The 111259-nt window shown below is 68.6% G+C and carries 110 protein-coding genes, 1 tRNA gene and 5 pseudogenes (1 of these 116 running past the window's edge); 57 read left to right on the top strand and 59 right to left on the bottom strand.

Annotation, left to right across the window (positions count from 1 at the left end):
• Window positions 1-24: 24 nt before the first annotated feature.
• The 7 genes from Q8W67_RS04320 to Q8W67_RS04290 form a co-directional block, all read right to left on the bottom strand.
• Window positions 25-1359 (bottom strand): FAD-dependent oxidoreductase, encoded by a 1335-nt coding sequence (locus tag Q8W67_RS04320; RefSeq protein WP_305541202.1) that lies wholly within the window; start codon window positions 1357-1359, stop codon window positions 25-27.
• Window positions 1356-2552, bottom strand: a complete 1197-nt coding sequence (locus tag Q8W67_RS04315; protein WP_305541199.1) for an acyl-CoA dehydrogenase family protein — start codon at window positions 2550-2552, stop codon at window positions 1356-1358. Before Q8W67_RS04315 ends, Q8W67_RS04320 begins: the two co-directional genes overlap by 4 nt.
• A 58-nt stretch (window positions 2553-2610) precedes the next feature.
• Window positions 2611-3162: an OsmC family protein gene (locus Q8W67_RS04310; RefSeq protein WP_305541196.1), complete on the bottom strand. Its 552-nt coding sequence runs from the start codon at window positions 3160-3162 to the stop codon at window positions 2611-2613.
• 211 nt (window positions 3163-3373) lie between these two features.
• Window positions 3374-4981, bottom strand: coding sequence for a sigma 54-interacting transcriptional regulator (locus tag Q8W67_RS04305; protein WP_305541193.1), 1608 nt, complete (start codon window positions 4979-4981; stop codon window positions 3374-3376).
• Between the two features lie 270 nt (window positions 4982-5251).
• Window positions 5252-5818, bottom strand: coding sequence for a Crp/Fnr family transcriptional regulator (locus Q8W67_RS04300; RefSeq protein WP_305541190.1), 567 nt, complete (start codon window positions 5816-5818; stop codon window positions 5252-5254).
• 500 nt (window positions 5819-6318) lie between these two features.
• Window positions 6319-7203 carry an MBL fold metallo-hydrolase gene (locus Q8W67_RS04295; RefSeq protein WP_305541187.1) on the bottom strand — a complete coding sequence of 295 codons (885 nt, stop codon included), beginning with the start codon at window positions 7201-7203 and terminating at the stop codon, window positions 6319-6321.
• Between the two features lie 69 nt (window positions 7204-7272).
• The gene (locus Q8W67_RS04290) at window positions 7273-8058 is read right to left on the bottom strand and encodes a sulfite exporter TauE/SafE family protein (RefSeq protein WP_305541184.1); all 786 of its coding nucleotides are present in this window, start codon (window positions 8056-8058) and stop codon (window positions 7273-7275) included.
• Window positions 8059-8262: 204 nt separating this feature from the next.
• Between Q8W67_RS04290 and Q8W67_RS04285 the strand changes: the two genes are divergently transcribed.
• From Q8W67_RS04285 to Q8W67_RS04275, 3 genes are all read left to right on the top strand, one after another.
• Window positions 8263-9948: a bifunctional protein tyrosine phosphatase family protein/NAD(P)/FAD-dependent oxidoreductase gene (locus Q8W67_RS04285; RefSeq protein ID WP_305541181.1), complete on the top strand. Its 1686-nt coding sequence runs from the start codon at window positions 8263-8265 to the stop codon at window positions 9946-9948.
• A gap of 156 nt (window positions 9949-10104) precedes the next feature.
• Window positions 10105-10446, top strand: coding sequence for a carboxymuconolactone decarboxylase family protein (locus tag Q8W67_RS04280; RefSeq protein WP_305541178.1), 342 nt, complete (start codon window positions 10105-10107; stop codon window positions 10444-10446).
• Window positions 10447-10619: 173 nt separating this feature from the next.
• On the top strand, window positions 10620-11255 hold the full coding sequence (locus Q8W67_RS04275) for a peroxiredoxin (protein ID WP_305541175.1): 636 nt from the start codon (window positions 10620-10622) through the stop codon (window positions 11253-11255).
• 30 nt (window positions 11256-11285) lie between these two features.
• On the opposite strand, the gene Q8W67_RS04270 is transcribed toward Q8W67_RS04275, so the two are convergent.
• Both Q8W67_RS04270 and Q8W67_RS04265 read right to left on the bottom strand, forming a co-directional pair.
• Window positions 11286-11675 carry a helix-turn-helix transcriptional regulator gene (locus Q8W67_RS04270; RefSeq protein WP_305541172.1) on the bottom strand — a complete coding sequence of 130 codons (390 nt, stop codon included), beginning with the start codon at window positions 11673-11675 and terminating at the stop codon, window positions 11286-11288.
• The gene (locus tag Q8W67_RS04265) at window positions 11675-12328 is read right to left on the bottom strand and encodes a peroxiredoxin (RefSeq protein WP_305541169.1); all 654 of its coding nucleotides are present in this window, start codon (window positions 12326-12328) and stop codon (window positions 11675-11677) included. The genes Q8W67_RS04270 and Q8W67_RS04265 overlap by 1 nt, the downstream gene beginning before the upstream one ends.
• Before the next feature lie 202 nt (window positions 12329-12530).
• On the opposite strand from Q8W67_RS04265, the pseudogene Q8W67_RS04260 reads away from it, so the two are divergent.
• Both Q8W67_RS04260 and Q8W67_RS04255 read left to right on the top strand, forming a co-directional pair.
• Window positions 12531-13909: pseudogene (locus tag Q8W67_RS04260) on the top strand (cytochrome ubiquinol oxidase subunit I).
• 11 nt (window positions 13910-13920) lie between these two features.
• Window positions 13921-14304, top strand: a pseudogene (locus Q8W67_RS04255) (cytochrome d ubiquinol oxidase subunit II); the annotation flags it as partial.
• A 123-nt stretch (window positions 14305-14427) separates the two neighbouring features.
• Here Q8W67_RS04255 and Q8W67_RS04250 read toward each other — a convergent pair.
• The 3 genes from Q8W67_RS04250 to Q8W67_RS04240 are packed head-to-tail and all read right to left on the bottom strand — an operon-like array spanning window position 14428 to window position 16387.
• Window positions 14428-15147, bottom strand: coding sequence for a cytochrome c biogenesis CcdA family protein (locus Q8W67_RS04250; protein ID WP_305541166.1), 720 nt, complete (start codon window positions 15145-15147; stop codon window positions 14428-14430).
• Window positions 15148-15156: 9 nt separating this feature from the next.
• Window positions 15157-15543, bottom strand: coding sequence for a thioredoxin family protein (locus Q8W67_RS04245; protein WP_305541163.1), 387 nt, complete (start codon window positions 15541-15543; stop codon window positions 15157-15159).
• A 43-nt stretch (window positions 15544-15586) separates the two neighbouring features.
• On the bottom strand, window positions 15587-16387 hold the full coding sequence (locus tag Q8W67_RS04240) for a pentapeptide repeat-containing protein (protein WP_305541159.1): 801 nt from the start codon (window positions 16385-16387) through the stop codon (window positions 15587-15589).
• 184 nt (window positions 16388-16571) lie between these two features.
• Here Q8W67_RS04240 and Q8W67_RS04235 point away from each other — a divergent pair, with 184 nt between their 5' ends.
• Both Q8W67_RS04235 and Q8W67_RS04230 read left to right on the top strand, forming a co-directional pair.
• Window positions 16572-17246: a Crp/Fnr family transcriptional regulator gene (locus Q8W67_RS04235; protein WP_305541157.1), complete on the top strand. Its 675-nt coding sequence runs from the start codon at window positions 16572-16574 to the stop codon at window positions 17244-17246.
• A gap of 68 nt (window positions 17247-17314) precedes the next feature.
• Entirely contained in the window at window positions 17315-17545 is a 231-nt protein-coding gene (locus Q8W67_RS04230; protein WP_305541154.1) for a GDCCVxC domain-containing (seleno)protein, read from the top strand.
• A 17-nt stretch (window positions 17546-17562) separates the two neighbouring features.
• Here the strand turns inward: Q8W67_RS04230 and Q8W67_RS04225 are convergent, their stop codons facing one another.
• The 3 genes and pseudogenes from Q8W67_RS04225 to Q8W67_RS04215 all read right to left on the bottom strand — a co-directional run.
• On the bottom strand, window positions 17563-18024 hold the full coding sequence (locus Q8W67_RS04225) for a DsrE family protein (protein WP_370693811.1): 462 nt from the start codon (window positions 18022-18024) through the stop codon (window positions 17563-17565).
• Window positions 18025-18320: 296 nt separating this feature from the next.
• Window positions 18321-18497 (bottom strand): annotated as a pseudogene (locus Q8W67_RS04220) (IS3 family transposase); the annotation flags it as partial.
• 391 nt (window positions 18498-18888) lie between these two features.
• Window positions 18889-19284: pseudogene (locus Q8W67_RS04215) on the bottom strand (IS481 family transposase); the annotation flags it as partial.
• 893 nt (window positions 19285-20177) lie between these two features.
• On the opposite strand from Q8W67_RS04215, the gene Q8W67_RS04210 reads away from it, so the two are divergent.
• Window positions 20178-20783, top strand: coding sequence for a hypothetical protein (locus Q8W67_RS04210; protein ID WP_305541151.1), 606 nt, complete (start codon window positions 20178-20180; stop codon window positions 20781-20783).
• A 93-nt stretch (window positions 20784-20876) separates the two neighbouring features.
• On the opposite strand, the gene Q8W67_RS04205 is transcribed toward Q8W67_RS04210, so the two are convergent.
• The 6 genes from Q8W67_RS04205 to Q8W67_RS04180 all read right to left on the bottom strand — a co-directional run bounded on the left by Q8W67_RS04205 (window position 20877) and on the right by Q8W67_RS04180 (window position 26433).
• The gene (locus tag Q8W67_RS04205; RefSeq protein ID WP_305541148.1) at window positions 20877-21137 is read right to left on the bottom strand and encodes a response regulator transcription factor; all 261 of its coding nucleotides are present in this window, start codon (window positions 21135-21137) and stop codon (window positions 20877-20879) included.
• Window positions 21138-21178: 41 nt separating this feature from the next.
• Window positions 21179-22399 (bottom strand): ABC transporter permease, encoded by a 1221-nt coding sequence (locus Q8W67_RS04200; protein WP_305541146.1) that lies wholly within the window; start codon window positions 22397-22399, stop codon window positions 21179-21181.
• Window positions 22396-23100 carry an ABC transporter ATP-binding protein gene (locus tag Q8W67_RS04195; protein ID WP_305541144.1) on the bottom strand — a complete coding sequence of 235 codons (705 nt, stop codon included), beginning with the start codon at window positions 23098-23100 and terminating at the stop codon, window positions 22396-22398. The genes Q8W67_RS04200 and Q8W67_RS04195 overlap by 4 nt, the downstream gene beginning before the upstream one ends.
• Window position 23101: 1 nt before the next feature.
• Window positions 23102-24511, bottom strand: a complete 1410-nt coding sequence (locus Q8W67_RS04190; protein WP_305541141.1) for an efflux RND transporter periplasmic adaptor subunit — start codon at window positions 24509-24511, stop codon at window positions 23102-23104.
• 160 nt (window positions 24512-24671) lie between these two features.
• Window positions 24672-25283: a response regulator transcription factor gene (locus Q8W67_RS04185; RefSeq protein WP_305541138.1), complete on the bottom strand. Its 612-nt coding sequence runs from the start codon at window positions 25281-25283 to the stop codon at window positions 24672-24674.
• Between the two features lies 1 nt (window position 25284).
• Window positions 25285-26433 (bottom strand): sensor histidine kinase, encoded by a 1149-nt coding sequence (locus Q8W67_RS04180; RefSeq protein ID WP_370693810.1) that lies wholly within the window; start codon window positions 26431-26433, stop codon window positions 25285-25287.
• A 403-nt stretch (window positions 26434-26836) separates the two neighbouring features.
• On the opposite strand from Q8W67_RS04180, the gene Q8W67_RS04175 reads away from it, so the two are divergent.
• From Q8W67_RS04175 to Q8W67_RS04150, 6 genes are all read left to right on the top strand, one after another.
• Complete coding sequence (locus Q8W67_RS04175) at window positions 26837-27274, top strand: hypothetical protein (RefSeq protein WP_305541135.1); 438 nt, start codon at window positions 26837-26839, stop codon at window positions 27272-27274.
• A gap of 139 nt (window positions 27275-27413) precedes the next feature.
• On the top strand, window positions 27414-27914 hold the full coding sequence (locus Q8W67_RS04170) for a hypothetical protein (protein ID WP_305541132.1): 501 nt from the start codon (window positions 27414-27416) through the stop codon (window positions 27912-27914).
• 38 nt (window positions 27915-27952) lie between these two features.
• The gene (locus Q8W67_RS04165) at window positions 27953-28258 is read left to right on the top strand and encodes a hypothetical protein (RefSeq protein ID WP_305541129.1); all 306 of its coding nucleotides are present in this window, start codon (window positions 27953-27955) and stop codon (window positions 28256-28258) included.
• Between the two features lie 250 nt (window positions 28259-28508).
• Entirely contained in the window at window positions 28509-28658 is a 150-nt protein-coding gene (locus Q8W67_RS04160) for a hypothetical protein (protein WP_305541127.1), read from the top strand.
• 4 nt (window positions 28659-28662) lie between these two features.
• On the top strand, window positions 28663-29112 hold the full coding sequence (locus tag Q8W67_RS04155) for a host attachment family protein (RefSeq protein ID WP_305541124.1): 450 nt from the start codon (window positions 28663-28665) through the stop codon (window positions 29110-29112).
• Window positions 29113-29197: 85 nt separating this feature from the next.
• The gene (locus Q8W67_RS04150; RefSeq protein ID WP_305541121.1) at window positions 29198-29635 is read left to right on the top strand and encodes a hypothetical protein; all 438 of its coding nucleotides are present in this window, start codon (window positions 29198-29200) and stop codon (window positions 29633-29635) included.
• A gap of 173 nt (window positions 29636-29808) precedes the next feature.
• Here the strand turns inward: Q8W67_RS04150 and Q8W67_RS04145 are convergent, their stop codons facing one another.
• The 3 genes from Q8W67_RS04145 to Q8W67_RS04135 all read right to left on the bottom strand — a co-directional run bounded on the left by Q8W67_RS04145 (window position 29809) and on the right by Q8W67_RS04135 (window position 33318).
• Window positions 29809-30447 carry a dienelactone hydrolase family protein gene (locus Q8W67_RS04145; RefSeq protein WP_305541118.1) on the bottom strand — a complete coding sequence of 213 codons (639 nt, stop codon included), beginning with the start codon at window positions 30445-30447 and terminating at the stop codon, window positions 29809-29811.
• An 87-nt stretch (window positions 30448-30534) separates the two neighbouring features.
• On the bottom strand, window positions 30535-32559 hold the full coding sequence (locus Q8W67_RS04140; RefSeq protein ID WP_305541115.1) for an erythromycin esterase family protein: 2025 nt from the start codon (window positions 32557-32559) through the stop codon (window positions 30535-30537).
• A gap of 222 nt (window positions 32560-32781) precedes the next feature.
• Window positions 32782-33318 (bottom strand): Hsp20/alpha crystallin family protein, encoded by a 537-nt coding sequence (locus Q8W67_RS04135; RefSeq protein ID WP_305541112.1) that lies wholly within the window; start codon window positions 33316-33318, stop codon window positions 32782-32784.
• A 234-nt stretch (window positions 33319-33552) separates the two neighbouring features.
• Here Q8W67_RS04135 and Q8W67_RS04130 point away from each other — a divergent pair, with 234 nt between their 5' ends.
• Window positions 33553-33753 carry a hypothetical protein gene (locus Q8W67_RS04130; protein ID WP_305541109.1) on the top strand — a complete coding sequence of 67 codons (201 nt, stop codon included), beginning with the start codon at window positions 33553-33555 and terminating at the stop codon, window positions 33751-33753.
• Between the two features lie 306 nt (window positions 33754-34059).
• On the opposite strand, the gene Q8W67_RS04125 is transcribed toward Q8W67_RS04130, so the two are convergent.
• The 3 genes from Q8W67_RS04125 to Q8W67_RS04115 form a co-directional block, all read right to left on the bottom strand.
• Window positions 34060-34134 (bottom strand) — tRNA-Thr (locus Q8W67_RS04125).
• A gap of 179 nt (window positions 34135-34313) precedes the next feature.
• Entirely contained in the window at window positions 34314-35456 is a 1143-nt protein-coding gene (gene aroB / locus Q8W67_RS04120; protein ID WP_305541107.1) for a 3-dehydroquinate synthase, read from the bottom strand.
• A gap of 12 nt (window positions 35457-35468) precedes the next feature.
• Window positions 35469-36074, bottom strand: a complete 606-nt coding sequence (locus Q8W67_RS04115; protein ID WP_305541104.1) for a shikimate kinase — start codon at window positions 36072-36074, stop codon at window positions 35469-35471.
• Between the two features lie 257 nt (window positions 36075-36331).
• Here Q8W67_RS04115 and Q8W67_RS04110 point away from each other — a divergent pair, with 257 nt between their 5' ends.
• The 3 genes from Q8W67_RS04110 to Q8W67_RS04100 all read left to right on the top strand — a co-directional run bounded on the left by Q8W67_RS04110 (window position 36332) and on the right by Q8W67_RS04100 (window position 38069).
• Window positions 36332-36484, top strand: coding sequence for a histidine kinase (locus Q8W67_RS04110; protein WP_305541102.1), 153 nt, complete (start codon window positions 36332-36334; stop codon window positions 36482-36484).
• Window positions 36481-37425: a site-specific tyrosine recombinase XerD gene (locus tag Q8W67_RS04105; RefSeq protein ID WP_305541099.1), complete on the top strand. Its 945-nt coding sequence runs from the start codon at window positions 36481-36483 to the stop codon at window positions 37423-37425. The genes Q8W67_RS04110 and Q8W67_RS04105 overlap by 4 nt, the downstream gene beginning before the upstream one ends.
• Window positions 37426-37553: 128 nt before the next feature.
• Window positions 37554-38069 (top strand): MarR family winged helix-turn-helix transcriptional regulator, encoded by a 516-nt coding sequence (locus Q8W67_RS04100; protein ID WP_305541097.1) that lies wholly within the window; start codon window positions 37554-37556, stop codon window positions 38067-38069.
• A gap of 129 nt (window positions 38070-38198) precedes the next feature.
• Here Q8W67_RS04100 and Q8W67_RS04095 read toward each other — a convergent pair whose 3' ends face one another.
• Together Q8W67_RS04095 and Q8W67_RS04090 are read right to left on the bottom strand one after the other, a co-directional pair.
• Window positions 38199-38564, bottom strand: a complete 366-nt coding sequence (locus Q8W67_RS04095; RefSeq protein WP_305541095.1) for a cytochrome c family protein — start codon at window positions 38562-38564, stop codon at window positions 38199-38201.
• Between the two features lie 315 nt (window positions 38565-38879).
• Window positions 38880-39896, bottom strand: coding sequence for an NAD-dependent epimerase (locus Q8W67_RS04090; protein WP_305541285.1), 1017 nt, complete (start codon window positions 39894-39896; stop codon window positions 38880-38882).
• A 521-nt stretch (window positions 39897-40417) separates the two neighbouring features.
• Here Q8W67_RS04090 and Q8W67_RS04085 point away from each other — a divergent pair.
• The 6 genes from Q8W67_RS04085 to xseA all read left to right on the top strand — a co-directional run bounded on the left by Q8W67_RS04085 (window position 40418) and on the right by xseA (window position 46089).
• A complete protein-coding gene (locus Q8W67_RS04085) occupies window positions 40418-40681 on the top strand; it encodes a hypothetical protein (protein ID WP_305541093.1) in 264 nt (87 codons plus the stop codon).
• Window positions 40682-40797: 116 nt separating this feature from the next.
• A complete protein-coding gene (locus tag Q8W67_RS04080; RefSeq protein ID WP_305541091.1) occupies window positions 40798-41055 on the top strand; it encodes a hypothetical protein in 258 nt (85 codons plus the stop codon).
• A 65-nt stretch (window positions 41056-41120) separates the two neighbouring features.
• Entirely contained in the window at window positions 41121-41327 is a 207-nt protein-coding gene (locus tag Q8W67_RS04075) for an Rmf/CrpP family protein (protein WP_305541088.1), read from the top strand.
• Window positions 41327-42646 carry an MFS transporter gene (locus Q8W67_RS04070; protein ID WP_305541085.1) on the top strand — a complete coding sequence of 440 codons (1320 nt, stop codon included), beginning with the start codon at window positions 41327-41329 and terminating at the stop codon, window positions 42644-42646. Before Q8W67_RS04075 ends, Q8W67_RS04070 begins: the two co-directional genes overlap by 1 nt.
• A 183-nt stretch (window positions 42647-42829) precedes the next feature.
• Window positions 42830-44302, top strand: coding sequence for an MDR family MFS transporter (locus Q8W67_RS04065; protein ID WP_305541082.1), 1473 nt, complete (start codon window positions 42830-42832; stop codon window positions 44300-44302).
• A 92-nt stretch (window positions 44303-44394) separates the two neighbouring features.
• The gene (gene xseA, locus Q8W67_RS04060; RefSeq protein ID WP_305541079.1) at window positions 44395-46089 is read left to right on the top strand and encodes an exodeoxyribonuclease VII large subunit; all 1695 of its coding nucleotides are present in this window, start codon (window positions 44395-44397) and stop codon (window positions 46087-46089) included.
• A gap of 16 nt (window positions 46090-46105) precedes the next feature.
• On the opposite strand, the gene Q8W67_RS04055 is transcribed toward xseA, so the two are convergent.
• Window positions 46106-46861: a GNAT family N-acetyltransferase gene (locus Q8W67_RS04055; RefSeq protein WP_305541077.1), complete on the bottom strand. Its 756-nt coding sequence runs from the start codon at window positions 46859-46861 to the stop codon at window positions 46106-46108.
• A 124-nt stretch (window positions 46862-46985) separates the two neighbouring features.
• On the opposite strand from Q8W67_RS04055, the gene Q8W67_RS04050 reads away from it, so the two are divergent.
• Both Q8W67_RS04050 and Q8W67_RS04045 read left to right on the top strand, forming a co-directional pair.
• Window positions 46986-48410 carry an alpha/beta hydrolase gene (locus Q8W67_RS04050; RefSeq protein WP_305541074.1) on the top strand — a complete coding sequence of 475 codons (1425 nt, stop codon included), beginning with the start codon at window positions 46986-46988 and terminating at the stop codon, window positions 48408-48410.
• Window positions 48407-49963: a GMC family oxidoreductase gene (locus tag Q8W67_RS04045; protein ID WP_305541071.1), complete on the top strand. Its 1557-nt coding sequence runs from the start codon at window positions 48407-48409 to the stop codon at window positions 49961-49963. Before Q8W67_RS04050 ends, Q8W67_RS04045 begins: the two co-directional genes overlap by 4 nt.
• Before the next feature lie 395 nt (window positions 49964-50358).
• Here Q8W67_RS04045 and Q8W67_RS04040 read toward each other — a convergent pair whose 3' ends face one another.
• Together Q8W67_RS04040 and Q8W67_RS04035 are read right to left on the bottom strand one after the other, a co-directional pair.
• On the bottom strand, window positions 50359-51072 hold the full coding sequence (locus Q8W67_RS04040) for a GNAT family N-acetyltransferase (RefSeq protein WP_305541068.1): 714 nt from the start codon (window positions 51070-51072) through the stop codon (window positions 50359-50361).
• Window positions 51069-51695: an FMN-binding negative transcriptional regulator gene (locus Q8W67_RS04035; protein ID WP_305541065.1), complete on the bottom strand. Its 627-nt coding sequence runs from the start codon at window positions 51693-51695 to the stop codon at window positions 51069-51071. Before Q8W67_RS04035 ends, Q8W67_RS04040 begins: the two co-directional genes overlap by 4 nt.
• 97 nt (window positions 51696-51792) lie before the next feature.
• Between Q8W67_RS04035 and Q8W67_RS04030 the strand changes: the two genes are divergently transcribed.
• Window positions 51793-53274: a PLP-dependent aminotransferase family protein gene (locus Q8W67_RS04030; protein WP_305541062.1), complete on the top strand. Its 1482-nt coding sequence runs from the start codon at window positions 51793-51795 to the stop codon at window positions 53272-53274.
• Window positions 53275-53471: 197 nt separating this feature from the next.
• Here the strand turns inward: Q8W67_RS04030 and Q8W67_RS04025 are convergent, their stop codons facing one another.
• The 11 genes from Q8W67_RS04025 to Q8W67_RS03975 form a co-directional block, all read right to left on the bottom strand.
• Window positions 53472-53777, bottom strand: coding sequence for a hypothetical protein (locus Q8W67_RS04025; RefSeq protein WP_305541060.1), 306 nt, complete (start codon window positions 53775-53777; stop codon window positions 53472-53474).
• Between the two features lie 325 nt (window positions 53778-54102).
• Window positions 54103-55350, bottom strand: coding sequence for a hypothetical protein (locus tag Q8W67_RS04020; protein ID WP_305541057.1), 1248 nt, complete (start codon window positions 55348-55350; stop codon window positions 54103-54105).
• 103 nt (window positions 55351-55453) lie between these two features.
• Complete coding sequence (locus Q8W67_RS04015) at window positions 55454-56491, bottom strand: ABC transporter ATP-binding protein (RefSeq protein ID WP_305541055.1); 1038 nt, start codon at window positions 56489-56491, stop codon at window positions 55454-55456.
• Entirely contained in the window at window positions 56488-57543 is a 1056-nt protein-coding gene (locus Q8W67_RS04010) for an ABC transporter ATP-binding protein (RefSeq protein ID WP_305541052.1), read from the bottom strand. The genes Q8W67_RS04015 and Q8W67_RS04010 overlap by 4 nt, the downstream gene beginning before the upstream one ends.
• The gene (locus tag Q8W67_RS04005; protein ID WP_305541283.1) at window positions 57540-58475 is read right to left on the bottom strand and encodes an ABC transporter permease; all 936 of its coding nucleotides are present in this window, start codon (window positions 58473-58475) and stop codon (window positions 57540-57542) included. Before Q8W67_RS04005 ends, Q8W67_RS04010 begins: the two co-directional genes overlap by 4 nt.
• Window positions 58476-58489: 14 nt before the next feature.
• Entirely contained in the window at window positions 58490-59443 is a 954-nt protein-coding gene (locus Q8W67_RS04000; protein WP_305541280.1) for an ABC transporter permease, read from the bottom strand.
• Window positions 59444-59641: 198 nt separating this feature from the next.
• Window positions 59642-61264, bottom strand: a complete 1623-nt coding sequence (locus Q8W67_RS03995) for an ABC transporter substrate-binding protein (protein WP_305541050.1) — start codon at window positions 61262-61264, stop codon at window positions 59642-59644.
• 107 nt (window positions 61265-61371) lie between these two features.
• Window positions 61372-61755 (bottom strand): oxalurate catabolism protein HpxZ, encoded by a 384-nt coding sequence (hpxZ, locus tag Q8W67_RS03990; RefSeq protein WP_305541047.1) that lies wholly within the window; start codon window positions 61753-61755, stop codon window positions 61372-61374.
• Window positions 61755-63152 carry an AtzE family amidohydrolase gene (locus Q8W67_RS03985; protein WP_305541045.1) on the bottom strand — a complete coding sequence of 466 codons (1398 nt, stop codon included), beginning with the start codon at window positions 63150-63152 and terminating at the stop codon, window positions 61755-61757. Before Q8W67_RS03985 ends, hpxZ begins: the two co-directional genes overlap by 1 nt.
• Window positions 63149-63343, bottom strand: coding sequence for a DUF4089 domain-containing protein (locus tag Q8W67_RS03980; RefSeq protein WP_305541042.1), 195 nt, complete (start codon window positions 63341-63343; stop codon window positions 63149-63151). The genes Q8W67_RS03985 and Q8W67_RS03980 overlap by 4 nt, the downstream gene beginning before the upstream one ends.
• Window positions 63344-63512: 169 nt before the next feature.
• Window positions 63513-63992: an ureidoglycolate lyase gene (locus Q8W67_RS03975; RefSeq protein ID WP_305541039.1), complete on the bottom strand. Its 480-nt coding sequence runs from the start codon at window positions 63990-63992 to the stop codon at window positions 63513-63515.
• A gap of 632 nt (window positions 63993-64624) precedes the next feature.
• On the opposite strand from Q8W67_RS03975, the gene Q8W67_RS03970 reads away from it, so the two are divergent.
• The 3 genes from Q8W67_RS03970 to Q8W67_RS03960 all read left to right on the top strand — a co-directional run bounded on the left by Q8W67_RS03970 (window position 64625) and on the right by Q8W67_RS03960 (window position 66181).
• Window positions 64625-64999 (top strand): DUF6481 family protein, encoded by a 375-nt coding sequence (locus Q8W67_RS03970; RefSeq protein ID WP_305541037.1) that lies wholly within the window; start codon window positions 64625-64627, stop codon window positions 64997-64999.
• 212 nt (window positions 65000-65211) lie between these two features.
• A complete protein-coding gene (locus tag Q8W67_RS03965) occupies window positions 65212-65493 on the top strand; it encodes a hypothetical protein (RefSeq protein WP_305541035.1) in 282 nt (93 codons plus the stop codon).
• Between the two features lie 439 nt (window positions 65494-65932).
• Window positions 65933-66181, top strand: a complete 249-nt coding sequence (locus tag Q8W67_RS03960) for a hypothetical protein (RefSeq protein WP_370693809.1) — start codon at window positions 65933-65935, stop codon at window positions 66179-66181.
• Between the two features lie 21 nt (window positions 66182-66202).
• On the opposite strand, the gene Q8W67_RS03955 is transcribed toward Q8W67_RS03960, so the two are convergent.
• The 4 genes from Q8W67_RS03955 to Q8W67_RS03940 all read right to left on the bottom strand — a co-directional run bounded on the left by Q8W67_RS03955 (window position 66203) and on the right by Q8W67_RS03940 (window position 68382).
• Complete coding sequence (locus tag Q8W67_RS03955; RefSeq protein ID WP_305541029.1) at window positions 66203-66409, bottom strand: hypothetical protein; 207 nt, start codon at window positions 66407-66409, stop codon at window positions 66203-66205.
• Window positions 66410-66599: 190 nt separating this feature from the next.
• A complete protein-coding gene (locus tag Q8W67_RS03950) occupies window positions 66600-67265 on the bottom strand; it encodes an HAD family hydrolase (protein ID WP_305541277.1) in 666 nt (221 codons plus the stop codon).
• Window positions 67266-67422: 157 nt separating this feature from the next.
• Window positions 67423-67836: a DUF2934 domain-containing protein gene (locus Q8W67_RS03945; RefSeq protein ID WP_305541026.1), complete on the bottom strand. Its 414-nt coding sequence runs from the start codon at window positions 67834-67836 to the stop codon at window positions 67423-67425.
• An 84-nt stretch (window positions 67837-67920) separates the two neighbouring features.
• The gene (locus Q8W67_RS03940) at window positions 67921-68382 is read right to left on the bottom strand and encodes an atp-dependent helicase (protein ID WP_370693808.1); all 462 of its coding nucleotides are present in this window, start codon (window positions 68380-68382) and stop codon (window positions 67921-67923) included.
• 174 nt (window positions 68383-68556) lie between these two features.
• Between Q8W67_RS03940 and Q8W67_RS03935 the strand changes: the two genes are divergently transcribed.
• The 12 genes from Q8W67_RS03935 (at window position 68557) to Q8W67_RS03880 (ending at window position 82942) form a co-directional block, all read left to right on the top strand.
• Window positions 68557-69123 (top strand): NifU family protein, encoded by a 567-nt coding sequence (locus Q8W67_RS03935; protein ID WP_305541021.1) that lies wholly within the window; start codon window positions 68557-68559, stop codon window positions 69121-69123.
• Window positions 69124-69304: 181 nt separating this feature from the next.
• Window positions 69305-69979 carry a tRNA (adenosine(37)-N6)-threonylcarbamoyltransferase complex dimerization subunit type 1 TsaB gene (gene tsaB, locus Q8W67_RS03930; RefSeq protein ID WP_305541019.1) on the top strand — a complete coding sequence of 225 codons (675 nt, stop codon included), beginning with the start codon at window positions 69305-69307 and terminating at the stop codon, window positions 69977-69979.
• Window positions 69976-70491 (top strand): GNAT family N-acetyltransferase, encoded by a 516-nt coding sequence (locus Q8W67_RS03925; RefSeq protein ID WP_305541016.1) that lies wholly within the window; start codon window positions 69976-69978, stop codon window positions 70489-70491. Before tsaB ends, Q8W67_RS03925 begins: the two co-directional genes overlap by 4 nt.
• 4 nt (window positions 70492-70495) lie before the next feature.
• Entirely contained in the window at window positions 70496-71365 is an 870-nt protein-coding gene (locus Q8W67_RS03920; protein WP_305541013.1) for a 1-acyl-sn-glycerol-3-phosphate acyltransferase, read from the top strand.
• 277 nt (window positions 71366-71642) lie between these two features.
• Entirely contained in the window at window positions 71643-73385 is a 1743-nt protein-coding gene (locus Q8W67_RS03915; protein ID WP_305541010.1) for an L-lactate permease, read from the top strand.
• 211 nt (window positions 73386-73596) lie between these two features.
• The gene (gene miaB, locus Q8W67_RS03910; RefSeq protein ID WP_305541007.1) at window positions 73597-74934 is read left to right on the top strand and encodes a tRNA (N6-isopentenyl adenosine(37)-C2)-methylthiotransferase MiaB; all 1338 of its coding nucleotides are present in this window, start codon (window positions 73597-73599) and stop codon (window positions 74932-74934) included.
• 37 nt (window positions 74935-74971) lie between these two features.
• Window positions 74972-76078, top strand: a complete 1107-nt coding sequence (locus tag Q8W67_RS03905; protein ID WP_370693807.1) for a PhoH family protein — start codon at window positions 74972-74974, stop codon at window positions 76076-76078.
• A gap of 454 nt (window positions 76079-76532) precedes the next feature.
• Window positions 76533-77015 carry an rRNA maturation RNase YbeY gene (gene ybeY / locus Q8W67_RS03900; RefSeq protein ID WP_305541004.1) on the top strand — a complete coding sequence of 161 codons (483 nt, stop codon included), beginning with the start codon at window positions 76533-76535 and terminating at the stop codon, window positions 77013-77015.
• Between the two features lie 36 nt (window positions 77016-77051).
• Window positions 77052-78188 (top strand): hemolysin family protein, encoded by a 1137-nt coding sequence (locus Q8W67_RS03895; protein ID WP_305541001.1) that lies wholly within the window; start codon window positions 77052-77054, stop codon window positions 78186-78188.
• A gap of 33 nt (window positions 78189-78221) precedes the next feature.
• Window positions 78222-79886, top strand: coding sequence for an apolipoprotein N-acyltransferase (gene lnt, locus Q8W67_RS03890; RefSeq protein ID WP_370693813.1), 1665 nt, complete (start codon window positions 78222-78224; stop codon window positions 79884-79886).
• A gap of 47 nt (window positions 79887-79933) precedes the next feature.
• On the top strand, window positions 79934-81124 hold the full coding sequence (locus Q8W67_RS03885; protein WP_370693812.1) for an MFS transporter: 1191 nt from the start codon (window positions 79934-79936) through the stop codon (window positions 81122-81124).
• Window positions 81125-81685: 561 nt separating this feature from the next.
• The gene (locus Q8W67_RS03880; RefSeq protein WP_305540993.1) at window positions 81686-82942 is read left to right on the top strand and encodes a PAS domain-containing methyl-accepting chemotaxis protein; all 1257 of its coding nucleotides are present in this window, start codon (window positions 81686-81688) and stop codon (window positions 82940-82942) included.
• 201 nt (window positions 82943-83143) lie between these two features.
• Here Q8W67_RS03880 and Q8W67_RS03875 read toward each other — a convergent pair whose 3' ends face one another.
• A complete protein-coding gene (locus Q8W67_RS03875; RefSeq protein ID WP_305540990.1) occupies window positions 83144-84733 on the bottom strand; it encodes a catalase in 1590 nt (529 codons plus the stop codon).
• Between the two features lie 137 nt (window positions 84734-84870).
• Between Q8W67_RS03875 and Q8W67_RS03870 the strand changes: the two genes are divergently transcribed.
• From Q8W67_RS03870 to ilvA, 4 genes and pseudogenes are all read left to right on the top strand, one after another.
• Entirely contained in the window at window positions 84871-85806 is a 936-nt protein-coding gene (locus Q8W67_RS03870) for a LysR substrate-binding domain-containing protein (RefSeq protein WP_305540987.1), read from the top strand.
• Between the two features lie 171 nt (window positions 85807-85977).
• Complete coding sequence (locus Q8W67_RS03865) at window positions 85978-87036, top strand: AbrB family transcriptional regulator (protein ID WP_305540984.1); 1059 nt, start codon at window positions 85978-85980, stop codon at window positions 87034-87036.
• Window positions 87033-87380: a diacylglycerol kinase gene (locus tag Q8W67_RS03860; RefSeq protein ID WP_305540982.1), complete on the top strand. Its 348-nt coding sequence runs from the start codon at window positions 87033-87035 to the stop codon at window positions 87378-87380. The genes Q8W67_RS03865 and Q8W67_RS03860 overlap by 4 nt, the downstream gene beginning before the upstream one ends.
• Before the next feature lie 76 nt (window positions 87381-87456).
• Window positions 87457-88992: pseudogene (gene ilvA, locus Q8W67_RS03855) on the top strand (threonine ammonia-lyase, biosynthetic); the annotation flags it as partial.
• Window positions 88993-89069: 77 nt separating this feature from the next.
• Here the strand turns inward: ilvA and Q8W67_RS03850 are convergent.
• From Q8W67_RS03850 to Q8W67_RS03840, 3 genes are all read right to left on the bottom strand, one after another.
• The gene (locus Q8W67_RS03850) at window positions 89070-89729 is read right to left on the bottom strand and encodes an MgtC/SapB family protein (RefSeq protein ID WP_305540979.1); all 660 of its coding nucleotides are present in this window, start codon (window positions 89727-89729) and stop codon (window positions 89070-89072) included.
• Window positions 89730-89811: 82 nt separating this feature from the next.
• Entirely contained in the window at window positions 89812-90750 is a 939-nt protein-coding gene (locus Q8W67_RS03845) for an EcsC family protein (protein WP_305540976.1), read from the bottom strand.
• A 26-nt stretch (window positions 90751-90776) separates the two neighbouring features.
• Entirely contained in the window at window positions 90777-92156 is a 1380-nt protein-coding gene (locus Q8W67_RS03840) for an AmpG family muropeptide MFS transporter (RefSeq protein WP_305540973.1), read from the bottom strand.
• A gap of 204 nt (window positions 92157-92360) precedes the next feature.
• On the opposite strand from Q8W67_RS03840, the gene Q8W67_RS03835 reads away from it, so the two are divergent.
• Together Q8W67_RS03835 and Q8W67_RS03830 are read left to right on the top strand one after the other, a co-directional pair.
• Window positions 92361-93437, top strand: coding sequence for a PAS domain-containing protein (locus Q8W67_RS03835; RefSeq protein ID WP_305540971.1), 1077 nt, complete (start codon window positions 92361-92363; stop codon window positions 93435-93437).
• 66 nt (window positions 93438-93503) lie between these two features.
• A complete protein-coding gene (locus Q8W67_RS03830; RefSeq protein ID WP_305540968.1) occupies window positions 93504-93947 on the top strand; it encodes a response regulator in 444 nt (147 codons plus the stop codon).
• Between the two features lie 16 nt (window positions 93948-93963).
• Here Q8W67_RS03830 and mutS read toward each other — a convergent pair whose 3' ends face one another.
• The 5 genes from mutS to Q8W67_RS03805 all read right to left on the bottom strand — a co-directional run bounded on the left by mutS (window position 93964) and on the right by Q8W67_RS03805 (window position 100536).
• Window positions 93964-96681, bottom strand: a complete 2718-nt coding sequence (gene mutS, locus Q8W67_RS03825) for a DNA mismatch repair protein MutS (RefSeq protein WP_370693806.1) — start codon at window positions 96679-96681, stop codon at window positions 93964-93966.
• A 146-nt stretch (window positions 96682-96827) separates the two neighbouring features.
• Complete coding sequence (locus Q8W67_RS03820) at window positions 96828-97121, bottom strand: hypothetical protein (protein WP_305540962.1); 294 nt, start codon at window positions 97119-97121, stop codon at window positions 96828-96830.
• Between the two features lie 436 nt (window positions 97122-97557).
• A complete protein-coding gene (locus tag Q8W67_RS03815; RefSeq protein ID WP_305541272.1) occupies window positions 97558-98415 on the bottom strand; it encodes an alpha/beta fold hydrolase in 858 nt (285 codons plus the stop codon).
• Between the two features lie 69 nt (window positions 98416-98484).
• Entirely contained in the window at window positions 98485-98703 is a 219-nt protein-coding gene (locus tag Q8W67_RS03810) for a hypothetical protein (protein WP_305540959.1), read from the bottom strand.
• A 99-nt stretch (window positions 98704-98802) separates the two neighbouring features.
• Window positions 98803-100536: a patatin-like phospholipase family protein gene (locus tag Q8W67_RS03805; protein ID WP_305540957.1), complete on the bottom strand. Its 1734-nt coding sequence runs from the start codon at window positions 100534-100536 to the stop codon at window positions 98803-98805.
• A 200-nt stretch (window positions 100537-100736) separates the two neighbouring features.
• On the opposite strand from Q8W67_RS03805, the gene Q8W67_RS03800 reads away from it, so the two are divergent.
• Together Q8W67_RS03800 and Q8W67_RS03795 are read left to right on the top strand one after the other, a co-directional pair.
• On the top strand, window positions 100737-101489 hold the full coding sequence (locus Q8W67_RS03800; RefSeq protein WP_305540954.1) for an SDR family oxidoreductase: 753 nt from the start codon (window positions 100737-100739) through the stop codon (window positions 101487-101489).
• 181 nt (window positions 101490-101670) lie between these two features.
• Entirely contained in the window at window positions 101671-102057 is a 387-nt protein-coding gene (locus Q8W67_RS03795) for a hypothetical protein (protein ID WP_305540953.1), read from the top strand.
• A 49-nt stretch (window positions 102058-102106) separates the two neighbouring features.
• On the opposite strand, the gene Q8W67_RS03790 is transcribed toward Q8W67_RS03795, so the two are convergent.
• Window positions 102107-102457: an energy transducer TonB gene (locus tag Q8W67_RS03790; protein WP_305540950.1), complete on the bottom strand. Its 351-nt coding sequence runs from the start codon at window positions 102455-102457 to the stop codon at window positions 102107-102109.
• Between the two features lie 116 nt (window positions 102458-102573).
• A complete protein-coding gene (locus Q8W67_RS03785) occupies window positions 102574-103545 on the bottom strand; it encodes a polyprenyl synthetase family protein (protein ID WP_305540947.1) in 972 nt (323 codons plus the stop codon).
• 147 nt (window positions 103546-103692) lie between these two features.
• On the opposite strand from Q8W67_RS03785, the gene mtgA reads away from it, so the two are divergent.
• Both mtgA and Q8W67_RS03775 read left to right on the top strand, forming a co-directional pair.
• Window positions 103693-104343 carry a monofunctional biosynthetic peptidoglycan transglycosylase gene (mtgA, locus tag Q8W67_RS03780; RefSeq protein ID WP_305540944.1) on the top strand — a complete coding sequence of 217 codons (651 nt, stop codon included), beginning with the start codon at window positions 103693-103695 and terminating at the stop codon, window positions 104341-104343.
• A 63-nt stretch (window positions 104344-104406) separates the two neighbouring features.
• On the top strand, window positions 104407-105057 hold the full coding sequence (locus tag Q8W67_RS03775; RefSeq protein WP_305540941.1) for a hypothetical protein: 651 nt from the start codon (window positions 104407-104409) through the stop codon (window positions 105055-105057).
• A 21-nt stretch (window positions 105058-105078) separates the two neighbouring features.
• Here the strand turns inward: Q8W67_RS03775 and Q8W67_RS03770 are convergent, their stop codons facing one another.
• Window positions 105079-106317, bottom strand: coding sequence for an argininosuccinate synthase (locus Q8W67_RS03770; protein ID WP_305540938.1), 1239 nt, complete (start codon window positions 106315-106317; stop codon window positions 105079-105081).
• Between the two features lie 204 nt (window positions 106318-106521).
• Here Q8W67_RS03770 and Q8W67_RS03765 point away from each other — a divergent pair, with 204 nt between their 5' ends.
• The 5 genes from Q8W67_RS03765 to Q8W67_RS03745 all read left to right on the top strand — a co-directional run.
• Entirely contained in the window at window positions 106522-107148 is a 627-nt protein-coding gene (locus Q8W67_RS03765) for a 2-hydroxychromene-2-carboxylate isomerase (protein ID WP_305540935.1), read from the top strand.
• A 109-nt stretch (window positions 107149-107257) separates the two neighbouring features.
• Window positions 107258-107950, top strand: coding sequence for a DsbA family protein (locus Q8W67_RS03760; RefSeq protein WP_305540932.1), 693 nt, complete (start codon window positions 107258-107260; stop codon window positions 107948-107950).
• A gap of 217 nt (window positions 107951-108167) precedes the next feature.
• On the top strand, window positions 108168-108740 hold the full coding sequence (locus Q8W67_RS03755; protein ID WP_305540930.1) for a F0F1 ATP synthase subunit delta: 573 nt from the start codon (window positions 108168-108170) through the stop codon (window positions 108738-108740).
• A gap of 54 nt (window positions 108741-108794) precedes the next feature.
• Window positions 108795-110327, top strand: a complete 1533-nt coding sequence (gene atpA, locus Q8W67_RS03750; protein WP_305540927.1) for a F0F1 ATP synthase subunit alpha — start codon at window positions 108795-108797, stop codon at window positions 110325-110327.
• Window positions 110328-110476: 149 nt separating this feature from the next.
• Window positions 110477-111259, top strand: the 5' portion of a protein-coding gene (locus Q8W67_RS03745; RefSeq protein WP_305540925.1) for a F0F1 ATP synthase subunit gamma. The gene runs 108 nt beyond the window's last position; only the first 783 of its 891 coding nucleotides appear in the window; the start codon lies at window positions 110477-110479; its stop codon lies off the right edge, out of view.

The following is a 111259-nucleotide window of genomic DNA, read 5'->3' as shown; positions in this document are numbered from 1 at the left end:
GTCGGCGAAGATCTGATCAGCCCGTCAGGCCGCCAGCCAGGCGGTGACGTCGCCGCCACGCCGCTGCTCCATCGAGAGGCGGCTCTCGGTCTCTTCGACGACGTACCACGCGGCGTCTGCGACGGGTGCACCGTGTAGCTCGATCGGGACAGAGCGGGTCTTCAGCCGGATGACGGGGGCGGCGTGCGCGTAGCCGGGACCCTCCCGGCCAAGGATCGCCTGGGCGATGACCGAAGCCTGGCGAGCGACCGGCTCGATGAAGCGGCAGGGACGCCCTTCGATGCTGATGCAATCGCCGAGGGCGAAGATGGCGGGTCCGCTCGTGCGCAGCGTTCTCGGATCGACGACGATACCGCGGTCGAAGGCGAGACCCGCCCCTTGAACGAGGCGGGAGGGCGTCACGAGCCCGGTCGCGGCGATCACGGTCCCGGCTACGAAGCTCGTCCCGTCCGCAAGGGCGAGGGCGATGTCACCATCCGGCCGGCGGCCGAGGCCGCTCACCAGGGTGCCGCCCCTGAAGCGAACGCCCAGCCCGTCGAGGCCGGCCAGGAGCCTGCGTCCGGCCTGTTCCGGCAGGAGTTCGGGCAGGGGCAGCGCCTCGGCCCCGATCAGTGTGACGGCATGGCCGGCTCGCGCCATATCCTCGGCCAACTCGCACCCGACCATGCCAGCGCCGATCACCACGACGGTGCGGGGACCACGCGCGAGTTCGGCATGCAGGGCCGACCAAGCTGCGAGGTTGTTCACCCGCCAGCATAGGGCCGGGTCGAGGCCGGACGGCAAGGCAGGGCGCGCGCCGTGGGCCAAGACGAGGTGAGTGTAGCCGAGGGTGCCGCGCGTCGTGCGCAGGCTGCGGTGCTCCGGCGAGAGGCCGACCGCGACCGTATCGCCGAGCAGCCGCACTCCGAGGCGCGCCGCCGCCATCGCCCCGGTTTCCCGGCGCAGCTTGTCCGGCGAGAGGCCGCGGGCCAGCGCGACCGAGAGTTCCGGCTTGTGGTAGATGTCGCCGCTGCAGGCGGTCACCAGGGTGATCGGAACCTGCGCGTCGTCGGCCCGGATCGCCTCCGCCGTGCTCCATCCCGCGATGCCGCCGCCGACGATCACCACGCCCGGCCGGCGCCGTGGCGCCACCGCTGCCGGCATCGGCGCGACCGGCGCCCGCCGCTGGTAGGGCTCGAAATCCGACTTGGCGACGCCGCAGATCGGGCAGGCCCAATCATCGGGGATATCCGCGAAACGCGTGCCGGGGGCCAAGCCGCTATCGGGATCGCCCTCCCCCTCATCGTAGACCAGCCCGCAGGCCCGGCAGAGGAACTGTTTCCAGGGGCCGAGGCCGTCGGTGGGCTCGAGGATGGTCATGCCCGGCCTCCCGTGCCGGCGCCGGACGGCAGGACCTCGCGCGAAAGCCGCGCCATCTCCCAGCGCAGATGCTTGATCGCCGGTGTGACGATGGCGACGAAATGCGCCTCGCGGATGCGGCGCTGGGGGGGCGCCGACATCATGTAGCCCCTCGCTCCCTGGTGCAGCAGCGCCGACTGCGACGCGCGGAAGGCAAGTTCGGACGTCTGGGCGCGGACGTCGAGGACGTCGATCAGGTAGTCGGTCGCGCCGTCGTAGGGCGTCTCGGCGAGGCGCATCACGCGGGCACGCAGTTCGGCGAGTTCGGCCGCGATCCGGTCGGGACGGTCGTCGAGGAATTGGTTGACGTGGCCCAGCGTCTCCTCGACCGACAGCATGGCGTCGAGGCTTCCCTCGACGACGCCGAGACCCATGCCGCACTGGAGCAGGATGAAGGCCCCACGGATACGGCCGATGAAAGGGCGGGCCGGGTCGGCGATCAAGTCATCCCGGCCGACGAAGTATTCGTCCAGGCGGACGCCCCAGGTGCTGGTGCCCTCCATGCCGGAGAATTGCGGGCAGGGCCGCAGCTCGGCGCGGTCACAGCGCAGCAAGAACATGATCTCGTGGCTGATGGCCTCGCCGGCCCCGAGCACGCCCGCGATGGCACCGCAATACTGGCCCGGCCCGATATGGCTGACCCAGGGCAGCATGCCGCTGACGCGGTAGCCGCCGGGAACGCGCCGGGCGCGCAGCAGGATCGGCTCGATCCCGGCGAACGCCTTCATCGGATTGGACAATGCCGTACCGCCGAAGGTCCGGCCCGCGACGTGGTCGTCGAGCACGGCGCCGGCCAGGGCCGGGTTGGCCGACTGCTCGAAGTACAGACCGCAGACGTCGTGGCACCACATCAGAAAGCCGGTGGCGCCGCAGCTCCGGCTCGCGGCCTGCATCGCGGCCAGCGAGAGGCCGATGCGCGCACCGTGCCGGTCGAGGTGGACACCCAGCGCGCCCGCGCTTCCGAGCTGGCCCATGATATCGAGCGGATAGGCTCCGTGATCGATCGCGGCCGCCGCCGCGCTCAACGGCCCTTCGGCTATGGCTGTCGTCTCGGCGAGAACGGCTTCGTCCGTCCATTCGAGGCCAACCGGTCGTGATGACAGAGCCTCCGCCTCGGGGGCATCGACCAGCCGAAGAGCGAGTGCGCTCGACATCGTGCAGTCTCCTCAGGATGGTGGAAGGAGTCGGGGCACTCCTGCCCCGCCCTAGGGCTCAGTCGGCCAGGCCGATCTTGAAGGCGATCGGGTTCCGCATGGTGTTGGCCACCGGCGAGTAGAAGTTCGCGTGGCGCACGATCTCGTCGAGTTCCTCGCGGCTGGCGTCGCCCGCGATGGTCACGGCGACGCGGATTTCCTGGAAGCCCATCTCCTCGGGCTTCTTCTCGGCACCGCCGGCGCCCCAGGCGGCCGGGTTGCCGATATCGCCCTCGAGGTGCAGTTCCAGGCGAGAGAGGCGCACCTGCTTCCAAGTCGCGACGGCGGTGATGCCCACCGCGAGGCAGCCGCCGAGCGCCGAGAGCACGATCTCTCCCGGTGCCGGCGCCGTGTTCTCACCGAACAGGTGCAGGGGCTCGTCGACAACGACGGGCTTGTGGTCACCGACGTAGCTGAGGGTGCGGTACTGTCCGTCGACGACGGTGTGCACCTTGTTGGTGCCGCGCGAACCGGGATTGCAGCGGCCCTTCTCGGCGAACTGCATCAAACCGTCACGATCGATCGGACGCAGATACGTGGTGATGGTCTTCGGGGCGGCGCTCGCGCTCATTTCTGGCTCCTCTTCCGGCGCGGCCCCGCATGTGTCGGAGCCGGCTTGGAGCGACTTGCGCAAGGCAGATGCCAGACTAAGCGAGCATGCTGCTTTTTTGGAAAATCTTTTTGAATCAAGATCTTAATGATGCAGAAGGCCCTCCTGGCCTCGACGCTCCATCGATGAATGCCGACATTGTGTCGACATTGTCGGACTTCGTCCGATCCGCTCAGAACGCCGCCCGGAGCTTGCGCCAGCGGTAGGAGAATTGGCGTTCTGTCAGGCCGAGCCTTTGGGCGGCCCGGGTCTTGTTGCCACCGGCCTGCGAGAGAGCCATGCGCAACTGCTCGTGATCGTGCGAGTCGGCCGGCAGATATGGGCGAATGACGCCCATGGGGTGGAAGGACGCCCCCATGTCGGGCGCGTGGAACGGTGTCGGCCTCGGGAAAGTCGGCGCAGGCGCTGTCGTCCCGTCTCCTTCGAGCATGGGCCGCAGGTCGTCGATGTCGAGGACGCCGTCGCTCGCCAGCAGAACCAGCCGCTCGATGAAGTTGGCGAGTTGGCGGATATTGCCCGGCCAGGGTTGACGACCGAGGTACCCGACCGCCGCCTGCGTCAGGTTCACGTTGCGCTGGTTGTCCTGGTTTGTCTTCGTGAGGAAGTGGAGCACGAGGTCCGGGATGTCGCCCAGTCGCTGGGAGAGCGGAGGCAGGGTGATCGGGACGACATTGAGCCGGTAGAACAGGTCCTCCCGAAAGCGGCCGTGGGCGACCTCGGCGGCGAGATCTCGGTTCGTCGCGGCCACGAGGCGCATGTCGACCCTTATCTCGCGCTTGCCGCCGAGGCGCACGACCGTCCCCTCCTGCAAGGTACGCAACAGCTTGGTCTGAAGGATCGCCGGCATCTCGCCGATCTCGTCGAGGAAGATCGTGCCGCCGCTCGCCTGCTCGAACCAGCCGGCCCGCGCTTCGACCGCGCCTGTAAAGGCGCCCCGCTCGTGGCCGAATAGCTCAGACTCGAACAGGCTGTCGGGGATCGCGGCGCAGTTCACCTTGATGAAGGGCCGATCCCGCCGCGGGCTCGCGAGGTGGAGCGCACGGGCGAACAGTTCCTTGCCGCTCCCGGACTCCCCGAGAAGCAGCACGCTCGCCGTCGCGCCCGCGACTTTCTCGACCTGCCCGAGGGCGCGCAGCAGGGCGGGCGAGGTGCCGATGATACCGTAGCGGGCACGCTTGAGGCGCAGCTCCCGCGCCAGCATGTCGTTGTGTTCTTCCAGTGCCCGCGTCTTCTGCTCCACCCGCTCGTTCAGGGTGAGCAACTGGCTGACCATGGTGGCGATGATCCGCAGGATGGTCAGGTCGTCGGAGAGCGCCCGCTCCCGGTGCCGGATCCGGTGGCAGGCGATGGCGCCAACGGTCTTGTGGTCGACCCGGATCGGCAGCGCCAAAAACGAGACCGCACCACGGGGAAGTTGCGCGCGCTCGACGGCACGGCCGAGGAACGTCAGATCCTTGTCGATATCCTGAACGATAATGAGATGTCCGTCCTGGATGACGCGTCCGGTGATGCCTTCGCCGGGTGCGTAGCGACCTCGGGCGATCTCCTTGCGCGTAAGGCCGTAAGAGTATGCGATGCGGTAGCCGTCTCCGTCGGGGTCCTTCAGGACGATGCGCCCTCGGTTGAGGCCGACGATCTCGGACAGAAGATGCAGCATCTCCCGGGCGACCTGATCGAGGCGGATTCCCTTGCCGATCAGGTTCATGACTTCCTGGATGAGGAACATCTCCTGTGTGCGCCAATGCGTGTGGGACGCGCTCTTGGTGACACGATCATCCATCCTGCGGCGCCCCCCAGCTCCTGATTGGCATCTCGGCAGCCTGCAAGCTTCGTGCAATCGTCGGCGGACAGCCAAAGCGATTGCTAGGAGGAACGCGATGCGGCTGGCCGGATCTGGCCGATAAGCGCCCGTTCGCCTCTCAGCGATCAATGTCGCGACGATCGCTGGGAGGTAGCCCCTTGATGCCCGTGGAGATGGGCTGGACGAACGAGACCAAGCTGGCGAGCGACACCAGCGGCTCTCTGAGGGGTGGGGCCTGCGGCGGACCGTTCATCGGTTAGCAGCGGTCGCCAAGCTGTCGCGCTCGACGATGACCACCGCGCCGCGGCGCAGCTCGATCAGTCCCGCCTCCGCCCAGTGGCCGAGGATGCGGCTGACGACCTCCCTTACGCTCCCGATATCGTCGGCGAGCTTCTGGTGGTTAATCGCGACGACCCCAGAAGGATCGGCTTCGACGAGCAGCCGCTGGGCGAGGTGCTGCTTCAATGGGGAGAAGGCCACCGCATCGATCAGCGTGAACAGCCCCGCCATCAGCCGCGTGTAATCGTCGAGGACGAAACGCCGGAACTCCGCGCTATCGGCCATGAGCTGTTGGAACGTGGACACCGGCAGCGCCGCGAGCTCCGTCCGCTTCTCGGCCACGCTCTCAGCCGGGAAGGTACCGCCCGATAGAAGGCATCGGGTCGTCAGCACGCAGGTGCCGCCTGGGCCGACCTTGTAGATCAGCACCTCGCGCCCATTCTCCGACATGCGGACGATGCGCCAGCGTCCCTTCAGGCACATCAGGTAGTTCGCGCATTCGCCCTCCAGCTCGTAGGCGACGGCGCCGCCCTCCAACTCGGGGAACCGTCCCGAGGGCAAGCTGAAGATGCCCGGGACTGAAGCCGCAGATGAGGGAGAAGCGCTCGAACCAGCGCTCGACCCTGTGGCTGTCCGGAATGGCTGGCGTCGCACCTGCCGTGACGAGGGGCGAGCCGTCCGGCTTTTCTTGGTTTTTCTCCCGCCGCGCCTCCCTTGTGTGACCTCGGTCACCGACGGCTTGCGGCTTCACCTCTTAGCATTCTCTCACAATGAGGACGATTCGGAGGCCGCCGAGACCGCTCTCGTCAATGCCTCGAAGGACTGGCTCACCGCCCTCACGACGTGGCTCTGACGGGCCTTCGGCCCAGGATGGCCGCCCGATGCGCGAGTTCACGTGCATCGAAGGTCCGGAGGTGCAGCGCTATGTATCCTATTCCTATGCCAATTCCGGCCTCGTGAAGGCCGGGGACTCGACATGGCTGCATCGAGGCTCGGATCATCCGGTAGCGGCCGGGGCTCTCCGCCCCGGCGCGCTGCTACAGCACGGCCTCGGCCCCGCCCTTCAGCTTGACTGGGATGGTGAGGTAGCGGACGCCGTTCGCCTCGGCCGGCGGGAACTTGCCCGCGCGGATGTTCACCTGGATCGACGGCAGCAGCAGGCGCGGGGCGGCCAGCGTGGCATCGCGCGCCGTGCGCATGGCCGCGAAGTCCTCTTCGCTGACGCCCTCCTTCACGTGGACGTTGCGGGCGCGCTGTTCGGCTACTGTCGTCTCCCAGGCATACACGTCGCGACCCGGCGCCTTGTAGTCGTGGCACAGATGAAGCACCGTCTCCGGTGGCAGCGAGAGCAGCTTGCGGATCGAGCGGTAGAGCGTGCGCACGTCGCCGCCGGGAAAGTCAGCCCGGGCGGTGCCGAAATCGGGCATGAACAGCGTATCGCCGACGAAGACGTGATTGCCGATCCGGTAGCAGATGTCGGCCGGCGTATGGCCGGGCGTGTAGAGTACCTCGACGGCGAGGTTGCCGATCCGGAAGGTCTCGCCGTCCGCGAAGAGGCGGTCGAAATCGCTGCCGTCGGTCTTCAGGTCGGTGGCGTTGAAGACCGGGCGGAAGATCTTCTGCACCTCCTTGATGTGCTCGCCAATGCCGATTCTGGCACCGGTTTTCGCTTTCACGTAGGGCGAGCCGGATAGGTGGTCGGCATGGGCGTGGGTCTCCAGCGTCCACACCACGGTGAAGCCTTCCTCGTCGGCGGCCTTCAGCATCGCCTCGACCGAGCGGGTGTCGACGCTGCCGCCGTTGTGGTCGTAGTCGAGGACGGGGTCGATGAAGGCGGCCTGCTTGGTCTCGGGATCGGCCACGATGTAACTCACCGTGTTGGTGGGCTCGTCGAAGAAGGCGCGGATGAAGGGTTCAGCCATGAGATGTCTCCTGTCTGGATTGGGGCGGGCCGGAGCGGGCGCGGCACCGGGCGCCCCCTCCTGCGGGTTTCACGGAGCCGCGGCGAAGGCGCCGGCGTTGCGGTAGAGCATGTAGCCGGCGACCCCGAAGATAACGGTGGCGAACACCGTATTCAGGGCGCCCTTAAAGCCGGCGAGCCGATTGGCGAGCTGCATCCCGAGGAAGCCGCCGATGAAGCCGCCAGCGATGAATTCTCCGGCGACCGCCCAGTCAACCATGCCGGACAGGGCATAGTTCAGCGCCGTGGCGAGGCCGAAGGCGCCGACCGCGAGCAGCGAGGTGCCGACCGCCGTGATAAGCGGCATGCCGGTGGCGAAGACGAGGCCCGGCACGATCAAGAAGCCGCCGCCGATCCCGAAGAAGCCCGACAGGACGCCGACCGCGAAGGCCACGCCCACGACTTTCCCGCTCGGCACCGGACCGCAGCCGACCGACTCGGCCGTGCCGCCTTGGCCCCGCCGGCCGCGCAGCATGTGGATGCCGACGACGATCATCAGCAGCGCGAACAGGAACAGCAGGCGCTGTCCGTCGACGGCCTTACCGAGGGACGAGCCGACAAGGGCGCCGAGGATGCCCACGAGGGCAAAGACGGCGGCGCAGCTCCAGCGGACGTTGCCGACCCGGGCATGGCCGGCGAGCGTCAGGAACGCGTTGGCTGCCACCGCGAGCGCCCCCGTCCCGATGGCGAGGTGCGGCTGGGCCATGCCGACCCCGTAGAGCAGCAGCGGCGTCGCCAGGATCGAGCCGCCGCCACCGATCAGGCCGAGCGTGAAGCCGACCCCCGAGCCGGACAGAAGGGAAGGAAGCGCGCTCATCGGCGATGGTCCTCCGAACTCACCGGGAGAAGCCCGCGCGGCATTGCCGGGCCGCGGCATCGGCCTATCGATTAATAAAAATATGTAACGAAGAACCGTCCCCCTATCGTCTCATTAAACTGCTCTCGCTTGCCGTGCCTGTCAATATGTGTTTTACTTTATCATTCAGATCAAATAATTGTATTATGAAATGAGGAAAGCGCCGTGGATGCGAGACGCCTCACGCCCAACCTGTCCGTCATGGGACAGATCGTCCCTGCCGATCTCTCAGATGCCGCACGTGCCGGCTTCCGGGCCGTGATCTGCAACCGTCCGGACGGGGAAGGAGCGGATCAGCCGAACTTCCAGGAGATCGAAGCCGCCGCCCGTGTGGTGGGGCTCGAGGCTCGCTACCTGCCCGTCGTGTCGGGCAAGGTCTCGGACGAGGAGGCGGTGGCCTTCGGCGCGGCGCTCGCGGCGCTGCCCAAGCCGGTGCTCGCCTATTGCCGCACGGGGACCCGCTCGACCACATTGTGGTCGTTGAGCGAGGGGGGGCGCGGCCGGCCCCTGCCGGAGATCATCGCGGCGGCGAAGGCGGCGGGCTACGACATGTCCGGCGCAGTCCGGCGCATCGCCTCAGGCGGGCGCATCCAGCGCAAATCGGCCGAACTGTTCCACAGCGTGGTCATCGTAGGGGGCGGGGCCGGCGGCATTGCCGTGGCGGCAAGCCTCAAGGCGCGCAAGCCCGACCTCGACATCGCGCTGATCGACCCGGCCGACGTGCATTACTACCAGCCGGGCTGGACCATGGTCGGCAGAGGCATCTTCGCGCCCGCCGACACGGCCAGGACCATGGCCTCGCTGATCCCGGACGGCGTGCGCTGGATCAAGGCGGCGGTGGCTGCCTTCGAGCCGGAGCGCAAGGCGGTGATCCTGGAGGGCTGCCGGGTGGTACGCTACGACCGCCTCGTGGTCGCGCCCGGTCTGAAGCTCAACTGGGCCGCAATCGCAGGGCTGGCCGAGACCCTCGGGCAGAACGGCGTTACCTCGAACTACCGCTACGACCTCGCGCCCTATACCTGGGACCTCGTGCAGAACCTGCGCGCCGGCCAGGCGCTGTTCACGCAGCCGCCAATGCCGATCAAATGCGCTGGGGCGCCGCAGAAGGCAATGTACCTCTCCGCCGACCATTGGCTGCGCCAAGGTCGACTCAAGGACATCATGGTCGAGCTCTACAATGCCGGTCCGGTGCTGTTCGGCGTCAAGGAGTACGTCCCGGCGCTGATGGAGTACGTGAAGCGCTACGACGCGCATCTGAACTTCCACCACACGCTGACCCGGATCGACGGGCCGGCCAAGCGCGCGTGGTTCTCGCGCAGGACCGAAGACGGCTGCAGCGAGACGGTCGAGACCGGCTTCGACATGATCCACGTCGTGCCGCCGCAGCAGGCGCCGGACTTCGTTCGCGCCTCGCCGCTCGCCGACGCGGGCGGCTGGATCGAGGTCGATCCGGCGAGCCTGCGTCACCCGCGCTTCCCTGAGATCTACGCCCTCGGCGACGCGTGCAGCGCCCCCAATGCCAAGACCGCAGCCGCTGCTCGCAAGCAGGCGCCGGTGGTCGCCCACAATCTGCTCGTCGACATGGGCTACCTGCACGAGGCGGAGGTCGCCTACGACGGATACGGCTCCTGCCCGTTGACGGTCGAGCGCGGCAAGATCCTGCTCGCGGAGTTCGGTTACGGAGGGAAGTTGCTGCCGAGCTTTCCCTCCTGGCTCATCGACGGAACGAAGCCCAGCCGAGCGGCATGGCTCCTGAAGGAGCGCATGCTGCCGCCGATCTACTGGAAGGCGATGCTCAAGGGCCGCGAGTGGATGGCCAAGCCCCACGAGGCCGAGAAGGCGGCCGCCTGAACCCGAGCCCATGGGCGTCGGGACCGAGAGGAGAGTGGGCGATGAGACCATTCCTGCTGCCGGGTGACTTCGCAAGAGGGACTCGGGTCGAGGTCAGCGACCATCTCATTGCCCGGCGCTGACGCGCTGGAGCCAAATCGAGAAAGGGGACTAGCCATGACTGAAGACTGGGCCGCGATGATCGCCGGGATGAACACGGCGGTGGGCAATCTGCGTCAAGCCTCGCCCGAGGTGATGAAGGCGTTCGGAGCCATGTCCCGGGCCGCCCATGCGGACGGGGCACTCGACGCGCCGACCAAGGAACTGATCGCACTCGCCATCGGCGTGGCGGTGCGCTGTACGCCCTGCATCGCCTACCACGCCGAGGGCGCCATCAAGGCAGGCGCCTCACGCGAAGCGGTGGCCGAGACGCTCGCCATGGCCGTCTACATGGGGGCCGGTCCCTCGGTGATGTACGCCGCCAAGGCCCTCGACGCCGTCGATCAGATGGCTACCTGAAAACGCATCGTCGGACGGCTGGCGCCCTCCTAATCCGCGCCGGCTAGAGCGCCCTCCGCCGAAACGGATGCCGGTTCGACGGAGGCGAGCGCGTCGAAACAAAATCTCGGAGCTGTTGCCGGTCGCAACGCGATCGGGACCAGCTCTAGAAACCACGGCACTGGAGTGAGACCATGTCCCTTCGCCTCGGTGATACCGCCCCGGACTTCGCGGCCGATACCACGGCAGGCCGCATCCAGTTCCACGACTGGGCGCGCGGCTCCTGGGTTTTCTTCTTCTGGCACCCAGCCGACTACACGCCGGTCTGCACGACAGAGATGGGACGGACCGCGCAGCTCGCGGCCGAGTTCCGGCGCCGCAGCGTGAAGCCGCTCGGCCTCTCGACGGACTCGGTCGAGGAGCATCGCGGATGGGTGAAGGACGTCGACGAGACGCAGAGGACATCCGTCTCCTTCCCCATCGTAGCGGACACCGACCTGTCGGTGTCCCGGCTCTACGACATGCTCCACCCGAACGTGAATGACACCGAGACCGTGCGGACGATGTTTCTGATCGATCCGGATCTGAAGATCCGCCTGACGATGGCCTACCCGATGACCGTCGGGCGCAACTTTTCCGAGATCCTGCGGGTCATCGACGCATTGCAACTCACCGACCGAATGGAAGTGGCAACGCCGGCCGACTGGAACCCGGGCGACCGGGTGATCATCCGCCCCTCGCTCCCCGATGAGGCGGCGCGGGCGAAGTTCCCGCAGGGATGGGACGCCCTCAAGCCCTACCTGCGCCTAACCGAGGTCGAGCGGCGGTAGGATCTTCAAGCGATCCGGCGAGATTGGCGCTCACGAGCGGTCTTCGACCCGCCCAAACATCGCCGCTTGGCCGAGTGCCCGCGCCCGTGCGTCCGGACCGCGCGACGGCAGCCGTCGCTGAATCCGACCGGCGATCAGGATGTCGTCGAACGCATCCAGGAGCGCGCGCATCCGCGGGTCGGTCAGGCTGTAGAACACCACCTTGTGCTCGCGCCGCGTCGCGACGACCTGGGCGTTGCGCAACTCGCCGAGCTGCTGTGACAGCGTCGGCTGGCGGATGCCGAGGCGCTGCTCGATTTCCGAGACCGAGCATTCGCCCTGCGTCAGAAGGTAGAGGATCCGCAGGCGGTTGGGATTGGCGACCACCTTGAGCAGGTCGGCGACGCCGGTCGCCGTTACCTCGTCGGTGCCCGGGGCCATCAAGCGCCTTCCAGGCGGTAGTACCAATCGGCCCCACAGGCGCCGACCTCGTCACTCGTCAGCGGTGGATTCGCCAGCACCGGCTCGCCCGGCTGCCAGCCCTCGGGCGTCGAGATGTCGGCCGCATCGCTGGCTTGAAGTGCCTTCACCAGCCGCAAGATCTCGGCGACGCTGCGCCCGACGGTCAGAGGGTAGGCGATAAGGGCACGCACGATCCCCTCCGGATCGATGACGAATGTGGTACGCACCGTAGCACTCGACGTCGCCTCCGCCGGCAGCATGCCGTAGGCCCGCGCGATGCCCATGGCCGGGTCCTCGACGATGGGAAAGGGTACGCGCACGCCGAAGCGCTGCTCAATGCTGTGCTGCCACGCAAGATGCGAAGTCAGGCTGTCGACGGACAGGGCGAGCAAATCGCAATCCAGCGCCTGGAACGCCTCGTGGGCCCGCGCGAAGGCGACGAACTCGCTGGTGCAGACGGGGGTGAAGTCGGCCGGGTGCGAGAAGAAGACGAGCCAGCGGCCGCGATAGGCGGCGAGTGTGCGCGCGCCCATCGTGGTGCGGGCCCGGAAGTTCGGTGCCGCGTCCCCGATAATGGGTGGGCAGGCGGTTGAAGGCACAACGGCGGGAGTGCCGCTGGTTTCGATGCTCATAAATCGACGCTCACGGTATCGAGTCTCTCGACCGTGTAACTCCCCCGCCTAAGAGGTCAATATATTTCTGCATGATGTTAAGCTGTAAGTGCCATAAAATATGAATTGACATGCTTGCGCACGGGCGCGAGATAATCCTGACGGGTCGCGAAATCGACCGGATCGGCCGTCGCGCGCCCCATCCTTGACGGGGACCGATCCGATGCTGGCCGACCATCTCCCGAGCGCGCTCGACTTCGCCCGCAGCCAGTTCGCGTTTATCGTCGTCTGGCACTTCCTGTTCCCAGCCTTCACGATCGGGCTCGCGAGCTACCTCGCCGTGTTGGAGGCTTTCTGGTTTGCAACCGGGCGGGACGTCTATCTCGACGCCTACCGGTACTGGCTGAAGATCTTCGCCGTCGCCCTCGCCACGGGCGTCGTGTCCGTGCTGGTGAAGAGCTACCAGCTCGGCACCAACTGGTCGGTCTTCTCGGACAAGACCGCTCCGGTGCTCGCGCCCCTCCTCGGCTCCGAGGTGCTCACCGCCTTCTTCCTGCGGGCGGCCTTCCTCGGCGTCATGCTAATCGTGCTGGAGAGGGCGGAGCCGCGCCAGCACTTCCTGGCGACATGCCTCGTGGCGGGCGGGCCGATGCTCGCGGCCTTCCGGATCCTCTCGGCCAATTTCTGGATGCAGACGCCCGCCGGCTACGTCCTCGACTCTGACCGCCGCTTCGCGCCGGAGAGCTGGTGGGCGGTGTTCTTCAACCCGTCCTTCCCCTACCGTTTCGCCCACATCGTCACCGCCGCCTACCTGACGACGGCGATGATCGTCGGCGCGGTGGGCGCGTGGCATCTGCTGCGCGATGTGGACGGCGGCCGTCGTCGCCCCCGTGCAACTGGTGCTCGGCGACCTTCACGGCGGCAACACCCACCACCAGATCGCCAAGGTCGCGGCGATGGAGGGCCGCTTCGACAGCGTGACCCGCGCACCCTCGATCCTTTTCGGCTGGCCGGACGCGCAGGCGGCGAAGTCCAAGTGCGAGATCGGTATCCCCGGCCTCGCCAGCCTCTACCTCGCATGATCTCAATACGAAGGTCACGGGGCTGAAGGATCTGCCGCGCGACACTTGGCCGACCAACCTGCTGCTGGTCTTCTGGGCCTTCCGGGTGACGGTGGGCCTCGGGCTCCTGATGATCGCACTCGGGCTGTGGTCCCTGTACCTGCGATGGAAGGGACAACTGTTCGAGACGCCCTGGCTGCACCGCTTCGCCGTCGGCATGGGCCCCTCGGGGCTGGTCGCCGTGACTGCCGGCTGGGTGGTGACCGAACCCGGACGGCAGCCCTTCACGGTCTACGGGCTGCTGCGCAACGCCGACAGCCATTCGCCCATTGCGGCGCCCGCCGTGGCGACTTCGTTCGCGGCCTTCGCGGTCGTATACTTCGCGGTCTTCGGGACGGGCATCTGGTACCTGATGCACCTGTTCAACCAACCGCTGCCCCCGCACGAATTCGGCCCGCCCGTCGGCCAGCCGGTGCGAACCGCCGGCATCACCCCTGCGCCAGTGCTGGCGGATGATCTACAACTGCAACCGGCCGAGTGAAGGAGGCTTCGATGGAACTCGACATCACTCTGATCTGGGCCATCCTGATCGCCACCGCCGTCTCCCTCTACGTGGCAATGAACGGCTTCGACCTTGGCATCGGCATCCTGTTCCAGCCGTGCGCGGGAAGGCCGACCGGGACGTGATGGCGAACTCCGTCGCGCCTGTCTGGGACGGCAACGAGACTTGTGTCGTGATCGGCGGCGGCCTTTTCGCGGTCTTCCCGCTCGCCTTAGGCCACCATCCTTCCGGCCTTGTACATGCCGCTCATCCTGATGCTTTTCGCCCTGGTGTTCCGCAGCGTCGCCGTCGAGATGCGCTTTCGAATAGAAAAGCCGCGCGGCCAGCTCAGGTGGGACCGCGCCGTCTCCTGGGGCAGCTACGTCGCCGCCTTCTGATAGGAGCTGAACTCAATCAGCCTGACCACGTCAAGGACCGCTATGGGTGGCTTTCTGCCGGTCCGCTTTCGGTCGGTAGACGAAGGTTGCAGACCTTCGGTTGCGGCATGTCTGGTCGGCTCAGACCCTTGTTGTCAGGGCCGTCAGCCAAGTCGGCGAGACGTTCACCAGAATGGTCTCCATCACCTTGTCGTAGCCGAGCACGATGGTCACGCCAGTCACGATGAGGATCAGACCAAGAGCCGCCTTCAGCCCCTTACCTAGCCCTATCATCCGGTCGCGCCATCGCATCAGCACTTCACGCGACAGGCTACCGAGGACAAGCAGCGGTAGGGCTGCACCGAGGCCGAAGAGAAACATGGTGAGAGCAACAACTCCCAGATCGCGCCCCTGGGATGCCAGAAGCGACGCCGCACCAAGGGTTGGGCCCACGCACGGGCTCCACACGGCGCCTAGAAGCAACCCGACGCCGAATTGGCCCGGCAAGCCGGAGGTCGAGAATCCGCCGAACCGATTTTCCGTCCAGTTGCTCATGGGACCCGCGACCACGGCCAGCCGTGTCTGGGCGGCGGGCACCATCAGGACCAAGCCGATCAGGATCAGCATGATGGCCGCGCCGGTCCGGAAGATGCCGGCGTCGACGCCGATGGCGAAGCCGACGGTGGCCACGAACAGGCCGATGACGACAAAGGACAGGGCAAGGCCGGCGGCGAGCGCCGCCGGGCCGAGCCTGTGCTCCGAGGCGGCCGCGCCCAGCACCAGCGGCAGCAACGGCAGTACGCACGGGGACATCACCGAGAGGATGCCAGCGAGGAAGGCCAGGCCGAGGCTCGTCACCATCGTGGTGCCTCAGATCGCCTTGTCGAGGAGCGACGAGATTGCCTCGGGCTTGGTCTCGCCGGCCGAGCGCCCGGTCTCCTTGGCGCCTTTGTAGGTGATGAGGGTGCTCTGCATCGTGGCACTGAACTGCTTCACCACGTCCTTGCGGCTGTCGAAGTCGACATCGAACACCTGCAGGTCCTTAAATTTGGGCTCGGCCTCCAGCTTCGAAAGGATCGGCTTCTGTGCCGCACAGGTCGTGCACCAAGGGGCGGTGATGTGCACGAGGATCGGTTTACCGGCCTTCTGAGCAGCCTCGAACGCGGCCGGGTCGTAGGGCATCTCGGCGGCGATGGCCCCACCGCCGAAGAGCGGAAACGCGGCGAGGAGGCCGAAGAGGATGCGACGGGTGGCCATGGACGTGGTCTCCGTGATGTCTGTTGAAGGCGATGAGCGAGGTTTAGTTGGCGACCTGGGTGATGGCCCGATCGACGTTCACGCGTGCCGACCAGTCCTTGGCACTGTCCTGGCCCTTGAGGGCCACGAGGCGGGCGCCGCTGACGTCGACGTTCTTGAAGTCAGCTCCCGAGACGGTCGCGCCCGTGAGGTTGGCGCCCGACAGGTCGGATCCCATCAGCACCACGTCGGTGAGGTCTGCGTCGGTGAGGTCGGCGTATTCCAGACGCGAACGACCGAGGTTAGCGCCCTTCAGTTTGGCGCCCCGGAGGTTCACCGAGACGAACACGGCCCGCATCAGGCCCATGGACTGGTTCTTGAGGTCGGCACCGCCCCTGAGGTCGACCAGCGTGGCCCCGCTCATGTTGGCACCCTTGAAGTCGCCGATCGGCAAGGACCGGCTGAGATCGGCCCCGCTGAGGTTGGCGTCCCGGGCCGTGATGCCGAACATCTTTGCGCCGATGAGCTTGGCCCCGTTCAGGTCCGCCTTGATGAACCACGCCTGTTCGAGGTTTGCCCCGCTAAGGTCTGTGCCGCGCAGGTTCGTTTTGTTCAGGCGCGCCGTTCGCAAGTTCACGCCCTGGAGGTTCAGGCCGGAGAGATTGAGGCCAGACAGGGCCTTGTCGTGCAGGTCGATCGGCTTGCCGTCTGCGGCCTTGATCATCGCCTCGACGTCGGCGCGGCTCATTTCGGCTTGGGTCATTGCGGGCGAGGACATGTCGGCACCGAGCAGCAAATCCTGCTCGGCGGCGGCCGGACCGCCAGCGAAGGCAGCCAGCATGAAGCTCAGAGCGAGGCGGCGCATCGGTTCACTCCCATCGGGTGCCGCACATGGCCAGCACCCGTATCGTGTTTGTTGTGCCGCGATGCTATGCCGATCCTGCGCGCCCGGTCGGTGACCTGGGTCACACAAGCCCTGCACGACGGGAGAAAACCCGAGAAAGACCGGACGATAATCCTCTCGTCACGGTCGGAGACCAACGCCAGCCATGCAGGACAGCTACAAGATCGAGCGTTGGGTCGAGCGTTTCCCGTTCATCCGCTGCTTCAGTGCCAACCACCTTCAGATCGCGCGCGGCACGGTGCATTTCCCGGTGCTAGAGGCAGGCGCGATTGCCTACGAACTCCAAGATGCTTGCGCGAACTACCTGATGTGCATCGACGGCCGGACCAGGGTGTTCCGGATGTCCGAGGGAGGCCGCGAGATGCTGATCTATAAGGTCGGTGCTGGCGGCACCTGCGTGCTCACCACCCAATGCCTGTTGTCAGGCGGCGGCTTCCCGGCACAGAGCATAGCCGAGGCCAGGACCGAGTTGGCGGCGTTGCCCTCCGATACCTTCCGCCAGTTGATGCGGGAGAGCGACGCGTTCCGTGACTTCGTCCTCGACGATTACACCAAGCTCCTGTCCGGGATGTTCGACCTGGTCGAGGAGGTCGCCTTCGCTCCTTTGGAGCAGAGGCTCGCGAGGCGCTTGCTCGTCGAGGCCGACGCGGAAGGCATCGTCTGGAAGACCCACCAGCAACTGGCCTCGGACGTCGGGAGCGTGCGCGAGGTCATCAGCCGCCTGTTGGGAGAATGGGCCGACGGTGGGCTGGTCGAGGTCAGACGCGGGCAGGTGCAGGTCATTGACCGGGCGGCCCTGGCCGCCGGGAGACCGAACTGATCCGGAGGGGTCCATCGATTTCGGACGCCTACGACCTTCTCGGTACCAGCGACTGCCAGGACAGCACAGTGACGACGGCCCAGCTACAATCCACGCTCACTTGCCCGCATTGCGGTCATCGGATGACCGAGACGATGCCAACCGACGCCTGTCGCTTCTTCCACGACTGCGAAGGCTGTGGTGTCGTCCTACGGCCCAAGGCCGGGGATTGCTGCGTGTTCTGCTCCTACGGGGACGTACCCTGTCCGCCGATCCAGAAGGCATTCCGAACCAGCGAACGACCCAATTGTTGCGGGTGACCATTGGGCCTCAGGCTTCAGGGATGGACGTAGGAGAAGCCCATGCCCTGGAGCCGAACGATCTCCGCGACCCCGCTCGGAACGATGTCGGCCTCCGTCACGCCATGGAGTTCGTGCCAGTCGATCTTCCGCTGGGTCAGGGTGTTATTGCAGATCAGGAATTTGACGCCCTCCGCCTTGAGGGCGTCGATCTGGTGCGCGAGCTTCGGGTCCTTGGCAGCCATCTGGAACAGGTCGACGCCGTCGCCGAAGTCGACGACACGGATCTGGACATGATCCTTGCCTACCGCCTCGACGTGGTTCTTCAGGTTGCCAAGGATGTGCTTGAAATAGGTCGCGTTGTCCGGCACCCCGCCGTCGTTCTGGTAGACGGCCTTCTGGTCGGGATAGTAGCCTGCAGGTACGTCGCCCGCCGCCATGGCGGGAACCGCCATCAGCGCGAACAGGGACAACAGGGCAGTGAACGTCCGGCGTCTCATGGGGTCTTCTCCTGATGTTCTCGGTTCGGCCAGGGGTCAGGCGGCAGCCTTCGGCTTGGCCATCCATTCCCGGCCCTTGAGCATCCCATGCCTTTAGATGGGCGGGAGCATCCGCGCTTCTTTAGGAGCCAGGCTGCGGTATCCACCCCACGTCTGCCTACGAGCAGTGTTTGGTTGCGGAACGTCGTTGGGATGTGGCGCATCGGGCGAGCCAAGCATACGCGTGGCGTTTTGACGGTTTACGCCGCCGTGCCCCTGTCCGGAGGGCCCGCTGATGCTCGCCATCCACCCTCAAGGTAGCCGTAGCGGCCGTACTCGCACGCCAAGGCAATGATGGCGTGGGTCAGCGCATCCTCCTCGGTCGGCAGCGCGGGCACGTAGCGTTGCGTACCGCGGTGCGGGCCGACGATCCGGCTGGCTTGACGCTCCGAATGGCCAGGGCTCGGCCGATGCCCTCCGCGCCGGGAGCGTCGGATCGGCCTGGTGACCGGCCGGATCTAATGGCAGGCATCGTTCGATCGCCGGTCTCGCGCGGCGTTGAGTCCGGGGCCTTCAACCGGTGAAGCAGGTTGGGTTGCACGCCCGATGCGACGTGCGCTTCGCCATCACCGAGCCAGGACCAAAGACTTCGGACCACTCGCAAGACATGTTTGGCGTTGGATTGGACGCCGCAGTGTAGATGTCCGCCACCAAGCGCCCGATGTCCCGCCTCGTTATATCGGCGACCTGTCTCCCGCGGAAACGCGCGATCTCGCCTGTACGATCCCGGGATGTGGTGTAACGGATCAAGCCTGAAGCGTTTGGGCTCTTTCGTCCAGACCTGTAGGACATGCTCGTAGGGTGTGAGGCCGCGCAGGGTCTTGAGCCGATGGCGTAATCGGCAAAGCGCTTCTTCTTAGGCTTGTCGCCCTCCATCTCGGGCAGGCGGCTGATGCCATGCCGCTCCAGGCAGCGGTGCAGGCTGGAGCGGGTCAGGTGCGGGATCGTGGGCTGCAGGCCATAGAGGCAGTCATCGAGCGGCAGCAGCGTATGCCGCCTGACGGCGACGATGACCGCCTCTTCCTCCGGCGTGAGGACGGTCGAGCGCGGCTGCTTCGGACCCATGGCAGCATCTGTCATCGACTGCCGCGCGCCACTTCTGGATCGTCGCGGGCCTGACGCCGTAGCGCTTGGCGGCGGCCCTCACGCTGTCTTTACGTAGCTGTATTGCGCGACGGACCGCCTCTGTCTTGGGGCGCTGCCGTGAAGAACTTGGCCCATAGCGCATCCCTCACAGCATGGTGGTCAACCGTACCACCACACCGCGGGATCAAACAGCTGGGGTTTATGTCGCTCGGGCGGTCGTTGGGCTGCGACCCTTGATATCCGCCCCAGCCAGATCGCCGCGGATTCGCGTGCCGGGGCGACCACCGGGGCACGATGTCCCTTGGTACGGTGCAGGTGCGAGCCCAGCAAGGCTGTCAACGCAGGTCATGGGTCCTGTTCCCAGCGTGTGCGCGTATCGCACCAACCGGGCGCGGCCCCCCTCCGCGTCGTGAGGACGTCTTCCAGCGATTTTCCCTCGGGCTCCCGGACACATCTGAAACGATCTCCGGTTCAAGGACGCGCGCGGTCGCCGTCCGTAGTGTGTCTCTGGGTCGCTTCTCTGCGCCCGCGATGACGGTGCGGGACGATCGGCCGAGCTATTCAGCTGGAAATTGTATTGCACCCTCGAGGTCGAGTTCGTCACCAGCGACGATGCCTGTCGTGATCTATCCATCGACATTGAGGACGCCCAAATTCGGTGGCGCCGTCGCTCGGCGCTCGGCTGCATCACGCCCGAGCAAGTGGAGCGGAACGCGAGCTAAACTCCCTGTCCGCGAAGGCGCGGGCGGATCATGCGACTGTGAACCTGAATGTGGGGTCGACCTTCGGTTCTCGGCAAGGGAGCCGGCGGTCGGCGATCTCAGTCGCTGTGATCCGGCCTCAATCCAATCTGCATTGAATGTGTCATTTTTACTTCAGTAACCGATATTCGTTCCAATTTTATAAGGACTCAGCTTTAAGTCGTGGGTCCGAAGACCTGCGGGTATTGACCGACTCGGCAGCCCTCCCGGAAGATGCTGCGAGTCGCCTGTGGCCTGTACAGGTCGTTGCGGAGGTTGGGATTGGCCGTGAGACGTCCGCTCCTTCTTACGCTCGCGCTCTTCGCGGCGACGGCTGCCCAGGCTCAGGTCGGCTCGGGCAACGGCAACGGCAATTCCGGGGCCGGCAATGGCAACGGGAACGGCAACACCAGCACCAATACTCTGTCGGCCTCGGCGGGGGCGGGCGCATCGAGTGCCCTCACCATCCGCGGTGGTCGCAATACGCCGAGCATCCTGGCGCCCGGCCTCGCGGCGGCCGGGATCGAGAGCTGCCTCGGCAGCGCCAGTGTCGGCGGGGCGGGACCCGGGTTCGGCATCACCATCGGCAGCACCACCACCGACAAGGGCTGCAACCTGCGCCTCTACGCCCGGACCCTGTACAGCCTCGGTCACACGGTCGCCGCCACGCAGATCCTGTGCAACGATCCGGAGGTCGCCGCCGCGCTGGCGGTCGAGGGGGTGCGCTGCCTTTCGGGTGCCGGTGCCGAGGCGCAGCGCGCCCTGTCGCCTCCTGTTCCCGAGGCGTACGGGGCTATGGCCGATCTCGATTCTGAGGTTCGCTCCGAACCCGAGGATATCCTTCCCCGCCGGGCGCCGCGGCGCAGGCACGCCCGCGCGAAGGACGCACGCTGATCCATCCGGATGCTGGCGCGCAGGGAGCCCTCGGGCGGCCTGCCCGAGGATACGAAGACGGCGCCGCGGCGGGCTCGGATCGCGGCCGGAGGCTCAGGGCGCGTGGGGCCGGACGGGCTTCGGCGCCGTCACGTGCGGGGTGAGCGACATCGCGATCTGGGTGCGGTTATGGAGCCCGAACTTGCGCATGATGTTGCCGATATGCGTCTTCACCGTGTTGGTCGAGATGCCCATCTCGTAGGCGATGCCGTCGTTCTGCGATCCTTGCGCGATGTGGCGGATGATCTCCTGCTCCCGGGCTGTGAGCGTGAGGCGGGTCTCAGCATTCGGATATTGCGGGTTCGGCTGCATCATCGTTCCCTCTTCCTGCGCCGGGGCGCGCCCGGCCGAATCCGTCATTCCATCTTGAGGGCATCGACCGGGTCGAGCCGCGACGCCCGGTGAGCCGGATAGTATCCGAAGAACAGTCCGACGAGCGCCGAGAAGCCGACAGAGAGGACGATCGCCTGCGGGTCGACGCGTGTGACCCAGCCCGCGGAGCGGGCCACCGTGAGGGAGATGCCGGTCCCGACGGCGACACCCGCAAGGCCGCCCAGCAGGCAGAGGACCAGGGCTTCTGAGAGAAATTGCAGGCGGATGTCGACCCCTCGCGCGCCTACGGCGCGCCGGATCCCGATCTCCCGGGTTCGCTCGGCCACCGTGACGGTCATGATGTTCATGATGCTGATGCCGCCGACCAGCAGCGATACGCCCGCCACGGATGTGAGGAGCAGCGCGATGGTGCGGGTCGCCCCGCGCTGGGCGTCCATGGCGGCGGCGGGATCGGAGACCTTGAAGTCGTCCTCGTCGCCCGCGGCGATGCGATGGCGCTGGCGCACGAGCTCCTCGATCTCCCGCTTCGCGCGGACCATCGCCTCGTCGGACTCGGCCTTGGCGACGATGTAGGCGACGGCGTCGCGGTTGACCCCGCTGGCGCTGCCGAGGAAGCGCAGCTTGGCCGTCTCCAGGGGAACGAAGGCGACGTCGTCCTGGTCCGGTCCCTTGGGGTCGAGCACGCCCACCACCTCGAAGGGCACGCTCATGATGCGGATCTCGGCCCCCACCGGCTCGTCGCGCCCGAACATTTCCCGCGCCACGACGCTGCCGAGAATGGCGACCTTGGCCGCGGTTATCTGCTCGGTCCCGTTGAAGTAGCGCCCCGCTGCCAAGCCCCAGTCCCGCACCAGGAAGTGACCGTTCGTGGTGCCGTTGATGGTCGTGTTCCAGTTCCGGCTCTCGCGCACCACCTGCGCGCTGCCGGACAGGGAGCCCGCGGCGGCGCGCACCTGGGGCACCTGCGCGAGGATCGCATCGACATCGCCCTCCGTCAGGGTCAGGCGCGTCCCTGCCTTGAGCCGGACCCCATCCTTGCGGGCCGTCCCGGGGTTGATCATCAGGACGTTGGCGCCGACGGCGCGGATCTGGTCGGCGACCCGCCCCTGCGCGCCGCTGCCGATGGCGAGCACCGTCACCACCGAGGCGACGCCGATGACGATGCCCAGCATCGTGAGGAAGCTGCGCATCGGGTTGAGGCGCAGGGACCTGAGGGCGACGAGAAGAGTCTGAGAGAGGTTCATGCGGCATCCGCCCGCCAGGCTGCCTGGCGCATGTCGGCCACGATCCGGCCGTCGCGCAGTTGGACGACGCGCGCGCAATGTGCCGCCACGGCGGCGTCGTGGGTGATCATCACGATTGTCTGCCCGTCCCGGTTGAGCTTGCGGAACAGGGCGAGGATCTCGGAGCCGGTGCGACTGTCGAGCGCCCCCGTCGGTTCGTCGGCGAGCAGGATTGCCGGGTCGCCCACCAGGGCCCGGGCGATCGCCACACGCTGCTGCTCGCCGCCGGAGAGCTGCGACGGGAAGTGTGTTTCGCGCATCGACATGCCCACCGATTCCAGGGCCGCACGGGCGCGCAGGCGGCGCAGGCGCGGCTGGACGCCGGCATAGATGAGGGGGAGCTCCACGTTCTCGACCGCGGTGCTGCGGGGCAGCAGGTTGTACGACTGGAACACGAAGCCGATCCGGCCGCCGCGCAGGCGCGCCCTTGCGTCGTCGGACAGGCGCGCCGTATCCTCGCCGTCGATCTGGATCGTGCCCGAGGTCGGCCGGTCGAGCAGCCCGACCATGTTCATCAGCGTGCTCTTGCCCGATCCCGAGGCCCCCATGACCGCGACGCACTCGCCCGCGTCGATGACGAGGGAGACATCCCGGATCGCCGGGACCGAAACGGTCCCGACCCGGAACGTCCGGTGAACGGCGTCGAGCACGAGGAGCGTCATCTCAGAACCCCAGCCGCACGCCGAACAGGCGCCGGCCCGCCGGCGGGTTGGATTGTCCGACGATCACCTCGCTCCCCTCGGAGAGCCCGCTCGCCGTCTTCAGGGCGACCAGGTCGGCGCTCGTGGCGCCGGTCTCGACGCGGATCGCCTCCAGGCTCCCGTCTGCGGCCCGCACCCAGACCGAGGAACCCGCCGGGTCGCGGGAGGCGCCCCCCTCCGGCCGGAATCGCAGGGCCGCCAGCGGCACCTTCAGGACGTCCTCATCCCGGTGGATCGTCAGCTTCACCAGGGCGGTCATCCCGGGCAGCAGCAGGCCGCTACGATTGTCCGTCTTCAGGACGACCGTGTAGGTGACGACGTTCTGGGTGACGAGAGGCGCCTTGCGGACCTGCCGGACCACGGCCTCGAACCGCCGGCCCGGATAGGCATCCACCCCGAAGGTGGCGCGCTGGCCCGCCGTCACCCGGCCGATATCGGTCTCGTCGACCCGGGCATGGACCTCCATCTCGGCGAGGTTCTTGGCGATGGTGAAGGCGGTCCGCACCTCGAGCCCGGCCGCCAGGGTCTGGCCCTGGTTGACGAAGCGGCCGACCACGACGCCGTCGGTCGGCGAGCGGATCACCGTGCGGTCGAGGTCGATCTCGGTCCCCCGAAGGCTCGCTTGGCGCTGCGGCACCGCGGCCCGGGCCTGAGTCAGCTCCGCTTCGAGGCGGCGGACTTCCGCCACGGCGGCCTCGACAGCGAATCCGTTGAGGTCCAGCACCGAGTTCGCCTCGCGCAGCTGCGCCTTGCGGGAGGCGAGGTCGGTCTGCGCCTCCTCCAGGGCGGCCGATGAGGCCACCTCCCGCGCCCGCAGGGTGGTCTTGCGTTCAAGCGTGCGCTCGGCCGCGAGCATCTGCGCCTGCGCGTTCTCGATCTTGGCCTGGAGCACCGCCTTGTTGCCGCGGGCATTGTCGAGGTCGATCCGCGCCCGGTCGAGGCGCGCCTGCTGAACCCTCACGTTGGCGACCGCCATGTCGAAGGCGGCGCGGGCTTCCTCGACCTTTGCGATGAAACTGCGCTGGTCGAGTTCGGCCAGAGGGTCTCCGAGGCGGACCCGGTCGTTGAAATCGACGTGCAGCCGGGCGATCTGCCCCGGGAGTTGCGAGCCCACCTCCACCGTGTCGACCGGCTGCACCGTTCCGGTCGCGGTGATCAGTTGCTCCAGGGAGCCCCGCTGGATGGGCGCGGTGATGAATTGGCCGCCCTCGGGTGCCGGGGCGGCGCCCGCTTCCGCTGCGGCGACCGCTGGCGATCCGCCAGGCGCAACGCTGGGAATCCCGAACCCGGGATTCACGTAGGACAGCAGGGCGAAGGCGGCCACCGCCGCGAAGCCGAGCGTCAGCAGGTTGTCGGGCAACCGTCGCGCCACGCTGTTTCACTCCCGTGGGTCCGTCCGGCTGCCCGGTAAATCCCCGGATCTCGGGACGGCGGCCGCGGGTGCCACCCGGGCCTGTTCCATGTGGTCGCAGAGATTGCCGCGCTTGGGTATTCAGGGCGGTCCCGTACGTATTTGCGCGTATAATTCGGCATCAGAGCAGGCCGGCCTTCGCGGACTTGCGCACAAGAGACTGGACGCACGAGCACCCTGTTTTCGTCATGACCTTTGCCCGGTGGATCTCCACGGTGCGGTGACTGATATCGAGCAACAGCCCGATCTCCTTGTTGGTGCGTCCGAGAAGGACGTGCTCAAAGACGTCTCGCTCCCGGCCGGTCAGGCCCTCGACCTGCGCGGCGAAGGCCGCGTCGGCCTCGTGCCGCATCCCGGCCGCGTTGCCGCCTCCGAGGGCCGCGTCGACGGCGCCGAGCAGGAGCGGGGTCGTGAACGGCTTTTCTAGGAAGTCCGAGGCCCCGAGCTTCATCGCCCGCACCGCGGTGGGAATGTCCCCGTGGCCGGTCATCATCACGACCGGGACGGTCGAGCCGGCAGCCCGCATGCGGTCCAGCATCTCCAGGCCGTCGACATGCGGCATGCGCACGTCCGCCACGACACAGCCGGTCAGCCTCTCGACATCCGCGAGAAGCCTCGCCGCGCCGTGGTACTCCTCGATGCGGTGTCCGAGCGCCCCGAGCAGAAGCGCCAGGGAGTGCCGCATCGCGTCGTCGTCGTCCACGACGTGGATCGTGCCCGCGGCAGCCCTCATTTCAATCCTCGACGGTCGGCAGGGTGAAGTGGAAGACGGCTCCGCCACCTGGGACGCGGTCGACCCAGAAGTCGCCCCCGTGCGCACGCACGATCGACCGGCTCACCGACAGCCCGACGCCCATTCCGTTCGGCTTCGTGGTCACGAACGGCAGGAAAAGCGTCTTCGCGACGGACGCCGCGATCCCGGGGCCGGTATCGGCAACGCTGATGCGGACCATGCCGTCCTGCGTGGGAGCCGCAGTGATCGTGAGTTCCCGGCGCCCGCTGTCGTGCATCGCCTCGTGCGCATTCCGAATCAGATTGATCAGCACCTGCTGGATCTGCACCCGGTCCGCGAGCACGCAGATCGAGGGGGGACCCGGTTCGATCCGCAAGTCGACTCCCTGCTCGCGGACCCCGATGAAGGCGAGGGCGCAGGCGTCGCTGAGGAGCCCTGCCACGTTCTCGATGCGCCTGTCCGTCTCACCCCGCTTCACGAAATCCCGCAGGCGGCGGATGATCGCTCCGGCCCGCAGTGCCTGCCCGGCCGCAGCGCTCAGGGCCGCGCGCGCCGCAGCGATCTGCGTCTCCCCGGGCTCGGCGAGGAAGACATCGCAGGCGGCCGCGTAGTTGCTGATGGCCCCGAGAGGCTGGTTGAGTTCGTGGGCGAGGGCCGAGGCCATTTCCCCCATCGTCGACAGCCGCGAGACGTGGATCAAGTCGGCCTGCATCCGCTGGAGGCGCGCCTCGGCGCGCCGATGCTCGTCGATGCAATAGACGACCCCGCGGAAGCGGACCGGGCGCGCATCCCGGCCGAGTTCCGCACGTCCGTGCGACCGCACCCAGCGGATCCTGCCGCCGGCTTGACGGACGCGGTACTCGACCCCGTAGCGACCGCCGCGCTCCAGCGCCCCCCGGATCGCCGCCGCCCGGGTCGTGCGGTCCTCGGGATGCACGACGGCCTGGAAGGCGTCGTGGTCGAGCAGGCACCGGGCCGGAACCCCGAGCACGTGGCGACAATTCTCGGACATCGTGACCCGGCCCGTCGCGGGCTCGAGCGACCATGTGCAGATCCCGACTTCGTCCAGGGTCTCCCGCAGATCGTCCGCCGAGAATTCATGCTGCGTGTCCGGACCATTGCCGGGGCTATCGCGTTCCAGGGTCTGCACTTGGCGTCTCCCCTCCGTCGCGGTCTTCGCCACAACCCACGCCAATGTGGCGAATCATTCACCCCGCATGAAGCACCATAACTCTACTGCATATAGATTGAAAACTATATTCGTGAATCGATATTGGATATATATTCTATATCATGCAAAAATATGGGACACGAATTCTGAGATTTTCAATAACTTAGGTAAGTTTTTTTCTTATCCGATCAGGTGCCGGCTGGCATACCCAATTCGAATAGTGCCGTACTCGAATAGAGTAACCATCGTGAATTAGCTCAAATTTACGCCTATACCGATCAGGTCCATCAAACCAACTTGGCGCCGTTGCTCAACCGGAGCAATGGACCGCATCGCCCGGATCCCAGCAGGTCTTGGGCATGCATCGGATAGGAGGACTGCCATGAGGACAATTCTGCTCTCGGCTGTCGCCGTACTCGCCCTCGCCGGCATGCCCTCGATGGCGTCCGCTCAGGCGCTCGGCAACGGCAACGGCAACGGCAACGGCAACATCGGCTCGGGGAACGGCAACGGCAACGGCAACGCCAGTGCCGGCTCGCTCAACGGCAACGGCAACGGCAACTTCAACTTCGGAAACCTGAACGGCAACCTGAACGGGAACATGAACGCCGGCTCGGGCAACGGCAACCTGAACGGCAACCAAAACATCTTCGGTGTCGCCAACGGCAACGGGAACGGAAACTCCAACACCGGCTCCCTGAACGGCAACGGCAACGGCAACCGGAACTTCCTCGCCATCGGCAACGGCAATCTCAACGGCAACAACAACTTGGGCAACCTGAACGGCAACCTGAACGGCAACCGGAACAGCCCCTTCTGATCAGCTGAGCCGAGGGTCCAGGGCGTGCGCTGCCGAAGGCGCGCGCCCTGAAGGATGTGACGGGACGGCTGTGCCAATTCGGCCGGGTATCGATCGAGGCGCGCCGGGGACCGTCCGGTACGGAGCAGGGAGTCGCGCGATGAAGTCTCTACGCCTTTCGATGGCCCTTCTCGGGCTTGCCTGCACGGCCGCGCTCCCGGCGCAGGCTCAGATCTTCGCGATCGGGAATGGTGTCGGCAACGGCAACGGGAACCTCGGCTCCCTGAACGGCAACGGCAACGGCAACTGGAACCTCGGATCGGGAAACGGCACCGGCAACGGCAACGGGACCGGGACCCCCGTGGTCAACGGGAATGCCGGCGCCTTCAATACCGGCTCGAACAATGTCGGTGCCTTCAACAGCGGGACCGGCAACGTCGGCGCCTTCAACGGGGTCGGGAATACCGGTGCTGGCAACGGCAACGGCAACGTCGGCGCCTACAACGGGAACTACAATTCCGGATCCGGCAACGGCAACGGCAACGTCGGTGCGGGGAACGGCAACCTGAACGGCGGGAGTGGGAACGGAAACGGGAATATCGGGGCCGGAAATGGGAACCTCAACGGCAATTCATCTATGCCGAGTTTCTTCCGCCGCTAGCCGGAAGAAGCCGCTGAGGCCGATGGAGCAGGAAGCCGATGCCCCGTGTCCTCAAAACCCTCACCGTGATCGGGCTCGGCACTCTCGGCCTCGCGATTTCGTCAGCAATCCGAGCCGCACCGGAGGCCGCGAGCGTCTTCGCGTGGCCGCGCCCGGATCTGGAGGCGGCCCGTGCTGCGCCCCAGCAAGACCGGGGCGGCTTTCTGGTCGGGAAGAGCGGCAACGGGAACGGGAACGGGAACGGGAATTTCGGCAACGGCAACGGCAACGGCAACCGTACGAACGGCAACGGCAACTTCGGCACCGGGAACGGGCGCGGCAACGGCCGCCCGTCGCGGGTTTAGACGAGGAACCGACACCGCTCGCACGCAGGATTTCAACCCTGCCCGAGCGGGCGCATCCCGGGGCCGGCGCGGGCCCAGATCCAACGCGATCGGATGCCGCTTCCGACCCTTGATCACGGCGCGCCTCGCAACCGGCCTCCTGAGCGAACGCGCGATCCTTGCGCTGGATCAATGCCGGCTGGCGGGCGCTGGCCCACGGTGGGCGTCTTCGTCCCGGGGTTTGTCCGGGACCTCTACAGGGAGCGCGCGCATGATCGACCGTACGATCCGGACGGCGGTGACCGGCGCATTCTCCATCGACGACGGTAACGCGATGCGCCCACGGTTGTGGCCGTCTACGCCGAGCGTGCTCACCGGAATAGCGCGGTGCGCGCTCGAAGATCAGCTCAGACTCGAGTGATGTGATGTCCGACACGCCTGCCCTGCTGATCCCACACGACGGGTACGTCCTCGTCGGCGATGGCCGGAAGGTCATCGTGCTGTGCAACGTCGGCCACCCGATGAAGCCTGATCTCGAGGTGCGCCGGGTTTTCGAGGCGCCTCCGAACCCGGCCACGCATGACCAGGGGACCGACAGGCCAACCCGCGTCCGTATGGGCGATCGCCGAAGCGCGATCGAGCAGACGGATTGGCACGACTTGGCCGAGCACCAGTTCGCCAAGGCTGTCGCAGAGGCGCTGGGGCGTATGGCCGAAGCGATCAACGCTCTCGTGATCGTTGCTCCGCCACGAGTCCTGGCAGACTTGCGCCGAGAACTTCCGGATGCGCTGCGGCGGGTCGTAATCGGGGAAATCGCGAAGGATCTGACCAAGCATCCGGTTTCGAAGATCGAGAGTTGCCTCTTTGAAACCTGATGCGGCAGCTTTTAGGACCGCGTTCCGGGCTAAATGTCTACGAATAGATCCGTTTTTATTTGGCATGCAGGAAGGGAATTCGATCATGAAATCGCTGCTTTCCATGTCACTGCTTGCCGCCTCGCTGAGCGTTCCGTCGGTGGCACAGGCGCAACCTGATGCCCGCGCACCAGCGTTGCTCTTCCATGGTAATTACTGCGGCCCGGGCAACAACGCGCCGCTTCGCCCGATCGACGCGCTCGATGCAGCCTGCGCCCGACACGACGCCTGCGTCCCGGGCAATGGTCTGCCGTCGCGCGTCTGCAACCTGCGCCTTCAGCAGGAAGCCGATTACATCTCGCGCGATCCGAGACAGCCCAGCGATCTGCGTGCCATGGCGGGCTTTGTCGCGGCTGGGGCAGCTATGCTCCCGTTCGATCCGAATTCGTTGGCGGTCGCGGAAGCGGTGCCGATACCCGCAAGACACTGGGAGAAGGTGCGCCATCACAGGTCCCATCGGCGCGACATCGTCCAAGCCGAATGACGGGCGGGCCGGCCCGTCGAGCGCGCGCCGCGTGGGCTCCTCCGGGAAGCCCTCGCGCCGATCGCTCACCCCTGCCCTGTTGGCTGCTGGCCGCGGTCGCCTGATCGTTCCACACACCGGCCGGTGATCGCGGATGCTCACCGGACAATCGAGGTCGCGCGGACCGTGTCGCGTCAGCGCGTCTGAACATGCAGGTGCTGATCGAACCAGTCCGCGGCGGCACGCGCGACCGCATCGAGTGTTCCGGGCTCCTCGAAGAGATGCGAGGCCCCGGGCACGACGATCAGGCTCTTGACGCAGGACAGCTGCGCCAGCGCCTGCTCGTTGAGGGTCAGGACCTCAGGATCGCGGCTGCCGACGAGGAGCAGCGTGGGCGCCCGGACCAGAGGCAGGGCTGCGGACGCCAGGTCCGGGCGTCCGCCGCGTGAGACGACCGCTCTGATCGTATCCGGATGGGCCGCAGCGGCGACCAGCGCCGCCGCGGCGCCTGTGCTGGCGCCGAAATAGCCCCGCGGCAGCCGGGATAGCTCCGGCTGTCGCATGAGCCACTCCGCGGTGGCGTGGAGACGGCTCGCGAGGAACGCGATATCGAAGCGCAGGTGACCGCTCGGACGATCGATCCCTTCCTCGTCCGGGGTCAGCAGATCAGCCAGGACGGTCGCGAAGCCGGCCATATTGAGGTACTGCGCGACGCGCCGATTGCGTGGACTGAAGCGGCTGCTGCCGGAGCCGTGCGCGAACAGGACGATGCCGCGCGCGCCCCGGGGAACGCGGAGGATGGCATCCAGGATCACGGCGTCGGCCGGGATCACGATGGCCTGTTCCCGCGGATCGTCGGAAAGACTCATGTCCGTCTCCTTCGCGCGGTGAAGCAGCGCGCAAGCGCCGCGGCAATGCGCTCACAGTCCGACCGGGAAGGTCTCCGGAACCTCGCCCGCCTCCCAGCCCGCCGTGCGCTCGAGCGGCGTCACCGCGCGCGTCTCGTCGAAATGAAGGATCGCGTCGAACTGGTCCGGCAGACGCGCCCGGAAGTAGTGGCTCTGCCGCTCCGTATCGGGACGGTAGATGACGCCGATCGCCCGCTCGATGCGCGCCGGCCGAAGCAATCGCGCCGCCTCGCTGCCCGGCGTGAGCGGCAGGAGGAAGCGGCCCGCACCGACGGCGTGGAACAGCGCCTCGTAGCTGCCTGGGAGGGCGGACCGGATGCGCTTGCGCTCGGCCGGCGCATCCCAGTCCGAGGCGGCGGTCACGGTCCCGGTGTAGGTGGTGAAGCCGATGCTCACGACCGCGTGCCCGTGGCGCTCCCGCATCAGCTGCCCGATATTGAGCTCGCCGCGATCGCCCATCTCCGTCGCGCGCGCATCGCCCAGATGCGAGTTGTGCGCCCAGACCGCGATCTTCGGCGGACGGCCGCCCTGTCCCAGATGGGCGATCAGCGATTCCAGGCTCTCGACCATGTGGCGATCGCGCAGGTTCCACGAGGAGACCTCCGCGAGGAGCATCGTGCGGTAGTATTCCTCGGCAGCCTTGACGACACGCGCGTTCTGCTCGGCGCTGAAGCGCTCCTCCCTGTCGGTGCTGCCGCTCCAGGCCAGGGTCTCCGCCGTGCGCCGCTGCAGGGCCAGGAGCTGGGCCACCGCCTGTTCCTGGCACGTGCCGACGCCCTTCAGGCCGGTCAAGAAGCCGTAGACTTGGCCGCTCTCACCGAAGCGGTCGAAGCAGGCGTAGCGGGCGCGCGCCGCCTCGGCCGCAGCCGGATCGACGGTCTCGAGATAATGCAGCACCGCTTTCATCGATGCACGCAGACTGTACAGGTCGATGCCGTAGACCCCGACGCGTGGCGCGTCGGGCGGGAGTGCCTGATTGTACGAGCGCAGCCATTCGACGAAATCGACCATTTCGGCGTTGCGCCACATCCAGGTCGGGAAGCGCCGGAAGCCGGAGAGCGATTCCACCGCATCGAGGTCGTCGCTGTCGCCGCGGACGTAGCGGTTGACCCGCCAGGCATCCGGCCAATCGGCCTCGATCGCCACGGCCGTGAACCCCTTCTCCCGGATCAGGCGCGCGGTGATCTCCGCCCGCTCGCGATAGAATTCGCGGGTCCCATGGGAGGCTTCCCCGAGCAGGACGAAACGGGCCTCGCCGATCAGTAACAGCAACGGGTCGTAGTCGCCCGCATCGCCGGTCAAGCGGATGGCCGCGGCCTCCAGGCGCGCGATCAGGGTCGCGTCGGGTTCGCCCTCGACGCCGTCGCCTCCGGTGCTCGCGGGCTCCACGGCGGCCTGTGCGCGCCCGAGCAGGCGTCGCACCTCGTCATCGCTCGTCTGCGCGAAATCCTTGTAGGAGGCGCCCACAGCCCGGAACGGCTCCGGCAGGACGGCGCAGACCACCTCGTCGGCCTCCTGCTTCAGGCGCTCCACGGTGTCGCGAGACGCGGTCGGCACCGCAACGACGATGCGCCCCGGCTTGCGCATCCGGATGGCCCGGACCGCGGCCTGCATCGTGGCACCGGTGGCCAGGCCGTCATCGACGAGGATGACCGTGCGGCCCCGGACCTCCGCGGGCGGCCGGCCGCCCCGGTAGAGCCGCTCGCGGCGCAGAAGCTCCTGCCGCTCCTCGGCGGCCACCGACTCGATCAGGTAGGGCGGGATCTTGAGCGAGGCGACGATGTCGTCGTTGATCACGCGAACATCGCCGGTGGCGATCGCGCCCATCGCCAGTTCCTCGTAGCCCGGCACGCCGAGCTTGCGCACGACGAACACGTCGAGCGGTGCGCGAAGGACGCGCGCCACCTCTGCGGCCACCGGAACGCCGCCGCGCGGAAGCGCCAGAACGACGATGTCCGGACGTCCCGCGAACGCACCGAGGTTGTCGGCGAGTTCACACCCGGCTTCCGCCCGGTCGCGAAAGATGCGCTCGGCCATCGAAAACCTCCCGCGACAAGATTCCGAGAATGACTGGATTCCGAGAATGACCGGCGTTGCGCGGAGCGGGTGGTTTAAACGGCCGACCCGCTCCACGCCCCGCAGCGGCCTGTCAGACTGAGCGCCCGCCGCCGATGCCAATATCGGTTCGGCGCCAGCGAGCATGTCGAATCAAAGAAAGACCCGCAGCAGTTTCGGGTCGCAACATGATCGGGAGCCGCGCTAGGCGGCCTTGATCTCAACCGTCTTCTCGGCCTTCGCGTCGGTCGTCTTGGGCAGCGTCACCGTCAGGACGCCATTCTTGAGGACCGCCTCGATCTTGTCCGCATTCGCCCCGGGCGGAATACGAAAGGACCGTTCGAAGGAGCCGAAGCGGCGCTCGGAAAGGTAGTATCCTTCCTTCTTTTCTTCTTTTTCCTCCTTCTTCTCACCCCGGATCGTCAGCATCCCGTCCGAAACCTTCACCTGGATGTTCTTGTCGTCCATCCCCGGAAGCTCGGCCGTGATCTCGTAGCACGCGGCTTTACTGACGATGTCCGCGACTGGCGCGATATGCCACATCGCGGTGCTGCTCATGATTGGCTCGATGTCGCCGCCGGAGAAGCCGAGGGGTATCCGCCTCAAAGTGCGCCCGAGGTCATCGATGAAGAGATCGACGTCCCGGCGTAAAGTCTCGAACGGTCGCCATTCTGTCGGGGCAATCGAGCGGTTCGCGGCCTTCTCGCCCTTGGCCGCCAGTTCCGTGCCGGATTCAGCCATTTGGAACTCCCTAGTTTTGAGGATTTGATACCAGTATGCAGGCTGCGGGACCGCACATTGATTTACCTCAATGACCGAATGGGCGCGTTGCCAGGATTGTGGCTCGGTTGATGGTTCAGGCAATGAACGTCATTCGCGCAGCGTGATCTTGGCCTTCGCGCTGTGCGGGTCTTGGGAACAGTATTTGGCCGTACCGGCCATGATCAGCATCTGACCCGCTGCGGGAGAAGCCACATGCCGATCGATATCCTGACGCGCGAACTCGACGAAGCTCTACGGCAGCCAACCGAATCCGGTCGCCAAGAGGCGATCGTGCACGTACTCGCACGCGCGATCCGTCAGGTGGCTGCGCTCCAAAACCGCGTTGCCGAGCTCGAGCAGAGAGCGACGGTTTCGGAAGAAGGCGTCGTCCCAACGAGGATGCGAAGTGCATAAAAGTCTTACGTGAAGGACAGGATATAGAAATTGCTCGAATAGATCCGGCTGAAGCTTGATCTGATCGAGATCGAAGATGCCGCTCGGGCGTAATCCGGTCGCCTGCCTTATCGAGCGGTCGGAACCGGGGGGCTTCATGGATTGCGTCGGTAGCGCTGCCAGGCTCTGCAGTGTCTGGAGGCTCGATCAGCCCCTCGGACCTCCGTCAGGTCGGCGCGGATCCTGATCCCATCCGCCGGCCCGGAGAACCGTCCGGGTATGCAAGCGAACCCGCGTTCCCGGCGGGCCGCTTGATAACGGTATCGGTGGTGCCGGAGGAGGGATTTGAACCCCCGACCTTCGCTTTACGAAAGCGCTGCTCTACCACTGAGCTACACCGGCGACCGGCAAGGCCGGCGGACCGGCCTCGACCTCCTGTCCCGGGCGTCCATGCGGACGGTCCGAGCCAGTACTCCGAGACGGGAGCCGCCTCGGCACGTCCGGACCTCGACGGTCTGGGCGTGGCAGGCTCTTAGCCGCCCGACCCGCGCAAGGCAAGGCCGACGGCGCGTCGGATGCGATCAGGACCGCGCGGCGGCGAGTTCGTCCTGAAGGAAGGCCCGCACCTCCGCACGGTCCACGCCCGGCGCGATGAAGCTCCGGCCGATCCCGCGGGCGAGGATGAAGGTCAGCGCCCCGTCGCGGATCTTTTTGTCCTGGGCCATTGCGTCGAGGATGGCCTCGGCATCGCCGCAGCCGCCCGGCACCGCCTGCAGGCGTGTCGGCAGGCCCGCCAGCGCAAGGTGGTTGGCGACCCGTCCGGCCTCCTGCCCGGCGCAGAGCCCCAGGCGCGCAGAGAACCGGAAGGCGAGCGCGAGTCCGATCGCGACCCCCTCCCCGTGTACCAGCCGGGCGGACTCGTAGCCGGTCAGCCGTTCCAGGGCATGGCCGAAGGTGTGGCCGAGGTTCAGGAGCGCCCGCTCGCCGTCCTCCCGCTCGTCGCGTGTGACGACCGCGGCCTTGGCGCGGCAGCAGGACGCCACCGCCTCCTCGCGCTGCGGGCCGCCGCAGAAGATCCCGCGCCAGTTCGCCTCGCACCAGTCGAAGAAGCCGGGATCGGCGATCAGCCCGTACTTGGCGACTTCGGCGTAGCCGGCGCGCATCTCGCGCTCGGACAATGTGTCGAGGGCGGCGGTGTCGGCCAGCACGAGGCGGGGCTGGTGAAACGCTCCGATCAGGTTCTTGCCCAGCGGCGCATTGATCCCGGTCTTGCCGCCCACGGAGGAATCGACCTGCGCGAGCAGGCTGGTCGGCACCTGTACGAAGCGCACGCCCCGCCGCAGGGTCGCGGCGGCGAAACCAGCCAGATCCCCGACCACGCCACCGCCGAGCGCGACCACGAGGTCACCGCGCTCGACCTTCAGCGCCAGCAGGCCGTCGCAGACCTGCGCGTAGCCAACATAGGATTTCGAGCCCTCCCCCGGCGCCACCGTCACCACGCCCGAAGCCAAGCCGGCGCTCTCCAGGCTGTCTCGCAGGCGCTCGCCGTAGAGCGCCCCGACATTCCCGTCGGTGACGATCGCCGCCCGCCGGGCGCCGAGGGCAGCCACGTGTGCGCCGGCCGCCTCGATCAGGCCGCGCCCGATCAGGATGTCGTAGGCCCGGCCCGCGTCGAGCGGCACGCGGACTGTCAAGGGACCCGGATTGGTCGAGGGCTCGGTCACGGATAAGCTCGCTCAGGTCTCAATGCGCGGCGATGAGGCTCGGGCCCCGCCGCCGAGGTGGGCGTCCAACGCCTCCAGCACATCCTGGACGACGCGGTCGTGCGAGACCTCCCGGGAGATCACAACCACGTCGGCCGCCGCGTAGACCGGGTGACGCACCGCCATCAGGTCGCGCATCGTCGCTTCGGGATCCGCGGTCAAGAGCAGGGGCCGGTTGCCGCGCTTGCGCACCCGCCGCATCAGCACGTCGAGATCTGCCTTGAGCCAGACCGAGACGGCGGACTCCGCGATCCGCGCGCGGGTGGCCTCGCGCAGGTAGGCGCCGCCGCCGGTCGCCAGCACCAGGGGGCCAGCGCGCAGCAGGCGTGAGATCACGCGCTCCTCGCCGTCCCGGAAGCTCGGCTCGCCGTAGATGGCAAAGATGTCGGGGATCGTCAGGCCGGCCGCCGCCTCGATCTCGTTGTCGGCGTCCTTGAAGATCAGCCCAAGCCGGCTCGCCAGACGACGGCCGACCGTGCTCTTGCCCGCCCCCATGAGGCCGACGAGCACGATCGAGCGCGGACCCAGCGCCCGGCGCAGGCGTGCCTCGATCGGTTCACCAGCCTCCTCCTCGCTCATCGACGGCAGCATCGCATGGTTGTGGCGTCTCCGGCCCCTCGTCGCCGCCCCGCAAGCGCCTCGACGGGGGGCTCCTCATCCTGAGCCAGGCACTTAGCGCGTTTTGAGCGGGCAGCGAAACGCATCGCTGTGTCCTTCCCGGCCTTGTCAGCGCCTTGATCGCGTGATGGAAACCGGGGACATGCGGCGGCTCGGAGGAGGCCTCCGCGCGTTTCCCTCCCCGCCGATTGCGCCCGTCTGCCCGAGGTTCGACCGACGTGCCGACCCTGTTTCGTTTCTTTGCAACCCTCGCGGTCCTGGCGGGTCTCGCCTTCGCGGTGATGTTCGCGCTAGCGAACTTCGTCGTGCCGACCCCACGGGAGATGAGCGTGACCATCCCGGCCTCGAAGTTGCAACCGGGCAACCGTTGAGCGCGGCCGGGGATGATGGCGGCACGGCACCCCCTCCCTTCCCGGAGGTCGCAGCCTATCTCGACATGCTGGCCGCCGAGCGTGGTGCCGGCGCCAACACGCTGACGGCCTACCGGCGCGACCTCGAGGACTACCTCGCCTACCTGGCTCGCGAAGGCATTGCCCTGGAGGAGGCCGAGACGCGCAGCCTCAGGGCCTTCGTCGCCGATCTGGAGACGCGCGGGCTCAAGGCCTCGTCGGCGGCGCGGCGCCTGTCCTGTGTCCGCGGCTTCCACAAGTTTCTCTACGCCGAGGGTTACGCCGAGGCCGATCCAAGCCTCGCGGTCTCCGGACCCCGCCGCGGCCGAACGTTGCCGAAAGTCCTCTCGATCGCCGAAGTCGACGGCCTCCTCGCCGCCGCCCAGGCGGCGGCCGCGCCCGACCGGGAGCCGGGGCCGGCGCGCCGCGGCCGCCGAATGGTCTGCCTACTGGAACTCCTTTACGCCACGGGGTTGCGCGTCTCGGAACTCGTGGCCTTGCCGCGCACCGCCGGCGCTACCCGTGAGCGATATTTGATCGTCAAGGGGAAGGGCGGCCGCGAGCGCCTCGTCCCGCTGACCGAGGCGGCGCGCGCCGCGATGGCCAACCACCTCGCCTCGGTTCCGGAGGAATCCCCGTGGCTGTTTCCCGCCGACAGCGAAAGCGGGCATCTCACCCGGCAGGCTTTCGCCCGCGATCTCAAGGCCGTGGCCGTGGCGGCCGGATTGCGGCCCGATCGCGTGAGCCCGCACGTCCTGCGCCACGCCTTCGCCAGCCATCTGCTGCAGAACGGGGCGGATCTGCGCATCGTGCAGGAGCTGCTCGGCCATGCCGACATCTCGACAACGCAGATCTACACGCATGTCCTCGGTGAGCGTCTGAAGGCGATGGTACGCGATCTGCACCCGCTGATGGACGGCTGAACGCCAACCGCGCGGAAAGCCGGCTCACTTCAGGGCCGTGAGAATTGTACCGGTTTCGCGAACTGACTAAGAGTGACCTTTCGGCATACCGGTACGATAGCTCGCATTTACCAGAGAGAGTTCAACCTATGTCAGGCCCGACTGCTTCGCAGAGCGGCGCTGCGCCGAACCAGGCGGGTCTCGCGACCGTCGACACGTCATCGCAGCAGGATCGGCAACGCCTCGACAACCAGCTGTGCTTCGCGGTCTACGCCGCAGCGCACGCCTTCGGTCGCGCCTACCGCAACCTCCTCGGCCGCCACGAACTCACCTACCCGCAATATCTCGTCCTGCTCGTCCTGTGGGAGGAGGACGGCTTGTCGGTGAAGGAGATCGGCAACCGCCTGTTCCTCGATTCCGGAACGCTGACGCCGCTCCTCAAGCGCCTCGAGGCCTCGGGCCGCGTGCGGCGCGCCCGCGACCGGGTCGACGAGCGGCAGGTCAGCATCTTTCTCACGCCGGCCGGCCAAAAACTGCGCGACGTTCTCGCCTGCATTCCAGACGAGGCCGGGGAACTGACCGGCCTCGATGTGCAAGGGCGGCAGAACCTGCTGAACGACCTGATCACCCTGCGGCTCGGCCTCCAGGGCGGCCTTCTCCCCTAGGGCGCTCGCCGACGGACCGGCGTTCCGTTCGGCGCGATCCTGCCGCTGCGATCGCGCTCTCCAAAGGCAGAAGGCATCCGCGCGGCCGCGCGGATGCCCTCGGGTCTCGTTGCGCCGCTCGTCTGTGCGTCAGGACTGCGTCTTGAGGTAGGCGATTACGTCGTTGATCTTCTTGTCGTCGGGGTACCCCTGGAAGATCATCTTGGTGCCGGGAACCTTCGCCTTCGGGTTCTTCAGCCATTCATGGAGATTGGCCTCGTCCCAGGTGATGCCCGAATTCTTCATCGCGGCCGAGTAGCTGTAGCCCTCGTAGGTGCCGGCCTTGCGACCGACGACGCCCTTCAGGTCGGGGCCCACGCCGTTTTTCTGAAAGTTGTGGCACGCTTTGCAGGGCGCGAACGCCTTCTCGCCGGCGGCCGCATCACCGGCCTCCTGGGCCTGCGCCGAGAGCGGGATCAGGGCGGCGAGGACGGCGCCGAGAACGAGTGAACGCATGGATTTCCTCCTTATGGCCGCTGTCGCGGCAGCGGTTAGGGCAGAGCTTGCTCGCCTGGAACAGCTCTAAATGATTACACGCACGCGGTGCAACGGCCTAGCCGTATGAAGCTGTCGTCCCGGTGAATGGGCAGCACGGCCACACCCGACCGCCGGAGCCTCAACACCGTGCATCGGCCTTCATCGCCTGCGGCGGATCGAAGCTGGAGGATGGACGCCGCGCGGGGTGAGGATGGTCGCGATATCGTGCAGGTCCGCACCAATTCGCTGGTGCGACCAAGTTGCCCGCTCGCCGCTCGCCGGGGCCCACGCCACTCAGACGCCGTGGTAGCTCCGGTACCAATCCACGAAGCGCCCGATGCCGAGCTTCAGCGGTGTCGCCGGCCGGAAGCCGGTGTCGCGGACGAGGTCGTCGATGTCGGCGAAGGTGGCCGGCACGTCGCCCGGCTGCATCGGCAGCATGATCGTCTCCGCCTTCCGCCCCAGCGCCTCCTCGAGAAGCGCGATCATCTCCATCAGCTCCACCGGCTCGTTGTTGCCGATGTTGTAGACCCGATAGGGCGCCGCGCTGGTGCAGGGATCGGGCGCGCCACCGCTCCAGGCGGGGTTCGGCGCGGCCGGCCGTCCAGCCAAGGCGACGATCCCCTCGACGATGTCGTCGATGTAGGTGAAGTCCCGGCGCATCCGCCCCTCGTTGAAGACGCGGATCGGCTCGCCGGCCAGGATGGCGCGCGTGAACAGGTACATCGCCATGTCCGGGCGTCCCCAAGGCCCGTAGACGGTGAAGAAGCGCAGGCCCGTGGTCGGCAGGCCGTAGAGGTGGCTGTAGCTGTGCGCCATCAGCTCGTTGGCCTTCTTGGTGGCGGCGTAGAGGCTCAGCGGATGGTCGACGTTCTGGTGCACGGAGAACGGCATTGCGGTGACGCCGCCGTAGACCGAACTCGATGACGCGTAGAGCAGATGCTCGACGCCGCCGTCGCGGCAGGCTTCGAGGATGTTGAGGAAGCCGACGAGATTACTCGAAGCGTAGGCGTGCGGATCGGTCAGTGAATGACGAACGCCGGCCTGGGCGGCGAGATGCACCACCGTCCGGAAGCCGTGGCGGCGGAACAGCGCGTCGATCCCGGCACGGTCCGCGAGATCGAGACGCTCGAAGCTGTGGCCCTCGAAGGGGGCGAGTCGCTGGAGCCGCGCCTCCTTGAGCGTGACGTCGTAATAGGTGTTGACGTTGTCGAGACCGACGACCCGCCGGCCGGCCTGGAGGAAGCGCAACGCGAGCGCATTGCCGATGAAGCCGGCGACGCCCGTGATCAGGACAGGGGGCAGGGACATGATCGAACGCGGGCGGGCGGGCTGTGCCGCCGGGTCGACGATCTGTAGCACGGGCCTGCATCGTCACAAATCGGACGGTCAAAGATGCCGAAGCCTCCGATACCCCGCTGAAGAGGCTTGCCGCCCGGTATCGACAGATTTTAATCTGTATCTGCCGTGAAGACGCACGATCGACCGCTCCCGAAAAGCCTGACGCGCTACCTCTCCGCGCCGCCACCACGCCCGGCCCGAGATAGCCCGGTGCGGCGCATCCCGGAACCAGCCGCGCGGGGTTCCGCGCACCAGGCCCTGGAGGCCGCGATCGTGCGCGGATGCGTGTACGCTACGGCAGCCCTTGTCTGGCTCGTGCTGCTCGGACTGTTTTTCCATCACCTCGCGCGGTGAGCGCAGGCCTCTGTGGATATCGGTCAGCGCTAGGCCTGAAGGTGTCGTCGACCGGTACTTCGACGGCCAAGTCCGGTATTGGGGCGTCCGATAACGAGCATGAGCGCTCCGGACGGTCTGCGCGCGAGGATGGGACGATGGCTCTGACGGGGCGCTTCTGGTTCCGGAGATCTTGGACCGGCCGGCTAGTTCTTCTGGTCGAGGAGGAACGCCCGCGCTGGTTCGGCCGCGGTACCGGTAAGCCGCGTTGGCGCAACGCCAGGCTGCTGGATTTTGCCGAACCGGAGTTGCGGCCGCTGATGACGATGGAGAAGCATCAGCGAACGGCGGCCGCCCCCGCCACCGTGCGGAACCTCCGGCCCGTACCCTCGACCCCGCCGGCGAGATTCGCGAACGGCTGAGCCCTTTCGCCGATCGATCCGCCCCCGCGGAGCACCCGGGTGCTGATCGGAGCCGGCGCGATCCCCACCTGGGGGTAGCTTCCTTCGGGGGGCGTTCAGGACCGGGGACGGGGGCCATGGCGCGTTATTTCTTCCACACGCATATCGGCGGGGACGTGATCACCGATCCGACCGGCGTCGAACTCCTCGACCCGGATCAGGCCTGGGAGAAGGCCCGCGACACGATCCGCGCCGCCCTGCAGGATCCGCGGGACCAAGCCCGTCTCATGACCGCGTGCCTGGTGGTCACCGACGCGGAGGGCGAGGTCGTCCTAGAATTCCCGTTCAGCGAGGCCGTGACCCTGCTGCCGGACGAGGATCCAACGCTACACTGAGCGCGGCGGCACGCGCCCCGCGCCCTACATCGCGGCGGACGCGACACACGAGGAGCTGCGCCAGGATGGACTCGCCCCCGAACGATCTCGACGCATGCGCGCTCGGCCGAGCCGCGCCCTGGAAGGGCCTCGCCCGCGAGGCCTGCCCCTACGCCGAGGGGACTGAGGCGCGCACGCTCTGGCTCGCCGGCTACGACGATGCCGGATCCGACGGGGTCGAGCCCGTGACGGGGGGCATCGCCAAGCATCCGGCCGGGGAGCCGGTCCGCTGATGGATGCCAGGCCCGAGGCGCTCGCCGGCGCGCCGCAGCACCCGATCCTCGACCGCAAGGCGGTCGGCGCCGTGGTGTTGGGCAACGCCCTCGAGTTCTACGATTTCACCGTCTATGCCTTCTTCGCGAAGCCGATCGGCGAGGCGTTCTTCCCGGCCTCCGATCCGACCCACAGCCTGCTCGCCTCGCTGGCACTGTTCGGGATCGGCTACGTCATGCGGCCGATCGGCGGCGTCCTGATCGGCGCCTTTGCGGACCGGGCCGGGCGCAAGCCGGCGATGCTGATCACGATCGCGCTGATGGCGCTCGGCATGCTGATGCTGGCGGCCTGCCCGCCCTACGCGGCCATCGGCATCTGGGCGCAGGTGATCGTCATCGTCGGACGATTGGTGCAGGGCCTCGCCCTCGGCGGCGAGGTCGGCCCGTCGACCGCCTATCTCTTGGAGGCGGCGCCGCCGGCCAAGCGCGGATTCGTGACCAGCTGGCAGATCGCCAGCCAGGGCTGCGCGGCCCTGTTCGCCGGCATCTTCGCGACGATCCTGGCGCTGGTCATGGGCGACCGGGCGATGGCGGACTGGGGCTGGCGCATCATGTTCGCGCTGGGCCTGTGCGTCGTGCCGGTCGGACTCGTGATCCGCAGCCACCTGCCCGAGACGGCGGGCGCCGAGGAGGATCCCGACGCGGCGTCCTCGACCCTGGCGGTGGTCGGGCGGCTGCTGCGTGAGCACGGCCGCCTGCTCGGGCTGACCTTCCTGGTCATCGCCGCCTCGACCGTGTCGAACGCGGTCGGTACCAACATGCCGGTCTATGCCGGCGCCACGCTCGGCCTGAGCGAGACCGCCGCCACCGCGGTGCCGATCGCCCTCGGCCTCGCTTCGGTGATCTTCCCCCTGCTCGGCGGCTGGCTCGCCGACCGGGTCGGCCGGCGCCCTGTGATGATCTGGCCGCGGGCGCTGATCCTGTTGCTGGCGGTGCCGGCCTTCGCCTGGGTGGTGCGCTCGCCCAGCGCGGCGAGCGTCTACGCGGTGACGTTCCTGCTCTCGGCCCTGTCCTCCATCAACGCCGCCGCGGTGATCGTCGGGATCCCGGAGGCGCTGCCGCGGGCTGTACGCAGCGCCGGCCTGTCGATCGTCTACGCGGTGTCGGTCTCGGTGTTCGGCGGCAGCACAAACTACGTGGTCAACTGGCTGATCGCCGTCACCGGCGACCGGCTTGCGCCGGCCTACTACCTGGCCGCCTTCAGCCTCGTCGGGACCGTCGCCGCCCTGCTGCTGCCCGAGACGCGCGGCCGTGACCTCGACGCAGAGAGCGAGGCGTAGCCGCAAACCGGCTGCCCTCCTCGGGCCGCGCGTGCATCGGAAGCATCACTGGGTCCGGCGCATGTGCCCTCCGCAGGGCGGGAATGGACTCGATGTGCGCTCCCGCACGGCGCGGATGCCGGCCGGTTCGTCGCCGCATCATCGGCGCTAGGTCGGCGCGCGCGCGAGGCCTAGACCGCGCTCATGCCGACTCCCTCCGAGACACGCCGCCCGCTGGTCCTTGCCGCGGTGATGGCGGCGATGTTCATGATCGCGATCGAGGCCACGATCGTGTCGACCGCGATGCCGCAGATTGCCGGTCAGCTCGGAGACCTCCACCTCTACGCCTGGGTGTTCGCCTCCTTCCTGCTGACCCAGACCGCCACCACGGTGGTGTTCGGGAAGCTGTCCGACCTCTACGGACGGCGGCCGGTGCTGTTGTTCGGCATCGCGGTCTTTCTGGTCGGCTCGCTGCTGTGCGGGCTGGCTTGGTCGATGCCGTCCCTGATCCTGTTCCGCCTCGTGCAGGGCGTCGGTGCTGGGGCGATCCAGCCGGTGAGCCTCACGGTGATCGGCGATCTCTATCCGGCTCGCGAGCGCGGCCGGATCCAGGGTTATCTCGCCAGCGTCTGGGGCATCTCGTCGGTGGCCGGGCCGCTGGTCGGCGGCCTGATCATCGGCCACCTGAGCTGGCCGTGGATCTTCTGGATCAACCTGCCGGTCGGCCTCGTGGCCGCCGGACTCTTCCTGGCCAATCTGCGGGAGAGCGTCGAGCGCAGCAGCCGCCCGATCGACGCCCTCGGCGCGGCCCTGTTCACTGCCGCCATCGCGGCGCTGATGATGGCGCTCACCGAGGCCGGTACCTCGGCGTCGGCCGCGCTGTGGCCGGCCCTGGGCTTCGCGGTGGCCGCCACCCTGTTCGTGCTGCAGGAGCGCCGCGCCGCTGACCCGATGCTCGATGTCCGCCTCTGGATGCAGCGCCCGATCGCCACCGCCAACACCGCGACGCTGCTCTCGGGCATGACGGTGATCGGGCTCACCGCGTTCCTGCCGATGTATGTGCAGGGCGTCCTGCGGCAATCGCCCCTGGTGGCCGGACTGACCCTGACGCTGATGGTTCTCGGCTGGCCGATCGGCGCTACCACGGCGGCGCGCACCTTCGTGCGCTTCGGCCTGCGCCCGACGCTGCTGGTCGGTGCGACCCTGCTGCCGCTCGGGGCGACCGCCTTCGTGTTCCTCGGCTCCGAGACGTCGCCCGCGGTGGCCGCCTGCGGCTCGATCGTGATGGGGCTCGGCATGGGGTTCCTGTCGACCGCGGCCATCGTGATCATCCAGGACAGCGTCGCCTGGGCGCAGCGCGGCGCGGCGACCGCCTCCAACATCTTCTCGCGCAACCTCGGTTCGACGCTCGGGGCCACGGTGCTCGGCGCCGTTCTGAACTACCGGCTCGCGCATCCGGAGAGCGGGCCGGTGGTCGGCTCCGATCAGCTCCGGCGCCTGCTCGACGACCCGGGCAGTCTCGGCGCCGGCGGCGACGCGGTCCGGGCCGGGCTCCAGCACGCCCTCCACGGCACGTTCTGGACGGTCTTCGCGGTCGCGGTGCTGACGCTGCTCCTGTCGCTGCTCGTCCCGCGGGTGGCGATCTCGGACGGCCCGCGCGAACTGGCGGTGGAATAGAAGCACGCCCCGCGGGCTCGCACAGGGGCGGCTGCGGAACAGATCCGGAAAGCCGGTTTCCCCTTTCCCACCTCATGCTCTAGCCTCCGCCCATGCCACTTGTGCCGCCACCGCGCCCCGCAGCCTCGCCCGCGGCGGATACCCCGCCGACCAGCGTTCTCACCGCCAACCAGCCCGAATGGACGGTGGGTGAGCTGGCGGGTGCGCTGAAGCGCACCCTGGAGGACGCGTTCGGGCACGTACGCCTGCGCGGCGAGATCTCGGGCTATCGCGGGCCGCACGGCTCGGGCCACGCCTATTTCTCCCTGAAGGACGGGCAGGCGCGGATCGACGCAGTGGTCTGGAAGGGCGTATTCGGGCGCCTGCGCCAGAAGCCCCAGGAGGGGCTGGAAGTGGTCGCCACCGGCCGCATCACCACCTTCGCGGGAAAATCCTCGTACCAGATCGTGGTCGAGAGCTTGGAGCCGGCCGGCCTCGGCGCCTGGATGGCCCTGCTTGAGGAGCGCAAGAAGCTTCTCGCGGCCGAAGGGCTGTTCGCCCCGGACCGCAAGAAGGCGATTCCCTATCTGCCGGGGGTCGTCGGCGTCGTCACCTCGCCCACCGGCGCGGTGATCCGCGACATCCTTCACCGGCTGGAGGACCGTTTCCCACGCCCCGTTCTGGTCTGGCCGGTGCGGGTCCAAGGCGACGGCGCGGCCGAGGAGGTCGCAGCGGCGATCCGCGGGTTCAACGCCCTGGGCCCCGATAGCGCCATCCCGCGCCCCGACGTGCTGATCGTCGCGCGCGGCGGCGGCTCGATCGAGGACCTGTGGGCCTTCAACGAGGAATGCGTGGTCCGCGCCGCGGCCGAGAGCGCGATCCCGCTGATCTCGGCGGTCGGGCACGAGACCGACACCACGCTGATCGACTTCGTCTCCGACCGCCGGGCACCGACGCCCACGGGCGCCGCCGAGATGGCCGTCCCGGTCCGCGCGGACCTGATCGCCACGGTCGCGGACCTGTCGGCCCGAGCGGTCGGGGCGATCGGTCGTCGGATCGACCGCGACCGCTCCGACCTGCGGGCACTCGGCCGCGCGTTCCCGAGCGCCGAGGCCCTGCTGGCGGCCAAGCGCCAGCGGCTCGACCTCGCCGAGGCACGGCTCGCCCCGGCGCTGGCGGCCGGCGCCAGCCGGCATCGCGCCCGGCTGCAGCTCCTTCTCGACCAAATGGCCCGGCGCTCGCCGGACGTGGTCCTCGCCAACGCCCGGGCACGGCTCGGGCGGATCGACCATCGGCCGCTCACCGCGTTGCGCAACGACGTGCAGCGGAAGGGTGAGGCCATGGCCCAGCTCGGCCGCCGCCTCGTCGTCGCCCGGGACGCGAGCCTGGAGCGGGCGCGGGCGCTCCAGGCTCGCCGGGCCGACCGTCTCGTTGCCCTCTCCGACCGCCTCGTCCAGGCCGGCGCACGGAGCGTCGAGCGCCGCCGCGACAGGCTGGCGGGCCTCGCGCAGCTGCTGGGCTCGCTCAGCTACCGCGCCGTGCTGGAACGCGGCTACGTGCTGGTGCGCGACGCCGCCGGCCTGCCGGTGCGCCACGCCGCCGAGGCGGCGGCCGCGACTCGTCTCAGCCTGCAATTCGCCGACGGGACGGTGAGCGCGGTGCCGGACGGGACGACCGATCCTTCCCTGTCCGCCAAGCCGGGCCGCCGCGCCGCGCGGGCACAGCCGACGTCTGCCCCCGCGGCCGGGAAGCGGACGCCTGCGAACATCGCCACGCCAGCCCGGCAGGGCTCGCTGTTCGATGCCTGAGGCATCGCACGGGCTTTCACGCCGTCTCGCGCGCGATGCGGTAGTGGTACCGGTAGAGTTCGCGATCGAATCCTGAAGCCCGGTACAGCGCCCGCGCCGGCGCGTTTGCCGCCGCCACCTGCAGGCAGGCTGCCCGCGCGCCCAGCGCCTGGCCCCAGTGCAGCAGCGCACCGACGGCGCGCCGGGCGTGACCTCGGCCGCCCAGGGGCTCGGGCGTCGCCACCGACTCGATCACCAGCAGCTCGCGGTCGAGCACGCCGAACGCGATCGCGCCGATCCCGCCTTCCGTCGCCGCCGCCGCGAAGGCCCGCGGCAGGACCAGCATCTCCGTCGTGTTGCGAAACGCCTGCGCGGCGGCCGGGTCGGCCCGGTTCACCGCGTCCCGCAGCGCCAGCCAGTCGGCGTCGGGCGTCTGGGCGAGCGCCACGGAGCGATCCGGCTGTTCGGGCAGGCCGTCGAGGCCGCGGTAGAGGGTGCAGGTCTCGTCGACGATGGCGAAGTCGCGCTGCTCCAGGAGCGGATCCATCTGCGGCGCGATCGCCGGCACCCGGAAGATGGCACGACGCCCGAGTGCGCCGTAGATCGTACCCGCCGCTTCGATGGCCGGCTCGGGGGCGCCGCTTCCGCGCAGCGGGTTCACGGAGTTCTGCCGCTTCGAGGGGCCGCCGGCGGCGCGCAGCAGGTAGCCTTGGACGAGGAGCTCGCGCGGGCTCGGCCAGGCGTTGAGACACGCCTCGTCTACCCGCCAGGCAAGATCGGTCTCCGACGTCATGGCTCTCTCCGGCGCCGTGATCCCATGCCGGCCGCGCACGCGCCATCCCGTCCGGGCCTGAGCGTCAGCGCCATGCGGCGTCGCGTACGCTTGAAGCGGTCCAGGTCCGCGCGATGTCCCGGCGATGGCCAAGCCTGAAGTCCTTTTCTGCCTCCATTTCCTTGGCGGCAGCGCCCGCAGCTGGCAGCGTCTCGCCTACGCCCTCGGCAATGCTCCGACCTGCGTGCCCGTCGATCTCCCCGGCTTCGGCAACGCGGCCGGCAGCATGGGCTTCTCCGTCGACGCCATGGCCGACCACGTGGCGGCGGCGATCCGGTCCCGGGCACCCGCGCGGTTCGGCATCGCCGGCCACAGCATGGGCGCGAAGGTCGCGCTGGCCCTGGCGCGCCGGTCCGAGGACGGCGAGCCGGGGCTCGAAGGGCTCACCGACCTGATCCTGGTCTCCGGCTCGCCGCCGAGTCCCGAGCCGATCCCCGAGGATCGCCGCGCCCGGATGATCGCCTGGGTCGACGCCGATCCGGAGACCCGCTTTCGCGAGGCCCGGGCGTTCGTGCGCGACAATGTCGGCGCCGGCCTCGATCCGGAAGCCGAGACGCGCGCGACCGCTGACGTGCTGCAGGCCTCGCCGCAAGCCTGGAAGGCCTGGCTCGGATCCGGCGCCCGCGAGGACCTGTGCCGCCGGGTCGGAATCCTGCACACGCCCGCCCTGATCCTGGCGGGCTCCGAGGATGCCGACCTCGGCCCGGACGCGCAGCGGGCTCTGACAGCGCCGCATCTCGCCCGCCACCGCCTGGTCACCGTGGACGGCGTCGGCCATCTTCTGCCTCTGGAGCGTCCCGAAACCTTGGCCGACCTGCTCGTCGCCTATCTCGGTGACCGGTCGCTTCCGGAAGCCGCTCCGGCGCCCGCGGTGCCGCCCGCCTATGCGGCTCTGATCGCCTCGAATCGGGTCAACGGCCGCCTGCGCACAGCGCTCGGCGCGCGCGCCGCAGCGGACGATCCCTTCTACCGGCCGGAGGCCCTCGATCCGGTCGAGCTCGCGATCCTGCGCGCCGTCTTCGCCCGTGTCCTGCCGGTACCGGGCCTCGACCTCGCCGCCCGGCTCGACCGGCGCCTCGGCAGCGGGGGCGGCGACGGCTGGCGCTTCTCGGCGCTTCCGCCGGACCCCGAGGCCTATCGCGCCGGTCTGCGCACCCTCGACGCGGCCGCCCGCGCCGCGCACGGCAGACCCTTCCTCGTCCTCGAAGGACTGCACCAGGACGCGCTGCTCACCCTCGCCCAGAAGGGCGAGCTGACGGTGCCCGGGTCCGTCGGCGGCCAGCTGGATGGCGACCGGATGCGGTTCTGGTTCGAGGACCTGCGCGCCGACGCGGCCCGGCTCTGGCTCGCCCATCCCGCGTCCCTGGCCCGGATCGGCTTCTCGGGCATCGGCGCCGGCGGCGACCGGCCGGGGGCGATCGCGGATGGACTGCCGGGCTTCCATCAGGTCGGGCTCGACGCGCCGGAGCCCTGGGAACCGCGGGCCGCACACGAGGAGGCGGTGCGATGAACCTCGACGGGATGCGGGCCTATCGCGAGGACGAGACCGTCGACGCGGTCATCGTCGGCACCGGGGCGGGCGGCGCGCCGCTCCTCGCGCGCCTCGCGGCGGCCGGCCTCAAGGTGGTTGCCCTCGAGGCGGGACCGAACTTTACCCCGGAACGCTTCGCCTTCGACGAGTCGTTGGCCGACGAGATTTACTGGACCGAGGAGCGCCTGAGCGGTGGCTCGACCCCGGAGGCGTTCGGGGCGAACAACAGCGGCACCGGCGTCGGTGGCTCGACGCTGCACTGGGGCGCCTTCGTGCCCCGGGCCGATGCACGCGACCTGCGGCTCCATACGGAGACCGGCGAGGGCTGCGACTGGCCGCTGACCTATGAGGAACTCGCCCCGTTCTACGAGAGGGTGGAGCGCTTCATCGGCGTCTCCGGCCCGCAGAGCTATCCCTGGGATCCCGGCCGCCGCTATCCCCTCCCCCCCGTACCGCGCAACGGGCCGGCCCAGATCATGGCCGGGGCCTGCGACACGCTCGGCATCCGCTGGGCGGATGCGCCCGCGGCGGTGGTTTCGCAGGATTTCGAATCCGAGGCCGGGCCCCGGCGCAACGCCTGCATCAATTGTGGCTATTGCCACCAGGGTTGCCGCAACGGCGCCAAGGCGAGCATGGACGTGACCTACCTGCCGCTGGCGGTGGCCCACGGGGCCGAGATCCGGCCGGGAGCTTTCGTCCATGGTCTGGAGCGCGGCGCCGACGGCCGGGTCAAGGCGGTCGTCTACACGCAGGACGGGCAGGAGCGGCGTCAGCGCAGCGGCGCCGTGTTCCTCTGCGCCGGCGCCGTCGAGACGCCGCGGCTGCTGCTGCATCTCGGGCTCGCCAATTCGAGCGGTCAGGTCGGCCGCAACTACATGGGCCACGTCGCCACGCAGGTCTGGGGTACCTTCGCCAGCGAGGTGCGGATGAACCGCGGCTACCCTTCGTCGCTGATCACAGAGGATTTCATCCGCGCCGGCGCGGATTTCGCGGGCGGCTACCTCATCCAGAGCCTCGGCGTGGTGCCGCTGACCTTCGGGAACGCGGTGGTGCGCGGACGCGGCCTGTGGGGGAAGCCGCTGCTCGATTACCTCGACCGCTACAATCATCTGGCCGGCATCGGCATCAACGGAGAGACGCTGCCCTGCGACGCCAACGTGCTCACGCTCTCCGATGAGACCGACGCGCACGGGATGCGCAAGGCGTATGTGAGCTTCGGCTACGGCACCAACGAGGAGCGCCTCAACGCCCATGCCACGAAGGTGATGCGCGACCTGTGGCAGGCGGCCGGCGCCGAGGACATCTGGGTGCTGGAGCGCGTCGCCCACACCATCGGCACCTGCCGGATGGGGCGCGACGGGTCGAGCGCCGTCGTCGACCCCTATGGCCGCAGCTTCGACATCGATAACCTGTGGGTGTGCGACGGCTCGACGTTCCCGAGTTCTCTCGCCGCGAACCCGGCCTTGACCATCATGGCACTGAGTCTGCGCACCGCGGAGGCATTCTTGGCTGCCAGTATCCCCGGATCGTAGACGGCCGTTCCAACAAACCTTGCGGCAACCCGGATTCGGTCTTCGCGCGGTGATCGATTTGGCACCGGTATTGGCCGTACCCCGTGATTCCGCGGCGCCACGGCGAGCCCGAAAGCCAGATGCGCCGGCGGTGCGATACGGTTCCGGTTGGATAGCTCGGCCGATCGGCCCGCGCCGTCATCGCGAGCGGGGCTCGCAAAGACGGTGACAGGCGCTGCGAATCCTTCAAACGGCGACCGCGCAAGGTCCCGATCCGTATGCGTTTCGGGATCCCGGGCGCCGTTTCGCGTCGCGGGACGACATAGTGGGTGATCCGGCGGCAACCGCAATGTCAAACGCTCGCCAGGATTGGGTTTCCCTGAAGGATATCACGGCGTGGCTGCGGGGCCCGAAAATCATCCCGCCTCGGCGCGCAGTTCAGCCAGCCCGCGCCGCTGCCGGCCGTCCCCGTCGAAATTTCCGGGGTCGAGCCACGCCGCGAAACCGGCCCGCACCCGTGGCCATTCCGCGTCGGTGATCGAGAACCACGCGGTGTCGCGCGAGCGACCCTTCACCACCACGGCGTTGCGGAAGATGCCCTCGAAGGTGAAGCCGTAGCGCAGAGCCGCCGCCCGCGACGGCGCGTTGAGACTGTCGCACTTCCACTCGTAGCGGCGATAGCCCAGCTCGAAAACGCGGGCCATCATCAGCGCCATCGCCTCCGTGGCGGCGGGGACGCGCTGCAGCCGGGGCCCGAAATGGAGGTGGCCGACTTCGATCACGCCGTTGCCCGGATCGATCCGCAGGTAGGATGCGATCCCGAGAGCCGTTCCGCTCACGCGGTCGAGGATCGCGTGGAACAGCGGGTCCCGGCTCGCCGCCATCGTCTCGATGCGCGCCCGGTAAGCCGTCTCGCTCTCGGGCAACTCGTCTCCCAGATAGGTCCAGCCGCGTCGGTCCGGCGCCGCGCCATAGGTCGCGAACAGATCCGAGGTGTGGGCATCAGGATCCAGCGGAGCGACCCGGCAGGTCCGGCCCTCCATGGGGGTTCGTGGCGGAAGCGGACGCGGCGTCCAGTCCGGCAGGGCCGGGCCGATCGGCTGGCCGAAGGCGTTGAGGCGCGCGCTCACGATCCACTCCGCTCGGTCACCATCGCGGCGAGAACCGTCTCGCCTTCCGCCTGCATCCCCGCGATGACGCCGGCGCGGTCGGCCTCCGGCCTGTTCTGGCTCATCTTCCACTTCCCCTCGATGCGGGTGATCGGGATCTCGATTCCGACGATCGCCCGGAGCTGTGCCGCCACGAAGGGCTCGGGCGCGTCCTCCACCGCCCAGGGGTCGGCGCGCGGCGTTTCGCGTAGGGCGGTGAGGTCGGCGATCTGGCGCCGGAGCCAGTTCGCGTCCTCGATCACGCTCGGCCGCCCCCAGGCGTGGACGGTGGCGTAGTTCCAGGTCGGTACCACGCGCCCGTGCTCGCGCTTGCTCGCGTACCAACCGGGCGTGACGTAGCCCTGTGGACCCTGGAACACGATCAGGCATTCCCCGGCGGCCGCGAGGTCGTGCCATTGCGGGTTCGCGCGGGCGAGATGGGCGCGCAGGGTTCCGTGCGCGCCGGCCTCCTCCAGCAGGAACGGGATCGGGTTGGCGGTGAGGCCGCCGGCGCCGCCGGTGATCAGCAGGCCGAGCGGATGGGCCCGGATCAGTGCGTGCTGCGCCGCGCGCGAATCCTCTCGAAAATGCGGCGGCTGGTACATGAACCCTGTCCCTTGGTCGTTGCGTCAAAGCCATGCTTGACCGGCTGGTGGACCAGGAGAAAGGTCCAGTTTCCGAAATCCGACTGGACCGCTTGCCATGGCCCAGGCCCCGCTGCCGCTGCCCGTCAGCCTCGATCCCGCATCGCCGACGCCGCTGCACGCCCAGCTCCGCGAGAGCCTGCGGGCCGCGATCCTCGACCGGCGCCTGCCGCGGGGGGCGCGGCTTCCGGCGTCCCGCCTGATGGCGGCCGATCTCGGCTGCGCCCGCGGGACGGTGGTGCTCGCCCTGGAGCAACTCATCGCGGAGGGCTATCTGACGGCGCGGCCCGGCTCGGCTACGCGGGTCGCCGTGACCCTTCCGGATGATACGCTCCCGCGGTCGCGGCCGGCGGCGCCGTCGGCCGCGACCGCGGCACCGAGCCTGTCGCGCCGGGGCGCGCGCCTCGCCGCGGTGCCGGGCCGCCGGTACATGGCGGGGCCCGGCGTGCCCGACGCCTTCGCGCTCGGGCGGCCGGCGCTCGATGCGTTCCCCTACGCGGTCTGGGCGCGCCTGCTTCAGGCCGAGTGGCGCCACGGGCCGGCCGAGCGGTCCGACCCGCGCGGTTCGCCGGCGCTGCGGCGCGCCGTCGCCGCCTATCTGGCGCAAGGTCGGGGCGTGGCCTGCGAGGCCGACGACGTGATCGTCACGGCGGGGATCCGCCAGAGCCTGCGCCTGCTGGCCGAATTGCTGCTCGATCCCGGCGAGACGGCCCTGGTCGAGGAGCCGGGCTTTCCCGGGATCGCCCAGGCCCTGGCGAGCGCCGGCCTTCGGCCCGTTCCGGTCCCGGTCGGTCCCGGCGGCCTCTCGGCGTCCCGAGCCGCATCCCTGGCGCCGGGGGCGCGACTCGCCGTAGTGACGCCGGCCCACCATTATCCGCTGGGCCACGCCATGAGTCTGGAGAACCGGCTCGACCTCCTGGCCTGGGCGGAAGCGGCTTCCGGCTGGATCGTCGAGGACGATTACGACGGTGCCTACCGATATGCCGGGCGTCCGTTCGCGCCCCTGCGCGCCCTCGATCGCGGCGGGCGGGTGATCTACGTCGGCAGCTTCTCGAAGCTGCTGCTGCCTGCACTCGGCCTCAGCTACCTCGTGCTGCCGCGGGGTCTCGTCGCGCCGGTGAACCAGGCGCTCGCCGAGACCGGCCCGGCACCCTCGGGGATCGGCCAATGGGCGCTGGCCCGCTTCATCGAGGACGGGCACCTCGCCGGCCACCTGCGCCGGACCCGGCGCCTCTACGGTCTTCGCCAGGAGGCCCTGGTCGAGGCCGCGCGCCACCACGCCGCGGACGTGATCGCGGTCGCCCCGATGGAGGGCGGGATGCACCTCATCGCCCGGCCCCGAGCGGCTTGGCCGCGCGCACTCGGCGATGCCGAAGCCGCGGCGGAACTCGGCCGGGCCGGGATCTCCGCGGTCGCGCTCTCGGCCTACCATGTCGGCAAGCCGGAGCCTGGGCTGCTGCTCGGCTACGCCGCTGTGCCTGAGCGGGCGATCGAGCCGGCGGTGCGGCGCATGGGCGAGATCTTGCGATCGGCTCGGTGATACGGCGTCATCGCGAGCGCAGCGAAGTCACCCCGGGACACGTCACGCAGAGGGATCGCGTGAGTCACGGTGTAATTTCGCTGCGCTCGCTACGACGGTGAAAGTCTCCGCGGGCCTTCGACCGGAGACCGCGTGAGGCCTACCGCGTCGACCTCGAAGGACGGCGTGGGTGGGGAACAAGTCCACCTCCCATGTGGTCACTCGCCCCGCGGCGTCAGCGTCACGGTCACGGAGCCGCGGCCGACCCGCAGCTCCAGGCTCCGCAGGGCTTTCGGCCGCACCGTCGCGCCGCTCGCCTGGGCGATGCGCTGCACCCGATCCCCGTCGAGGCGCAGACTGAATGCGCCGTCGCCGGTGAGTCGTAGCAGCGGCGTCTGCCGGAAGGACTTCAACGGCACCGGCGTCCAGGCCGACCCGACCTCGATCCGCGTCGGCGCCGGAACGACGTCGCGGCGGGCCAGTGCCAGAACGGCCAGGCCGGCGATGACCGCGAGGGCCAGCACGACCTGACGGAACCGGCGTATCCCGCTCCGACGCGCAGCCGTGCGGATCGGCAGAAGGGGAGCCGCTGGCGGCGCTCGATCCAGTCTGGCGGCCGGGAGCGGGCGTGGCTCGTTTGCCCGAGGTTCGGGTGCCGCGGCCGGCTCCAGGTGGAAGGTGACCGGCGGCGGCTCAGGCGGAGGCGCCGGGGCTGCCGGTTCGGGCTCTGGCGGGGTCTGCCGGGCCCCGCAGAATGGGCAGAACCGCACCGCGACGTAGTGGCCGCGGCCGCAGGCGGCGCAGTGCCTTGCGGGCGGCGGAAGATCTGCGATCACGGCGGGGGCGCGGTCAGTGGACGATGGTGCCCGTCTCCGTGAATCGGACCATCCGCTCGACGAGCGGCGCGACCATCACCCGGTCGAGCTGCCGCAGGAGCCCGCGACGTGCATGCGCGACGTTTGCCTCGGCCTGCTCCCGGGCCAGGCGGCGCCAGGCGGCGCGGTCGGCCTTGCAGTCGGCCCAGGCCGTCTCGATCGCCCGGAACACCTGTGGCAGGCGCTCCATCGGGTCGGCGATCAGGTCGTAATGGTGATCGACCAGGCTGCCGAAGGTGTGGAAGCCGAGTTCCGACAACCGCGCGACCGCGCGCGGCGCGCCGACCGTCACGAACGGCAGCCCCATGGCGGCGGCCTTCAGGGACTTCTCGGTGACCCGCTCGACACCCAGCTCGAAGAAATCCGTCTCGGAAATGACGGTCAGGTCGCAATTGGCGTAGGCCTGACTGTCGAGGGTCAGGACCAGGTCGCCGCCCTGCGCGGGAGCGTCGATCCGCTGCGCCTGCCGGGGGATCCAGGCACCGACATCCGCCAGCAGAGGCGCGAAGGCCGCCGCGATCTCCGGCGGTGCGTGGAAGACATCGATGCCGCCCGACTTCGGATTGTCCGGGCCGATCCCGTGGAACGAGATCAGGCCGTCGCGGTCCATGCCGTTGAGCTGGAACCAGCGGTAGAGCAGCACCCGGTGCCAGCGCAGGGCGGCGTTCTGGCAGAGGAAGCGGGGCGGCCCGGAGTCCCGCGCCAGCGGCGCGTAGCCGGTCCGATCGAGGGGGTGTTCGGCAAACAGCCTGGGGCCGGCCTCGGCGTCGAGCCAGAGGGCGACCTGCAGCGGGAAGAATTCGAAGGTCCAGAAGCGCAGGCCCTCGCCGTAGTGCCGCTCGTAATCCAGGCGGAGCAGCCGGTTCTGGCTCACCAGGATGACGCGCGTGCGGGGGATGTCGAGCCCGTCGAGGTTGCGGTGGAGCGCATCGAAGGTCGGCGCATGGAGTCCAGGCCCCTCGTTCGACAGATCGAGGACGAGCGCCGCCCGCCCGGATCGCAGGTTCTCGATGTCCCCCGGCTCCAGGATGTCGAGCCGCCCGTTCGCCTCCGGGAAGCCGAGGCGGACGAAGTCCAGGACGGGCAGGCAGAGGAGGTGGTTTGCCGCGCCCGGATGGGCGGTGACGGTGATCCGCTTGCCCATCCAGCCTAGGGCCGCCGGCAGGAAATGGCCGCCCTCCCCGCGCGGGACGAGGACGATCTCGGGGGACGTTTGGCTCATCGCGACGCTCGGGCGGCCGGTGGTACGGCGGTCCTTCAGCCGAGCCACCGCACGATGCCGGATACCGGCTTACCGCGGACGCGTCGATCCCCGGATATCCGGCTCAGGCCGGGACCGGCTCTGCCGCGCGTACCGGCGTCGGCCCGGCCCGGTAGGCCGCCGAGGCCTCGTCGGTCCGCCAGCAGGCCACTTGGTGGCCCGCGCTGATCTCACCCACCGGCGGCATTTCCCGACGGCAGCGATCCTCGGCCAGGAAGCAGCGCGGCGCGAACGGGCAGCCGGGCGGACGGTTGGCGAGGTCGGGCGGGCTGCCCGGGATGGTCTGGAGCCGCGAGCCCTTCGCGAGCGCCCCCTCCGCCCGGCTGCGCAGCAGGCCGATCGTGTAGGGATGGTGAGGATCCAGCACGACCTGATGGGCGGTCCCGGTCTCGACGATCTTGCCCGCGTACATCACGGCGATCCGGTCGGCGACCTCCACGGCCGCCCCGAGATCGTGCGTTACGATGATGATCGACAGGCCGAGATCCCGCTGAAGCTCGCGCAGGAGCAGCAGGACCTGGATCTGCACCGTTGCGTCGAGCGCCGTGGTCGGCTCGTCGGCCAGTAGCACCTGCGGCCGGCAGGCGAGCGCGAGCGCGATCATGGCCCGCTGGCGCATGCCGCCCGACATCTCGTGCGGGTAGTTGTCGAGCCGCCGCTCGGGGCTCGGGATCCGCACCCGCTCGAACAGGGCGAGCGCGCGCTTGCGGGCCTCCTCCTTGGAGATCTTCTCGTGGCGGTGGATCGCCTCGGTGATCTGTTGGCCGACCGTGTAGACCGGGTCGAAGGCCAGCAGCGGCTCCTGGAAGATCATCGAGACGTCGCCGCCGCGGAAATCGGCGAGCTGTCGCTTGGTCAGCGCCTGCACGTCCCTGCCGGCCGCGCGGATGTTTCCTTCGATCCGGCTGCGGCCCTCCGGGAACAGCCGCAGGATGGCGCGGAGCGTCACGCTCTTGCCCGAGCCGGATTCGCCGATGAGCGCCATCGCCTGCCCGCGCTCGAGGGTCAGGTCGACGCCGTCGACGACCTGGACACTGCCGAAGGCGACGCGCAGCTTCTCGAGCGCGACTGCGGGCTCCGAAGTGGGGATGGGGTCGCTCATGCCGCGAGCGCCCGGGCCGGCGCTGCGGTATGGCCGGAGCCGGGCTGCCGCGCGAGGCAGGCGACCCGGTGCAGCGGACCGACCGTGTCGAGCGGCGGCTCCGTCTCGCCGCAGACGCTCTCGGCGAGGGTGCAGCGGGGATGGAAACGGCAGCCGGAGGGCGGATCGATCGGGTTCGGCGGGTCGCCCTGCAGCAGCGCGGCCTCCGTGCGGTTGTCGGGATCCAGCGACGGCATCGAGGCCAGCAGCGCCTCGGTATAGGGATGGGCCGGGGCGTCCAGCACCGTGTCGGAGGGGCCGATCTCGGAGACCCGGCCCAGATACATCACCATGACCCGGTCGGAGATGAAGCGCACCACGTTCAGGTCGTGGCTGATGAAGATGTAGGTCAGGCCGAATTCGGCCTTGAGGTCGAGGAGCAGGTTGAGCACCTGTGCCTCCACGGACTTGTCCAGCGCCGAGACCGCCTCGTCGAGGAGCACCAGCCGCGGCTCCAGGGCCAGCGAGCGGGCGATGTTGACCCGCTGGCGCTGGCCGCCGGAGATCTCGTGCGGGTAGCGGCCGGCGAAGCGCTTCGGCTCCAGGCCGACCCGGGCCAGAAGGGCGCGAGCCCGTTCCACTGCCTGCCGATTCGGGACGCCGTTGACCTTCGGGCCGAAGGCGATCGACTGCTCCACGGTCATGCGGGGGTTCAGGGAAGCGTAGCTGTCCTGGAACACCATCTGGACCTGGCGGCGATAGGCGCGCCAGGGCATCGCGTGCTCGCCGATTGCCTGGCCATCGTACAGCATCGTGCCGGAATCGCGCTCGATCAGGCCCATGAGCAGCTTGGCGGTGGTCGACTTGCCGCAGCCGGATTCGCCGACGATGCCCAGCGTCTCGCCCTTGAGCACCTCGAAATCGACGCCGTCGACGGCGCGCACAACCTGCTTCTTCCCACCGGCCTTGCGGACGGGGAAATGCTTGATCAGGCCCGAGACTGACAGGAGCGGCTGGGCAGGTCCGCCGCGGTCGCGGGCGAACGGATCGGGGGCGTCCGGAATGACGCTCACTGGCGAATCTCCATGGCTGCGCGCAGTCCGTCCGAGAACAGGTTGAAGGCGATCGAGACGATGAAGATGCACAGGCCCGGCAGGGCCGCGACCACGGGGTTGACGTAGATCGCGGTGCGCAGGGTGTTGAGCATCAGGCCCCATTCCGGCTCCGGCGGGCGCACCCCGAGGCCCAGGAAGGAGAGGCCTGAGGCCAGGATCATCGAGACCGAGATCAGGCTGGTGGCGTAGACGAAGATCGGCCCGACGACGTTGCCGAGCACCTGCACCCGCATGATCGTCAGCGCCGAGGCGCCGGACAACTTGGCCGCGTCGATGTAGTCGCGCTTGCGGATGCCCGTAGTGACGCTCTCGGCGACCCGGGCGATCTGGGGCACGAACACGCAGGTCAGCGACACGATCGAGTTGAAGATGCCGGCTCCGAGCGCACCGGACAGCGCGATGGCGAGCAGGACCGAAGGGAAGGCGAAGAACACGTCGATGGTGCGCATCAGGATCGTGTTGGTCCAGCCGCCGACATAGCCGGCCAGGATGCCGATGCAGGAGCCGATCACGAAGGCGATCAGCACGGGGGTGACTCCGATGAATAGGGAGAGCCGCGAGCCCAGCATCAGCCGGCTGATCATGTCGCGCCCGAGTTCGTCGGAGCCGAGCCAGTAGGTGGCATCGCCGACGTGCTTGAGGCGGCGCAGCATCGAACCCTTGTACGGGTCCATCGGGGTGATCCAGGGCGACAGGACCGCAATGATCACGACGAGCAGGATCACGGCGCCCGCGCCCATGGCCACGGGATCGCGCACCAGCCTGTGGCCGACATGGCCCCAGAAGCCGCGGGATGGGACGAAGGCGGCATCCGGCCCGTGGACGACATCCTCTGCGGCCAGGACGCCGCCGTCGAGGGCCACGGAGGCTGCGGTGACGGGAGCAGTCATCATCGACCTCCGGGTCAGGCGCGCTCGATGCGCGGATCGAGGGCGGTCTGCATCACGTCCACCAACAGGTTGAGGACCACGAAGAACATCGCGAGCACGAGGATAGAGCCCTGGAGCAGGGGCAGGTCGCGCTGGAAGATCGCGGCGTTGAGGAGGAAGCCGGTGCCCGGCCACGCGAACACGGTCTCCACCAGGATCGAGCCGCCGAGCAGGTACCCTAGCTGGAGGCCCATGATCGCCAGCGCCGTGGGCGCGGCGTTGCGCACGACGTGCTTGAACACGCCGAACTCGTCCATGCCCTTGGCCCGCAAGGCCTCGACGAAGTCCTGGGCCAGGATGTCGGCCACCAGGGCGCGGACGGTACGGGCGATGATGCCGGTGGGGATCACCGACATCGTCACCGCCGGCAGGATCAGGTAGCGCAGATGGTCGAAATCGGGCCGCCAGTTGCCGGACCCGTCGGGCCCCGCGCCGGTGGGCGGCAGCCAGCCGAGCGTCGCCGAGAACACGATCACCAGGACCATGCCGAGCCAGTAGTGCGGCACGCTCACGCCGAAGACCGAGAGGGCGGAGGCGGCCCGATCGGCCACCGAGTTGCGGTGGTAGCCGGCCACGAAGCCGAACAGTGTGCCGAATGTGAAGCCGATCACGGTCGCCACCGAGGCGAGGATCAGCGAATTGACCACTGCGCGGCTGACTTCGCTCAGCACCGGCCGGCCGGTTGCGATCGAGACGCCTAGGTCGCCGTGCAGAACGTGCCACAGCCAGATCAGGTACTGGACCGGGAGCGGCTTATCGAAGCCGTAGGCGGCGCGCATCTCGTCGATGGTCGCCTGGGTCGCGTCCGCCGGCAGCACCGCACTCAGGGGATCGCCCGGAGCAAGGTGGACCAAGAGGAAGCAGACGACGCTGACCCCGAACGCCACCGGCGTCACGTAGACCAGTCGTTTGAGGATGTAGAGCAGCATCATGTGCCTTGTGCTGGTCGGAAGATTCCCCTCGCCCGTCTGTGGGAAAGGGTGGCCCCTGCATCGGCAGGGGTCGGGTGCGGGGAGCGAAATTACCGGATGTTCGCGACGGGCCTCATATCCTGACCCGCCGCACTGCCCCTCCCTCCCCTGCTGCGCAGGGAATCCTCGCCCGCAAGGGTCGAGGAAATCCCGCGATTACCGCCCTGCCGTCCCGATCGTGATCTTCGAGAAGTCCTGGAACCAGTTCTGCGCCTGGACGAAGCCCTTCACCTTCGGGCTCATCGCCCGGGGATTCACGTCGTGCGTGATCATGATGAACAGCGCGTCGTCAACATATTTCTCGTGGATTTTCTCCAGAACCTTGGTCTGCTCGGACTTATCGAAGGTATTGCGGACTTGATCGAACAGCTTGTCCATCCCCGGATCGCAATAATAGCCCCAGTTGGTGCCGTTCGGTGGGGCGAGATTGCACTGGAGATGCCGGATGAGGCCCGTAAACGGATCCTGGATGAAATACGAGTAATTGATCGCCGAGACGCCGCGGGAGATATCGGCCTTTGCGCCCGCCCTCCAGATGTTGATGAGCGTGTTCCACTCCACCACCTCGTAATCGACCTGAATGCCCACGTCGGCGAGGTTCTGCTGCACGAATTCGTTCATCGGCAGCGGCTGCATCTGGCCCGAGCCCGAGGCCGAGATCGCGACCTTCAGCTTCAGCGGCTTCGCGGGGCTGTAGCCCGCCTCGGCCAGCAGCTTCTTGGCGGCGTCGGGATCATACTTCACGTCGAAGGTCGGGTGTCCGAACCACTGGTGGCCGGGCGGCATGAAGCCCTTGGCAGGGATGGCGAGGCCGCCGAGCAATTCTTTCAGGCCCTCGCGGTCGATGGCCAGGTTGGCGGCCTTGCGCACCCGGATGTCGTTCCAGGGCGAGCCCTCGACCCGAGACAGGTGCCAGGTCCAATTATGCGGATAGGCGTTGGTGACGATGGTGAAGCCGGCGCCCTTCAGCGAGGCCACGGCGTCGGGTGCGGGCGCCTCGATCCAGTCCACCTGGCCCGAGCGCAGGGCGGCGACCCGCGCGTTGGCCTCCGGCAGCGGCACAAGCACGAGCTTGTCGAGCTTCGGAATACGGTCCTTGTCCCAATACTCCTTGAACGGCACCATCTCGGCGCGTTCGCGGGGCGCGAACAGGGTCAGCTTCCAGGGGCCCGTGCCCGAGGGCTGCTTTGCGAAGGCGTCCCAGGACTTGCCGAGCTTCTCCCACTGGGCCGGGGACGACATCATGATCCAGGCGATCTGGTAGGGCAGCGTGGCGTCCGGCGCCTTGGTGACGATTTCGACGGTCAGCGGGTCGATCGCCCGGTAGGTCGCCACCGCGGGGATACGTGTCTTCCCCTGCGCCGATTGGCGCGGGTCGTATTGCGGGGCGTCGGCCTTCAGGAGCTTGTCGAGATTCCAAACCACGGCATCCGCGGTGAAGTCGGAGCCATCGTGGAATTTCACCCCCGGCCGCAGCTTGAAGGTCCACTTGGTCTTGTCGGCCTCGTCGACGCTCCAACTGGTGGCGAGGCCCGGCACGAGGTCGGAGGCGAGCTCGGCGCTCGACAGGTCCCAATTGATGAGGCCGTCATAGACCGTGTAGCCGAGGAACCGCATGCCCTCGCCGCCATTGTCGGCCTGGCCGGTGGTCAGCGGGATGTCGGACGCGGTCATGCCGATCCGCAGCGTGCCCTGCGCGAAGGCGGTCGTGCTTGCCGAGAGCGCGAGGGCACCGGCCAACGCCGCGCGGGCGCCGAGATTTCTCAAACGGGACAGCATATCGGATCGGATACTCGCGTTGGTTCGGGCCTGCCGGCCGGAATACCCTCCCCCGTATGCAAGCCCGCGGCCAGTCGGGCGCCGTCCATGCATGCACAGCTTCGATTCTATGCGGCGTCGATCAGGCTCACATGGGCCGCGACCACGCGCCAGCCCTCCGGGAAACGCACCCAGGTCTGGCTCTGACGGCCGACCTTGCCGGGCGCGTTCTCCCGGGTGAACAGAGTCATCGCCGTGGCGAAGTCGCGCCCGTAGGTGGTGATCACGGTCTGCGCCAGCATGCGCTCCAGGCCGACGGGTGAGCGGGCCCGGCGGAAGGCCCGGATCGCGTCCATGCCGTAGAGGTTCTCGCCGATGCCGTACCGGACGGTCCGCGGATCGTCCCGGAACAGAGCCTCCAGGGTGGCGACGTCGTTGGTCACGAGCGCCGTCTCGTAGGTCCGGAACGCAGCCTCGACTTCGGCCTTCACGGCGGGATCATCGGTCACCATCAGGCAAGCTCCGCAACGGGCGCCGCGCAGACCCCCGTCCGTTCAAGGTGGCGCGAGACGCGCAGGGCCAGGTCCTCGCGCCAGGGGGCGGCGATGACCTGAACGCCCAGCGGCAGCCCGGCATCGAGCCAGACCGGCGTTGCGACCACGGGCAGGCCGATGAACGAGATCGGCTGGGTGAACACGCCGATATTGGCCCGCACCGGCAGCGTCACGCCGTCGAGGATGAAGTGGGTGAGGCCACCCCTCGGGGCGCGGCAGGGGGTGGCGGGGGCCAGAATGACGTCGACCGTGTCGAACAGCGCGAGCACCGCGGCCCGGTACCAGCGGCGGAAGCGCTGGGCCCGCTCGACGAACGGCGCCGGGATCATCGCGCCGGCGATCAGCCGGTCGCGAACCGCCGGGTCGAAATCCCGTGGCCGGGCGCGCAGGCGGTCAAGATGGAGGGTCGCGCCCTCGGCGGCGGTGATCAGGTAAGCGGCGGCGCGGGCACGCCCGGCCTCCGGGAGTTCGACGGTACGACTGGCGCCGAGGGCATCGGCGACGCGCGCGACTGCCGCGAAGGCCTCCGGGTCGCCGCCGCGGGCGAAGTAACCGCCGGCCACCGCGATGCGCAGGCCGCCGATCCCGGATTCGAGATTTGGCATTGCGGGCTCGGGGGGGCGGCTCGTGGCGACCGGGTCGTCCGGGTCCGGCCCCAGCATGGCATCGTAGGCCAACGCGAGATCGGTCACGCTGCGGGCCATCGGCCCGAGATGGTCGAGGCTGCCGACGAACGGGAAGCTGCCGGCCCGGCTGAGCCGCCCGTAGGTCGGCTTCAGCCCGAAGCAGCCGCAGAAGGCGGCGGGTACCCGGATCGAGCCGTTGGTGTCGGATCCCAGCGTCAGGGGCACGAGACCGGCCGCCAAGGCCGCGCCCGAACCGCCGGACGAGCCGCCGGTCATGTGGGCGAGGGCGTGCGGGTTGTGGGCGTCGCCGTCATGGACGTTCTCGCCGGTGAAGTCGTAGGCGTATTCGCCCATGTTGAGGGCGCCAACCAGGATCGCCCCGGCCGCCTCCAGGCGCCGCACCAAGGCGCCGTCGCGCTCGGCCGGGGGGCGATCCCTGTTGATCTTCGACCCCGCGCGGGTCGGCAGGCCCGCGATGTCGATCAGGTTCTTCACCGCGAAGGGAACGCCTGCGAGAGACCCGGCCGGCTCGCCGCGGCCGAGGGCGCCGTCCAGCGCATCGGCCCGGGCGAGCGCCCGCTGGGCGAGCACATCCGTGAAGGAACCGACGCGCCCGTCGATCCTGGCGATACGGTCGAGGGCTCCGGCCACCGCCTCGCGGGCGCTCGAACGACCGCTGGAGACCGCCGCGGCGATCGTGGCGGCGTCGGACAGGGCAAGTGCGCTCATGCCTCGAATCTCGGTGCCGCCTCGGCCTCGTCGGGCAGCGCGAAGGCGCTCACGAGTTCCGCCGCCGCCGCAAGGACACGCAGGTTCGCGGTGATCGGCACGATCCACGCGGGATCGAGGGCCAGGCCTAGGAGGCCCGCGGCCACCGAGGCGTAGGAGTCTGGGTCGAACGGGAGTGGCGTCTCTGGCATCGCGGTCCTCACGTCGGCAGCTCTATGGCCGGCCCAGTCGATTAGCAGGCATCGTGCCGAACGACCTTTCGCGTTACGCCCCGCCGCATCGCGTCGGTTGCCTAATTCCTGGGCGCTCCAGCGGCCTCATCAAGGGCGACACTCGATCTTGAAGACGATTGCCTATTTTCTAGGCGTCATGTTCCATGTCCAGGGAGACCGGCGCAATCGACGCGAAGTCGCAATCCGCTGCCGTACCATCCTCGTGGACCAGCATGGCGAAGGTGCCCGGCGCGCAGAGGGTCATCATGTGCGCGTGCCAAGCCCCCGCCCGGTAGTTGATGCCGACACGGCCCGGGACCCGGAAGGCCTGGATCCGCGCCTCGTCTGGGCTGCCGTGGCGGTCGGGTGCCACGACCACCACGTATCCCTCGACCGAGAGGGGCAGGAAGGCCTGATTCGAGTGCGGATGCCGCTCCAGCCGGCACAGTGGCTTCAGCCGGTCGAACGGATCGCTGCGCACGAGAGCGAGATTCGCGACCGCATCCGGGCGCGTGTTCTCCATCCGGCCGGCACGGTCCTGACGGGGCGGCGTGGCCGGGACTGCCAGCAGGTCGCCGTAGGGTGCGAAGGCTTCCGAGGTGATGTCCGCGACGGGAATACTGTGCATGGAGGGTCCTTGCGCCGTGGCTTCGGCTTGTCGGTGAAACACGAGGCACCTTCGGCGCGCCGATCGTGCCGATCAAGGCTGCAGGTCTTCGATGCTGTCGCGCGCCATACGTGTAGCATCGGCCTCGCAAGCTGAAGGTTCGATCACCGCACGTCGAACGCCCTCGACATGTCGCCGCAAACGGGCAAGCGTGCCGCGCCTGCTCGGCTTGCCGCCTCCGTGGCCGCGACCTATCTTTCAGCCAAGTCAGGTCGAGTCTTCGGCTCGGCCCGGAAAGCCGGTGTCGGACTTCAGGCCGTCGCGCCCAACCGTCGGTTTGAGGTTTTTCGGCATCGTCGAGCAAAACTTTTACAGAGATGCCGTGGATTGTCGCTCTGCCGGCCACCTGAGTACGCGGACACGATTGCGTCCCAGGGTAGGCGGGAGCTAAGGGCTTTCCCGTTTTTCCAGACATGGTCCGACCCGAGCGCTCGAGCGCGAGCTGAGCGCTCGGGTCGGACCATCGGCAGCGCCGGTGGATCGGTGCGGTTCCAGGGCCCGGGGACGGCAATGGAACCCGTAGACTCAGTACGTGCCCGGCGTAGCCGGACGTCCCCGCGAAACGCGTGACGTACCCAACCGAGAAAGGTCAGATGAGCGCATTCGACTACAGGAATTTCGACGACCGCCGCCAGAACTCCCAGAACGCCAAGGCCGCCCTGCTGGCCAAGTTCAAAGCCCGTCCGCCGGCCGATGATCCGGAGGTGATCGCCAAGGCCCGGGCCCGCGCCGAGGTCGCCAAGGCCCGTGATGAGCGCGCCCGCGAACGCGAGGCCGCCCGGATCGCCGCAGAGCGGAAGGCCGCGGAGGAGAAGCGCCTGCGCGAGGAGACCGAGCTTGCCGCTCGGCTCGCCCGGGAGGCTGCCGAACTTGCTGCCGCGCAGGAGCGCAAGGCTGCAGAACTTGCAGCCAAGAAGGCCCAGCGCGACGCCCGCTACGCCGCCCGCAAGGCGAAGGCCAAGCGCTGAGCGGCCATTCACCGACAGCCTTGACCACGAGGCTCGGACGCCGTCCGCCGGAATGGTGGGCGGCGTCGTCGTATTCTAGATCTATCCGAGCGCCCTGGAGCCAGGGCCGTCCCCAACCATCGCCCGATGGCGGCGGTTGAGAGCGGACCCCGGGTCTTGGTGGGCGCGCAGGGCCATCCGTTCTACGGACCGGCCCGGACTGCGAGGAAGCGATGTGGTCACGAACGATGCTGACGGCGGTGCTGGTCGTCTTGGCGGCGTGCTCTGCCCGGGCGCAGGATGGCACTGCGGTGACCGCCTGCGATACACTGATCGCCGCCCGCCGGATCGATGCCGCCTCCGGGTCAGCGCGGGATGCTCCGCTGGAAGCCGGGTGCCGTCGGATACCGCGCGGCGAGATCGGCACCGTGGAGCAGCGGGCGATGATAGGCGGTGCACCCTACGAATGCATGACCGTCGCGGGTTCCGGCCGCTGCCTCTGGATCGTGCCGTGACGCGGTAACCACACGGCGGAAGAGGGACGAAAGCGGCATTGCGAGCCGCGATCCAGCTCAGGTCTTGTTACGGTACGGTCTTCGCGACCGAAAACGGCGATCGCGTCGATCAGTGCCCCGTCGCAGCGCCCCGGCAAGGCTGCGCGATGAACGGCGGCGGAGCGAAGGTCCGCGCGTGTGTCGGCCGCGGAACGCCGCAATTCACGCGGCCTATGGCGGCCCCTGCCACGCGCATGCGTTCCGGTCAGCCCGGCGCATGATCGCGGGCTCGAACGGGTGCCAGTCGATGGCGATTTTCCAAACGAAGTCAGCAATCTGACAAAGCTTCACGGCACAGCCGGCCGCCCTATCTCGCCATACGGTAGGATGAGGAATACGTTCCGGTATGTCGAGTATCCAGGCCAGGACGCCGATCCCAGCATCGATATCGGCTGGCATCTTGATAGCGGTCGCCCTGGCGCTGGGATGTGCCTCTGCCCGGGCTGAGCCGCCGATTCGCAGCCCCGAGGATGCGGCTTGCCGCACCGAAGCGCGCGCCAAGGTCTTCTCCACCCCCAATCCCCACGGGCTCGAACTCGAGGAGATCGGCCGGCGGATCTACCAAGCCTGCATGAGCCGGCTCAGCCAAGTTGCCGCCAGGCCGCCCAAGCGCGGGGGCGGCCACCGTCACCGGGCACGGCAGCGCTGAACATGACTTCTGCCTGACCGTTCAGGCGTCGAGGGGAGCCCCGATCCGGGCGCGCAGCTGGACGCGCAGGGCCTCGTTGCCCCCCTCGGCGTCCAGCGCCGACATCAGGCGCAGGAGCTTGCTCAGCGGAGTGGACCGGCTCTCAATGGCCTCGGCGATCTGCTCCGGCAGGGGCTTGGCCGCCGGCACGAAGCGCGGTGCTGGGCTGGCCTGATGGGTCTGGTTCATGCGCGGAGCTCGTGCTTTGAGACATTCCAGATGGCGGGCGGGTCGCTACGCCTTCCGATCGGTCGGCGCCAGCCCCATTCGCGCAATTACGTAGCCGGCGTCGTGCTCCGTCGCCGCGCTGCAACACAGGGCACGGGAAACAGTGGAGGGTTCGAGCCCTGCCGCCGAATCGGCTTGCCAGCGTCGCTGATCAAGTGGATGCCAGCAGCGAATCGTCGAAGCCGTCGAGCAGATCCTGCGGATCACGGTAGATTTTCACGCAGCCCGCAGCGGACAGCTCGGCCTCCGGGAAGCCGCCGCAGAGCATCCCGATGGTGCGCAGTCCCGCCTTCCCGGCGGCTTCGGCATCGTAGGGCGTATCACCCACCACGATCATCGCGTCCTTATCGATACCTCCGAACTTCTTCACTGCGGCTTCGAAGATATCCGGATGTGGCTTCGAACGGTCTGCGTCGTCCGAACTCGTGGCGACGTCCACCAAGTCGCCGATTTGCAGGATCTCTTGGTACCGCTCGACCTCGGCGCGCTTGCCCGAGGAAGCGAGCGCGATCTTCAGTCCGCCAACGCGGATCCGCTCGAACAGCGGCCGAACCGCCGGGAATGGACGGACCTCAGAGAGGTATTTCCGTTTGAACAAGTCCGAACGATAGCTCTCGATCGCCCCGCCCTCGCGTGCCAAGCGCTCGCGCGGCAGGAACACCGGCATGAGCTCGTCACCGCCTTTGCCGATCTGGCGGCGAACCTCCGTCTGATCGGTCTCCACGCCGAAATGCGCAAACGCCTCGACCCAGGCGCGGCCGTGCAGGTCAACGCTGTCGAGCAGCGTTCCGTCGATGTCGAAGATCACCGCGCGCATCATCGGCTCCCTCGCGGCGCTCCGCGCGCGCTAGCGCGGACATACGGTGCCGCGGCGGACCTGTTCCGTTCAGGCGGTCCGCGAACGGCAGGAGCCCGCCCCTCGGCGAAGGGGCGGGCTCCTGAAGCGCGGTCGCGGCGCGAAGGGCGCCGACCGGTCAGTGCATCGAGGCCGGGGCGCGGGCCGGCTTCGCCTTAGCCGCGAGGCCCGCGGTCACGGCAGCCTTCGAGGCGCGGGCGGGCTTGGCGGCAGCGGGTTTCGGTGCGGCAGTCTTCGGAGTAGGAGCCTTCGGCGCAGCCTTGGCCGGCGTAGCCGTCTTGGCGGTCTTGGCGCTAGCGGACTTGGCAGCAGACGCCTTGGGTGCACCCGCCTTGGCGGCGGCAGCCTTGGCGACGGGCTGTGCGTCAGCGACATTCAGCGCCGGCGCGGACGCGCCTTCCGCCAGCATCGCATTGGCATGCAGTTCGGCTTCCGCGCGAATCCAATGCGCGGCGGCATGCCCGTGGATCCGGCCCTCGTTTTCCCAGATGTAGTAGGCGCACTCGCGCACGTGATGTTCGCTGATCTGCATGCGTTCGATCTCCTGTCGGTCCCGGGACCGACGATGCGAGCGCATGGTTAAGGGGCGATTAACCCCGCCGGTGGCGCTGTCGCCCTACCCGGCGATCCCGAGCACCCGCCGCGTCTCCGCCAGCAGCACCGCGTGCCGGGCCGCGCCGGGGCCGTCGTCGGGCGCCTCGCGGCCGGCCCGCGCGATGATCTCTTGGAACCGGCGCCGGTCGAGGGCACGGTGCCCGATGCAGTCGAGAACGGCGCCCAGGACGGTCCGCACAGCCTCGGTGCGTTCCTCGGCGACCGCTACGGCCTCCGCATCGGCCGCGCGGGACGCCGCCTCCGCAAGTTCGGCCACCAAGGCCGCCTCCCGGGCGCGGGCGCCAGCGAGTTCGGCCGCGAGTCGCTGCTCGTTCTGCCACGCCAGATCGTGCTGGTGCGTGCGCAGGGCGAGCAGCACCTTGAGCGAGGCCGCATCGTCGCGCGCCGCCTCCAGCTTGGCCTGGGTCGCACGCAGGTCCTTCAACAACTCCTGCGCGAGGGTCTCGTCCCCGGTCACGTCCACTCCCGGCTCCGTTGGCATCTCGATCTCGCCCGTCCTGAAGCGCTGCCGGCCGAATGTCCACTCTCCGGGCCGGGCGGCCGGTTGAGAAAATCCGGCCGCCGGTCCACATGGGAAGCGGCGCCCCGCGCGCCTGTCCCGGCCGGCCTTGAACCGGCGCAGCGGAGTTCTCCCATCATGTTCATCCAGACCGAAGCCACACCGAACCCGGCCACCCTCAAGTTCCTGCCCGGCCGGGTCGTCCTTCCCGAGTCGACCTTCGAAGCGCGGGATGCCCAGGCCGCCGCCCGCTCACCCCTCGCCTCCGCGCTGTTCGCCGTGCCCGGCGTCTCCGGCGTCTATTTCGGCCACGACTTCATTTCCGTCACCAAGGCGGAGGACGGCTCGGAATGGGCGCAGGTGAAGCCCGCCGTGCTCGGCGCGATCATGGAGCATTTCCAGTCCGGCGCCCCCGTGATGGTCGAGGGCGACCACGAGGACCACGAGGCCGGCGACGAGTTCTACGACGAGGCCGATCACGACACGGTTGTGACCATCAAGGACTTGCTAGAGACGCGGGTTCGCCCGGCCGTGGCGGGTGACGGCGGCGACATTACCTTCCGCGGCTATAAGGAGGGCGTGGTCTACCTGGAGATGAAGGGTGCATGCTCTGGCTGCCCGTCCTCCACCGCCACACTCCGGCACGGCGTCCAGAATCTGTTCCGGCACTTCCTGCCGGAGATCCGCGAGGTCCAGGCGATCTGAGCGGTTCGATCCGTGTGCTTGGCGGCAACCGGCGCAAGCCGGCAACACTCCGCCGCCAACGCGGTTCTCACGGCCGGCCCGCGCTGACGGGGCGGCTGTTTTGCTCTAACGCTGGGATCTTCGCGCCCTTCGGGGCTGCAGGGGGGCGGTAGCTGGTCCGGACCGGCAAGCGGGAGTGGGCGTGCGTATCCTTGCCATCGACACAGCGCTGGACATGTGCGCCGCCTGCGTCGCGGCGGATGATGCCGATGCGCCTCTCTCCGCAGAATCGCTCCCGATGGTGCGTGGCCATGCCGAGTCCCTGCTGCCCCTGATCGAGCGGGTGGTGGCCCGGGTCGAAGGCGGCTTCGAGGCGATCGACCGCATCGCCGTAACGGTCGGTCCCGGAAGCTACACCGGGCTGCGGGTCGGCCTCTCGGCGGCCCGCGCAATCGGGCTCGCCACCGGCAAGCCCGTGGTCGGCGTCGGCACTCTGTCGGCCCTGCTCGCGCCCCTGCTGGCCGAATCCCTTGAAGGCATGATCGCCGCGGCGATCGACGCCCGGCACGGCGCCGTCTACGTCCAGGCCCTGGGCCCCAGCGGCGGGCTCGCCCCCGCCCATCTTCCGGTGGAGGCGGCCGCGGAACGCTTGGGTCCGGGCCCCGTGGTGTTGATCGGCTCCGGCGCCCCGCTGCTGGCGGCGGCGCTCTCCGCCCGCGGGGTGAGCGCGCGGATCGCCGGCCTCGGCGCTCCCGAGATCGCCTCCGTTGCCTCCCTCGGCCTCGTGGCCGATCCGTCCCAGGCCCTGCCGCGACCCCTGTACCTGCGCGGACCGGATGCGCGGCCACAGGATCATGCGAGGATCGCGCGGCGATGACGCGTCCGCTCCCGTTCTGGCCGCTCGACTGGTGGTTCGCTTGGTGGGATGCCCTCACCCCGGAGCCCTACGTCACGCCGCTCAGCGATGCCGCGCAGGCGCCGGCCCTCGCCCGTCTCCACGCGACCGCCTTCGCGCGGCCGTGGGACATGCACGAGTTCGAGCGGATGCTGTGCGAACGCTCAATCCATGCGCACGCCCTCTGGCGGACGGGTACGCTCCAGGGCTTCGTGCTCTCGCGCCGGGCCGCCGACGAGGCCGAGATTCTGACCGTCGTGCTGTCCCCGGCGCTCCGCGGCGGCGGCCACAGCCGCAGGCTCCTGCGCGAGCACCTTTCGAGCCTTGCCCTCGCGGGCGTCGCCCGGGTCCACCTGGAGGTCGACGAGGGCAACGCGCCCGCGCTCAGGCTCTACGCCCGCCACGGCTTCCGGAAGGTGGGCGAGCGCACCGGCTACTATCTCAAAGCCGACGGCAGCCGGGCGACCGCGCTGACGATGAGCGCCGACCTGTGACGGCGTGAGCCGCTTCGGCCTCACTTGGCGCCTCGCGGCGCTCACCCTCGCCTTCATGGTGCTGGCGCCGCCGCACTGGATCGCCTTGCGGCGGCTTCGTCGCCGCTCGGTCCTGGCGCCGATGCTGTTCCACCGGGTGTTCTTGCGGCTCTTCTCTGTCCGGGTGACGCAGAGCGGCACGCCGCCGGAGCCCGGAGAGGCGGCCCTGGTGCTCGCCAACCATGTCTCATGGCTCGATATCGTGGCCATCGGGTCCCTGCGGCCGCTCTCGTTCGTGGCGAAATCCGAGATCGCCGGCTGGCCGGTGATCGGCGCGCTCGCGGGGCTACAGCGCACGATCTACATCGACCGGCAGAGGCGCGGAGCGACCGCCGCCGTCAGTGCCGCGATGGGTCACAGGCTGGCCGAAGGCGAACTGGTGGTGCTGTTCGCGGAAGGGACCACCGGCGACGGCAACCGGCTCCTGCCGTTCCGGTCCGCGCTGGTCGGCGCGGCGCGGGCTGCCCTGCAGGCCGAATCCGGGTCAGGACGGGTGCGCCTCCAGCCGCTCGCCATCGCTTATCCCAGGCGCAACGGCCTGCCGGTGGTGCGCTCCGAGCGCACCGAGATCGCCTGGTACGGCGACATGGAGCTGGCGCCGCATCTCGCCGCCTTCGTGAACGGCGGCCCGATCGACGTTCACGTGATCTGGGGGCCGCCGATCGCCTTCGAGGCGAACACCGACCGCAAGCTGGCCACCGCCGCCGCTGAGGCGGAGGTCCGCGCCGCCCTGCAGGGCGTCATGACGGACCGTGCGCTGGCCCCATCGGCGGCCGGCATTCGCCCCGCTCCGTCCGGTCTTGCCGTCGGCAGCCCCGAGATCGCGGCGGTCTGACGGCGCCAGCTCGCCCGCCGGCCTTCGCGGCCCGACCTGTCTTGAGCCGCCTGCGCGGCGATGCCGGATGACGTCCAGACGTTCGCCGACCGGGCCATCCTCTCCGACTTCTGCCGGGCGACTCAGTTAGGGTCGGATACGGCCGCTTCTCCCGCGCGACTCGGTTACTCCGTAGAAAGTGCCCCTGGATACATGATGCATGCGCGTTGAGCGGCCCGTATCTCTCTGCTAGCTAGGCCGAAACCCCGTGACAGCCGGGGTATTGGGAGGACGCCCGTTGCAAACCTGGAATCAGGTCTATGATCCCTTCGGGAGCCCGTGGCTCTCGACAATCGCCGCCGCCGTGCCGGTGATCGCGCTGCTCGCGATGATCGCGAGCGGTCGCGTCAAGGCCCACATCGCGGCCGTCATCGCCCTGGGACTCGCCCTGCTGGTGGCCATCGCGGGCTTCGGCATGCCGGTCGGGCTCGCATCCCGGGCGGCGATCCTCGGAATGGTCACCGGTTTCTTCCCGATCGGCTGGATCATTCTCAACGTCATCTTCCTCTACCGTCTCACGGTGGAGAAAGGCTGGTTCGCCGTGCTCCAGCAATCGGTGGCCGGCATCACGGCCGACCGGCGCCTGCAACTCCTGCTGGTGGCTTTCGCGTTCGGCGCCTTTTTCGAGGGCGCTGGCGGCTTCGGCACGCCGGTGGCCGTCACCGGGGCTATCCTGATCGGTCTCGGCTTTTCGCCGCTGGCGGCATCGGGCCTGTCGCTGATCGCCAACACCGCCCCGGTCGCCTTCGGGGCGCTCGGCGCGCCGATCCAGGGCCTGGCCTCGGTGACCGGCTATCCGCCCGAGATCCTGGGCGCCATGATCGGCCGGCAGCTGCCGCTGTTCTCGCTCATCGTCCCGTTCTGGCTGATCTGGGTGTTCGCGGGCTTCCGCGGCATGGTCCGAGTGTGGCCGCCGATCCTGGTCTGCGGTGCCTCTTTCGCGATCGCGCAGTTCCTGATCTCGAACTACGTCAATCCCTGGATCGTCGACATCGGCGCATCTCTGGCCTCGATGCTGTGCCTCGTCCTGTTCCTCAAGGTGTGGCAGCCCCGCGAGATCTGGACGTCGCCGGCGCTTCGCGGCCACGATCCGTCCCTGGCAGTGGCCGCTCCACGCCCGGTGGCGCTCGGCGCCGGCGTCCCGGGTGGGACAGGCGCCCCGCGCCAGGCCGGCATGCGCACCGCCTCGCAGGGCGAGATCCTGATGGCTTGGGTGCCGTGGATCATCCTCTCGGTGATCGTGGCCGTCTGGGGCACCGGCTGGTTCAAGGGCTTGGTGAACCCGCTCTTCACCTGGAAATACGAGGTGCCGGGCCTGCACAACATGATCATGAAGGTGCCCCCGGTGGTGCCGAAGCCGGCTGCCGAGAGCGCGGTGTTCCTGTTCACCTACATGTCCTACACCGGCACCGGGGTTCTGATCGCGGCGATCATCTCCGGGCTGATCATGCGGTTCTCGCCGGTGCGCCTCGTCACGGCGTATTTCGAGACCATCTGGGCGCTGCGCTACTCGCTCATCACCATCGCGGCGATGCTGGCGCTCGGCGTGTTGACCCGATACGCGGGCGTCGACGCCACGCTGGGCCTCGCCTTCGCGGGCACGGGTATCCTCTACCCGTTCTTCGGGACGCTGCTCGGCTGGCTCGGCGTCGCGCTCACCGGCTCCGATACGGCTTCGAACGTGCTGTTCGGCGGCCTCCAGCGCATCACCTCGGAGCAGCTCGGCCTCTCGGGTGTTCTGATGGCGGCCGCAAACTCGTCGGGCGGCGTGATGGGCAAGATGATCGACGCCCAGTCGATCGTCGTCGCCTCCACGGCCACAGGCTACTTCGGCCAAGAGGGCAAGATCCTGCGCTTCGTCTTCTGGCACTCGATCGCGCTCGCCTGCCTCGTCGGCGTACTGGTGATGCTCCAGGCCTACGTGCCGTTCTTCCAGAACATGGTCATCAGCGCCCCCGCTCTCGCGCCGGCAGCCCACTAAAAGGGCGGCGGGAAACCCGCCGCCTCCACGCATCGACCGCAGGACCGTCCGCATCCGCCGGGCGGTCCTGCGGCTTTTCCGGGGTTTGCCCTCAGGGCTGACCGGGCGCCGCGACGGCCCCTGCGATCCGTGCTACAGGCCTCCGGCCGGCCGATTTCCGCAGGATCGGCGCAGGATCGATGGAAAGCGGATGGTTTCGGGACGGCGCGCGTTGAAGAAGGCCTTCGTCAAATCCTACGGTTGCCAGATGAACGCCTACGACGCGGCCCGCATGGCCGACGTACTGGGCGCTGAAGGGTTCGCGGCCACAGATTCGGTGGAGGAGGCCGACGTGGTCGTCCTCAACACCTGCCACATCCGCGAGAAGGCCGCCGAGAAGGTCTATTCCGAGCTCGGCCGCTTGCGTGTGCTCAAGGACGAGCGGCAGGCGCGCGGCCTCGACACGCGCATCGTCGTGGCCGGTTGCGTCGCCCAGGCCGAGGGCGCCGAGATCCAAGCCCGGCAGCCCGCCGTCGACGTGGTGGTCGGGCCGCAGAGCTACCACCGCCTGCCGGACCTTCTGGCCCGCTCCCGCGAGCGCCGCGTGGTCGATACGGACTTCCCGGTCGAGGACAAGTTCGACCACCTGCCCCGGCGCCGTACCCCGGGGCCCTCGGCCTTCCTCACCGTGCAGGAAGGCTGCGACAAGTTCTGCGCCTTCTGCGTGGTGCCCTATACCCGCGGCGCCGAGGTCTCGCGCCCCGTCGCGGCGGTTCTGGCGGAGGCCGAGAGGCTCGCCGATGGCGGCGTCCGCGAGGTCACGCTCATCGGCCAGAACGTCAACGCCTATCACGGCGCGGGTGCCGACGCCGCCCCGGTCGGCCTCGCGGAACTCGTCCGGGCGGTGGCGAAGATCCCCGGCCTCGCGCGGATCCGCTACACCACGAGCCATCCCAACGATTTCGATGACGCGCTGGTCCGCGCCCACGCGGAAGTGCCGGCCCTGATGCCGTACCTGCACCTGCCGGTTCAGTCGGGCTCGGACAGGATCCTGTCCGCCATGAACCGGAAGCACACCGGCGACCAGTATCGGCGCCTGATCGACCGGGTGCGCGCGGCGCGGCCCGACATCGCCCTCTCCTCCGATTTCATCGTCGGCTTTCCGGGCGAGACCGATGCCGATTTCGCCGACACCCTGAGGCTGGTGCGCGAGGTCGGGTTTGAGAGCGCCTTCTCGTTCAAGTACAGCCCCCGCCCCGGCACCCCCGCGGCCGAGCGCGAGGACGCTGTCCCAGAGGCCGTGATGGCGGCGCGGCTGGCCGAGTTGCAGTCGCTCCTCGATGCGCAGCGCCACGCCTATCAGCGGGCCGCGGAAGGCCGGGTCTTTGAGGTGCTGGTGGAGAAGACCGGACGGCATCCGGGCCAGGTCGCGGGCAAGACGCCGCACCTGCTCGCGGTGCAGTTCGACGCCGACCCCCATCATATTGGGACGATCGTGCCGGTGCGGATCGTCGAGGCCGGGACCAACAGCCTGTTCGGGCAAATGGTCTCTGAGGCGGTGGCGGCGTGAGGACGGGGGCGTTGGACATGGTGGCGAGGATCGCGACTTGAGCGCTTCGGACGGGGCGGGCGTGCGCGGCGCCCTTCTGGGCCGCGGGCCGGCGGCACTGCCGTCCGGATCTGACGAGACGGTCGAGGTTCCGCTGACCTTCGATGACAATCGGCTGGCCAGCCTCGTCTTCGGCCAGTACGACCAGAACGTCGCCCATATCGAGCGGCGTCTCGACGTCACCGCCACGGCGCTCGGCAATCACCTCGTCATCAAGGGCTCCGCCGATGCGGCCGAGAAGGCTAGGCGGGTGTTCCAGAAGCTCTACGCCCGGGTTCGGACCGGCGGAAGCACACTGACGCTGGGCGACGTCGACGGCGCGATCCGCGAATCCACCGCGCAGGCGAGCCTGTTTCCGGCCGAGGCGATCGCGGCCGAGGCTGACAAGCCGCATTTCGAGCAGATCGCCACGCGCCGCCGGGGCGCCGTGCGGGCGCGCAACCAAGCGCAGGACACCTACATCAAGCTGCTGCGCTCCAACGAGTTGGTCTTCGCCGAAGGCCCGGCCGGGACAGGCAAGACCTGGCTGGCGGTGGGCCATGCCGTGTCGCTCCTGGAGCAGGGCCACGCTGAACGGCTGATCCTCTCTCGCCCGGCCGTGGAGGCTGGCGAGCGCCTCGGCTTCCTGCCCGGCGATATGCGTGAGAAGGTCGATCCGTATCTGCGCCCGATCTACGACGCCCTCTACGACTTCATGGAGGCGCGCCACGTCGACCGTGCCCTGCAGACCGGCGTCATCGAGATCGCGCCGCTCGCTTTCATGCGCGGGCGTACACTGACCAACGCGGTGGTTCTGCTCGACGAGGCGCAGAACACGACCTCGATGCAGATGAAGATGTTCCTGACCCGGTTGGGCGAGGGCTCGCGCATGATCATCACCGGCGACCCGAGCCAGATCGACCTGCCGCCGGGCCAGAAATCGGGACTGGTGGAGGCGGTGAACGTGCTCGATGGGGTTGATGGAATCGGGCGCGTGACGTTCAAGGACGTGGACGTGGTCCGCCACGACCTCGTGCGCCGGATCGTCACCGCGTACGAGCGCGCCGCCCACGGTGAGGGCGAGGCCGACCGCAACCCCAACCCACGCCGCCGGCCGCTCGCTTGAAGATGTCCGCCGCGAACGTGTTCGGTACGGCCACGCGCCTGTCACCCGTCCCCGCATGCCGACGAGCCGCTCTACACATCGTCAGCAGGCTGGCCGGACCCGGTTCGCGCCGCGCTCGATCCGTTTGCCACGTCGAGCGCGGAACCCCTCTCCTGAACGGAGGGCGGTTAGACCGTTCCGGACGATTCTTCGCCATCGCCCCAACCGGCTCCCGCTCGGGAGCGAGTCGCGTATCGCGTGGACCGATGCGTGAAAACGATGGGCTCTGCGCGATAGGGTATCGTGCAGACAAGCGAGGCAGCGGGGCAGCCCGACAGTGCAGGTTTTTACCGGTACCCTTTCCTGGGAACCGTCGCTCACCTTCCGCGAGGGTGCATCCCGACCCGACACCCGCTGAGGCAGGGGCCACCCGGCCCCGCAGACGTTGGAGCGAATGCGGCGTGGTTGGCGTGCGATGACCGGCCACGAGATCGACCTCGCCATCGAAGACGGGCGCTGGGAAGCTGCCGTACCCGCTCTTGAATCCCTCGTCCGGCGCGCCGTGGAGGCCGGGCTCGCCATCGCCCCGGAATTGCCGGATGGGCCCGTTGAGGTCAGCATCGTCCTCACCGACGACGCCACCATCCGGGATCTGAACCGCACGTGGCGCGGCAAGGACAAGCCCACCAACGTGCTTTCCTTCCCGGCCGCTCCGCAGCCGAGGCATGCGGGCGCCGCGCTGCCGCTCGGCGACGTGGTCCTTGCCTACGAGACCCTGGTGCGCGAAAGTGCGGAGCAGTCGAAGCCGCTCCAGAATCACCTCGCCCACCTTCTCGTCCATGGCACCCTGCATTGTCTCGGTCAGGACCACGAGACCGGCGAGGCCGAAGCCGAGGCCATGGAAACGCTCGAGGTCGCGGCCCTCGCGGCCCTCGGCATCCCGGACCCTTATGCTTGAGCCCGCGACTCCCGAACGCCCCCAGATCCGAGAGACATGAGCAACGATCGAAGTCGCGGCGCGGCCCAGGCCGCGCCCAGTTCCACCGAGGGTGAATCCCAGACCCGGGATCCCTGGTACGACCGCCTGCTTCAGGCCCTTCACCTCAAGCCACGCGATTCGCTGCGCGAGGGCCTGGAGGAGGCCCTCGCCGAGCCCGATGCCGGCGAGAGCGGCCTCACTCCCCTTGAACGGCTGATGCTCAAGAACGTGCTCGGCCTGCACAAGGTGCGAGTCGACGACGTCATGGTGCCCCGGGCCGACATCGTCGCTGTCGCCAATGACACGAACCTTGGCGACCTGCTCAAGCTGTTCCGCGCGGCCGGCCATTCCCGACTGCCGGTCTACGGCGACACGCTGGACGACCCCCGCGGCATGGTCCACATCCGCGACCTCGTCGATCACATCGCCGCCAAGGCCGAGCCGACCCGGCGTAGCGCCGGCAACGGCACCGCCGTCCGGCCTGCTACCCCCGTCGAGGGCGACGCCGACCCGGCCGTCGCGCCACGGCCGCGGCGCGCGCCGGTCCGTCTCCCGCGGAGCCTCGACCTGGGCAAGGTCGATCTCACAACGACGCTCGCCGCCGCGCGCATCCAGCGGCCGGTGCTGTTCGTGCCGCCCTCCATGCCGGCGATCGACCTGCTCGTGCGTATGCAGGCGACCCGCACCCACATGGCCCTGGTCATCGACGAGTATGGCGGCACCGACGGGCTGATCTCCATCGAGGATCTGATCGAGGTGGTGGTCGGCGACATCGAGGACGAACACGACGTCGCCGAGGCCAAGCAGGTCCAGCGGGTCGAGGGCGAGGACGAGGTCTTCGTGGCCGACGCCCGCACGCCCCTGGCCGAGGTCTCCGAGGCGACCGGGGTCGATCTCGCGGCGGCTGTCGGCGAGATGGCCGAAGAGATCGACACGCTGGGCGGCATGATCGTCACGCTCGCCGGTCGGGTGCCGTCTCGCGGGGAGCTGATTGCCGGGCCGGGCGACCTGGAGTTTGAAGTGCTCGATGCCGATCCGCGGCGGCTGAAGCGGCTGCGCTTCCACAAGGGCGCCGCGCGGATCGGCGCGGTCGTGCCGCTCGCCCTCCCGCCGCCCGCCAACTCACCGGTCGCCGAGACGCCGCATCCATGACGTTCTCCGCGTGACGGTCTTCGCGTGACGGTCCTGAGCGATGGGTATGCCCGGGTCGCCGCCGCCCCGCGCGAGCCCGCGGGCGGCCCTGTGCCCGGCCTCGCCTTGGCTATCGGGTGTCTGACCGGCTGGCGTCGTTTCGGGCTCGCGTGGCTCGCGGGCGCGCTCGGTGCTTCGGCTATGCCGCCCTATGGCTTCCTGCCTGCGCTGGCCGTCTCCCTGACGGTGGCGGTCTGGCTCATGGACGGGACCGCTGCGGGCCGGAGCACCCTGCGCCGGCTTTGGCCCTGCTTCCTGATCGGCTGGGCCTGGGGATTCGGCTATCTCACCGCCGGGCTGTGGTGGCTCGGGCAGGCCTTCCTGGTGGAGGCCGATGAGTTTCTCTGGGCGCTGCCGCTGGGCGTCGTCGGCCTGCCTTTCGCGCTGGGCCTGTTCTACGGCGCGGGGTTCGGCGCGGCGGGTCTGCTGTGGCTGCGCGGCCCGGCACGGATCGCCGCGCTGGCCTTCGGGATCGGCGCCGCAGAGTGGCTGCGCGGCCACCTGTTCACCGGCTTCCCCTGGAATACGCTGGGCATGGCGTTCGGCCAGAACCTTTGGCTGATGCAGTGGGCTGCAGCGATCGGCCTCTACGGCCTCACCATCCTGGCGGTGCTCGTCTGCGCCGCGCCCGCGACGCTGGCCACCGGATCCCACCCCCGCAGCCGGTTCGGGCCGAGCGCCGCTGCGGCGATTGTTCTCATCGGCATGGCCCTCTACGGGGCCGCGCGCCTCGGTCCGCCCGATCCGGTGGTCGCGGGCGTCCGGCTGCGCCTCGTTCAGCCGAACCTGCCGCAGGACGCCAAGTTCAGGCCCGAGAACCGCGCCGACATCGTCGACCGCTACATTGAGTTGAGTCAGCGTCCCCCGGAGGTCGGCGAGCCCGAGCCGACCCACATCGTTTGGCCGGAATCAGCTTTCCCGTTCCTGATCCAGCGCGATCCAGAGGCCGTCGCCAAAGTCGCGGCCGGGCTCAAGCCGGGTCAACACCTCATCACCGGTGCAGCCCGCGCCGAGGAGCCGCTGCCCGGCGAGCGCCTGCGCTACTTCAACGCCGTCATGGTGATTGGCCCGGATGGGACGATCTCCGACACCTACGACAAGGTCCACCTCGTGCCGTTCGGCGAATATCTGCCGGCGCCGCTCGACGCCGCGTTGCGGGCGCTCGGCCTGCGTCAGTTCGTGGCCATCCCGGGCGGCTTCTCTGCCGGCACGCTGGCGGCGCAGCGCATCCTGGCGGTGCCGGGCCTGCCGCCCGTGGCCGCCACGATCTGTTACGAGGCGATCTTCCCGCACGCGATCCTGCCAGCCGGGCATGTCCCGCCGACACCGCAGCCGCCGGGGCTCATCCTGAACGTGACGAACGACGCATGGTTCGGCGACACGCCGGGCCCGCGCCAGCATCTCGCCCAGGCGCGCCTGCGCGCCGTCGAGGAGGGGCTGCCGCTTGTCCGCGACGCCAACACGGGAATCTCCGCGGTGATCGATCCGCACGGCCGCATCGTCGCGCGCACGCCTCTCGACCAGGAGACCTGGCTCGACGCCGACCTGCCGGCCCGCATCGTCGGCGGCACGCTGTATGGGCAGTTCGGCGACGCGGCCTTCGCGCTGATGCTCGCCGCCTGCCTCGGCGGGGCCGCGATCGCCCGGCGCCGGCCGTGAGCCCGGAGCCCGCGGACTCGCGGCGCCATCTGGTCGGCCTCGCGCTGATGCTGGTCGCCTTCAATCTGCGCCCGGCGCTCAGCACGATCGGACCACTTCTGGCGACGATCCGGGACAGTACCGGCCTCAGCGCAGGCGGTGCCGCCATCCTCACGACCCTGCCGGTCCTGTGCTTGGGCGTGGCTTGTGCGCTGGCTGCGCCGATGATCCGCCGGATCGGGCCAGATCTGTCGGTGCTCGCCGGCTCCACGATCCTGGCCGCGGGCCTGACCGTGCGCGGCCTCGGCGGCCTCGTGCCGCTCTTCGCCGGGACGGCTCTGGCGGCGATCGGGATCGGGCTTGCCAACGTGCTCCTGCCGGCGCTGGTGAAACGCGACTTTCCCGGCAGTGGCGGCCTGATGACCGGCCTCTACACGATGACCCTCTGCCTCGGCGCGGCGGCGGGGGCCGGGGCGGCGGTCCCGGTGGAGCATGCGCTGGGCGGAGGATGGCCGTCGGCGCTGGCGGTCTGGTCCCTGCCGGCGCTTGCCGCCGCGCTCGTCTGGATCCCGTTCGCCCGGCGTTCGGTCCCGACCGCGGCGCCCTCCGCCGGGCGGCTGCTCCGCGACCCTCTCGCGTGGTGGGTCACGGGCTTCATGGGCCTGCAATCGTCCCTGGCCTACATCCTGTTCGGCTGGCTGCCGCTGCTGCTGCAGGGGCGTGGTCTCACAGCCCTGGACGCCGGCCTCTATGCCTCGCTCGTGACGCTGATCCAGGCGCCCGGAGCGTTGCTGACCGCCATGCTGGCAGCCCGCAGGCGGGACCAGCGGGCCTGGATCGTCGCGATCCCGGGGCTCACGGCGGCGGCCTTCCTTGTGCTGGCGTTCGGGGCGGCTTCCCTGCGCATCCCCGCCGCCTGCGCGCTTGGCTTCGGCATCGGCGGCTGTTTCGGGCTCGGGCTGACGCTGATCGTCCTGCGTGCGGCGGACGCGGCGAGCGCCGCCGGCCTGTCGGCCATGGCGCAGGGGATCGGCTACACCGGGGCGTGCCTCGGCCCGCTGGCTTTCGGCCTCGCCCACGAGGCGACGGGGGGATGGGGTTTGGCGGGGGCGCTGTTCGTGAGCATCGCGGTGATCGCGATCCTGGTGGGTATGGCTGCCGGACGCGACCGCAAGGTGAGCGCCGCCGAGCCGGACCTCCGATCCGACGCATCGACGCCGCCCCCGCTTCGCCCGGCAGGGTCGGCCGGCGGGCGCTGATCGTCCGACGCTTTCGATCCGGCCTCGGAGGTCGCCAGCGGATCTCGTGCCTCGAAGGCACGGGATTCCCCTTGCCGTGCCATCCAAGGACGCGGTCTGCTCGCGTGCAGATCCATGTGGCGAAGGGGGAGCCTGCGGCGCCCGGGCGTCCGTGTGACGCTTCGAGACTTTTGAATCGGCAGCTGATGGCCGATCCGAGGATCGCGCTCACCGATCCTTCACGGCGCGATGCGCCCCGCATCGCAGGTCCTTTGCACCGTCGAGGCCCGATCCTGGTCCGGCCCGAATCTGCTGCGGCGGCGAAACGATAGTCGTTGCCGAACCGATCGTAGATCAAGCGCCGTTTTCTCGCGCAGATCGGTATCGAATGATCGAATTATCCTGTACGGGCAGGCGATCTGCGTCGTCGGACAACGATGTCGCGTTCGGATTTTACAAAAACGTACAGTTTCTATGTAAAATTACTGTAGTAATGGTCAATATTATCATTATATAGCAGCAAAAAATTTGAAAAAAAGGAACGTATTAATGTTTTCGAGAAGAAATGAGTCTGAGATCGTCATGGACCTTTTGGAAAATCAGGGCGGCGTCGGGTTGTGGCGGGCATACCTGCACACCGGTGATCCGACCCATCCGAAGAGCCGCTGGGTGTGGTCGCGGGAGTACCGACGGCTTCTCGGTTACGATGATGATCCTGATGGCTTTCCGAACGCCTTTAAATCTTGGCTGACCAATCTGCATCCTGACGATGCGCCGGAGGTGATCAGCAGGTTCAAGGCTGCGCGGGACAATATCGCCGGCAAGGGTGCCCATACGATCAGCTACCGCCTCCGGACTCGGGACGGGAGCTACCGCTGGTTCCTTGCCGCCGGTGGTGCGTTCTACGACGCGCAGGGCGTCCCCGTTCGGATGTGCGGGACGCTCGTTGACGTGCACGAGGTTAAGATGGCCGCCCTGCGGCATGCGGAGCGGCGCACGTTGCTCGAACAAAAGGTCGCTGAATTCGAGAAGGAGGTTGCGACACTGCTGCGGAGCCAGAGCGAGGCAACGTCCGAGATGCAAGGGTTGGCGAACGAGGTCGCCGCGATCGCCGCGCGCAATGGTCTGCGCGGGGCAGAGGTCGCCGATGCGGCGATCCGAACCTCCTCGAATGTCGCGATGGTCGCATCCTCCATCGAGCAGCTATTCGCCTCCGTTCAGGCGTTGACGCGACAGGCGACGCAATCGTCCGATCTTGCATCGACCGCGGCGTCCAGGGCGGAGCAGACCGATGGCTTGGTCCAGGCGCTCTCCAGCGCCGCCGATCAGATCGGAACCGTCGTCGGGTTCATCTCGAAGTTGGCTGGCCAGACGAATCTGTTGGCCCTGAACGCGACGATCGAGGCGACACGGGCCGGCGAGGCAGGCCGGGGGTTCAGCGTTGTTGCAACGGAAGTCAAGGAATTGGCAGACCAAACCTCCCGGGCAACGGGCGAGATCGCCGCCCAGGTCGAGGAAATCCGCAAGGCGACCGCCGAGACCGTGGCGGCCATTGGGCATATCCGCACCTCCGCCTCGATGCTGCGCTGTGAGACGGGCCAGATCAGTAGCACCATACGGGATCAAGGCTCGGTGACCGGTGAGATCGCCGGCAATGTCCAGCATGCCGCCGCCGGCGCGCAGGCGGTGAAAACCATAATCGAGGAACTGCGGGACGACATGACCAAGGCCAACGCAGCCGCATCGACGGCACGACACGCCGTCGTCCGGCTCGCGGAGCAGTCACAGACGATCAACATGATCGTGCGCGGCTTCCTGGAACAGGTCCAGTCGACCTGATGCGTTCTCCGGTTGGATAGCTCGGCCAATTATACTGCGCCGTCATCGCTGCGCTGCGCACGCAAAGTCGGTGAGAGGCACGGCGAGTCCTCGACCGTATGACATGGCGCGAGCATGCCGTCGGCATGAGCCCGGAAGGCAAGCAAAGGCCCGCCCGGACCTTTGGGGTCCGGGCGGGCCCTTCGCGAGGCGCAGACTTGCTTACTCGGCTGCGACTCGATGGGCCTGCGAACCGTCCGTGTAGGTCTCTCCCTGCAGGCGCTTGCCCGGGGCGGCGCGGCCCGGCAGCGGCGGCAGGGCCTTGGCCTTCTCCAGGTCGATGCCGGCACCTTCGGCGACGCGGCGGCCATAATCTTCGTCCGCGTGCCAGAAGTGCCAGACCATCCGCAGCTGGATCGGCTCCGGGCACTGCTTCATGTCGGCCACGAGGTTGGCGATCAGGTCCTCGCGCTCCCAATCCGCGAAGGAGCGGTAGCGCACGCCGGCCTGGGTGTAATCATCCTCGGTGCGGGAGGTCTGGTAGCGGCCGAGATTGCCCTGCACCGGCTGGTGGTACTCCTTGGCAGGCTTCGGCGCCTCGACAAGGCCCTCGCCCAGCGTCGAGGGCTCGTAGTTGATGTGCTTGTTCTTGCCGGTGCCGTCGACCGTGTAGGTCATCTGGCCGTCCCGCTGGTTCGAGTAGACCCTCACGCCGGGCTGCGGCGCGTTGATCGGGAGCTGCAGGTAGTTCGGTCCGACGCGGTAGCGCTGGGTATCCGAGTAGGACAGCGTCCTGCCCTGCAGCATCTTGTCGTCCGAGAAGTCGATGCCGTCGACCAGAACGCCCGTACCGAAGGCCGATTGCTCGACCTCTGCGAAGAAGTTGTCCGGCACCCGGTCCAGCACCATGCGGCCGCAGGTCAGCAGCGGGAACTGGTCGACCGGCCAGAGCTTCGTGTCGTCGAGCGGATCGAAGGACATGTGATCATTCGGGCCGTCCGGCATGATCTGGACGGCGAACTCCCATTCCGGGAAATTGCCCTTGCTGATGTTGTCGTAGAGGTCGCGGGTCGCGTGGCCCACGTCCTTGGCCTGGATCTCGGAGGCCTGCTGCGAGGTCAGGTTGCGGACGCCCTGCTTCGGGATCCAGTGGAACTTGCAAAGGTGCGCCACACCCTGGTCGTTGACCAGCTTGTAGGTGTTGACGCCCGAGCCTTCCATCTCCCGGTAATTCGCTGGAATGCCCCAGGGCGATTTGAGGTGCGTCACCATGTGGATCGATTCGGGGTGCTGAGCCACGAAGTCGAAGAAGCGCCACGCCTCCTGGCGATTCGTCACCGGGTCCGGCTTGAACGCGTGGATCATGTCGGGGAACTTGATCGCGTCGCGGATGAAGAACACCTTCAAATTGTTGCCAACCAGGTCCCAATTGCCGTCGACAGTCTTGAACTTAACCGCGAAGCCGCGCGGGTCGCGCTCGGTTTCCGGGCTCTCCTTTGCACCGGCCACCGTGGAGAATCGCACGAACATCGGCGTCTTCACGCCGGTCTCGGTCAGCACCCGGGCGCGGGTATACTTGGAGGCCGGCTCGTCGCCGATCTTCCCATAGGCCTCGAACCAGCCGTGCGCGCCGGCGCCGCGGGCATGCACCACCCGCTCCGGTATACGCTCGCGGTCGAAGTGGGTGATCTTCTCGATGAACTGGTAGTTCTCGAGCGTCGCGGGGCCGCGCTCGCCGACCGTGCGGGTGCTCTGGTTGTCCCGGACCGGATGGCCCTGGCGGGTCGTGAGAATCGGGCGTTGCTCGCTCATGCGTCTCGTCTCTCCGTGAAGCCGCAAACGGCCATAAGGGCCGACGTCTCCAGACTGGAACCGTTCCGGGCCTGTTATGAACTCCGGCGATCCTCATGGCCAATGCATCGTCGCAAAGATGGTGATAGGCAGGGCCTATGAATCTCGCTGGTCTGTCGTTGCGTGACCTGGAGTATGTCGTCGCCGTCGCCGATGAGGGCCATTTCGGCCGGGCCGCCGAGCGCTGCAACGTCAGCCAGCCAACCCTGAGCGTGCAGGTACGCAAGCTCGAGGCGACCCTGGGTTTGACCCTGTTCGAGCGCTCGAATCGCAGGGTTCTGCTCACCGAGGCCGGCCAGGGCATCGTACGCCAATCGCGGGTGGTCCTGGCCGAGGCCCAGCGGCTGCTCGCGCTCGCCACCGAGGGCCGCGGTTCGCCGCTGACCGGCCGCCTGGTTCTCGCCGCCATCCAGACGCTCGGGCCCTATTTCTTCCCATTGGTGTTGCGGCCGATGCGCGAGCAATACCCGCTGCTGACTCTTTCGCTGTCCGAATCACGGACCGCCGAGATTGTCGAAGGCCTGCGCGATGGGCGCATCGATGCCGCCCTGATCTCGCTGCCGCTTCCCCAGGCAGGGCTGGCGGTAGCGCCGCTGTTCGTCGAGCCCTTCTGGCTCGCCTGCCCGGCCGAGCATCCCCTGGCGCGCGGCGGCGCGCTCTCGGCCACCGAGATCGCCGGACCGGACCTGCTGCTGCTCGACGAAGGCAATTGCCTGCGCGATCAGGCGATCGCGGCCTGCGGCGCCGCATCCTCGGCGGGGCGCCACGCCACCAGCCTGGAGACCCTGCGGTCCATGGTGGCCGCGGGGGCCGGATATACGCTTTTGCCGGCGCTGGCGGTCTCTTCCGCCCCCGACCCGACGGGCCTGACCGTCACCCGGGCCTTCGACGTCGATGGCCCGGGCCGCACCATCGCGCTCGCCTGGCGGGCGAGCGATCCCCGCGCTCCCGGTTTGGCGAACCTCGCCGCGTTCTTCCGCGCGCACGCGCCGCCCGTCACCGCCGCTTGTCGGGACGGGGCGCCGCCAGCCTGAACGCCGAGCGATGTGTCCAGACCCGTGGCATCCCCTGAATATCCCCAACCGTCGGACGCTGACCTCGGCGCGGGCCAGACGTATCGAATCTTTGCCGTGACAGGGCCAATATTGCGGTGTAGCGCGCCTCACGCCCGACGGTTCAGTGCGGGTTCGCTTCCGCCGGTCGTCTTGCCCATCTCCCGCACCATCGGCCTGTGGGCCGCCCTCGCCGCCGTGTCCGCGGCCGTTTCGTACGGCCTGACGCGCGCGCAGTTCCCGGCGGCGCTGCTGCTCGGACCGATGATCGCGGCGATCGCGTTCGGGGTCGGTGGCTCGCGGCTCCATGTTCCGCGCTCCGCCTTCCAGGCCTCGCAGGCGATGATCGGTTGCCTCGTGGCCCATGCGGTCACCGGGCAGATCGCCCAGACCCTGCTGGCGGACGGGCCACTCATCGTCGCCGTCGTGCTGGTGACCGTCGCCGCCAGCGGCTTCGTGGGCTGGATCCTGACCCGGCTTCGGGTCCTCCCCGGCACGACGGCGGCCTGGGGCTCGTCGCCGGGGGGCGCTTCCGCGATGGTGGCGATGGCCGAGGAATTCGGTGCGGATCCCCGGCTCGTGGCCTTCATGCAATATGTGCGTGTGGCCGCGGTGGTGTTCTCGGCCTCGCTCGCCGCCCGGTTCCTGATGGAGACCCCGGTCCCGGGCGCGCCTGCCAGTGCGCCCGAAGTCACGGGCGCCGCATCGCTGATCGCGACGCTCGCGGTCGCGGTGATCGGCGCGGGCGCGGCGCTCGCCATGCGGGTTCCGGCCGGTGCGCAGGTCGGGCCGATGGTGCTCGGCAGCCTGCTCCATGCCAGCGGCCTCGTGCGCATGGCGCTGCCGGCGCCGGTCCTCGAACTCGCCTATGCCTGCATCGGCATCTATGTCGGCCTGCGCTTCACGCGCGAGACCCTGAGGCTGACCTTCGTGGCGCTACCCGGCATCCTCGCTGCGACGTTCTCGGTGATCGCGCTGTGCGCGGCCTGGGGCTGGGGCCTGACATTCCTGCTGCCGATCGACTTGCTCACCGCCGTGCTCGCCACCAGTCCCGGCGGCCTCGATTCCGTGGCGATCATCGCGGTCGGCTCGAAGGCGGATGTCTCCTTCGTCCTGGCCGTGCAGACGCTTCGCCTGTTCGTGGTGCTGCTCACCGGTCCGCTGCTCGCCAAATGGATCAGCCGGTCCGTGCCGGAGGTTGCGGTTCGATGAATGCGCTGGTCCTCGCCTTCCTCAATTCCTGGCGCGGGCTGCGGCACGGAGCACGCACCGAGCGGGCCGTGCGGCAGGAACTGGTCCTGCTGGCGCTCGGCGTCCCCGTCGCCCTCTTCCTCGGCTCGACCCTGTGGGTGCGTGTCGCGCTCATGGTCAGCCTGCTCCTGATGCTCGCCGCCGAGTTCCTGAACACCGCGGTGGAGAAGCTCTGCGACCACGTCCATCCGGGCCATCATCCGATGATCGGGACCGTGAAGGATCTCGCCTCGGCCGGCACCTTCATGGCACAGGCGGCCGCCCTGCTGGTCTGGGTCGCGGCGCTCGTGGAGCGGCTGAGCTGAGCGGTGCGGCCCCAGCCACGCTCGCGTCCGGTCACGGGAGGAGCTATCTGCCGGTGGACTCCAAGCGCATCGGCCGAGGCCCCAGACCGTGACGGACTACATCCGGAAGATCCTCACCGCCCGCGTCTACGACGTAGCGATCGAGAGCCCGCTCGACCCGATGCCCCGGATGACACAGCGCCTCGGCCGCCCGGTGCTGCTGAAGCGCGAGGATCTGCAGCCGGTCTTCTCGTTCAAGCTGCGGGGCGCCTACAACAAGATGTCGGGCCTCAGCCCGGATCAGATCGCCCGGGGCGTGATCTGCGCCTCGGCGGGCAACCATGCGCAGGGCGTGGCGCTCGCCGCCGCTAAGCTCGGGGCCCGGGCGGTGATCGTGATGCCGCGCACCACGCCCTCGATCAAGGTCGATGCCTGCCGCGCCCGCGGGGCCGAGGTCGTGCTGCATGGCGACGCCTTCGACGAGGCGTTGGCCCAGGCGAAAATCCTGGAAGCCGAGGAGGGCCTGACTTTCCTGCATCCCTTCGACGATCCGGACGTGATCGCCGGCCAGGGGACGATCGGCAAGGAGATCCTAGAGCAGCATACCGGCCCGATCGAGGCGATCTTCGTGCCCGTCGGGGGCGGCGGCCTCGCGGCCGGAATCGCGACGTTCGTGAAATACCTGCGGCCCGGCACGAAGGTGATCGGTGTCGAGCCGGAGGATGCCGCCTGCATGGCCGCCGCACTGGCGGCCGATACCCGCGTCGGCCTGCCGTCGGTTGGCCTCTTCGCCGACGGCGTCGCCGTCCGGCAGGCCGGCGAGGAGACCTTCCGGCTCTGCCGCGAATATCTGGACGAGGTCATCACCGTCGACACCGACGCCATGTGCGCGGCGGTCAAGGACATCTTCGACGATACCCGCGCGATCTCCGAGCCGTCCGGCGCTCTGAGCCTGGCCGGCGCCAAGCACTACGCGGAGCGGGAGGGCGGAGTCGGAACACTGGTCGCCATCTCGTCCGGCGCCAACCTGAACTTCGACCGGCTTCGCCACATCGCCGAGCGGGCCGAGATCGGCGAGCAGCGGGAAGTCCTGATCGGCGTCACCATCCCGGAGCGTCCGGGGGCGTACCGGGCCTTCATCAACGCACTCGGGCCTCGCGCGATCACGGAGTTCAATTACCGCCACGCGCCGGCTTCCGAGGCGCAGATCTTCGTCGGCATCAACGTCACCGGTGGCAAGCGGGAGAAGCAAGCGCTGATCGGCGCCCTACGCGAGGCCGGCTACCGGGTCCTCGATATGAGCGACAACGAGATGGCCAAGGTCCATGTCCGCTACATGGTCGGCGGCCGCGCGGTCGGGGTCGCGCATGAGCGGCTGTTCCGCTTCCAGTTCCCGGAGCGGCCGGGCGCGCTGATGAAGTTCCTGGACGCCCTAGGCCCGGACTTCGACATCACGCTGTTCCACTACCGCAACCACGGCGCAGATTACGGCCGGGTCCTCGCCGGGATCGCGGTCCCCCCGGCCGAGCGCGCCCGGTTCGACGCCGCCATCGAGGCTCTCGGCTACCCCGCCACGGACGAGACCGAGAACCCGGCCTACCGCCTGTTCCTCGACGGTGAGGGCATCGCATAACGCCGCGCGACGCGACACAAAGCAGCTCTCATGACCCCGCGCAGGGGCGCGGGTGCCGGGGCTCAACTCTCCATGGCTCAACTCTCCATCGTATCCACCGCGAAGACGTCCGGGGTCTCACGCAACTTCTGGGCGATCGCCTCGAAACTGGTCCGCGAGAGCCGGACGAAGATGACGGATACCTCATCGAGGTCCGGGTTTGCAGCCGGGCGGACGGTGAACTGGCGGACCCGCGAGGCGCGCTCGCCCGTGACCGCGTGCAGCGTGTCGATCGACATGGCGCCGCGGCGCACGGTCAGGCGCAGGGTCTGGGCCCGCATCCGCTCGCGCCACCGCTCTTCGAAGGGCTTGATCCCCGCCAGGATGCCGACGACCAGCGCCGTGGTCGCCAGCGCCGGCACGTAGAGCCCGCTGCCGATCGCGAGCCCGATTGCCGCCACTCCCCAGAGGCTCGCCGCCGTGGTGAGCCCCTTCACCACCTCACCGCGCAGCAGGATCGTGCCCGCGCCGAGGAACCCGATGCCGGACACGACCTGCGCGGCGATTCGCGAGGGATCGAGGACGACGTTCTTGGTGCCGAGGGCGTCGCTGAACCCGAAGGCCGACACGATCATGATCAGGCACGAGCCGACGCAGACCAGCATGTGCGTCCGAAGGCCCGCGGCCCACAGCAGGCGTTCGCGCTCCAGGCCGATCACGCTTCCGAACAGGGCGGCCAGGGCGAGCCGCGCCACCATCTCTGCGTTGCCGATCAGGGTCGCCTCCGCTCATCCACGCGCGTCTTGAACGGGTGAACCTTGCGGAGTCCGGCGCGGCTGATCAAGCCGGGCCGAGGGCAGCCTTCTCGATCTCGTAGGCGGCCCGGACCGCGACGGCGCCGTAGGTCCGTTCCAGCCGCCGGATCGTAAAGTGGGCGCGCGCGGTCGACTGGAAGTGGTTCATGAAAGCGGTGTTGACTGCCGCGCCGCCGAACGCGCCTAGGATCGGCACCGCCTGCGCGGCGACCTTCTGCGAGACCACGAGGCCGAAGCGGGCGGCGACCTGCGCGGTGAAGCGGATCAGGGCCGGCGCCGACTGGTCGAGCAGCGTCTTGCTGCCGGCGTAGCGCGCCGCCTCCGACAGGGTCTTGGCCAGAGCGGCGCGCACGGCGAAATACCCACTCTCGGTAAGCGCCGACCGTGCCCCGGTCTCGTCGGCCACCCGGCCCCCCAGCGCGAACACCTGAACGCAGGCGAGCGCCCCCTCGGGAGTCTCGAGGTCCTCGCCTTGCTCGCGGGCGATCTCGGCGATCGAGCGCAGCATCAGCGTGGTCGAGACCGGAAGCTCGACCGCGAGCGTTGCCAGTCCGAATGCACCCCCGACCGCGCCGGACAGGGCGGCCATCGCTTTGTGTTTGGTATCGCCGGAGCCGAGCAGGCGCGAGAGGCGGCTCTCGGCCTTTGCGGTGACGGTGCCGATATCGGTGCCCTCGGCGGGAGCGATCTCGTTTCGCGGCAGTGTCGCCAGGGCGACGCGCATCGCACCGCGCATCGCGACCTCGGTGCTCCGCCCCACAGCCTCCGTGACCGGAGCGGGCAACGAGCGTCCGATGATGTCGAGGGGGGCGCCGGCCGCCGAGGAGAGGCGCGCCGCCAAGCTCGGACGCTCGAGCACCTGCACGGCTCGGCGCAGGGCGGCCAGATCCGCGTCGCTCAAGATGGTTTCTGGGTTCGCCGCCGGTAGCGTCTCGCCGGCGAGGGTGAGGTCGCTCGTGCTCATCGGTGGATCCCTGGATCTGTCGGCATTCACGCGGTCCCGGAGGCCCGCACCGTGGAAGGAAGCTCGGCGCCCGTGGTGCGGTTCCCCGCCTCGTCCGTCTCCGCCTCGCCCGAGGCCGGCCGCTCACCGCGCCGCCCGACGGCGAGGCAGAGGGCGAGGACCGGTATCCCGACGAGCGACGTCATCACGAAGAAGGCCGGATAGCCGATCGCCGCGACCACGAAGCCCGAGGAGCCCGCGATCAGCTTGCCCGGCAGCGCGTAGAGCGAGGAGAACAGCGCGTACTGCGTCGCCGCATAGGCCGTGCTGGTGAGGCTCGACATATACGCGATCAGTACGATTCCCGCGAAGGAGCCGCAGAAGTTCTCGACCGAGATCGCGATCGTCAGGCGCCAGATCTCGGGGGCGCCGGCCGAGAGCCACGCGAAGGCGAGGTGCGAGGCGGCGGCCAGAAAGGCGCCGAGCAGCAGGGTCGGGAACAGGCCCATCCGGGCGAGCGCCCAGCCACCCGCGAAGCCTCCCGCGATGCCGACCCAGATGCCGTAGAGCTTGGTGACGGTGGCGATCTCCTTCAGGTCGAAGCCCAGCGTCCGGTAGAGGGGGCTCGCCATCACCCCAGAGAGGAAGTCCGGCAGGCGGTAGAGCGCCACGAGCAGCAGGATACCCCAGAGCGCGCCGCCGAAGCGCCCGTGCAACTCGGTGAGCGGCTCCAGAACCGCCCGGCGCACCGACCAGAACCGCGAATGGCCGGCCGAGTCCGCCTGTACACGCGGCGGCGCATCGAAAGCCGGTGCCAGCAGCGCGGCGATCATCCCGATCAGCATCAGCGCGGCCATGATCAGGTAGGCGAGCGTCCAGCCGCCGGACGCCGCGATGAACAGCGCACCCGCGCCGGCCGCGATCAATCCGAGGCGGTAGCCGAGGTTCGATGTCGCAGCCAGGATGCCCTGGAAGTCGCTGCCGGCCGCATCGATGCGCCAGCCGTCGACGACCACGTCCTGGCTCGCCGCGCAGAACGCCACCAGGAACGCGCCGAGGCCGAGGAGCGCGAGGTTCGTCTTCGGGTCCGAGAAGGCCATGAGGATCAGGCACAGGGCGACGGCGGCCTGCGTCGTAACCATCCAGGCCCGGCGCCGGCCGAGGCGCGCGCTCAAGACCGGCACGTTGAGTCGGTCGATCGCCGGCGCCCAGAGGAATTTCAGTGAGTATGGCAGCGCGACGTAGCTGAACAGACCGATCGTGCGCACATCGATGTCGGAGAAAGCGAGGCGGAGCGTAAAGGTCCCGAGGACCAGCAGAAGCGGCAGGCCCGAGGAGAATCCGAGCGCCAGCATCAGCCCGATGCGCCGATCCTCGATGATGTCGCGGAGGCGAAAGCGGCGCGAAGCCTGTGGCTGGTTGCCCATGGCATGGAACTCCTGAGCCTCTATGGCCTTGATCCCGCGAAATCGTGGCCGTCTTGAGCCGGTCGGATATCGGCCGGATCGGAGGGCCTTGCACCATAAACATGGTCGATGCTTGCTTAACGCGGGGTCCACGTACCGCATTCGCGGGGCGCGGAACGGTCCGCAGCGCCGGGGAGTCGTGCCGGTCGATTATGGGATGATGCGTTGAATTCCCGATCCGAGCCGAGTCCGCCGGTCGCGACACTGGCGGATGCCTTCGCACGCAGCCCGTCGCCGATGGTGATCACCGATGCGCGCGCGCCCGACAACCCGATCTCCTGGGTCAACGACGCGTTCCTGGATTTGACCGGCTACGATGCCCACGAGGTCGTCGGGCGCAACTGCCGCATGCTCCAGGGCTCGGGCACGGATCCGGCGGAGATCCGCCGGATCCGCGCGGCCATCGAGGCAGGCGAGCCGGTCTCGGCGGAACTGCTCAATTACCGCAAGGACGGCACACCCTACTGGAGCGCGATGACCGTTACACCCGTCCGCGACGAGGCGGGCATCGCCTATTTCTACGCCGCGCAGGCGGACATGACGCATACGCATCAGCGCGAAGTCAGCATGCGCGGCACCAACGATGAGCTGGAGCGACTGGTCGCGGCCCGGACCCACGACTTGAGCGCGGCGCTGGAGCAAAAGACTGCGCTGCTCCACGAGGTCGATCACCGGGTGAAGAACAATCTTCAGGTGATCTCCTCGCTGATGCTCCTCAAAGCCCGGCGCACGCCGGAAGGCGAGGCCCGGGACGCCCTCCAGAGCATGGCCGAGCGGATCGGCGCGCTCTCCACCGCGCATCGGATGCTCTACTCCGAGGGTGACTGCACCCATTTCAACCTCGGCGACTTCGCAGCCGAGTTTCTGGCCGACGTGAATGCCGGTCTCGATCACGAACGCCGGCGGATCGAGGCCGAGGTCGAGCCGATAGCGGTGGCCGCCGCCATGGCGGCCCCCCTCGCACTGCTGATCCACGAACTGACCGCAAATGCTCTGCGCCACGCGTTCCCGGACGAGCGGGAGGGGCGGATCTCGATCGTCGCCCGCCGCGCTGAGGGGGGCATGCGCCTGACGATCCGTGACGACGGCGTTGGCCTCGCCGCGGTCCCGCCGAACCCGGCGGGCTTCGGTCGCAATCTGGTCGAGATGGTCGTCCGGCAGCTGCGCGGCACGATCGTGTGGGCGGATGCCGGGCCCGGCACGCATGTCGAGATCGATATTCCGCTGCTGTCGCCAGCTTGAGAATTCGGCTCAGACGTTTCAATCTCGATACAAGCTCAGCGGTCGTGAAACCAAAAGGGAGATCGCATGGGGTTCGGGAACGCCGTCACGGACGCCGCGCTTCGCATCCTCGTCGTCGAGGACGAGGCGCTGATCGCGCTCGAACTCGAGTGTCTGCTGGACGATCTCGGTCACGTCACGGTCGGCGTCGCCGCGACCGCGGCCGAGGCGATCGCGATGGGCCGCTCGACCGCTCCCGACGTCGCATTCGTCGACATCCACCTGGTCGATGGCCCGACCGGGATTGAGGTCGCCCGGGTCCTGTCGGCGGATCCGCGAACGACCGTGGTGTTCATGACCGCGAATGCGAAACGCATTCCGGACGATTTCGCCGGCGCGATCGGGGTCATCGCCAAGCCCTATTCCGAACGCGTGGTCGCCAGCACTCTTGACTTCGTCGCCGACCATCGGGCCGGCCGCGCAACAGAGCACGGCACGCCCGACGGATTCTGCCTCGCGCCCGCCTACTGAGCGGCGGCGACCCCGGTCAGCGCTTTTCCGCGCGCTCGCGCTTCAGCCTGTAGAGCGCGTCCAACGCTTCCCGGGGGGTCAAGGCGTCCGGATCGATGGCGTCGAGCATTGCGCCGAGCGGATCCTCCGCCGGCGGTTCCGGCGGCGGTGGTGGGGCGAGCGCGGCGAACAACGGCAGATCGTCGATCTTGGCACGGGAGGGCCGACCGCGCTCGGCCTTTTCCAGGCTCTTGAGGATCGCGCCGGCGCGGGCGACGACGCTGCCCGGCAGGCCGGCCAGGCGGGCGACCTGCAGGCCGTAGCTGCGTTCTGCGACGCCCGGCACCACCTCGTGCAGGAACACGACGCCATCGCGGTGCTCGGCGACCTTCAGGGTCGCGTTGTCGAGCCGCGCCAGACGGTCGCCGAGTGCCGTCAGTTCGTGGAAATGCGTGGCGAACAGCGCCCGGCAGGCATTCACCTCGTGCAGATGCTCCAGGCAGGCCCAGGCGATTGATAGGCCGTCGAAGGTCGCGGTGCCGCGTCCGATCTCATCGAGGATCACGAGCGAGCGGCGGGTCGCCTGATTGAGGATCGCGGCGGTCTCGACCATCTCGACCATGAAGGTCGACTGCCCGCGCGCCAGATCATCGGCCGCACCGACCCGCGAGAACAGGCGGTCGACCCGGCCGATCCTGGCGGAGGTCGCCGGCACGAAGGCGCCCATCTGCGCGAGCACCGCGATCAGCGCGTTCTGGCGCAGAAAGGTCGACTTGCCGCCCATGTTCGGGCCGGTGATCAGCCGGATCCGGCCTCGGGTCTCGCCTGAGAGATCGCAATCGTTGGCGATGAACGGCTCGCCCGCCCGGCGCAGGGCCGCCTCGACCACCGGATGGCGGCCGCCCTCGATGGCGAAGGCCAGGGACTCGTCGACCTCGGGTCGGCGCCAGTCGAGCTCGACTGCGAGTTCCGCGTGGCTTGCGGCGACATCGAGGGCCGCCAGGGCTTCGGCCACCTTGGCGATCGGCTCGGCCTGGGCCAGGATCCGGCCGACGAGATCGTCGAAGACCGCGGCCTCCAGCGCCTCGGCCCGATCTGCCGCGCCGGCGATCTTCTGTTCGAGGTCGCCGAGTTCGACGCTGGTGAAGCGCATCGCGTCGACCATGGTCTGGCGGTGAACGAACTCGCGCTGGAGCCCCTTGAGGCAGGCCTCGCCGACCGATTGCGGCACCTCGATAAAATAGCCGAGCTGGTTGTTGTGCTTGATCCGGAGCGTCCGGCAGCCGGTCTCCTCGGCGTATCGGGCCTGGAGAGACGCCACCACCTTGCGTGAATCCTGTCCGAGGAGGCGCGCCTCATCGATCTGCGCCGCGAATCCGGCGCGCACGAAATTGCCGTCGCGGCGCGAGAGCGGCAGATCGTCGGCGAGCGCGGCGCGCAGTGTTTCCGGGAGGGCCGGATCGGCCGCCCCGCAGGTCCGGGCGATCTGCGCGAGTTCGGCCGTCGACGCATTGGCTTGCGTCACGACCGCCGCGAGGCCTGCGGCCGCCGTGAGACCGTCCCGGATCGCCGCAAGGTCGCGCGGTCCGCTGCGGCCGAGACCGACTCGCGACAGAGCCCGGGCCAGGTCGGGGGCGCGGACCAGCACCTCGCGAATGGTGCTGCGCAGGGCGTGGTCTTCCACCAAGAGCGCGACCGTCTCTTGGCGGCGATTGATCCGGGCCAGGTCGGTGAGCGGGCCGGCCAGCCGCTCGGCCAGCAGCCGGGCGCCATTGGCCGTCGCGGTCCTGTCGATGGTCGCCAGGAGGCTGCCCGCACGCTCTCCAGAGAGGGTGCGGGTCAATTCCAGGTTAGACCGTGTCGCGGCGTCGATGGCGAGCGTCGCCCCGGCCTCTTCGCGAGTGGGAACCGAGAGTGGCGCGCGCGCGGCGATCTGCGTTCGGGCGATGTAAAGGAGGCCGGTCCCGGCCGCCTGGATCTCCGCCCGGGTGAAACTTCCGAAGCCTTCGAGCGTCGAGACACCGTATTGCTCGCGCACGCGCCGCTCGGCCGCGGCAGGTTCCAACTCCGCCTGCGCAAGCGGGACGACGGCGGCCCGGCTCTCCCGCCAGATGCGCGCGAGGGCCGGATCGGAATGGATCGCCTCGGACAGGACGATCTCGCGTGGATCGTGGCGGGCGATCGCGCCGGCGAGGTCGCCGCCTGACACCTCACTCAGGGAGAAGCGGCCGGTGGAGATATCGATCGCCGCCAGCCCGTACGCGGTGGCCCCCTCCCCGGTTTTCCGGCGCCCGATCGCCAGCAGGAGGTTGGCGCTGGCGGGATCGAGCAGGCGATCCTCGGTGATCGTGCCGGGCGTGACGAGGCGCACGACCTCCCGCCGCACCACCGATTTCGGCCCTCGCCGCTTGGCTTCGGCGGCGTCCTCGGTCTGCTCGCAGACGGCGACCCGGTGTCCGAGCGCGATCAGGCGGCTGAGATAGTCGTCGGCCCGGTCGACCGGGACGCCGCACATCGGGATCTCTGCGCCGCCGTGGCGGCCGCGCTTGGTCAGGACGATGCCGAGCGCGCGCGCGGCGATCTCCGCATCGCCGAAGAAGAGTTCGTAGAAGTCGCCCATCCTGTAGAACAGGAGGCAGTCGGGATTGGCCGCCTTGATCTCGATGTACTGCGCCATCATCGGCGTGGCACCAGCCGGATCCAGGCCTGCGGCGGGCGGCATCTCGGCAGCTGTTCGGACGGCAGTTCGACCCATGCCGCCTCATAGCAGAGTGGGGCCGACGAATCAGGCCGCACCCCGCGACGCATCTGGGGAGAAGCCTTCACCACCGGTGGATGAGACGTAAAAAAAGGACCCGGCGCTCCCGGCGCCGGGTCTCGCCTGGGCTCAGGCCAATCGGCTCAGTAGCGCGGGCCGCCCGTGGTGTTGCCGAGCCGCTGCTGGTAGCCGCGCATCGCTGGATTGCGGGAGTTCGGGTTGCCGTGACGCATCGTATTCAGGCGCCGCATCCGACGTTCGTGGCGCGTGGAGTGGTGGCGGTGCATCCGATGATGGTGATGCATCGCGACGGTGTCCACCAGGCCGTGCCCGGCGAGGCCGGGCTGCGGCATCGCGGGCGCTGCCTCGACAGCCGCCGTTCCGGCGAGGAGACCGCCGAAAAGCAAGCCCGCGGTCAGCATTGAACGAAAAGACATCGCCGAGATTCTCCGATCGAAATCCACAATACCCAACATAATGGGCAGTCGATCGAGAGGTTCCCAAAGAAAATCTGTAAATATCCAATACAAAATTGCCGTCCAGCCGGATTAAGCCCCGACGTCGTTCGTGGCCGCGATCGTGAAACAGCCTGCTGCAGTACCCGACCGTATCGCAGCCGAGCGGCAATCCAGTCGCTTTTTCTGATATGCACTTATCTGCCGTGCCGCCTTCCGATTGGCCGCCCTACGCTCTCGAAAGAATTGCAAAATCGCCTTTCGCCTTCAGCTCCCGCCGTGCGATCCGGGTGGGTGCCGGACCGCTCCGACCAATGGTTCTGGGGCCACGTACGTGCCGCCCTGATGGAACATCCGCAGTTCTCGGCCGCGATCCGTCTGACGAACTGTCGGCCTCGAGCGGGCGCAGGACATTCACTCACGATAGGAACCGCCGCAATTCGGCGTTTACCGCCGCCGGCTCCTCATGGGCGAGCCAGTGGGTCGCCCGGTCGTGCCACCAGATCTGCCCGGCATCGCAGAGTTCGAGGCTCGCCTCCGCGAGGCCAGCCTGAAGGGCGGTGTCCTTCCTGCCCCACAGGATCCGCGTAGGCACCCGGACACGCGGCGGCGCTGTCCGCGGAAGCTGCGCGAGGGCACGATACCAGTTCAGCATGGCCGTCATCGCGCCGGGCCTCAGCCACGCCTCGACGTAGCGGTCGAGGTCGGACGCCGAGAAGGCACCCGGTCGGCTCGTGCCGGCCAGCGCCCGGCGCAGTGCCCGGCACCGATCCGCGGTCAGCAGCCGCTCGGGCAGTACCGGGAGCTGGAACAGGCCGACATAGGAACTGCGCAGCCATTGTCCCGGATGCCGGCGCATATACGATCCGACGACGCCTGGGTGCGGCGCGTTGAGGATCGCGAGCCGCGCGACGCGCTCGGGATGGTGGCTGGCGATCCACCATGCAACGAGGCCGCCCCAGTCGTGGCCCACCAGCCGCACCCTGGCGAAGCCGCAGGCGTCGGCCAGGGCGAGCACGTCTCCGGCGAGCCGGTCCAGATGATAGGCGGATACGCCGCGCGGCCTGTCGCTGAGACCGTAGCCGCGCTGATCCGGTATCACGAGCCGCAGGCCCGCCTCGGCGAGCGGCCCGATCTGGTGTCGCCAGCCGTACCAGAATTCCGGAAAACCGTGCAGCAGGATGGTGGGCGGACCCGCATCCGGACCGGCCTCGCCCACGTGCAGGCTCACATCCGGCAGATCGACCCGGCGAAAACTCACACCCGCCACATCCATGAGGCTCAGCACTCCGTCACGCCCTCGGCACCCGTCGCCATCGTGGATCGCGACGGTGCACCGGCCCGGTCAGAAGCCGAGGGCAGAGCATGCCCCCGCTTCGGCGGAAAGCTGGTCCCGAAGATCGTCCGGCGACGTCCGCGTCCAGAGACAGAGCAGGACGAAGGCCGCACCATGCAGCAGGGCGCCAGCCGAGGCGACATAGGGCGTTCCATCGCTGCCCCGTAGGCTCCGGGCGAGATCGGTGTCGGCGGCGGTCTCGTACGCCCTCGCGAGAAGGTTCGTCATGGCCTTGGGCTCCAGAGTCTTCGTTCCTGGTAGATCGCGGCCCAAGGCATTGGGTTACAGACCATCCGTCGTCTCGGTGCGCTGCCGCACGCCGGCCGCTCAGCGCATCGGGTCGAGCCAGCGGGCCAGGTTTCCGGCGGCGATGTTGGCGCAGGTGTCGCGGTAGCCGAGCTCGGCGGATTCCCGGAAACTCGACCACGCCCGCAAATCGATGCCGGCGAGCGGCGGCTTGAGCAAGGCGGTGGCATGGGCCGCCGCGATCATGGTCTGCGCATCGCTCGACACGGTAGCGGCGCGCAGCAGAAGCGGCGCGAGGCTCGGCATCGCGAGCGGAGAGCCGATGAGCCTCCGAACCAGGCGGCCGCGCCAGCCGCGCCGGGGCATGTCCTCAAAGGCACGATCGCTGCCGACATCGACTGCGAGGACCGGGCCGCGCTCCAATTCGGCCGCCACGTCGGCGGGCAGGTTGTTCATCATGCCGCCGTCGACCAGCACGCCTTCGTCGCTGAGGACCGGGGGCAGGAGCCCGGGAATGGCTATGCTGGCCCTCAGGGCCTTGGGCAGGTCGCCCGAGCGGTGGATCATCGCCCGCCCGGTGGTGAGGTTCGACGAGACGCAGAAGAACGGCAGCCACAGATCCTCGATGCGCATCCCGCCGTAGCGCTCGGCGAGGCTGGCATCGACCTTGGCGCCTCGGGTCAGGGCGTGGATGGGCAGCGTGTAGTCGTTGATCGGGTTGCGGCCCGCGAAGGTGGCCTCGGTCTGCTTCCGGATCTCGCCGACGTCCCAGCCCATGGCAAGGCTCGCCGCGACGATCGCACCCATGCTGGTGCCGCCGACGAAGTCCGGAGCGCAGCCGGCCTCGTCCAACGCCTTCAGAACCCCGAGATGGGCGAGACCCCGGGCCCCGCCCCCGCCGAGCACGAGGCCCCGGGCCGCGCCGCTGGCGAGCCGTGCAAGCCGGAGCAGATCGTCCTGCCGACTGGGGCGGACCTGAATGCGCATCGCGGCGGGGAGCGCCGCGACTTCGGGATGCAGCGCCTTCGGCCGTTGCGCCTCCGGGTCCTGGCGAACCACGAGGTCCATGCGGATCCAGTCTGAGCGGACCCGCTGGAGATAGGCGGATGCGCCCGGACGCGGCGGAGAGCCGGGCTCGGCCAGCAGCAGCACGTGGTCGCCGTGCCGCTGGCTCAGCCGGCACCAGGGACAATCGACCTCGCGTGCCATGAAGATCGTCCGCGCGTGCCGGGCTTCGAAGGCATGGAACCACCCCTCGTCCGCGCCCTCCGGCCAGTCCGTGAGGCAGCCGGTCTCACCCGGCAGGATCGCGTCGAAGGCGGCGGCGAGATGCCTCGCGAACGGCTCGGGATCAGGGCCATCCGTGACCGCCAGGACCACGAAGGTACGTGGGGCGTGATGCACCGAATGGCCTTCGTAGAGTGTGCGCAGGCGGTCGGCGAGCATGCGGGCGAAGTAGAGGAGCGTGTGCGGATGCTCGGCGATCACGGCCTCGAAGGCCGCGCGGGTCAGGCACAGGAGGTGGGAATCGCGCAGCGCCACGACGCTCGCCGCCCGCGGTGCGTCGGAAAGGAGCGCCATCTCCCCGAAGATCTCGGGCGGCCGCAGGCGAGCGATCCGGCTGACGGTCCCGTTATGGTCGCGGGCCGAGATGCCGACCGCTCCGGACACGAGGGTGTAGAGAGCGTCACCCGCCTCGCCCTGCTCGAACAGAGTCCGGCCACCCGGCACCGCCATCGAGACCATGCGGTCCCGCACCGCCACGGCCGCCGCGGGGTCGAGGCCGGTCAGGAACGGAATCTCGGGCGTGCTCACCGCTTCACCACCGCGCTCGCGGTCGCGCGTGACGTCCGATCCCCTCGCATCGCCCCGCTCCCGACTCGCATGGCGCTCAACCATAGCCCGTCGCGCCCGGACGGATGGCGACGGCGAGGTCGCATCTGAAACGGACCGCCCTTCGCGGCGCCGCAGCCGTCCGTTACAGGCAGGACAACGCCGTGATGAGGGAGGAAGCGATGTCGGTGTTGGGTCGGATCGCGATCGTGACCGGAGCAGGTACGGGTGTCGGCAGAGAGGCAGCCTTGGCGCTCGCCGGAGCCGGTTGGAGCGTCGTGCTCTCGGGGCGGCGGCAGGCGCCGCTCGAGGAGGTGGCTGCACAGATCGACGCGGATCGCGCCCTCGTGGTGCCCACCGACGTCACCGACCCGGATTCGATCGCCAACCTGTTCGGACAGACCCGGGCCCGCTTCGGCCGCCTCGACCTGCTGTTCAACAATGCCGGGATCGGCGCACCGCCGGTACCCCTCGAAGAGCTGCCGCTGGAGACGTGGCGGCAGGTCGTCGACACCAATCTCACCGCGCTCTTCCTGTGCACCCAGCACGCGTTCCGGATCATGCGCGATCAGGATCCCCGCGGCGGCCGGATCATCAACAACGGCTCGATCTCGGCGCACGCGCCCCGGCCGAACTCGATCGCCTACACGGCCACCAAGCACGCCGTGACGGGCCTGACCAAAGCGACCTCGTTGGACGGGCGCGCCTACGACATCGCTTGCGGCCAGATCGATATCGGCAATGCCGACACTCCGATGGGCGGCAAGATGAAGGCAGGTGTTCCCCAGGCCGACGGCTCGATACGTCCCGAAGCGGTGATGGACACGGCCCATGTCGGCCAAGCGGTGCTCGCGATGGCGAACCTGCCGCTGGAAGCCAACGTCCAGTTCATGACCGTCATGGCGACCAAGATGCCGTTCATCGGGCGCGGCTGACGCTCGTCCTCCGTCCCGGCCCGGTGCGGCCGGCCCGCCTGCCGTTCTTGAGGTCCGCCACGGTTTCGATTCCCCGACGGCGACCGTCATTTGCCTTGCGGTCGGTGCCGCGATCGGCGGTCTGCAAGGAGCGTTCGTCGCCTATCTCGGCATCCCGAGCTTCATCGTCACGCTGGCCGGGATGCTGGTCTTCCGCGGCCTGACGCTGGCCCTGCTGCAGGGTGCCTCGATCGGCCCGTTCCCGGAGGTGTTCCAGCTTCTCGCCAAGGCCTTCCTGATCAATGTCGCCGGACCCTGGACGTCCGTGCTCATCGGCATCGTCATGTCCGTCGCACTACTGGCGATGGACTGGCACCGCCGCGCTGTAAAGGCCAGCCATGGCGACCAAGCCGAGGGCCTGCCGGCTTTCAACGTCCGCAACGGCGTGTCCTCGATCGTGATCCTGGCCTTCGCGTATCAGACGAGTTCGTATCGCGGTCTCCCGAAATTACTTATCGTCAACTTCCTGCTGGTCATGCTCCTCGCCGCGGTCTGCCTCGACGTCTACAACAAGAAGAACCGGGCTTGACGGGAAACCACCGCCGGTCTGCCTCCGCGGCGCCGAGGAACACCGTGCTTTAAGATTCCCGCGGGCGCTGCCGATCGTTGATGCGCTGCCGATGGGTCGGCACTTCGGGGAGCTTCGAGGCTGGCTGCGGGATTTCCATCATGAGCAGCCGATGTGGCTGCGGGCCCGCCAAGTGCCGCGCCTCCTGCGCCTCCGGGCGCGGCGGCGGACTCCGGACCGGTGCCGGCCGCGCGCGCTTCTGCGACGTCGGCATCGCCGCGAAGCCGGCGCACAGGACTAAGCAACACAGACCGATCGCGACGCCCCTTACGGAGGGCTCGGGATGGGTCATCATGTAGCCGAGGCCGCCGAGCCCCGAGCCGGCGGCCAGGAACTGGGGAGTGGACACGTAGGAGGACATGCCCAATACATCGGGCATGCGCCCCTACCGCCCGGTCAAGCCGATCCGCTCAATTGTCCGGATCGGGGCCGCTCCCGGCCGGGACGCAAGCGCGGAACAAGCCGCGCCCTTATCCCTCAGGTCTTGCGCGCGACGGTGAAGCGGGCGGCGTCCCGAAGCGTGCGCGCGCCCTCACCCCAATGCGCCACCGCGTCCTCGCAGACGCCGACGAGGCGGTCGCATTCAGCCCGGGCGCCATCGAGGCCGAGGCGGTCCACCAGCGTGGCCTTGCCGGCATCCTTGTCCTTGCCGGTGGCCTTGCCCATCGCCTCCGGCGAGGCTTCCCGATCGAGGATGTCGTCGGCGATCTGGAACGCTTGACCCAGGGCCAGCCCGTAGCGCAACAGCGCCGCCCGCTGGCCCTCGTCGGCACCGCCGACCAGGGCGCCGGCCTCCACCGAGAAGGCCAGGATCGCGCCGGTCTTCATCGCCTGCATCCGCAGGGTGTCGTCCACATCCATGTTGCCCGCGCCGAACCGCCCTTCGGCGGTCAGGTCGAGGAGCTGGCCGCCGACCATGCCGCCGAGGCCGGAGGCGCGGGCTAGACCGAGCACGAGATCGGCGCGGATCCGCGCGTCCGGCTGCCAGGTCGGGTCGGCGACGATCTCGAAGGCGAGCGTCTGCAGGGCATCGCCCACCAGGATTGCCGTGGCCTCGTCGTAGGCCTTGTGCACCGTCGGCTTGCCGCGGCGCATGTCGTCGTCGTCCATGGCCGGAAGATCATCGTGCACCAGGCTGTAGCAGTGCACGAGTTCGACACCGGCGCCGGCCGCCAGCGCCGCCGCTTCGGACCCGCCGAGCATCCGGGCGGTCTCGATGGCGAGAAACGGGCGCAGGCGCTTGCCGCCGCCGAGCACCGCGTGGCGCATCGCTTCCATCAGGCGCGGCGGCCGGGCGATCTCGCCGGGACCGACCTCCGGCCCGAGGCGTTCGACCAAAAAGGTCTCGACCGTTCCGGCGACCTGAGCCAGCCTGTGGGAAAAATCGGCGGCGTGCGTGCCTGCCTTGACCGAACCGGTCGGAGCCTGCGTTGAGGGGGTCGGGGTCATCGGGCGTTGCGTCCGGTCCTGGCCTTGCGAAATCAATCGGGCGTCGTTTTGCGCGGAGACGAAATCAAGTCCAACGAGACCGGACCCGGGCGAACCGCGGCGGCGCGCGATCTACCGCGTGCGCGCTCCCGCCGTACGCGCCGGGTCGTGGGCGTGCTCCTGCTGCTCCCCGCCGTCGGATTCGTCTTCACGCTCGCGCTGGCGCTCGTCTATAGCGCAGTGACGCCGCCGTCGACCCTGATGCTGGGCCGATGGTTGACGCTCCAGCCCGTGCGCCGCGATTCCGTGCCGCTCACGGCCATCGCGCCCGTCCTGCCCCAGGCTGTGATCGCTTCGGAAGACCAGCGCTTCTGCCTGGATTACGGCGTTGATTTCGGGGCGATCCGCGAGGTCGTCGAGGATGAGGACTCGCCGAGCCGCGGCGCCTCGACCATCGCGATGCAGACGGTGAAGAACGTCTTTCTCTGGCCGGGCCGCTCCTACATCCGCAAGGCCCTCGAAATTCCGCTGGCGCTGGCGCTGGACGCCCTGTGGGGCAAGCGGCGGATGATGGAGATCTACCTCAACGTCGCGGAGTGGGGCGACGGCGTCTATGGCGCGCAAGCTGCGAGCCGCCACTGGTTCGGCAAGGACGCGAGCCGGCTGACGAGGGGCGAGGCCGCCCTCCTCGCGGCCGTGTTGCCGAACCCGATCGCCCGCAGCGCCGGCCGACCCTCGCCCGGGGTTCGCCGCCGGGCCGCCCGGATCCAGGCGATGATGGGCCAGATCGAGGGTCTCACGGGCTGCCTGCGGCGGTAGCAGGCGCCGAATCGGCTCTGTAAGAGAAGCGCCTGATCCGTGACACCCAGGAAATGACCTGCGATGAGCGACGCCGTCTACCACCTCACCCTCGAGCGCATCGCCCTGATCCGCCGGATGGTGGTCGCCTGGCACGGGGCCGAGCCGGGGGCGCCGATGATCCACCCGGAGGCGCCCTACGGCAGCCGCGACCGGGACGGCGACATCGCCAACGTCACGGGCGACGACGACGGCGCCGAGGAGGAGCACCGGGCGCTTGAGGACGGGCTCGCGGTGTTCTCGCAGAACGCCCGTCTCAAGCCCGGCCGCTACCAGTACCACAACCCGCTCGCCAAGCTGGACTGCGCTGCGATCACCGACGTCTTCCGCGACACTGCGACGGGCGAGACGCCGGAGCACATCACCTTCGCGGTGACGGACGAGCATCTGGCACTGATCCCGTGGCTCAACCTCGGCTGGGATGAGGCTCACGGGGTCCCGCGCATCGACCCGGACCGGCCTTATGGCGGGACGGAGCTCTACACCGTGGCCATGGGCCGCCATCTCGGCGGGCCGTCCGAGCAGGCTGCACGTGGAGACGGATCCCCGGACGATCGGCTTGTCCGCCTCCACCGAGAGATGCAGCCGGCCTTCCAAATTTTCCTGCGGTACGCCGATCTCGGGCCCGGCGCGTATCGTCGGGCAGACGCGTCTTCGGTCTGGGAGCCCGCCTGAGACAGGCAGGCTCGTGACGGTTCAGCCCTCGCGCTTCTTGCGCTGCGCCAGGGTGCGCAGCCGGAGCGCGTTGAGCTTGATGAAGCCCGCGGCGTCGCGGTGATCGTAGGCGACGGCGCCCTCCTCGAAGGTCACGAGGTCCTGATCGTAAAGGGAGTGCGGGCTCTCGCGGCCGATCACGTGGACGCCGCCCTTGTAGAGCTTCAGCCGCACCGTTCCGGAGACCTTCTCCTGGCTTTTGTCGATCAGCGCCTGGATCATCTCGCGCTCGGGCGAGAACCAGAACCCATTATAGATCAGCTCCGCATATTGCGGCATGAGCTGGTCCTTGAGGTGAGCCGCGCCGCGGTCCAGCGTGATCGACTCGATCGCCCGGTGGGCCGGCAGCAAGATCGTGCCGCCCGGCGTCTCGTACATGCCGCGGCTCTTCATGCCGACGAAGCGGTTCTCCACGAGGTCGAGCCGGCCGATGCCGTTGTCGTGGCCGAGCTGGTTGAGCTTGGCCAGCAGGCTCGCGGGCGAGAGTTTTTCGCCGTCGATCGAGACCGCGTCCCCCTTCTCGAACCCGATGGTGATGATGGTCGGCGTATCCGGCGCCTGCTCGGGCGAGATCGTCCGAGAGAAGACGTAATCGGGCACCTCGACCGCCGGATCCTCAAGCACCTTGCCCTCCGAGGAGGCGTGCAGGAGGTTGGCGTCCACCGAGAAGGGGCTCTCGCCGCGCTTGTCCTTGGCGATCGGGATCTGATGCTGCTCCGCGAAGGCGATCAGCTGCTCGCGGGAGCGCAGGTCCCACTCGCGCCAGGGGGCGATCACGGTAACGTCCGGCTTCAGCGCGTAGTAGCCGAGCTCGAACCGGACCTGGTCGTTGCCCTTGCCGGTGGCGCCGTGGCAGACCGCGTCGGCCCCGACCCTTTCGGCGATCTCGATCTGCTTCTTGGCGATCAGCGGCCGCGCGATCGAGGTGCCGAGCAGGTACACGCCCTCGTAGACGGCGTTGGCGCGAAACATCGGGAAGACGTAGTCCCGGACGAATTCCTCGCGCAGGTCCTCGATGAAGATGTTCTCGGGCTTGATGCCGAGCAGCTCCGCCTTGCGGCGGGCCGGCTCCAGCTCCTCGCCCTGGCCGAGATCGGCCGTGAAGGTGACGACCTCGCAGCCGTAGGTGGTCTGCAGCCACTTCAGGATGATCGATGTGTCGAGGCCCCCAGAATAGGCCAGCACGACCTTCTTCACGGTGCTCTTCGCGGGATCGGACATGCTGCTTCCGGAACTGGGGCGGGGTGTCGGCGGCTTATCGCGGGTGTCATCGGCCTGCAACCGGCGTGCCGCCTTGCGCGTAGCGTTGTTGCCGGACGATCGACCGCGTTTCGCCTCACGGTGGCCTTGCGGCCGTGTGAGGCACCGCGCGGCGCGGGCATTGCCTGATCCCGGCCGCATGAGATCATCGGAGAAGCGAAGTCCATGGCGCGCCAGCCGACTCTGGAGTTCTGGTACGAATTCGCCTCCTCGTATTCCTATCTCGCGGCGATGAGAGTCGAGGCCGCGGCCGAGGCGGCGGGTGTCGCGGTGCGCTGGCGCCCGTTCCTGCTCGGACCGCTCTTCGCCTCCCAGGGCTGGACCACCTCACCGTTCAACCTCTACCCGGCCAAGGGCAAGAACATGTGGCGCGATGTCGAGCGTGAGGCCGGCCGCCTCGGCCTGCCGCCGCTTACCCGCCCGGCGCAATTCCCGCAGAACAGTCTCAGCGCGGTGCGCGTGGCCGTCTACGGCCACGACCAAAAGTGGCTCGTGCCTTTCTCGAAGGCGGTCTTTACGGCGAGCTTCGCCGAGGGACGCTCCATCGCCGAGCCGGCCGCCGTGGTCGAGATCCTCGATTCGCTCGGCCTCGACGGCACTCAGACCGTGCGCGCCGCCGCCGGCGAGGCGAACAAGACCCGATTGCGGGTCAGCGTCGAGGAGGCGCGCTCGCGCGGTATCTACGGCGCACCGACCTTCCTGGCCGACGACGGCGAGCTGTTCTGGGGCAACGACCGCCTCGAGCAGGCGCTGGCCTGGGCGGTGGGTGACCGGCCGTCCGGGATCCGGTAGGGCGGCGTTCACGGGCTTGCGCCATCAAAGCGACTCGTCCCCGTGGTTCTGGCAAGGCTCCGCTCCGGTCCGGCCGAAGCGGGCGCTTCCTGATGTTCCGGACGATCCCATGCCCTTTTCTCGTCGTCACCTCCTCGCCGCAGCGGCGGGCGCGTCCTTGAGCATGGGGCTCGGCCGCGCCGCCGCGCAGTCCTACGGCCAGCGCGTCGCGGTGACCGGGGATGACGGCCGGGCGGTCGCGAACTCGATCCTGCCGGGCGAGATCACCGGCCAGATCCCGGCCCTGCACGGCGTCACCTACGCGGGTTCGCGGGAGGCCGAGACCACGCTGTACGAGTTCTTCGACTTCAACTGCCCGTTCTGCCGCAAGGCCGCCGCCGACGTCGTGGCGCTGAACGAATCCGATCCGGCGCTGCGCATCGGCCTCGTCCACAACCCGATCCTGTCTCCGCAATCAGCGCAGGCCGCCAAGGTGATGCTGGCGGTGCAGCGCAAGATCGGGTCTGGAGCCGCCTGGGGGTTCTATCGGACTCTCCTGAGCAAGCCCGGCCGCATCGACGGGCCAAGCGCCCTCACGCAAGCGGCCGCGCTCGGTATCCCGCAGGCGGAGGTCGAGGAGATCGCCGACAGCGAGGAGGTCCGCGCGGCGCTCAAGAGCCAGATGCGGATGGCGGCCGACCTCGGGCTCTACGCCACGCCCTCCTACGTTCTGGGTAACAGCGGCATCCTCGGCCATCCGGGGGCCCGTGCCATGGCGAAGATGATCGCCAGCACGCGCCGGTGCGATCGGCTTGCCTGCTAAGCGGCTGCGCGTCACACTTCCGCCGCCGTATCGCGCAGAGCAGCCCGTGTCCGTGTTGCGTGCGGCCATGCTGGCATGCTAGGCGGTCGCCGCGCCACAAGGGGCGGTTCTCGACCCTTCCCGCTGGTGGCGCGATCCCACGTCCCGAACGGTATCCGCACCGCGTTCCCGGCCGGAGCGCGCGGATCGGGCGGGCAACCAGAGAAGAGAGCGACGGGTGGCGCAGAACGGTTCCGAGGCTGGTCCCCTGGTAGCAGGCGTGGCGGGCCGGTACGCTTCCGCCCTGTTCGAACTCGCGCGCGACGAGCGCCAGGTCGACGCGGTCGCTGAGGGCCTCAATCAATTCGACTCCCTGCTGAAGGAGAGCGCGGACCTGCGCCGCCTCGTCCGCAGCCCCGTCTTCACCGCGGGGGAGCAGGAGGGCGCCATCGTCGCCGTGCTCGGCAAGGCGGGGATCGGCGGGCTCGCCGCCAACTTCATCCGTCTCGCGGCCTCCAATCGGCGCCTGTTCGCCCTGCCCGACATGATCACCGCCTTCCGGGCGCTGGTTCAGGATTCGAAGGGCATCGTGCGCGCCGAGGTGCGAGTGGCCGAGCGGCCGTCCGACGCGCTGATCGAGGAGATCAAGGCGTCGCTGCGCGACATCGCCAAGGCCGATGTCGATCTCCACCTCGTGGTGGACCCGAGCCTGATCGGCGGACTCGTCGTGAAGATGGGCTCGCGCATGATCGACGCCTCCCTGAAGACCAAGCTCAACGGTATCCGCCTCGCGATGCAGGCCGCGCGGTAAGCGCGCCCGATCCGATCCGAATTGCACTGACGAATTAGCGACAGAGGCCCGAGTATGGACATCCGCGCCGCCGAGATCTCCGCGATCCTGAAGGACCAGATCAAAAACTTCGGCGAAGAGGCCGAGGTCTCCGAGGTCGGTCAAGTCCTGTCCGTCGGTGACGGCATCGCCCGCGCCTACGGCCTCGACAACGTCCAGGCCGGCGAGATGGTCGAGTTCGAGTCGGGCGTGCGCGGCATGGCGCTCAACCTCGAGCAGGACAACGTCGGCATCGTGATCTTCGGCTCCGACCGCGAGATCAAGGAAGGCCAGACCGTCAAGCGCACCGGCGCCATCGTGGACGTGCCGGTGGGCAAGGGTCTGCTCGGCCGCGTGGTCGACGGCCTCGGCAACCCGATCGACGGCAAGGGCCCGATCGTGTCCACCGAGCGCCGCCGCGTCGACGTGAAGGCTCCGGGCATCATCCCGCGCAAGTCGGTGCATGAGCCGATGGCCACGGGCCTCAAGGCGATCGACGCCCTCATCCCGGTGGGCCGCGGCCAGCGCGAGCTGATCATCGGCGATCGCCAGACCGGCAAGACCGCCATCGCCCTCGACACGATCCTGAACCAGAAGCCCGGCCACGCCGCAGGCGGCGACGAGAAGGCCAAGCTCTACTGCATCTACGTCGCCATCGGGCAGAAGCGCTCCACCGTTGCCCAGTTCGTGAAGGTCCTCGAGGACCAGGGCGCGATGGAATACTCGATCGTAATCGCCGCGACCGCCTCGGACGCCGCGCCGATGCAGTTCATCGCGCCATTCGCCGGTTGCGCCATGGGTGAGTATTTCCGTGACAACGGCATGCACGCCGTGATCGTCTATGATGACCTGTCCAAACAGGCCGTCGCTTACCGTCAGATGTCGCTGCTGCTGCGTCGCCCGCCGGGCCGCGAGGCCTACCCGGGCGATGTGTTCTATCTCCACAGCCGCCTTCTCGAGCGCGCCGCCAAGATGGGCGACGCCGCCGGCAACGGCTCCCTGACCGCACTTCCGGTCATCGAGACCCAGGCCAACGACGTCTCGGCCTACATCCCGACCAACGTGATCTCGATCACCGACGGCCAGATCTTCCTTGAGACCGACCTGTTCTACCAGGGCATCCGACCCGCGGTGAACGTCGGCCTCTCGGTGTCGCGGGTGGGCTCCTCGGCCCAGACCAAGGCGATGAAGAAGGTCGCTGGCAAGATTAAGGGCGAGCTCGCCCAGTACCGCGAAATGGCGGCGTTCGCGCAGTTCGGCTCCGATCTCGACGCCTCCACCCAGGCTCTGCTGAACCGCGGTTCGCGGCTGACCGAGCTCCTGAAGCAGCCGCAATTCTCGCCGCTGAAGATGGAGGAGCAGGTCGCGGTGATCTACGCCGGCGTCAACGGCTACCTGGACAAGCTACCGGTCAGCAAGGTCCGCGCCTTCGAGGATACACTGCTGAGCACACTCCGCTCGAAGCACCAGGACCTGCTCAGCGCCATCGCCACCTCGAAGGACCTGTCGGACGAGAGCGCCGGCAAGCTGAAGAGCGTGGTCGAGAGCGTGACCAAATCGATCGGCTAAGGCATCGTCCCCTCCCCCATTGCGGGGAGGGGTAGGGGTGGGGGTCCTGCCGGATCGACCGGTCCGGTGCCTTCTGAGCCACCCCCACCTCCAGCTCCTCCCTGCAATGGGGAGGAGAGGCCCCTAGGAACGGACCTGGACCTCACCCGATGGCGAGTTTGAAGGATCTGCGTAACCGCATCACCTCGGTGAAGGCGACGCAGAAGATCACCAAGGCCATGCAGATGGTCGCCGCCGCCAAGCTGCGCCGGGCGCAGCTGGCCGCCGAGGCCGGCCGTCCCTATGCCGAGAAGATGGCCGCAGTGCTCGGCAACCTCGCCGGCAACCTCGTTGGGGGCGTCGGCGCCCCGAGGCTCCTCTCGGGCACGGGCTCCGAACAGACGCACCTTCTGGTCGTCTGCACCGGTGATCGCGGCCTGTGCGGCGCGTTCAACTCCTCGATCGTCCGTCTGGCTGTGCGTGAGTACGCTCAGAAGCTCACCGCCGAGGGCAAGACCGTCAAGATCATGACGGTCGGCAAGAAGGGCGCCGACCAGCTTCGGCGCCAGTACCGCGACCAGATCGTCGAGAGCATGGACATCCGCGGCAACCGCCCGGTGGATTACGAGTTCGCGGCCGAGATCGCCGAGAAGATCCTGACCCGCTTCGAGGCCGGCGAGTTCGACGTCGCCACCCTATTCTATTCCGAGTTCCGCTCGGTGATCTCCCAGATCCCGACTGCCCAGCGTCTGATCCCGGCGGAGCTTCCCGAGGTCGACGCGGCCGCGAAGGCTGCCGCGGGCAATGCCGCCCTGGAATTCGAGCCCTCCGAGGAGGCGATACTCGAGACGCTGCTGCCGAAGAACCTCACCGTGCAGGTTTACCGGGCGCTGCTGGAGAATGCCGCCTCCGAACAGGGCGCGCGCATGAGCGCCATGGACTCGGCCACCCGC

This window comes from Methylobacterium sp. NEAU K (assembly GCF_030700285.1).
Taxonomy (GTDB): Bacteria; Pseudomonadota; Alphaproteobacteria; order Rhizobiales; family Beijerinckiaceae; genus Methylobacterium.
Note: the sequence above shows the minus strand (reverse complement) of the source record. Positions and strands in the feature narration are given on the sequence as shown.

Excerpts from the sequence above, each read along its gene's own strand:
- Q8W67_RS04320 (WP_305541202.1), bottom strand. The coding sequence starts at position 1,359 with ATGACCATCCTCGAGCCCACCGACGGCCTCGGCCCCTGGAAACAGTTC.
- Q8W67_RS04315 (WP_305541199.1), bottom strand. The coding sequence starts at position 2,552 with ATGTCGAGCGCACTCGCTCTTCGGCTGGTCGATGCCCCCGAGGCGGAG.
- Q8W67_RS04310 (WP_305541196.1), bottom strand. The coding sequence starts at position 3,162 with ATGAGCGCGAGCGCCGCCCCGAAGACCATCACCACGTATCTGCGTCCG.
- Q8W67_RS04305 (WP_305541193.1), bottom strand. The coding sequence starts at position 4,981 with ATGGATGATCGTGTCACCAAGAGCGCGTCCCACACGCATTGGCGCACA.
- Q8W67_RS04295 (WP_305541187.1), bottom strand. The coding sequence starts at position 7,203 with ATGGCTGAACCCTTCATCCGCGCCTTCTTCGACGAGCCCACCAACACG.
- Q8W67_RS04290 (WP_305541184.1), bottom strand. The coding sequence starts at position 8,058 with ATGAGCGCGCTTCCTTCCCTTCTGTCCGGCTCGGGGGTCGGCTTCACG.
- Q8W67_RS04280 (WP_305541178.1), top strand. The coding sequence starts at position 10,105 with ATGACTGAAGACTGGGCCGCGATGATCGCCGGGATGAACACGGCGGTG.
- Q8W67_RS04275 (WP_305541175.1), top strand. The coding sequence starts at position 10,620 with ATGTCCCTTCGCCTCGGTGATACCGCCCCGGACTTCGCGGCCGATACC.
- Q8W67_RS04270 (WP_305541172.1), bottom strand. The coding sequence starts at position 11,675 with ATGGCCCCGGGCACCGACGAGGTAACGGCGACCGGCGTCGCCGACCTG.
- Q8W67_RS04265 (WP_305541169.1), bottom strand. The coding sequence starts at position 12,328 with ATGAGCATCGAAACCAGCGGCACTCCCGCCGTTGTGCCTTCAACCGCC.
- Q8W67_RS04250 (WP_305541166.1), bottom strand. The coding sequence starts at position 15,147 with ATGGTGACGAGCCTCGGCCTGGCCTTCCTCGCTGGCATCCTCTCGGTG.
- Q8W67_RS04245 (WP_305541163.1), bottom strand. The coding sequence starts at position 15,543 with ATGGCCACCCGTCGCATCCTCTTCGGCCTCCTCGCCGCGTTTCCGCTC.
- Q8W67_RS04240 (WP_305541159.1), bottom strand. The coding sequence starts at position 16,387 with ATGCGCCGCCTCGCTCTGAGCTTCATGCTGGCTGCCTTCGCTGGCGGT.
- Q8W67_RS04235 (WP_305541157.1), top strand. The coding sequence starts at position 16,572 with ATGCAGGACAGCTACAAGATCGAGCGTTGGGTCGAGCGTTTCCCGTTC.
- Q8W67_RS04225 (WP_370693811.1), bottom strand. The coding sequence starts at position 18,024 with ATGAGACGCCGGACGTTCACTGCCCTGTTGTCCCTGTTCGCGCTGATG.
- Q8W67_RS04205 (WP_305541148.1), bottom strand. The coding sequence starts at position 21,137 with ATGATGCAGCCGAACCCGCAATATCCGAATGCTGAGACCCGCCTCACG.
- Q8W67_RS04200 (WP_305541146.1), bottom strand. The coding sequence starts at position 22,399 with ATGAACCTCTCTCAGACTCTTCTCGTCGCCCTCAGGTCCCTGCGCCTC.
- Q8W67_RS04195 (WP_305541144.1), bottom strand. The coding sequence starts at position 23,100 with ATGACGCTCCTCGTGCTCGACGCCGTTCACCGGACGTTCCGGGTCGGG.
- Q8W67_RS04185 (WP_305541138.1), bottom strand. The coding sequence starts at position 25,283 with ATGAGGGCTGCCGCGGGCACGATCCACGTCGTGGACGACGACGACGCG.
- Q8W67_RS04175 (WP_305541135.1), top strand. The coding sequence starts at position 26,837 with ATGAGGACAATTCTGCTCTCGGCTGTCGCCGTACTCGCCCTCGCCGGC.
- Q8W67_RS04170 (WP_305541132.1), top strand. The coding sequence starts at position 27,414 with ATGAAGTCTCTACGCCTTTCGATGGCCCTTCTCGGGCTTGCCTGCACG.
- Q8W67_RS04165 (WP_305541129.1), top strand. The coding sequence starts at position 27,953 with ATGCCCCGTGTCCTCAAAACCCTCACCGTGATCGGGCTCGGCACTCTC.
- Q8W67_RS04160 (WP_305541127.1), top strand. The coding sequence starts at position 28,509 with ATGATCGACCGTACGATCCGGACGGCGGTGACCGGCGCATTCTCCATC.
- Q8W67_RS04155 (WP_305541124.1), top strand. The coding sequence starts at position 28,663 with ATGTCCGACACGCCTGCCCTGCTGATCCCACACGACGGGTACGTCCTC.
- Q8W67_RS04150 (WP_305541121.1), top strand. The coding sequence starts at position 29,198 with ATGAAATCGCTGCTTTCCATGTCACTGCTTGCCGCCTCGCTGAGCGTT.
- Q8W67_RS04140 (WP_305541115.1), bottom strand. The coding sequence starts at position 32,559 with ATGGCCGAGCGCATCTTTCGCGACCGGGCGGAAGCCGGGTGTGAACTC.
- Q8W67_RS04135 (WP_305541112.1), bottom strand. The coding sequence starts at position 33,318 with ATGGCTGAATCCGGCACGGAACTGGCGGCCAAGGGCGAGAAGGCCGCG.
- Q8W67_RS04130 (WP_305541109.1), top strand. The coding sequence starts at position 33,553 with ATGCCGATCGATATCCTGACGCGCGAACTCGACGAAGCTCTACGGCAG.
- Q8W67_RS04115 (WP_305541104.1), bottom strand. The coding sequence starts at position 36,074 with ATGAGCGAGGAGGAGGCTGGTGAACCGATCGAGGCACGCCTGCGCCGG.
- Q8W67_RS04100 (WP_305541097.1), top strand. The coding sequence starts at position 37,554 with ATGTCAGGCCCGACTGCTTCGCAGAGCGGCGCTGCGCCGAACCAGGCG.
- Q8W67_RS04095 (WP_305541095.1), bottom strand. The coding sequence starts at position 38,564 with ATGCGTTCACTCGTTCTCGGCGCCGTCCTCGCCGCCCTGATCCCGCTC.
- Q8W67_RS04090 (WP_305541285.1), bottom strand. The coding sequence starts at position 39,896 with ATGTCCCTGCCCCCTGTCCTGATCACGGGCGTCGCCGGCTTCATCGGC.
- Q8W67_RS04085 (WP_305541093.1), top strand. The coding sequence starts at position 40,418 with ATGGCTCTGACGGGGCGCTTCTGGTTCCGGAGATCTTGGACCGGCCGG.
- Q8W67_RS04080 (WP_305541091.1), top strand. The coding sequence starts at position 40,798 with ATGGCGCGTTATTTCTTCCACACGCATATCGGCGGGGACGTGATCACC.
- Q8W67_RS04075 (WP_305541088.1), top strand. The coding sequence starts at position 41,121 with ATGGACTCGCCCCCGAACGATCTCGACGCATGCGCGCTCGGCCGAGCC.
- Q8W67_RS04070 (WP_305541085.1), top strand. The coding sequence starts at position 41,327 with ATGGATGCCAGGCCCGAGGCGCTCGCCGGCGCGCCGCAGCACCCGATC.
- Q8W67_RS04065 (WP_305541082.1), top strand. The coding sequence starts at position 42,830 with ATGCCGACTCCCTCCGAGACACGCCGCCCGCTGGTCCTTGCCGCGGTG.
- xseA (WP_305541079.1), top strand. The coding sequence starts at position 44,395 with ATGCCACTTGTGCCGCCACCGCGCCCCGCAGCCTCGCCCGCGGCGGAT.
- Q8W67_RS04055 (WP_305541077.1), bottom strand. The coding sequence starts at position 46,861 with ATGACGTCGGAGACCGATCTTGCCTGGCGGGTAGACGAGGCGTGTCTC.
- Q8W67_RS04050 (WP_305541074.1), top strand. The coding sequence starts at position 46,986 with ATGGCCAAGCCTGAAGTCCTTTTCTGCCTCCATTTCCTTGGCGGCAGC.
- Q8W67_RS04045 (WP_305541071.1), top strand. The coding sequence starts at position 48,407 with ATGAACCTCGACGGGATGCGGGCCTATCGCGAGGACGAGACCGTCGAC.
- Q8W67_RS04035 (WP_305541065.1), bottom strand. The coding sequence starts at position 51,695 with ATGTACCAGCCGCCGCATTTTCGAGAGGATTCGCGCGCGGCGCAGCAC.
- Q8W67_RS04030 (WP_305541062.1), top strand. The coding sequence starts at position 51,793 with ATGGCCCAGGCCCCGCTGCCGCTGCCCGTCAGCCTCGATCCCGCATCG.
- Q8W67_RS04020 (WP_305541057.1), bottom strand. The coding sequence starts at position 55,350 with ATGAGCCAAACGTCCCCCGAGATCGTCCTCGTCCCGCGCGGGGAGGGC.
- Q8W67_RS04015 (WP_305541055.1), bottom strand. The coding sequence starts at position 56,491 with ATGAGCGACCCCATCCCCACTTCGGAGCCCGCAGTCGCGCTCGAGAAG.
- Q8W67_RS04005 (WP_305541283.1), bottom strand. The coding sequence starts at position 58,475 with ATGACTGCTCCCGTCACCGCAGCCTCCGTGGCCCTCGACGGCGGCGTC.
- Q8W67_RS04000 (WP_305541280.1), bottom strand. The coding sequence starts at position 59,443 with ATGCTGCTCTACATCCTCAAACGACTGGTCTACGTGACGCCGGTGGCG.
- Q8W67_RS03995 (WP_305541050.1), bottom strand. The coding sequence starts at position 61,264 with ATGCTGTCCCGTTTGAGAAATCTCGGCGCCCGCGCGGCGTTGGCCGGT.
- hpxZ (WP_305541047.1), bottom strand. The coding sequence starts at position 61,755 with ATGGTGACCGATGATCCCGCCGTGAAGGCCGAAGTCGAGGCTGCGTTC.
- Q8W67_RS03985 (WP_305541045.1), bottom strand. The coding sequence starts at position 63,152 with ATGAGCGCACTTGCCCTGTCCGACGCCGCCACGATCGCCGCGGCGGTC.
- Q8W67_RS03980 (WP_305541042.1), bottom strand. The coding sequence starts at position 63,343 with ATGCCAGAGACGCCACTCCCGTTCGACCCAGACTCCTACGCCTCGGTG.
- Q8W67_RS03975 (WP_305541039.1), bottom strand. The coding sequence starts at position 63,992 with ATGCACAGTATTCCCGTCGCGGACATCACCTCGGAAGCCTTCGCACCC.
- Q8W67_RS03970 (WP_305541037.1), top strand. The coding sequence starts at position 64,625 with ATGAGCGCATTCGACTACAGGAATTTCGACGACCGCCGCCAGAACTCC.
- Q8W67_RS03965 (WP_305541035.1), top strand. The coding sequence starts at position 65,212 with ATGTGGTCACGAACGATGCTGACGGCGGTGCTGGTCGTCTTGGCGGCG.
- Q8W67_RS03955 (WP_305541029.1), bottom strand. The coding sequence starts at position 66,409 with ATGAACCAGACCCATCAGGCCAGCCCAGCACCGCGCTTCGTGCCGGCG.
- Q8W67_RS03950 (WP_305541277.1), bottom strand. The coding sequence starts at position 67,265 with ATGCGCGCGGTGATCTTCGACATCGACGGAACGCTGCTCGACAGCGTT.
- Q8W67_RS03945 (WP_305541026.1), bottom strand. The coding sequence starts at position 67,836 with ATGCAGATCAGCGAACATCACGTGCGCGAGTGCGCCTACTACATCTGG.
- Q8W67_RS03935 (WP_305541021.1), top strand. The coding sequence starts at position 68,557 with ATGTTCATCCAGACCGAAGCCACACCGAACCCGGCCACCCTCAAGTTC.
- Q8W67_RS03925 (WP_305541016.1), top strand. The coding sequence starts at position 69,976 with ATGACGCGTCCGCTCCCGTTCTGGCCGCTCGACTGGTGGTTCGCTTGG.
- ybeY (WP_305541004.1), top strand. The coding sequence starts at position 76,533 with ATGACCGGCCACGAGATCGACCTCGCCATCGAAGACGGGCGCTGGGAA.
- Q8W67_RS03895 (WP_305541001.1), top strand. The coding sequence starts at position 77,052 with ATGAGCAACGATCGAAGTCGCGGCGCGGCCCAGGCCGCGCCCAGTTCC.
- Q8W67_RS03885 (WP_370693812.1), top strand. The coding sequence starts at position 79,934 with ATGCTGGTCGCCTTCAATCTGCGCCCGGCGCTCAGCACGATCGGACCA.
- Q8W67_RS03880 (WP_305540993.1), top strand. The coding sequence starts at position 81,686 with ATGGACCTTTTGGAAAATCAGGGCGGCGTCGGGTTGTGGCGGGCATAC.
- Q8W67_RS03875 (WP_305540990.1), bottom strand. The coding sequence starts at position 84,733 with ATGAGCGAGCAACGCCCGATTCTCACGACCCGCCAGGGCCATCCGGTC.
- Q8W67_RS03870 (WP_305540987.1), top strand. The coding sequence starts at position 84,871 with ATGAATCTCGCTGGTCTGTCGTTGCGTGACCTGGAGTATGTCGTCGCC.
- Q8W67_RS03860 (WP_305540982.1), top strand. The coding sequence starts at position 87,033 with ATGAATGCGCTGGTCCTCGCCTTCCTCAATTCCTGGCGCGGGCTGCGG.
- Q8W67_RS03850 (WP_305540979.1), bottom strand. The coding sequence starts at position 89,729 with ATGGTGGCGCGGCTCGCCCTGGCCGCCCTGTTCGGAAGCGTGATCGGC.
- Q8W67_RS03845 (WP_305540976.1), bottom strand. The coding sequence starts at position 90,750 with ATGAGCACGAGCGACCTCACCCTCGCCGGCGAGACGCTACCGGCGGCG.
- Q8W67_RS03840 (WP_305540973.1), bottom strand. The coding sequence starts at position 92,156 with ATGGGCAACCAGCCACAGGCTTCGCGCCGCTTTCGCCTCCGCGACATC.
- Q8W67_RS03830 (WP_305540968.1), top strand. The coding sequence starts at position 93,504 with ATGGGGTTCGGGAACGCCGTCACGGACGCCGCGCTTCGCATCCTCGTC.
- mutS (WP_370693806.1), bottom strand. The coding sequence starts at position 96,681 with ATGGGTCGAACTGCCGTCCGAACAGCTGCCGAGATGCCGCCCGCCGCA.
- Q8W67_RS03820 (WP_305540962.1), bottom strand. The coding sequence starts at position 97,121 with ATGTCTTTTCGTTCAATGCTGACCGCGGGCTTGCTTTTCGGCGGTCTC.
- Q8W67_RS03815 (WP_305541272.1), bottom strand. The coding sequence starts at position 98,415 with ATGGATGTGGCGGGTGTGAGTTTTCGCCGGGTCGATCTGCCGGATGTG.
- Q8W67_RS03810 (WP_305540959.1), bottom strand. The coding sequence starts at position 98,703 with ATGACGAACCTTCTCGCGAGGGCGTACGAGACCGCCGCCGACACCGAT.
- Q8W67_RS03800 (WP_305540954.1), top strand. The coding sequence starts at position 100,737 with ATGTCGGTGTTGGGTCGGATCGCGATCGTGACCGGAGCAGGTACGGGT.
- Q8W67_RS03795 (WP_305540953.1), top strand. The coding sequence starts at position 101,671 with ATGCTGGTCTTCCGCGGCCTGACGCTGGCCCTGCTGCAGGGTGCCTCG.
- Q8W67_RS03790 (WP_305540950.1), bottom strand. The coding sequence starts at position 102,457 with ATGTCCTCCTACGTGTCCACTCCCCAGTTCCTGGCCGCCGGCTCGGGG.
- Q8W67_RS03785 (WP_305540947.1), bottom strand. The coding sequence starts at position 103,545 with ATGACCCCGACCCCCTCAACGCAGGCTCCGACCGGTTCGGTCAAGGCA.
- Q8W67_RS03775 (WP_305540941.1), top strand. The coding sequence starts at position 104,407 with ATGAGCGACGCCGTCTACCACCTCACCCTCGAGCGCATCGCCCTGATC.
- Q8W67_RS03770 (WP_305540938.1), bottom strand. The coding sequence starts at position 106,317 with ATGTCCGATCCCGCGAAGAGCACCGTGAAGAAGGTCGTGCTGGCCTAT.
- Q8W67_RS03765 (WP_305540935.1), top strand. The coding sequence starts at position 106,522 with ATGGCGCGCCAGCCGACTCTGGAGTTCTGGTACGAATTCGCCTCCTCG.
- Q8W67_RS03760 (WP_305540932.1), top strand. The coding sequence starts at position 107,258 with ATGCCCTTTTCTCGTCGTCACCTCCTCGCCGCAGCGGCGGGCGCGTCC.
- atpA (WP_305540927.1), top strand. The coding sequence starts at position 108,795 with ATGGACATCCGCGCCGCCGAGATCTCCGCGATCCTGAAGGACCAGATC.